Consider the following 115,007-nt stretch of genomic DNA (forward strand, 5'->3'; position numbering starts at 1 on the left):
GCATGCCATCTTGCATGGTGATACCGTTAGGTGTCGCAGTAATAGTGGCTGTTTTGCCATCAGAGTATTGTTCAACTACCGTCGTGCTACCACCAGCAGATGAGCTAATCGCAATCTCAGGATCGGCATGGGCTGAGGATGCAAGCACCATACCTGCGAGCATTGCAGATACCGTGGTGGTTAGTGCTGATGGTGTATAAGATTTCATGGTCATAATAGACTCCTTAACAGTATCAATAAAAAAAAGCAGCAATAAGTAAAACAGCAATAATTAACGTCTAAACAAGCAAAACCCCCGCTAAATGACACCAAAAAGTATGCCAAATAACGAGGGTATCAGTACTGACGATAGTCGGTGTCTATAATCAGACCATCATTATTTTGAGTAAAAGTGCTTCAGTATAAATTTACATCGATATTACGGGGTAACATCACCTAATATAAAAATTACGATGCACTAAAAACTCAAATAATTATGCGCCAAAACAAATCGTGTATAAAAGCTGCATTGTGTAACCGAAACGGTATAAATGCTATCAATACGTAATGTTGCTTGTATTCATGTTATTGGGTGGCGAATAGCCAGCCGTATCTGTCACTGTCAAACATGTTTGCTATTTAAGAGCCCTAGTATTTAAAGAGCTATTATTCAAAGCGCCTTTCATCCAGCCTTTAAAGCATCACGCCTACGGATGACCAGAAATAGTGAGTCTTATTAGTCGTAGATAACTTTCATCACTTCGTATTCCACCACGCCCTTTGGCGTTTCGATACGCACTTCATCGCCTTCAAACTTACCGATGAGGCCACGCGCGATTGGTGAGTTAACTGAGATTTTGCCAGCCTTGAAATCGGCTTCATCATCGCCGACGATTTTGTACTGTTTTTCTTCTTCAGTGTCCATGTTTTCGATTATGACGCTGACGCCAAATACGACACGACCTTCTTTTGGCAATGTTGAAGGATCGATGACTTGTGCGCCGCCAAGCTTGGCTTCGATATCACGGATACGTGCTTCGCAAAAGCCTTGTTGCTCACGGGCAGCGTGGTACTCAGCGTTTTCTTTTAAATCGCCGTGCTCGCGGGCTTCAGCAATCGATGCGGTGATGCGTGGACGGTCGACACTTTTTAACTGTTTTAATTCAGCTTCTAAAGCTGCATGTCCTTGCGGAGTCATGGGATAACGTTGCATGTTTTTTCCTTAAACCAATAACACCACACCATCTCATAAGGAGATGGTGTCAATGTTGTTGCAATGAGTATGAAATATAAAAAGAGCGGGGTTCAGATGGTGTCGTCAGTAAATAGGCTGTTGTGTGTTAGCACCTCTACTTTTAGCACCAAGCGCACTGAACCTTACGTAATAAAAAGCATAGTCGCAATTTAGCCACTATGCTTTTGTAGGTTTGTCTCTTTCAAGATATTGTTTTTTTAACGTATGATTATCACAAAATAATCAATAACAAGTCTTGGCTAAGCTTTTATATAAGCTTAGCGGTTATGCTTAATCTACTGAAATTATTCAGCCGCGTCAATAGACTTTGCTTGCTCATGCAAATCTTGTAACTTATAGACATCAAACGGTAAGTCAATGGCATAAGATTTACAAACCGCATCGGCTGCACCTAACGTGGTGACATAGAAGACTTTGCCCTGTAGGGCACTGCGGCGGATAGAGAACGAGTCCTCTTGTGCCTGCTTGCCTTCAGTCGTATTGATAATCAGGTCAATTTTGCCGTTTTTCAAGGCATCAACGATATGTGGACGACCTTCAGTGACCTTGTTGATTTGCTGACTTTCGATACCAGCGTCGCTCAGTACTTTTTGCGTGCCAGTCGTTGAGACGATTTTGAAGCCAAAGTCTACAAGCTGACGGGCGATTGGGGCGATTTGTCCTTTGTCGCTATCACGAACTGAGATAAAGACCGTCTTGGTCTCGCCTTCAGTCGGTAGGCCAGGCAGACGCTCATTACTACCGATGATGGCTTTGTAGAATGCTTCGCCAAAGGTTTTGCCCACGCCCATGACTTCGCCTGTTGATTTCATCTCAGGACTCAAGATTGGATCAACACCTGGGAACTTAGCAAATGGGAACACCGCTTCTTTGACCGCATAAAATGCTGGGACAATCTCAGTCGTAAAGCCTTGGTCCTTGAGCGAGGTGCCAGCCATACAGCGAGCAGCAACCTGCGCTAGCGAAGTACCGATACACTTAGAGACAAACGGTACGGTACGTGCAGCACGTGGGTTCACCTCCAAAATGTATACCGTTTCGCCTTTGACCGCAAACTGAACGTTCATCAGACCGACAACGCCAAGCTCTTTTGCCATGGCGACCGTTTGCGCGCGCATTACATCACATAATTCTTTAGATAGCGAGTAAGGCGGTAGCGAACATGCTGAATCACCTGAGTGGACACCTGCCTGTTCGATATGTTGCATGATACCGCCGATGACCACGTCATTACCATCACATACGCAGTCGACATCGACTTCGATAGCGTCATCTAAGAAGCGATCAAGCAGGACAGGCGCTTCGTTTGAGGCTTGTACTGCGGTGCGCAGGTAATGTTTTAGCTCATCTTCGTTATAGACGATTTCCATCGCGCGGCCACCTAACACATAAGATGGACGTACCACCAATGGATAGCCTACGTCTTTTGCTTTAACCAAGCCATCTTCTAAGCTGGTTGCTAAAGCGTTCGATGGTTGTACAAGGTTTAGCTGCTGAATCATGTGTTGGAAGCGCTCACGGTCTTCAGCGCGGTCGATCGCATCAGGACTCGTACCGATGATTTTTACGCCCGCTGATTCTAGCGCACGCGCAAGTTTCAATGGCGTTTGGCCACCGAACTGCACAATCACACCGTCTGGGTTTTCGATACGGACGATTTCTAGCACGTCTTCTAATGTGATTGGCTCAAAGTACAGACGGTCGGAGGTGTCATAATCGGTTGAAACCGTTTCTGGGTTACAGTTGACCATAATGGTCTCATAGCCGTCTTCACGCATGGCAAGCGCTGCATGTACACAGCAATAATCAAACTCGATACCTTGACCGATACGGTTAGGGCCGCCACCGATGACCATAATTTTTTTCTTGTCAGTTGGATTGGCTTCACATTCGCTATCGTAGGTTGAGTACATATAAGCGGTGCTGGTCGCAAACTCTGCAGCACAGGTATCGACACGCTTATACACGGGATAGACGCCTAAATCCCAACGCTTTTTGCGTAGCTGCTTTTGTGAGATACCAAGCAATTTAGCCAAACGCAAATCTGACAAGCCTTTACGTTTAAAGCGACGTAGGTTGTTTTCGTTTAAGCCACCAAAGCCGAGTGATTTTACCGTCGCTTCAGTCTTAACGATGTCTTCGATTTGTACCAAGAACCACGGGTCAATCTTGGTGTAATTAAATACGTCATCAACGCTCATACCGACACGGAAGGCATCAGCAACGTAATAGATACGCTCAGGCGTTGGAATGGTTAAGCGGTTGATAATCTCACTACGAGCCTTCTCAGCACTGACTTTGGATAAATCAATTTGCTCATCGAAACCATCCGCGCCAGTTTCCATACCGCGTAATGCCTTTTGCATCGACTCTTGGAAGTTACGACCGATCGCCATCACTTCGCCAACCGATTTCATCTGAGTCGATAGGATGTTGTCCGCTTGTGGGAATTTTTCAAAGTTAAAACGAGGTATCTTGGTGACAACGTAATCAAGCGCAGGCTCAAAGCTGGCTGGCGTTTTGCCGCCTGTGATGTCATTTTGCAATTCATCTAACGTATAACCGATTGCCAGTTTTGCCGCGATTTTGGCAATCGGGAAGCCAGTCGCTTTTGAGGCGAGGGCAGACGAGCGTGATACACGTGGGTTCATCTCGATGACGACCATACGTCCCGTATCAGGGTTGATACCGAACTGGACGTTTGAGCCGCCTGTTTCGACACCGATCTCACGCAATACTGCTAATGACGCATTACGCATGATTTGGTATTCTTTATCGGTCAAGGTCTGCGCGGGTGCGACAGTGATTGAGTCGCCTGTATGTACGCCCATTGGGTCAAAGTTTTCGATGGCACAGATAATGATGCAGTTGTCGTTTTTGTCACGAACCACTTCCATCTCGTACTCTTTCCAACCGATGAGTGACTCATCGATGAGTAGCTGATGATTTGGTGATAAATCAAAGCCGCGCTCACAAATCTCGATGAACTCATCGCGGTTATAAGCGATACCGCCGCCCGAACCACCCATGGTGAATGAGGGACGAATGATACAGGGGTAGCCCATCTTTTCTTGCGTGGCAAAAGCTTCTTCCATCGTTTCAGCCGTTTCAGCGCGCGGACACTCAAGGCCGATACGTTTCATCGCCTTGTCGAATAAGTCGCGATCTTCTGCCATCTCAATTGAGTCTTTGGTGGCGCCAATTAGCTCGCAGTCGTACTTAGTCAGTACGCCATGCTTATCTAGATCTAGCGCACAGTTGAGCGCGGTCTGTCCGCCCATGGTTGGCAAGATTGCATCAGGACGCTCTTTGGCAATGATTTGCTCAACCGTCTGCCACGTGATCGGCTCGATATAGGTCGCATCTGCCATGACAGGGTCGGTCATGATGGTCGCAGGGTTTGAGTTGACCAAGATGACACGGTAGCCTTCCTCGCGTAGTGCTTTACACGCCTGTGCGCCTGAGTAGTCAAACTCACACGCTTGGCCGATAACGATGGGGCCTGCGCCAATGATAAGAATGCTTTTTATGTCGGTACGTTTTGGCATAGTTAGAGCTACCTTCGTTTGATGATATTTTAAGTAATCTTTATTTTTGATAACGCTTATGGCGTTTTATACTTACAATGCGTTGTTACAGTACTGCTCAAACCGCTTTTAGCGATTCAAGCATTGACTTATTATCAAGTTATAATGAATCGTTAAGCTTGAGCAGTTTTAGCCGCTTCCATCATCTCAGCAAACTTATCAAATAGCGGACCACAATCATGCGGGCCAGGGCTGGCCTCTGGGTGACCTTGGAAGCTAAATACTGGCTTGTTGGTCAGCTCGATGCCTTGGTTAGTACCATCGAATAATGAGCGATGCGTTGACTTAACGTTTTCTGGTAGCGTGTCTTCATCAACCGCAAAGCCATGGTTTTGACTGGTGATCATCACTGTGCCAGTCGCTAGATCTTGTACTGGATGGTTGGCACCATGGTGGCCCGTTTTCATTTTGATGGTATTGGCGCCGCTGGCAAGACCAATTAGCTGATGACCTAAGCAGATGCCAAACGTTGGTACGTCTGTTTCTTCAATAATGTGACGTACGGCGTCGATAGCGTAGTCACAGGCGGCAGGATCGCCAGGGCCATTTGATAAGAAGATACCGTCTGGGTTCATCGCGAGCACATCAGCAATAGGCGTTTGTGCTGGGGCAACCGTCACATGGCAGCCGCGGTCGACGAGCATACGTAGGATATTGGTTTTGCTACCGAAGTCATAAGCGACGACGTTGAATTTGGCATCGATATGAGTGCCGAGCTGCTTAAAGAAGCCGCCAGTACCACTGTCATGGCTACCCGCCACGTCACGGTTGAGTAGGGTGTCTGATAGATCCCATGTGCCTGCTGTCCATTCAAAGCTTTCTGTCGTGCAGCATTCTTTTGCCAGATCCATGCCCTTTAGACCTGCAAAGCCTTGTGCCAGCTCAATCGCTTTTTGCTCATCTTCAACGCTGATCGTCTCACCGTTTGAGGCAGTCATGATACAACCGTTTTGTGCGCCTTTATCACGTAATAGGCGGGTCAACTGGCGTGTATCAATTTCAGCGATAGCGACGGTATTGTTACGCTGTAGATAGTCGCTAAGCGACTCAGAGTTGCGGAAGTTAGAAGTGGCCATAGTGGCGTCACGGATGATCAGACCGTCTGCCCATACTTTGTGACCGTTACCAGACTCGGTATCCTCGGCATTGGTGCCTGTATTACCGATATGCGGATATGTCAAGGTCACCAGCTGTCGCGCATAACTTGGATCGGTTAGAATTTCTTGATACCCTGTCATGGCGGTATTAAATACGACCTCACCAACACGATGACCTAGGCTGCCGATACTGACACCGCGAAAAATTGTACCGTCTGCTAGTGCCAAAATTGCTTGTGTTTCTACCGATGAATTCAAGGATTGCCTCCGCTGTTATTGGTGAGTGCCATCATGTTTTGTTGGTCTAAAATTGCTCCGTATCCTTTTATTTACGGCATTTGACTGTTGTCATATAGAAGTAATAAAAGGACGACACACAAAAATTTTCCACAAAAAAGCGAGAAGACATTATTGATGAAAACTACAAAACCCACTAGATAGTGAATAGGTAACTTGCATCATGTCCGCTCGCTTAGGCACAGATTTTGCGTATTATATACAAAATAGTAACTTATGGCTAGTATCAAGGGAAAACTGAGTGATTAAAACTGGTAGTGGATAGACAGCCCGTAATAGTCAGGCGCAAGATTGGTTGTGAGGAGAAGCTGATCGTTATAGCTTTTGGTCAAATACATACTACTGGCAACCCCTAGTGCTGCACCAGCAAATACATCAGCCACATCATGTTTTTCCGCTTTAACACGGCTATAACCCACAAAAGTTGCGCCAACATAAGCTGGAATACTATATTCTAATCCATAGCGTTTATGAATGAAGCTTGCGCCCTGAAATGCCAAAGAAGTATGTCCTGATGGGAAGGAGTCATTGTCGCTATGGTCAGGGCGCTCTTTATTAATGGTTGACTTCACAGCATAGGTCACGGCAAGATTGGTAGCAAATGATTGATAAAATTGCTGACGTCCCTCTTTATCATTCATATAATGCGTGCTGCCATAAGCAATGGCAGGTATGGCAACCGCAACAATGTCACCGGCTCTCTCCAAACTTGAGGTATCTTCAGCATAACTGGGCGCGGTGATGATCACACTACTTGCCAACAAGATAATAGGTACGTGTGTTTCGCGAAGCATGGATGCGTCCTTAGTAGGGTAGCGGTACTTGTTAGGGCAGGCGCTACGATAGCAAAATGAGAATGTTGGCCTTGCTAATTGTACTATAAAGTGGACATACGATAAGGTATTAAATGGGATTGTATACTGTAAAATATATTTTTTATGGCTATGGTCCAAAGGTCCAAAGTGAGATGCTTCTTTGACATGCGAATCAAATAAGCATAAAAATGATTGTGGTATAACCAATGACTTACTCCAAAATAACATTATCCTTACTAAGGAAAAACGATGATATTTAAATATTTAGACAAAACCCCTGAGTTTGCTGTACCGTTCAACGGTTGGATTGCTGACTCAGCACAAGTAATCGGTGATGTGTATTTGGGTCATCAGGCCAATGTTTGGTTTGGTGCGGTGATACGCGGCGATAACGATCGTATTCATATCGGCGACTATAGTAATGTGCAAGAAAATAGTGTGATTCACACTGATGCAGGTATCAAAGTGACTATCGGTGATTACGTGACTATTGGCCATCTAGCGATGCTGCATGGCTGTGAGATCGGTGACAATAGTTTGATTGGTATCGGTGCGGTAGTACTCAATAATGTCAAAATAGGTAAAAACTGCCTGATAGGGGCGAAAGCCTTAATTACTGAAGGTCAGGTTATTCCTGACAATTCCCTGGTGATGGGCGCGCCTGCCAAAGTCGTTAAGACACTGACAGATGAGCAAGTAGCGATGTTGAAAATGTCAGCGCTGCATTATGCTGAGCGTTGTCAAAAATTCAAAACAGGTTTAACAGAAATAGCGATGCCTGACTAACTAAGCGCTTATTTTTAACGATGAAGCGGCAAAAAAGAGTCCTGTCCCCTGCTTTTATCGTTGGGGCTGATGCTAAAATTGCCCCATACTGCGTTACAAATCTCGCTAAGGCATCTGCATTATCGTCGCTTTGTGCCTTGTCTGGAACAATTTTAGCGATCAGCAGTGCCTATTTGCGAATGTTCAACACGCCCTAAAAGATTCATATTTTTTCGCAACCAACGATAAGGTCTCACCATGCAGGCAAATCCAGCACAAAAACAACAAAAACAACTGGCGTTATTTGATTTAGATCATACCTTACTGGATGTCGATAGTGACTATCTGTGGGGTGAGTATATCGTCAAGCACGACCTTGTCGATGAGGCTGAGTACCGTACAGCCAACCAGAAGTTTTATAATGACTATATCGAAGGGACGTTAGATGCGACAGAGTACAATGAATTCGTCGCGCAGTTTTTGAGTAGTCTGCCGCTTGATAGACTTGATAAGCTAAGAGAAGACTATATCAAAAGTGAAATTGAGCCGCATATTCGCCCAAAAGCAATGGAAGCATTGTGCCAGCATATTGAGCAAGGGCACGATGTGGTGATTATTTCTGCAACCAACGATTTTGTGGTGTCCGCTATTGCCAAGCGCTTTGGCATTGAGTCAGCCAATGTATTGGCTACGCCGCTTGAGATCAAAGACAATCGTTATACGGGCAAGCTGACTGATAAACCAAACTTTCAGGCAGGCAAGATCTACCATTTAGATAAGTGGCTTGATAAGCAGCAAGCAGCGGGCATCACCTTTGAAAAAACCTATGCCTATTCAGACTCCAAAAACGACATTCCATTGCTAGAATGGGCGGATGTGGCGATCTGTGTGTCACCTGATGAGGCGCTACATGCTCATGCCTTGGCGCATCGCTGGGCCATAGAAGATTGGTCAATCTAGATTGCTTAATCTAGTAATAGTAGGAACAAGAATAATTAGACAACCATTTATGCTTAATCTCATTTAAAATAGCGCCAAATGCGTTATTTATTTTTTTAGAAAAACAGGAACACTTATGGAAATCAATCCGTATCAAGAACAGATTAAAGATTTATCCGAGCGCGGGCAGGATTTGCGGAGGTATCTTTGACTTCGATGGTAAGCAAGAACGCTTAGAGGAAGTCAATTTAGAATTAGAAAATCCTGAGCTATGGAATGATCCAGAGCGAGCCACCAAGATCAATAAAGAAAAAAGCCAGCTTGATGGTGTCATCGATGTGGTGGTCTCTCTTGAAACCACGCTAGAAGATGCGTCTGCCATGCTAGAGCTGGCAGTAGAAGCAGAGGATGAGTCCTTGCTTGCCGATGTACAGAGCGAGCTAGATGATGCTGAGCAGCGCGTGGCTGATCTAGAGTTCCGCCGTATGTTTAGCGGCGAGATGGATCCAAACAACTGCTACTTGGATATCCAGTCGGGCAGTGGCGGTACTGAAGCCCAAGACTGGGCGGAGATGCTGCTGCGTATGTATACACGCTGGGCGGAAGCGCATGGCTTTAAGGTAGACGTGATTGAAGTGTCTGCTGGCAGTGTCGCGGGTATCAAGTCGGCCACCATTGAGATTAAAGGCGACTACGCGTTTGGTTGGCTGCGTACTGAGATTGGCGTCCATCGTTTGGTACGTAAATCACCATTCGATAGCAATAACGGTCGTCATACCTCGTTTGCGGCGGTGTTTGTCTCGCCTGAGATTGATGATAATGTCGAGATTGACATCAATCCTGCTGACTTGCGTATCGATACCTATCGCTCCTCAGGAGCGGGCGGTCAGCACGTCAACACAACTGATTCTGCAGTACGTATTACCCATGAGCCAAGTGGGGTGGTGGTGACTTGTCAGAATGAGCGTAGTCAGCATGGCAACAAAGCCACGGCAATGAAGATGCTACGTGCTAAGCTCTATGAGCTTGAGATGCAAAAACGTATGGAAAAACAACAAGCGGTTGAAGACAATAAGTCCGATGTCGGTTGGGGCAGTCAAATTCGCTCATACGTGCTCGATGATTCTCGTATCAAGGATCTGCGTACCGGCGTTGAAACCTTCAACACGGGCGCGGTACTAGATGGCGACCTCGATCAGTTTATCGAAGCCAGTCTAAAAGCAGGTCTATAAAATAGAATTCAAATACCAACTAACATGTAATTAAGGAAGATTATGCCAAGCGTAAATAATTATTTTGATAATAAAGTCACTTCGATTGCCTTTCAAACAGCAACCAAGCCTGCAACGGTAGGTGTTATGGAAATTGGTGAGTATGAATTTGGCACCAGTGAGTTTGAAACCATGAGCGTGGTTAACGGTGCATTGACGGTCAAGCTACCAGAGAGTGATGAATGGCAAACGTTTAATGCTGGCGAGCAATTCACCGTTGAAGCCAATCAAAAATTCCAAGTAAAAGTTGACGTCGAAACCGCTTATTTATGCCTGTATGGTAAATAATGACTTTTATTGTAAAGTAGTATCAAAATAAAAAAAGCCAAGTATTTGATGCTTGGCTTTTTTTGTGGGCATGTCATTCTCTAGCTTACCCTTATCAAGCAGATTGCGCCACGTCGTCTCCGTCGTGCCTGATGGCAAGCTGGTCTCATAGAACGTGAGATAGTTTTGCCACAATATTAACCACAACTCGTAATCGGTCTTAGAGAGTGGTGTTATCTTGATAGAAGAGTGGTTCATTTTTTATAAACTTAAGTCGTGAGTAGTGCTGAATTAAGCCTCAAAAATGCAACATTTAGAACCCGTATCGCTATTTTTATCACTGCTTTATTTTACACAGGATTACACTTTGTCCGTGGCAAACAAACAGCAAAAATAAGCGCAGTTGATTATGCTAAAACCATTAAATTATTAGATGAGTTTTTTATGGGCAAAACAAACGAGCAGTCGACGACGCAGGATGTGCGCCATGATTATGAGCGTCTCGCACGCCGTGCCAATCTGCGTTATGTGAGTGACGACGAACCAGGTTATGAGCGTAGACGTTGGGGCCGCGGCTTTACCTATCGTGATGCAACGGGCAAGACAGTCAAAGACAAAGCATTGCGTCAGCGTTTTGATGCATTGGTGATACCGCCTATGTGGTCGGAGGTGTGGATATGCCAAGACGAAAAAGGTCATCTGCAATCGACAGGACGCGATGAAAAATCACGCAAGCAGTACTTGTATCATCCCTTGTGGAATAATATTCGTGACCAAGCCAAGTTTGATGCGATGATAGGCTTTGCAGAGGCGCTGCCCAATTTACGCGCGCAGGTCGAGACAGATTTGGAAGCAGAATCATTGTCACGCACCAATGTACTCGCTGCCGTGGTCAAATTGCTTGAAACCACGTTGATTCGTATTGGTAATAGCCGCTATGCCAAGCAAAATAAAAGCTATGGTCTGAGTACGCTACGTAGTAAGCATGTCAGCGAAACGGATAATGGACTGGCGTTTGATTTTGTCGGAAAAAGCGCCAAAGAACACCACATTGAGCTGCAAGATGAGCGTTTGATTGACATCGTGCAGGCATGTTCTGAGCTGCCGGGCTATCAAATATTTAAATACTTAGATGACAATGGACATAAACAAGTCGTCGACAGTAGCGATATCAACGACTACTTGCGAATGCATACATGCGGTATGGACTGCGAAAGCAAATTATATAGTGCAAAAGATTTTCGAACATGGATGGCAAGTGTACTCGCGGCAAGTTATCTATATGATGAGCTACAAACGACGGCAGGCGCTAACATACTTGCCAGCGCACCAGAAAGTGCTGAGCGTCAGCAGCTGGTCACCGATATGGTAAAAAGCGTGGCGGCAGAGCTGGGCAATACGCCAACCGTATGCCGCGCGTCGTATATTCACCCCATCATTATTGAGCGTTTTTTGGCAGGGGAATTTTATGATGACTACAAACAAGCACGCCGCGGTCGTACGAAAAAATACCAAAGCTGTGAGGAGAAAGCCTTACTAGGTTTTCTCAGTGCTGATCGTTAAATATCGATTCTTGAGAAAGTACTTCAAAAATAATTTAAATATTTGATCCTACAAGTTTTTTAAGTTTACTATTAGCTATTTGATGATAAATAGTTATAGGTCATGCTTATTTATATAAAATAAAAATGATACGTTATGTATTGAAATAAGTATAAAAATACGTTACTAATAGAGCATGTTAAATACAAAGATATTAAACGGTCTATAGGATGTGACCGTTTTACAATATGAATATCATTTTATCTGCTATTGCTAAAGGATTAGCTTATGAATACCGCTTCTCAAACTCCTACCCTCAGTCACACAGATGCTTCAACGACACCAAAAAACTATACCGATTATTATAATAATTTTGACATGGATACATTGCTGTCAGAAATCTTTGGCGAACATGTCGACGATCGCTTAAATGCCTATATGGCGTGCTGTGGTCGTCATGTCCGTGATGGCCGCGCGGATAATGCTGCACTGGTACACGAAGATACGGCAGGCAATGTCACGCGCATGAGCTTTGGTGAGCTTGATAAAGCCAGTGCGCAAGTCGCTAACTTACTACAGTCGTATGGCGTAAAAGCGGGGGACAAAGTAGCGACGATGCTACCGCGTACACCTGAGCTACTGACCGTTGTATTGGCAACATGGCGCATCGGCGCGGTATATCAGCCATTATTCACCGCTTTTGGCTATGACTCAATCAAATATCGCATGGATAAAGCCGATACCAAAGTCGTTTTTACCAATGTAGAGAACCGCAGCAAGTTTGATGATTTGGCTGTGCAAACCAAAATGGTATTGGTCGGCAGTACTGAAGATGCTCAGACGTGGGGTGACGATCACTACCGTCAGTCCATGGAATCACAGGCGCAAACGATAGAACCCGTTATGCTCGATACGGATGCACCATTTTTGCAGATGTTTACCTCAGGGACAGTCGGTAAGTCAAAAGGCGTGAGTGTGCCATTATCAGCCTTACCTGCGTTTTATCTCTATATGCGTTATGCCATTGACCTACGCGCAGACGATCAATATTGGAACATGGCCGATCCTGGCTGGGCGTATGGATTGTATTACGCCATCACAGGGCCACTGCTATTAGGGATCACGACTTATTTTAATGAAGCAGGATTTGACGCGACCAATACGCGCGACTTTATGATGCGTCATCAGATCACCAATTTGGCCTCTTCACCAACGGCATTTCGTATGATGAAATCCAGCGGCGTTTTTGACAACGTTAATGAAGACAATAACGCCAAACTCGCTTTGCGCTGTGCCAACTCGGCAGGGGAAACATTGAACACCGAAGTCGTTAACTGGGTCGAGACCTATCTGGGCTGTCAGGTAAAAGATCATTACGGTCAAACAGAAACGGGCATGACGTGCTGTGCGCATCATGCGCTAAAACACGAATCACCAGTTGGCTCGATGGGAATGGCGCTACCAGGTCACACGCTGGTCGTATTGGATGATAATATGAAGGTACTACCAGATGGTGAGCAAGGACAGTTAGCAGTCGTGGTTAGTCAGTCACCTGCGTTTTATTTCCGTGGTTATAGCTGGAATGAGAAGCAAGCCTTTGTAGATGACTACTATCTGACAGGTGATGTGGTTGAGCGTCATAGTGACGGCAGCTATTGGTTCTCAGGACGTGATGATGACATTATCATTACGGCAGGTTACCGCGTGGGGCCTACTGATGTCGAAAACACCGTCTTAGAGCATGACGCAGTGGCAGAATCTGCGGCTGTGGGCGTGCCAGACGAAGTGCGTGGACATACGATCAAATCTTATGTGGTATTAAAAGAAGGCGTCGAAGGTAGCGAGCAAATCGCCAAAGAAATTCAAGAGCTGGTGCGTAAACGTCTATCCACTCATGCCTATCCACGTGAGGTCGAGTTTGTGACCGAGTTACCAAAAACACCAAGTGGCAAAATTCAACGCTTTTTGCTACGCAGTTTATCTGCCGCGTAACTACCCGATAGAGCGTTTATAGATAATTCATAGAAAACAGCTAATAAAAAATGAAGATTTAAAGGAATAATCATGCAAATTCAAGAAAACAGCTTTTTGGTCACAGGTGGTGCATCAGGTTTGGGTGAGTCAGTGGCTCGGGCAATTGTCTCTCAAGGCGGCAACGTCGTCATCGCTGATCTAAACGAATCAGCAGGGCAAGCACTGGTCGCTGAGCTGGGTGATAGTACGCGCTTTGTGCGCTGTGACATCACTAAAGGCGATGAAGTACAATCAGCGGTTGAAATGGCAGAGTCAGCTTTTGGCGGCTTACAAGGCTCAATCAACTGTGCGGGTATCGTAGTGGTACAAAAGCTACTGGATTGTGATAACAATCCGGCAGACCTTGAGTCATTTAGCCGCGGGGTCAATGTCAATCTGGTCGGTTCATTTAACGTTGCGCGTTTGGTCGCGGCTAGCATTGCCAAACGCATAGCGAATGATAGCAATGCAGGCGAGCATGCAGAAAAAAACCATGTACAAAAGAATGTAGATCAAGGCATTATTATTAATACAGCTTCTATCGCAGCCTTTGATGGTCAAGTGGGTCAAGCCAGCTATTCTTCTTCCAAGGCAGGCGTGGTTGGTCTGACCTTGCCGCTTGCTCGTGAGCTGGCACGTCATGGCATCCGCGTTATGACCATCGCGCCAGGTGTCTTTGCTACCCCGATGATGGAGAGCATTCCTGAAAAAGCTCGCGAGCAGCTAGAAGCAGGCGTGCCTTATCCCAAACGTTTGGGCGCTCCCAATGAGTTTGCCAAGCTGGTCACTCATATCATTGATAATGCCTATCTAAATGGTGAAGTCATCCGCTTAGATGGGGCAATTCGTATGGTGTAACATTTGAGTAATTCATTCGTTTTGCACAAAACTTATCTAAATAGTCTGACATAGTGCTTTGATACATATGATTAATGACAAAAAACTCATCATGAGGATCAAAGCCTATGTCATTTTTTTGCAAAAAAACACACTCATCAGATAAGCTGAGCCCATATAGCTGGCTGATCAGTATTGGCGTTACTGTCGTTATCAGCGCCAGTGTTATTGCACATCGCTCTATCCATATTAGCTATCCAAATGATGAAGACAAGGCACGAGCGAAGTCATTAGAGGTCAATCCGGGCGGCGACATTATGATTCATGGGCAAATGAATGGCTTTGGACATTTGGGCTGGTTGAATCAACGACGCGATTGGACCGATGGTTGTATCGCGGTGACCAATACCGAGATGGATGAGATTATGGTATCGGTGATACTTGGTACGCCTATTGAAATCGTGGAGTAGCATAGTCGGATTATGATTGGGTCTATACTCAATAAGTGCATTGCTTATTACCATATTCAACGGAGATTTCTCTTGAATTTACAACAATAAAATGGCATTTCTTACCTACTAATTTCCTTTATCTGGTATTAATAGCCCATTTAAATATTGTTAATAATAAATATCATTGTCTTAAGTAAGGTTTTATTGATTTGTTGTCTTGAAATAACCGTATGCATACCTTATATAAATGACAGATAACAGTGACGCCAGAGATGAACGCGATTACTGATAATACCAATTATAAAAGGATATAAACATGAGATTTGAGAAGTTTACGCAAAAACTGCAATCGGCGATTCAAGAAGCTCAGAGCCTAGCGTTAGGTCGTGATCATACGGGCATTGATCCTGTGCATTTGCTTGCGGTATTGCTACAAGATGAATCTAATTTATCTATCTGCCAACAAGCAGGCGCTTCTATTCCAGCGCTAAAAAATGGCGTTGCCAAAGCACTCGATAACCAAGCGACCATTTCGGAGCCAACAGGTGACGTCAATCTAAACCCAAACTCAGTCAAAATTCTGAACTTGGCAGATCGTCAGGCGCAAAAAGAAGGCGATGATTTTATTGCGACTGAATGGGTCATGTTGGCACTCGCTGAGCAAGGCGAAACCAAAAAAATATTTGAAAGTGCAGGTGTGACGGCAAGCAAACTAAAAGCGGTCATTGAGCAGCTGCGCGGTGATGATACGGTCAATAACCAAAACGCTGAAGATCAGCGTGATGCACTCAACAAATACACGATTAATCTGACTGAGCAAGCAGAGCTTGGCAAACTAGATCCAGTCATTGGCCGTGACGAAGAAATTCGCCGTACCATTCAGGTACTGTCGCGCCGTACCAAAAACAACCCTGTACTCATCGGTGAGCCGGGCGTTGGTAAAACAGCCATCGTCGAAGGCTTGGCACAAAAAATCATCAATGGCGACGTACCAGAAGGTCTGCGCCGTAAAGAAGTGTTGTCATTAGACTTGGGCGCGCTGATTGCAGGGGCAAAATTCCGCGGTGAGTTCGAAGAGCGTCTAAAAGGCGTACTGAGCGATTTGGCCAAACAAGAAGGCAATGTCATTTTGTTCATCGATGAGCTGCATACGATGGTTGGTGCAGGCAAGTCTGAAGGTGCAATGGATGCGGGTAATATGCTAAAACCTGCACTGGCACGCGGTGAGCTGCACTGCGTTGGTGCGACCACCCTTGATGAGTATCGCCAGTACATCGAAAAAGACGCTGCGCTTGAACGTCGTTTTCAAAAGGTTTTGGTCGATGAGCCAACGGTCGAAGATACTATTGCGATATTACGGGGTTTAAAAGAGCGTTACGAGCTGCACCATGGCGTCGATATTCAAGATAGCGCCATCATTGCTGCTGCGCGCATGAGCCATCGCTATATCACTGACCGTAAGCTACCAGATAAGGCGATTGATTTAATTGACGAAGCGGCCAGCCGCTTGCGCATGGAGATGGACAGTAAGCCTGAATCATTAGGTAAGCTCGATAGTCGCCTCATTCAGCTAAAAATGCAGCGCGAAGTCCTCAAAAACGAAGAAGATGCGGGCGCGCAATCAGAACGTAAAGTGCTCGATGCGCAAATAGCAGAGTTAGAAAAAGAGTACGCTGATCTTAATGAAGTTTGGCAGGCAGAGAAAGCGTTGGTCAAAGGCAGTCAACAGCTAAAAGACGAGCTAGATAAAGCCCGTATCGCTTATGACAAAGCCAGCCGCGAAGGCGACTACGAGACCATGAGTAAGCTGCAATACGAGACCATTCCGCAGTTAGAACGACGTATTCATGAGTCTGACTTGGCTGAGCAAAAAGAGCAGACAGGTGAAGGTAGTGGTGTCAAACTGCTACGTAATAAAGTCACCGACAATGAAATTGCAGAAGTGGTGGCAGCCGCCACTGGTATCCCAGTCAGTAAAATGATGCAAGGCGAGCGTGACAAAATGATCGCAATGGAAGAAAAGCTCCATGAGCGTGTTATCGGTCAAAACGAAGCGGTCGAATCGGTGGCCAATGCGGTACGTCGTAGCCGTGCAGGATTATCTGATCCCAACCGTCCTTCAGGCTCGTTCTTATTCTTAGGACCTACAGGTGTTGGTAAAACTGAGCTGACCAAATCGCTAGCGAACTTCTTGTTTGACTCTGAAGATGCAATCGTACGTATCGACATGAGTGAATATATGGAAAAACACAGTGTCAGTCGTCTTGTAGGGGCACCTCCAGGTTACGTTGGTTACGAAGAAGGCGGTACGTTGACTGAAGCGGTACGCCGTAAGCCATATAGCGTCATATTGTTCGATGAAGTAGAAAAAGCGCATCCAGATGTGTTCAATATCTTGCTACAAGTATTGGACGATGGTCGCTTAACCGATTCGCAAGGTCGGGTGGTAGATTTTAAAAACACCGTCATTATCATGACCAGTAACTTGGGTTCGCACAAGATTCAAGAAATGGTTGGCGAAAGTTACGAGGATATTAAAGCGGAAGTAATGGATTTTGTTGGGCAGCATTTCCGTCCAGAGTTCGTCAACCGTATTGATGAAATCGTAGTATTCCATCCGCTTGGTATGTCGCAGATGGCAGGTATTGCTGATATTCAATTGAATCGTTTGCGTCAGCGTATCCAAGAGCGTGAGATGGATATTGAGCTATCAGCCGACGCGATGAATAAATTGGTTGCCGTCGGTTATGATCCTGTTTATGGCGCTCGTCCTTTGAAGCGTGCCATTCAGCAAGAGATCGAAAATCCATTATCATTGAAGCTACTAGCGGGCGATTTTGTGGCGGGTGATATTATCAAAGTCGATGTAGGTGCTGACGACAAGCTAACTTTTGATAAGCTTAGAATGAGCTAGGCACTCTAGCCTTGAGGTCTTTATGACCTAACTGTACGTTTAAAACAAACCCCTTATCTACAATCGTAGGTAAGGGGTTTTTCGTTTATGGTGGTATTTTGCGTTACTGTTTTTTTACCATTTAAATATCTCTTAAATATCAAGACTATGCTATAAATAAATGGATGACCAATAAAATAAATGCCAATTGGATAGAAAGGACAAAACCATGACAACCCCTATTGAACGTGTAAGTCTGCCCTTAACATCGCCGTTACTCATTGTGGCTTTATTGTTTAGTACATCAGCTTGCTCAAATCCTGCAACCGTCAATACCAGCAACAACGTACCAGAACAGAAAGAGAGCCAAATCTCTAAAGCAGATATGCGCACAAGTGATGCTCAAGTTGGCGCAGACAAGCCTGAGTTTACAACCAAAGCGGTCGCCACTTTTGATGAGCCTTGGGCTATGACAGCACTACCCAGTATAGATGGCAAAGCGCCCAAACTACTAGTGACGCAAAAAACAGGAGAGTTATTCATTGTAGACACGGCGACGAGTAGCAAGACACAAGTAGCAGGCATCCCTAAAGTGGCCTATGGTGGTCAAGGTGGTTTGGGAGATATTATATTAGCACCAGATTTTGCGACTTCTAATGCTGTATATATCAGCTACGTAGAAGCAGGAAAGGGGGGTGATAGTAATAAGTTTGGGGCAAAAGTAATCAAAGCGACACTGGCAGGATTAGGCACAAATGCGCCCACACTACAGGCCATCACGCCTATTTGGGAGCAATCTCCAAAAGTCACGGGACAAGGTCACTATAGCCATCGCTTATTGTTTTCACCTGATGGACAGTATCTATATATCAGCTCAGGAGAACGCCAGAAAAAAGAGCCTGCACAAAATATGAGCATGAATCTAGGTAAGATTATTAGATTGTATGCTGACGGCTCGGTTCCAAAGGACAATCCATTTGTCAAGGATAGCAATGACATTGCCTCTCAGTTTTGGACAATGGGCAATCGCAATGTGCTCGGCATAAGATTTGATGAAAGCGGCAGGCTTTGGGCAAACGAGATGGGGCCAAAGGGTGGTGATGAATTTAATCTGATTGAAAAAGGCAAAAACTACGGCTGGCCGATTGTATCAAATGGTCGTAATTATTCAGGTACACCAATCCCAGATCACGACACTCGCCCTGAGTTTGAAATGCCTAAAATCACATGGACACCCGTTATTTCACCGTCATCACTGAGTCTATATACGGCTGGTAGCCACAATGACTTTCCAGCATTACAAGGCGATTTTTTAATCAGTGGTTTATCTTCAAAAGCGCTTATTGTCGTAAGTGTCGATGAAGATGATAGTGCTACTGAACGCTATCGTTATGACATGGGTGAGCGTGTTCGTAGCGTGCTGGCAGTCGATGGACAAGTGTGGGTATTGGAAGATGGTGATGGTGGACGATTACTCAGATTATTGCCTAAATAACATCATGATAAAGCTGCTTTTAGATCTGTATTTATGTAGACCTTTTAAAAAAACTATCAATCTTATTAGAATAATTTAAAGGTTTTATCAAGTTTTATTTTGTAATTGATTGATAGTTAAAGCCTATTTTGTTAAGGTAATATTCCTTAAATTTTGAGACTTGCACATGGAAGAAGTAAAAGTAGGCAGATTAGGACCTTTTCCACGGGTGAGTAAACCTGTGTTTATTACATCGTCACTGTTGATCGTTGGATTTATTATTTTCGGCGCGCTTTTCACTGAAACAGCAGGGGCGGTTTTTAGTTTTTTACAGAATTTTATTACCGATAAGTTCGGTTGGTTATTTATTATCTTAGTGAATACAGCGCTTGGGCTTTGCATTTACTTAGGAATGAGTCGCTATGGTGATATTCGTTTAGGCAACCAAACGGAGCGACCGCAGTACAATCTGTTTTCTTGGATTGGTATGTTGTTCTCTGCTGGTATTGGTATTGGTCTTGTCTATTGGGGTACAGCGGAGCCGTTGTATCACTTTATGGCACCACCAATGGGCGAGGCCGAAACGGTTGAAGCCGCAAAGCAAGCGATGAATATCTCATTTATGCATTGGGGTCTACACGCTTGGGGCATCTATACGATTGTGGCACTGTCCTTAGCGTATTTTCATTTTCGTCGCGGTTTGCCTTTATCGATTCGCTCAACTTTGTATCCTTTGCTCGGCAAAAGAATCTATGGTCGCTGGGGGCATACGGTCGATATCTTGGCCGTGTTCGGTACGATGTTTGGTGTGGTCACCTCACTCGGGCTTGGAGTGATGCAGATCAATGCGGGACTTGAGAAACTATTTGGCATGCCGAATAGTCTCACTGTACAGTTCGGTTTGATAGCTTTCATCACAGCGCTTGCAGCCGCTTCCGTTATGATGGGTCTGGATAAAGGTATTAAGCGCCTTAGTGATATCAATATCGGTTTTACAATCGTTTTATTGGTATTCATGGTGGCTTTAGGGCCAACGCTCTTTATCTTTGATAGCTTTATCGAAAATATCGGCAACTATCTGACTGTACTCGTGCCTTTGGGTACGTGGGGCGAGTCTTATAGTGGAACAGATTGGCAAAGTGCTTGGACGATATTTTATTGGGCATGGTGGGTGAGCTGGGCACCATTCGTTGGTATCTTTATTGCCCGTATCTCTCGTGGTCGTACCATCCGTGAGTTTACGTTTGGGGTACTGTTAATCCCTATGCTTATCTTGTTCTTTTGGTTCACGACCTTTGGTGGCGTAGCGATTCATATGGAGCTTGCCTCTGCTGTGACAGGTATTAGCCCAGGTTTGGTTGAAGCAGTACAAGCAGATACCGGTAGCGCAATCTTTAAGCTGGTTGAGTACTACCCACTAGCCAAACCGATTACGTTAATGATTGTTGTCATGATTATGCTTTGGTTTGTGACTTCGTCAGATTCGGCCAGTTTTGTTATCGATATGCTGACCGCTGGTGGCGATACCAATCCACCAAAGATTCAGCGTTTGTTTTGGGCAACCACAGAAGGCGTTATCGCTGCCATATTGTTAGCGGCTGGTGGATTGTCTGCTTTGCAGGCAGCTGCCATCGTAGCAGGATTGCCATTTGCTTTAGTGGTTTTTGTCATAATGTATGCGTTGTTACGCGGATTAGGACGTGATCGTCTGATTCTTTACCGTGCGCAGCAAAGCTATATCACAGATGAGTCAGCAGATCATAACTCTGCAGATGAGTTTGTTGATGAGCATTTACTCAAAGGCCCACCTAAGATTGTTAAGGGTGACTAAGCAGTAAAATCGTTATTTTAACCGTTGTTCTAATCATTAATAGAAGCCCCAATTTATTTTTAAATTGGGGCTTCTTTGTGGCTACTCAAATATATTTTTTGGAATGAAGTATTCTTATGAATTAACTGCATTCACCTTTGGTATAACTAATGGCCTCAGGTATGTTACAGGCCGAGCAAGCATTACCTGCCGTACGGTAGCTTATCACTGAGCCAACTTTCGTTTTTACACAGACTGGATCATATTGCATGGTACACATGACCTTCTCAGAGTGAGAGGTTGGACAGTGAGTTAAGGTGTTTTCAATCATTTGACTGTTATCTGTTGCAGGTTGCGTGGGGGTAACTGCGCCAGGCGTAGCGCTGCAACCCGCCAGTGCTAATACCATGGAGACGACAGCTAATGATGGTTTGAGGGATGGCGCCAGTGTAGGCAGTGATAATTTAGATAGCGTTTTTTGCATGATGTGATGTCCTTATTTGCAAGCGTTCTATTACCGCTCGTCACGTTATTGATAGATCGATATAGCACTTAAAGTTTTATAATAACTAATAGATGGCTATGGACTCAATAACATAATACAAAAAACCCAAGCTTGAGCGGCTTGGGTTTTTTGTTAAATACAGATGATTGTCACAGCAGAATATCTACCTAGATAAGAATAGCAACTTATTCATCTGGCTTGTCGTCTTTGTTTAGCTGCACGTATTTGTCAAAATTTTGTGCATAATCTGTCAAATTGTCACTTAGCATCTGGCGATACTGCTTGACATAAAACTCGACGATATCGTCTTTTTCTTTGGCAAAATCATCGGCTTTCACGAAGCCAATCGAGGCCACAGAGGCGCTATAGCGTGCGGCAGCATATAACAAAGAAGCACCTACCTGTCCTGAATGGGCATCAGGGCCTAGCTGACTATTGGCGACACCGATGATAGCATCAGCACGTTGGTAAAACGCCTGCATTTCAGGGGTGATTTCAATGCTTGCATCCACATTGTTGTCTTGAGTGTTGCTGTCTTGAGACATAAGCTGCTCCTAATAATAAGTGTCGATAATTTTAGTATATAAAGACGGTTTGTAAATGATTCAACGTAATGACTCTTATAAACCAGCGTCTGCTTTTAAGATATCCGCTTTGTCTGTTTTTTCCCAAGTAAAGGCAGTTTCTGAGCCTTGACGACCAAAATGTCCAAAGGTAGCCGTCTGCTGATACATTGGCTGTAATAGGTTCAGCATACGAGTGATGCCATAAGGACGCAAATCAAAATGAGTACGAATCAGGCGAATGATCTCATCGTTACTGATTTTGCTCGTACCAAAAGTGTTGACAGAGATAGATGTTGGCTCAGCAACCCCAATCGCGTAACTGACTTGTACTTCACAGCGATCAGCAAGACCAGCTGCGACGATGTTTTTGGCCACATAACGTACCGCATAAGCAGCACTGCGATCTACTTTTGAGGGATCTTTACCACTGAAAGCACCGCCACCATGACGCGCCATACCGCCGTAAGTATCGACAATGATTTTGCGGCCTGTTAAGCCTGCATCACCCACAGGACCACCAATGACAAACTTACCCGTTGGGTTGATATGGTAGCGTGTACCCGCATGTAACAGATCAGCCGGTAGCACTTGCTTGATGATAGATTCCATCACTGCTTCTTGCAGATCAGACTGCGAGATGCTTGGATCATGCTGAGTTGATAGAACGACCGCATCGATTGCAGCAGGACGGTTGCCATCATACTTCAAGGTTACCTGTGCTTTGGCATCAGGACGGAGCCAAGGCAGCTCGCCTGCACGGCGCAGCTCAGATTGACGCTCCATCAAACGATGAGCATATTCGATAGGGGCCGGCATTAATACATCAGTTTCATTACTGGCGTAACCAAACATTAAACCTTGATCGCCTGCACCTTGCTCTTCAGGATCATGACGATCGACACCTTGAGCGATTTCAGGAGACTGCTTACCCAGCATATTGATGACCGCACAAGTCTCGCCATCAAAACCCAAATCTGAGTGGTGATAACCAATGCCGTTGACCGTGTCACGCACCAGCCGCTCTAAATCGATATTGGCAGTTGTGGTGATTTCACCGGCAAGTATCACCGCGCCTGTTTTTACTAAAGTTTCGCAGGCCACACGTGCGTGTAAGTCTTCACGTAAGATAGCATCAAGGATGGCGTCTGATATTTGGTCAGCCATTTTGTCAGGGTGGCCTTCGCTCACAGATTCGGAGGTAAATAAGTTGTATTCACGCATAATGGGATCGCTTAATTGAATCAATAAAGGTAGGAAAAGCAACACTCTGGGTGCTGCTCTAATTAATGTTGACCACGCATTTACGCGGCAGATAATCGGTATTTCTCAATGCTAAAAATCGGTGTTGAACAAAGTTTTTGTCATCAATTTGGCTAAAATCTAGACCTACTATCATTCAATCAATTCATATATGGAGCAATGATAATAAGCTTTTATGGCTATGGCGGTAGAGAGTTAGGTCAATGTTCGCTCTAATAGGCTACTGTCAGTGTGCAGATTGCCTTATCAGAAGCGGGGTAATTGCCAAAATCTCTTAACACAAAATAGGGTTATTCTACCCTGAAACGTTATAAAACTCTAGTGAGCAGCACTTGCTATACTATAAGAAATGCTCAACAAGTGATTCACTGTCGTAAAACGTAGGTACTTGCCAGTTCATGGCTACATAAGTTTGTCTTTGAGACAGGAGTGTCACTACGTTATAGTTCTAAAAAGGTCGCTTTATCTTTAAACATGCACTCTTCATAGACGGGGCAAGCGCCGCATTTGGGTGTACGCGCTTGGCAGGTATAGCGCCCGTGCAAAATAAGATAATGATGCGCATCAACGATAAAGTCATCGGGTATACGCTCGACCAGTTTGTTTTCGACGATGAGCACCGTTTTACCAGTAGCGAGTCCAGTACGATTGCCGACGCGAAAGATATGCGTGTCGACCGCCATGGTTGGCTGACCAAAAGCAGTATTCAAAACTACGTTGGCGGTTTTACGCCCCACACCAGCTAATGATTCTAGATCTTTGCGGTTGTCAGGGACGGTGCTATCAAACTTTTCAATCAAATCGCGGCAAGTCTTGATGACATTTTTGGCTTTTGCGTTATATAAGCCAATATTTTTGATATACGTCTTTAGACCTTCTTCGCCTAGTGCCAGTATAGCTTCAGGTGTGTTCGCCACGGGGTACAACTGCTGAGTGGCAATATTGACGCTCACATCAGTTGCCTGTGCAGATAAGATAACGGCGATGAGCAGCTCGAAATTACTGCCGTAATTTAGCTCGGTGACAGGCTCGTCAATCGTCGCCGCTAGCTTTTCAAAAAATGGACGCACATCGCGATTGGGCATTCTTCTAGAGGGCGGTGTATCGGCTGTTTTATGTTTGACCGTTTTACTCATGGTGTTTTAACTATTATTTTAGTGAGTGGTGTTGCAAAATTATATGCTAGCGATGGCATTTATATGAGTTATTAAAGTATCAATCACGTAATCACAGCACCGCTTGTAATGCGTCGAGCTCTGCTTGCAAGCCTTCAAGCTCCATTTGTTTTTTATCATTGGCGCGCACGCTGAGCTGCTTTTCGAGTTTTTTGATTTTGGTACGTAGTTTAGCCGCTGCAATGGTATTCTTTGCTTGTGCTTCGCTAATATTTAGCGATTGGCTCGTTGCATTGTTGAGCTTGGCCTCTACCATGCTGACCACAGGTTTGCTATTGCTGGTATCAGCCAGTTGTTCTGTCACGCGTTTGAGATGCGTGTGGTAGCGCTGTCTCAAGTCTTCTTGTTCGGCTACTCTCTCAAAGGGAGAAAGCTCACGCTCGACAATGACCAAGTCGATACAATCAACAGGGCAGGGTGCGATACATAGCTCACAGCCTGTGCACAAATCGGTAAAAATCGTATGCATGTGTTTGCCAGTACCGACGATAGCATCCACTGGACAAGCCGGAATACATTTGGTACAGCCGATACAGTCGTCTTCACGAATCACAGCACGAACCTCTGTTGGACGTCCTGATGTCATGTCTATCGGCCATTGTGATGGTGCGGCTGTCAGATGAGTATCTATCCCAATTGTCTGAGCGATAGCGTCCGTTACTGGCTGGCCACCAGGCACACATTTATTGTATGGCTCACCCTTTAATACGATAGCAGTGGCGTAAGGCAAGCAGCCATCTGGATGCTCACAAAGCCCGCATTGCGTTTGCGGCAGACAAGCATCAACGCGTGCAATTTTTGTCTGTACATCATTTGGCAGGGTATCAATGTGCAGCGACTTAAACAAGATCGGTAAATCTGTCAAGCGTGTCTGTTCAGTACTTTGAGGATGGGTGTCGGTTTGGGACATGGTATTACTGGCCTTAGTATCGGTCATCATTAGCGACTGTCACTTATGTCTGTCAGTGGCTAGGTAGATAAGTGACTATTGATTGCATATTTTATAGGCAAATTATGGATCTTTGTACTGACGTTCTATATCAAATAGTCAATCACCCAGCCGTATTGATCGCTGTTGCGCTGCGAAGATTAACACATTTAAAGCCGTAAAACATCAGGGTCGAAAACCTAGTCTTTAACATTAAAAATTAAAGCATAAGATCAATGATATTGTGATGCATTTATTCTCGGTGAGCGTTTGCGGAATGTCTACTTACCAAAACGCTTGAGGATAAAATCAATTAATAGATGCATGCGATGAGGCATGTTATCACGGTCGCGATAGAGCATCTGGCAGCCTCTAGGTTGGTTATTCCAATCAGGCAATACTTGCTGCAAACCGCCTGATGTGATCAAAGGCTGTGCATCATAATCGGGGATGAAACCTAGACCGATACCATCCGCAATAGCCCCCGTTAGTAAACTAATATTATCAACTTTTAGACGGATATTATTTGTTGGCTGATGCGTCTGTACCTCGCCCGTTATACGATGCTGTAGATGCCAAGTAGACATAGGGGTGCACAGTACCGTAGGGTAGCCTGCCAAATCATTGGGCGTTTGGATATCGGATACATCGATATCGCTGGCTGCACAAATGATAAAGCGAATATTGGTCAGCTGCCGCCCAATCCAATGATTGGCACTGTGTTCACCAATACGAAAAGCGACATCAATAGCTTGCGCGTCAATATCAATGGTCTGATTGGACAGACGCAAATCTAAATGGATATCTGGATATTGTTTTAAAAAAGCATTGAAATGCGGCGCTAAAATATCACTACCAAAATTGACAGGGGCGCTGATTCTGATTGTGCCTTTGGCCTCATTTTTATCTTGTAGTAAGCAACACGCGACGTTTTCTAATTCATCAAAGAGATGGGCGCTGCTCTTATAATATTGTTGCCCTGCATGGGTCAACTGTACGCGGTGCGCATCTCGGTTGAGCAACCTAAGTGCCAGATCTGCTTCTAGTTTGGCAACTCGGCGACTCAATGTCGATAGGGGCATGTCAAGCATTATAGAGGCTTGGCGAAAGCTGCCGTAGCGGACAACCGCGCAAAAACTGCGCATGTCATCGAGGGAGTAGTTAAATTTCATATTCAGAATCTATGCTCTCGTTATTGCTTGTTTATACCGTATTTAAAATATATACACTGGTGCTTATCTTTTCGCAAGTTTTTTGGGTGCAATATGAGCCGTTCAGCGAACACCACCGCCGTCCTATATTTATTACTGTGTACGTTTCTCTGGGGCGCAAGTTTTCCTGTCGGCAAGCATGCCTTGAGTGAAGTAAACGCATTAACCTTAGTCATGTGGCGTTTTAGCATTGCCTCGGTGTGTCTGTATCTTTATACAAAATATAAACACATGCCAATCCCTACTCTCACACCCAAACAATGGGCGTGGGCGATTGGTGTATCCATCATTGGTGTTGGTGGCTTAAACTTGGGGCTGTTTACTGGGCTTGAACAGACCAATGCCAATAATGGTGCGTTGATTATGGCGCTTAGCCCGCTGGTTACTTCATTGATTGGTTCTATAGCGCAGCGCCAGTTTCCTACCAAAGGCGCGCTGTTTAGTTTGGTGGTTTGTCTCTCTGGCGTACTGCTGGTACTGACCGATGGCGCATTTGCCAAACTGCTAGGGTTTGAATTTAACCATGGCGATCAAATGATTTTTTTAGGTATGCTGTGCTGGAGTCTCTATACTTATCTGACTCAAGGTATCAGTCGCTGGATGCCAATGATTCCTTATACCTTGGTCGGTATGCTGTCAGGTCTTGGGGTGATATCGCTCATGGTGTTATTTAGTGCAGAGGTACATCCATTGCAAGAAAGCTTAGCCATCAGTCGCAGTGTCTTTGGCGACTTGATATTTATTGGCGTCTTCGGCACGGTTGGCGGTTATCTATTGTGGATCTCTGGCGTCAAGCAGTTGGGCGCTGCTAATGCGTCATTATTCTTTAATTTTGTGCCAGTGTTTGCTGCGCTCACGGCCTTTGCTTACGGTCAGCAAGTGACCGCTTTGCAATTATTAGGTATGGCGATTGTGATTGCAGGGCTATTGATACCCAGACTTGTCAAATGGCAATATCAGCGTCTGACCGTCCATAATGTCTAAGTGAAACGCAGTAGGCACTGACATTAGCCGCTAAAATGAGCTGCCAGTGTCAGTGTCATTTAATTTCATAATAAAATGCCTTGTTCTTTGGCAATCTGATCGATCAATTCTCGAGCGATACTGCCCTTTGGTGGAATCTTTGGCAGGTTAGAGAGATCAAAAAAATCAGCATGCGCCAGTTCGTCTTCTTGAATAATAATATCGCCACTGGCATAAGAGGCACGGAACCCAAGCATCAAATTGGAGGGAAATGGCCAAGGCTGGCTACTCACATAACGAATATCTGATACGCTGATATTGACCTCTTCTGCCACCTCACGTACCACCGCATGCTCTAGGCTTTCACCGACCTCGACAAACCCAGCGATCAAACCATACATGGGCGGCAGTTTTTGCTGTCCGTGACGGTGATGGTGCGCGAGTAAGATTTGCATTTCATCTGTTACTGGGTTTGGGCGGGTAATCGCCGTAATCACACATGGCTGGACGCGAGGATACTGGCGCAGCTGGCATACTGGACAAACCATGGCGCGCTCGTCTTGGTCAGCATGTACGGTAGGACTGGCACAGCGACTACAGAACTGCGTATCTGCTTGCCACCTTAATAACTGTATCGCTTGACTGATCTGGTCAGATAGGGCAACAGGTATGTTATTTATCAGCTGTCGATAAGGGACAAAGGTATCAGTACTGCTTTCGGCGATGATAGGCAGCGTCACGTTATGAGCGACTGCGTAATCATAAGTCATGGCAGTGGTGGACGGCGCAGTGAAGGTTTGGGCAGTGTTTTCATTGATCAAATCAGATGAAAGGCTATCCATATTATTATTATCATCAGATTGCCAGTGATTTGGCGATAGACTCTCATGTAGCGTCACGTGACCGAGCCGATAAGCTTGCTCGTCTGAACCAGTACGACTCTGTGGTAGTTGGATTTGTAATGGCCACCAACCATCTGGCATTTGACGGCATAAAACAGTGTCATCACTCAATATAAAAGCATGGGCCATAAAAGATTCCAAACAGTTTGAAGCAAATCCGTATCGATTTAGATACAGACTTATTTAACGTGAAGTATTCTGATTAAGTTTTATCGCCGCAAAATGACAAAATGGCGACGATAAAACCTGTGCAAGCAGTACTAAGCAGCAAGTAGATGACTTAAGCTTTGCTGGCCAACGTCAAGCGCTTGTTTACTGACAGGACGATGGTTCTCAAAACCATCCAGATGATGATCGACCGCCATAATCACATCAGCAATATAAGCCAGTGTATCGTCTTCGATACGTCGTCCACTCTCTATGCGTTTTTCGATATAAATGGCTAATTGACCAAGCATGCTGGCGGGTGTTGGCAAATGTAAAAAGCGCAATGCACCTGCCACTTGGCGCATCATTCCCGGTATATTCTGAATATTAAGCATGTCGCGTTCAGGCTCTGCCAAATAGTCGTTAATTGCTTGCTCGGCACTTGCAATGGCGGTACGGCTTTCTTGTATGAGAGTATCGTATGATGTATTGAGCTGATGCAATGAGATATGCTGATTATTCAGTGGTAAGTAGATCGCCCCTGGGGTATGCATCTCTGCCATTGCAATTGTAGCATTCTCTGCATGCATCAATGCCAGTAATAAGTGATCAAAGTCATCCGGCGAAGGCGCCTGCCAATGGCTGACCGCACCCGCCGCTGTGATAAGACTATCAGCTGCATTGGACAATCCTAGCAGGCGCAGTGCTGAGCTCAGTTCAGTCAACTCTTCAATGATCTGGGCAGTTTGCATATCAACAGGATTGATGGAGTCGCCGCGTGCATAGCTGTCGACATTTTCTTTAATATTATTGATTTGAGACTGAATAATGTCATTTAGTGTATCGGTGAGTGCGCGATTGGGACCAAATAAGAAACGCTTCATCTCATCAAGCTGATCGCCTTCTAGATAGTTACTTGCGTACTGCTCACGTAATTGCTGCGCCTCAACAGTATCACGCTGACAGGCAAAATTAACTAAGTCTGCAAAACGTGTATCCATCACAGGTAAGTAGCTTTGGAACTGCTGCTCCACATAAATCAGCGTATGCTTTTGGCTCACGTTCAACGGTAAGACCGCGGCAATATCTGTCACAGCAGTCGCTGCTGCTTGCCAAAATAGGCTGTTACTATTTGATGCGATCAAAGCGCAGGCAGCACTCATGGCATCGAGTTTTTGCTGATCGTTTGAGTCAATATTGCCATCTTGATTGAGTAGGGCAACGCCAAGACCGCTACGATAGGCATAGGTCAGGAGTTTTGTATCCAAATTGAGCGCGCTTAGTGGTTCAAAGTTTTTCTCTGGGTTAGCAATGATGACGCTACTGCTCCCAAAAGTAGAAAAGTCCTCGACCGTCATTGGTGGTTTTTGTCCATGCGCATTGAGATTATTAACCACTGGCAATAACAAAGTAGGCTCTACCGACTCAGTCAATAATACAAACTCGACATAGCGATCTAAAGTCATAATGGCTTCTGATAAATCCATGATGAGAGCCGTGTCATTGTTGTCGCCGTTGTCATAAAGGCGCTGTAGACCGTCAATGATGGCATTGTTTAACACTTCTGCACCAACAAGAGAAATCAGTTTAAAAATACAAGACAGCTGCTTTAAAACGCTAATAGAATCTGACAATAAAGGTGCTTGGCTACTATCGTCATTGAACTCGCTCAGATGAATCTCAGTATCTTTGAGCGTTGCGATAATCTCATCATGCAATAAGTGGAGTGACGGTAGGTTGAAATCAGTAACACTAAGCGTGGGGGCGGTTAACTTCATTTGCGCAGACTGGTCCATAAGTATTTTTCCATAATGTACTGATGAGAATGACGATGGTATCAATGGGGTAGTAAAAATATTGGTTAATGATGTTTTAACGTTTTATATGATAATAATCAAGGCTATATTGTACAAATGTTGGTGTAATTCAGGCTTGATGTAGCGGCTACATATTGGCTTTTAGCTCAGGGTAGTCCTCTGCAAGAGAAGCGTACCAGCTTTGGTTGGTAGTCTCATCTGACGTCGATGCTAGCAATAAATTGGCCAAATTGGCAAAACTGGTATGGGCAGTTTGCCCGCCCTCTGTGGGTGCGTCTTCTTCAATGGCAAGCGTCACTTGACCGCCAGTCATCGCCAAGTAAACTTCGGCTAAAATCTCTGAATCCAGTAAGGCGCCGTGAAAGGTACGGTCTTGCTTACCAACGTCCAGACGACGTACGAGGGCATCCAATGTGTTCTTTTGTCCAGGATATTGCTGCTTTGCCATGACCAGTGAATCGGTCACTTGTACGCGCTCAGCAAAGTCATTGAGACCGACTTTCGCAAACTCCATGTTTAAGAAGTTCATATCAAAGGTGGCGTTGTGAGCGATAATCTCAGCACCATCCATAAAGTCGTATAATGACTGGGCAACTTGATCAAAGGTGGGCTTGTCCGCCAAAAATGCCTCAGAGATCCCATGAATACGAATAACTTCATCATCCATGCCACGCTGCGGATTGATATAGACGTGTAGTTTTTCACCAGTAAATTTACGCCCAACCATCTCAACAATACCGATCTCAATGATACGGTCGCCTTTTAATGCGTCCAGTCCTGTGGTCTCTGTATCCATGATGAGCTGACGATTTGCTTCATGACGATGTATCGGTTTTGGCAATAGCGGTTTGAAATGAGGATTGGCACGACTCGTATCCCCATCAAACTTGGGTGTATCAGTATCTATAGGTGGGATATCACTAGTCATGTCGGTATCATTCATGGGTACTTGGGCTTCTGGCATGGCTTTATTACTCATCATTTTGGGTGCGTTGTCTGGATGGTGAGGAGTCTCTACCATGACATCATTATGCATCATACGTGCTTCATGGCTATGTTGACTGTCATTGATTCGTAACTCATCTTCTGACACATCCTCAAACTCGTCATCTACCATATCTAGACCCAATGGGTCGAACTTTAGCCAATCATCATTGGCGACAGGTTTTTTATCAGTCGCTATGCGGTCTTTTTTTTTAGGGGCGTCTGATTCGTTTATCACAGGTTTTTGTGCCACAGATTCTTTTATCATAGAGGAGTGACCACTGTTTGACGTAACCCCTAAGTTTGCCAGTTCGTCTGCTTTTTCATTACCGGCATGTCCAGCGTGACCCTTAACCCAGTGCCAATCAACATCACGCTGTTGACATAGCTTATCCAATTGTTGCCAAAGGTCTTGATTGGCGACGGGCTTTTTGCTCGCTGTTTTCCAGCCTTTTTTCTTCCAGCCTTCAATCCATTCGGTGATGCCTTTTTGGACGTAGCTGGAATCTGTCCAAATCTCAAGTTTTTGCTCATGTGAGCTATGTGTTAGGGCCTGTATCGCACCCATGAGCTCCATGCGATTATTGGTGGTTTCCGTATCACCGCCATATAAATCCTGCGTGCTACCATCGCTAAATATAAGGTGCGCGCCCCAACCGCCAGCGCCGGGATTGCCTTTGCAGGCACCGTCAGTATACGCTACCGTTATGTTTTTCTTGGCGGCTAACGGATCAGTTGCGTTGCTTGTATTAGAGTGTGGCATGGCGTTACGGTTGTCTGACATAGAGATGTATAAACCTGATAAATAGTAAGCATAAAAGTAGTATTAGAGCATCGCGCTCATACTAATTGAACGATGCTAGTGCCGCTGTGAGTATAACAAATCTATCGTAAATATGGGTGGTCGTGACGCACAAAATCACAAAACTAGGGATGGCAACGCATAACACAATAGTAACCTGATTGTTTTCTGTTAAAATAGCTTGGCTCGCTAAAAAACGTCTATTTTTTAGCGAAAATGCTTTTAAAGAAGCCAATACCAGCGCGCTGTCTTTGTCACATTTGTCACAATAGTATCCAAAGAAAATATTTGTAGATAGCTATTTGATAGTTTTCTTATGACAACGCGCTCAGTGCAAGTCTCCCATACATGACCGCAGGATAGCTTTATTATGTCTTTATGCTCAAGTATTTTTTATAAGCGACTGACGTATCTGATGCTCAGTGCTACGGCCAGCACAGTGCTCCTTTTGAGTGGCTGTAGTGATAGCAGTGATGCTCAGGCAGATACTGAGGTCGCGGCAACCGATTTATCTGTGTTTGCAGGCTGTTATACAGTGAGTCAAGACGAGCCTGCGCAAATAAAGATTAGCCAACAAGAAGGCGCTTGGGTGATGCAGATGAAAGAGCCTGCAAGTGCTAAGCGTGTGTGGGATGAGCCTGAAGCGTTAGAAGTGATTAAAAATAGTGATATACCGCAGTTTTTCTCTATTGATCCAGATAATGTCGATGCGGTGATCGGGCGTCCTGATCGAGTGCTAGTATTGGCGCATGTCAAGCCTGCCTATGCCAATATCGACCCACTCTTAGACAGTGAGTATCTGTCTTATATTTACCGAGGTGCTAACACCATCTATCGAGTAGAGTGTGACGACATCAATACCGATATATTGGCCAATCCACATGCCAACGTCATTATCGATAATGTGAATGAGAGTAGTTAGATAAGTATTGCTCATAAGTAGCATAAATATCGTTGATGATCAATTGTATTTGTCCAAAACGATCTTGCTACAAGCCTTTAAATCAGTAGAGTCAAGCTATATGAATTTTTTTAGTTATGTTGTGTTAGGTGGGTTTTCTTATGCCGCGGGTTGGGCGATAAGAACGTATGTATTAGAAAAGCAGCCGAAGACTGACCAACCTTATAATCTCAAGCATCCTGCTATTTTGGCGTACTTGGCTGGGTTTTTTATCGTTATGCTGATTGTTTCGTGGTTGATTGGTCGCTATATTTTAGGTCATGTGGTGATTGACTTACCGTTTATCATCGTCAACAGCCTCGTAGCAACTTTCGTGTACTCGTTTGGCCTCAATCCAGAAAAAGCGAGCTACGATGTGCCGAATTAAAATCTGACGTTTGGAGGTTTAACCGTTCAGCGTCAGATTGATTAAAGCAACAAAAAAGCCACAACCAAGTGAGTGGCTGTGGCTTTTTTTAAACTGCTAATTATCGGTTAAGACATAACTAGTTACGAAGCCTTTTTGAGATCAGTACTGGTTTCATTGTCATCTTCTTCATCAGTGCTGCTTTTATCATGACTGATCTTGTCCGTGTGTTTGTCATTTTCCGATGTGCTTTTGGCATCCGCTTGTTCTTGTTTCCATACTTTATATTTTTGCAAATCTTTTCTGGCTTGTTTTAAACAAAATTTAAGTACAAGTGCGTCATCGATATAACCGATAAACGGAATAGAGTCTGGGATAAGGTCAATAGGATTTATTGTGTATATTGCCCCAACCACACCAGCTGAAATGGTTCTAAAAGGAATCTTACGATAGTCACCTTTATAGTAGTCTTTGATTAGACTCATAAATAGCATCAAATCATCGCTAAAAGGTTCAAGATAACTATTGTCTTCTAGCTTTTCTTTAAGTTTGTCTTCTTTTCCAATCAAGTATTTCAAATTAGAAACGAGTGTTTTTTCTTTATCATTTTTCTTGGTAAACATAATTGTTGCCTTTATTTTTGTGCGATGAATTTGTATCTACAGTAACAAACATACTCGCCCCATGTTGTATGTCTCGGTAGCGAAAAAGTAAATATAGGTAAAGGCTTAGGTAACTTGACTGCTGGCAAGATGCGTTACAATGTTTGAGTATGACGGCGTCATTTGTGATGTGCGCTACTGCAAAAGATGACAATGTATAAATCATAAAAACAAAAATGTATAGGTAGCAACAACGTATGGGTTCAAAAATACCGTCCATCCAGCAATCAATAGAAGATAAAAACCTACAGTCAAACCTAGCTGATGAGCTTAATGTTGGCCTAAACCGTCGACAGTTTTTGCGCCGAATAGGTGTTGGCGCAGGTGCTGCGGCATTAGCAGCGCAAAGTATTCCTCACACATTGGCTGCCAGCCTCATTGAGGCAGATAATAGCTCGCAGCTGACCAAAGACGATCTGCCGACTGCATTGTTGGATGAGCGCTCAGCGCAAACCTCTCTAATAACAAGCTGCACTACGCCCACGATTGAGACCAGACTGTTTGCCAGCTCCAATGTGGGCGGCAGTGATGAGCGCAATCAGTTGGCATTAGATCGCATGAGCTGTGCTGGGTTTAAAATAAGTAATCCCGATATTACCAATCGTCAATATTTGCGCTTTGCAGGTACGGACTCGCAGCGTGCCAGTGACTTCCAAAACCTCGCGACCGGAGCGATAGCAGCGCCAAAACTGCTTTTGGGTGTGCGCGGTGGTTATGGTGCGATGCGTATATTACCCATGGTTGATTGGACGACGCTTGGGCGTATTATGAAAGAGCGCGGCACAATACTCGCAGGGTTCAGTGATGTGACTGCGATCCAATGTGCGCTATTGGCGAAAGGGTCTATGAGTTCACTTGCGGCACCGATGCTTTATAGCGAGTTTGGCAAAACTGTGCCTGATAAGGTCAGCTGTCGCCAGTTCGCTGAGGCCTTAACCAATCCCAACCTCACGATCACCATACAAGATGCGTCTTTAACCAGTCAGCAATTGCCTACCATACTCACAGCGGGCGAGTCCAAAGTGCTCACTGGTACGATTTGGGGTGGTAACCTAAGCGTGGTCTCTGCGCTGGCAGGTAGCGAGTATTTACCGCGCATTGAGGGCGGTATTGTGTTTTTAGAGGATGTGGGCGAGCAGGCGTATCGTATTGAGCGTATGCTGTATGATTTGTATTTAGCGGGAGTGTTTAAAGGTCAACAAGCGATTGTGTTTGGGGCGTTGTCTGGTTCAGGTGAGGACAGCTATGACAAGCGTTATGATGTTGCCACAGTGATTCGTCAATTACATAAGCTGACTGGATTACCAATTTATAGTGGCTTGCGATTTGGTCATATTGGCAAAAAACACAGCTTTCCGCTTGGCGCAATGTGTCAACTGACGCCCAATACATCAGGCGGCTACCAGTTGTCCTTTAGCGATTATCCAATCATCAAGGCGGATGCTATCCATGTCGAAGGCCTATGGCAGAATATGTAAACATGCATGACCACTAACTAACAGACTCTAAATCGCCAGCCGTGAAAACTTATCTTGATATTCCTTAGGCGTCAACTCTGTTGCCCGTTTGAACAGGCGTGTGAACGAAGAGATATCATCATAGCCGACTTGATCGGCAAGAGACTTGATACTCACATCTCCCAATTCGAGCAAGCGCTTGGCTTGCTCAATTCTGACGGCCTGAATATATTCAACGGGTCGCATCGCGACGCTGGCCTGAAAGCGTCTATTCAAAGTGCGCGGAGTGATATTTGCCATGGCAGCTAGGCTGCTGACTTGTATGGGCTGACGAAAGTTTTGCTCGATAAATTCTTGGACTTGTTTGACCAACTGATCGGAATGCGGCTTATGCAAAGTCACGTTGGTATAGCTATTCTGATTGCCTCGTTTGCTATCAATAATCTGAGTTTTTGCCACTTGTGTAGAGATCTCTCGCCCGCAGTAGCGCTCTATTAATAATAGCCCCAAATCATAAAAGGCGCTGCCGCCTGCTGCACAAAATATACTACCCAGCTCATCGCTTGCATGAGTGACAAACTGGTTCTCTTGTAAGTCCACCAGTGGAAAGTCTGCCTTAAATTTATTGGCATAGCCCCAATGGGTGGTGGCGACTTTATGATCTAATAGCCCTGCCTCCGCCAAGAAAAAAGCTCCGCTACAGTTGCTGGCAATATCCGCGTTGGTATTCGCCAGTCGCTTTAGGTGGGGTAGTAGCCCATTATTTTGCTTCAATACCTTATCAATAGAGTCGCCAATGGTGGGCACCAGCAACAAGTCGCACTCCGTGACATCTTGGATATCGCAGTGCGCTCGCATCATTAAGCGGTTGCTACATCTGATATCACCGCCGCCTAAGCTTGCGATTTGCACCTTAAACCTAGGCTCTACCGCTTCATTTGAAAATCGCTGCCAGCTGACCCCTGTAAATGAAAATAAATCTAAGGCACCAGCGAGCACGCTACCAAGCACACCATCGAAGCCAAGAACGATTACATTAAATGGTTTGAAATAGGGCATCAGTTACTCGCATCTGTTATTTTTCTCACTAATCATAACGTCCATAGGAGAAATTATTTCCAAATTTATGTCACATTTGACCATGATTATGTCATAAATGACAATACGGCAGTGCGCTAATTTAGATTAATATCAATTGATAAGCATTAACCCCCTTTGTGTTGCCTGACTCAATGATGCCGTAAATATCATAGATAGGGTCATGACAGAGGGTAATAATACAAACGGATTTGCCTGATTTACGATCGTTACATGTAATCAAAAGAAACTAAAAGAGACGACTATGGCCACAGATACCCTTATCAACGACTTTGAGTTACCGTTCCAGCTGTACGATGTGCTAGGAACACAAACCCTCACTGAGCACGCAAAGTTCTCAGAGCACAGCCGCGAGACCTTTGATGCGGTATTAGATACCGCAAATAAGATCGCAACGGATTTATTTTTGCCGCACAATCACTTGGCAGACAAGAATGAGCCGCAGTTCGATGGCAAAAAAGTCAGCATGATAAGCGATGTCAAAGTCGCTTTTGATGCGTTTCGTGACTCAGGTTTTATCGCTGGTCGTTACAGTTTTGAAGACGGTGGTATGCAGCTGCCTGAGACAATCATGACCGCGGTGGCAGGCTATTTTATGGCAGCCAACCCGTCGACGACCGCCTATCCATTTTTGACCACTGCAGCCATCAATGTCATTTCTCACTTTGCCAGTGATGATATCAAAGCCGCCTTTATGCCGCGTATGCTAACAGGCGAGTTCACTGGAACCATGGCGCTGACAGAGCCGCATGCAGGCTCGTCACTTGCTGACATCAAGACCACCGCTGTCAAACAAGACGACGGCTCGTACCGCATCAAAGGCAGCAAGATTTATATCTCAGCAGGGGACCATGAACTGTCTGACAATATCGTGCATTTAGTATTGGCCAAGATTCCAGGTGGCCCTAGTGGGGTAAAAGGCATCTCCTTATTTGCGGTGCCAAAGTACCGTTTGAACGATGATATGTCTGTCGGCGAGCGCAATGACGTGCATCTGACAGGACTGATTCATAAACTTGGCTATCGAGGGGCAACCTCGACGGCATTGAGCTTTGGTGACGCGGGCGATTGTTACGGCTACCTGATCGGTGATGAGCATTTTGGCCTGCGTTATATGTTCAAGATGATGAACGAGGCACGTATTGCGGTTGGGTTTGGCGCGGCGATGATTGGCTATCGCGGTTATCAGTATTCGCTCGATTACGCCAAAGATCGTACGCAGGGGCGCATTGCACCGAACAATAAACCTGAAGATGATGCGACTGCTATCATCCAGCATGGTGACGTAAAGCGTATGCTATTGGCACAAAAAGCCTATTCTGAAGGCGGTATTTCCTTGTGCTTATACGGCTCAAACCTAATTGACCGTATCAATACTTGCGAAGACGACACCCTAAAGAATGAGTTGACCGAATTGTTAGACCTCCTTACGCCCGTACTAAAAGCATGGCCGTCTGAATATGGGCCAAAAGCCAATGACTTGGGTATTCAAGTATTGGGCGGTGCTGGTTATACGCGTGAATATCATGCTGAGCAGTTTTGGCGTGACAATCGTCTCAATCCTATCCATGAAGGGACTAATGGCGTACAGGCATTGGATTTGTCATTCCGTAAGTTATGGCAAAAAGGTGGTCTTGGTATTCAAATATTAAAGCGTGAAATCACGCAAGATCTAGAAAATATCACCACGCCTGAGACTGCGGCACTCGCGGGTAAATTAACGCCTTACATGGGTCAGCTGCATGAAGTGCTGGTGCATCTAAGCAAAGTGTTGCAGACAGAAGAAGCCATTACGCTTACTGGTAACGCCCAAGCGCTGATGAATATTTTTGCCTCGATCGTGTTGAGCTGGATTTGGATTCGCCAAGCCAGTAAAGCTGAGCAGCTATTAAGCACGACGCAAGATATTGAGCAACAAAACTTTTATAAAGGCAAGATACAAGCGGCGAAGTACTTCATCGATTGGGAACTACCGTTGATTAACCGTGATATAGCCATTTTAAACAATGACAACGCTGTTTGCACCGACATGCAGGCAGACTGGTTCTAAGAACAACGCTAAGGAAAGAGCAATGACAACCATAAATAGACAATGGCGACTAAAAACAAGACCAGTTGGCGCACCAAGCACTGAGACTTGGGATTATACTGAGACAGAAATACCGACTATCACCGATGGTCAATTACTGATTAAAATTGATTATATCTCGATAGATCCTGCAATGCGTGGCTGGCTAAATGATGCCAAATCATATATCAAACCTGTCCAGATTGGGGAAGTCATGCGTGCCGGTACGGTGGGCGAGGTGATTGAAAGTAAGCATGAGAAATTTGCCGTTGGGGATTATGTCGCAGGTCACGATGGCGTGCAGTCATATGCGGTCAGTGACGGCACAGGATTGCATAAAGTTGATCCAAATCTTGCACCGCTACCTTATTATTTAGGCGTACTTGGGATGCCGGGCATGACAGGGTATTTTGGTTTGCTCAAAACAGGCCAACCAAAAGCAGGCGAGACCGTTGTGGTATCAGGTGCTGCGGGTGCCGTTGGTAGTTTGGTCGGTCAGATTGCCAAAATCAAAGGCTGCCGCGTCGTTGGTATTGCAGGCGGTAGCGAGAAATGCAAATTCTTAGTTGATGAGCTTGGGTTTGATGCAACGATCGATTATAAAAACGAAAACGTCAAAAAAGCCTTGAAGCAAACTTGTCCAAATGGCGTCGATGTCTATTTTGATAACGTTGGCGGTGACATTTTAAATGACGTACTTACTCAAATAAACCTACATGCGCGTATCGTCATCTGCGGTGCGATCAGTCAATACAACAACACGGAAGCCGTCAAAGGCCCATCGAACTATTTATCACTCCTGGTCAACCGCGCCCGTATGGAAGGCATTGTGGTGTTTGATAATATCAAAGAATATCCAATCGCCATGAAAGAGATTGCAGGCTGGATTCAGTCAGGCGACATCAAAGTAAAAGATCATATCGTTAAGGGGATTGAGACATTCCCTGATACGCTTATGATGCTCTTTAACGGTGAAAACTTCGGCAAACTGGTACTTAAAGTAGAGGAATAACTCATGACACTGAATACAAACGGAATTGCATCAGATGTAACGGGTAAGCGTATTTTGATCACAGGCGGCGCATCAGGCATTGGTGCGGCAAGCGCGCTGCTACTGGCCAGTCGCGGCGCAAAAGTCGTGATCGGTGATATGGCAGAAGAGATGGGTGAGTCTGTTGCCCAGCAAGGCCGAGATGCGGGCAACAGTATCGTCTTCAAAAAAGTAGACGTGACCAGTGGTGATGAAGTGCGTGCGTTGTTTGACTTTGCGGTAGAGACGCTAGGCGGTCTAGATGTGGTGGTCAATAACGCGGGTATCGACCACAAGCCTTCGCCCATGCATGAGCTGAGTGATGAGGACTTTGATCGCAATATCGCCGTCAATCTAAAAGGGGTCTGGCACTGCATGCGTGCCGCTGTCAATTGTATGATACCGAATGGCGGTGGTCATGTAATCAATGTGGCGTCTATCGCTGGTCTGCGTTCTGCGCCCATGTTATCGGCTTACAGTGCCGCCAAACATGGCGTGATGGGTCTGACCAAGTCGGCAGCCCACGAGTACGCCCGCGCCAATATCCGTTTTAATGCAGTCTGTCCAAGCTTTATTGATACGCCAATGGTACGCAATACCATGGCAGCCATGAATGAACGCGCACAGCAAGCAACCGTCAAAGCCAGTCCGCTGCGCCGTTTGGGTGAGGTGGACGAGGTGTCTGCCGCGATTGCATGGCTCGCTAGCGACGAGAGCAGCTTTATGAATGGCCATGCCTTTACCTTGGATGGCGGCATGTTGGCATAATTTGTGCGAAAAACGTCTAGAATATTTAAAACTATAAGGAATAGTGATGAAGGATTTATTTGATTTAACCGGTAAAATTGCCCTAGTGACAGGTGCGAGCCGCGGTATTGGAGAGTCTATTGCTCGTCTGCTGGCCTCAAGAGGGGCACACGTGATTGTCTCTAGCCGCAAAATCGATGCTTGCCAAGCAGTCGCAGATAGCATCAAATCTGACGGTCATAAAGCCAGTGCCTTTGCCTGTCATGTGGGAGATATGGAGCAAATTGACGCGATTTTTGAGCATATTAAAAGTGAGTTTGGTCAAATTGATATCTTGGTCAATAACGCTGCAGCCAACCCGTATTATGGCCATATTTTAGATACAGACTTAGCCGCTTTTGATAAAACGGTGGAGGTCAACATTCGTGGTTACTTCTTTATGTCAACAGCCGCTGGCAAAATGATGAAAGAGCAAGGCGGCGGTGTTATATTGAATACCGCGTCAGTCAATGGACTGGTGGCAGGTGATAAGCAAGGCATTTACTCAATCACTAAAGCGGCAGTTATTAGCATGACCAAGGCCTTTGCCAAAGAATGTGGTCCACTTAATATCCGTGTGAATGCGTTATTACCAGGCCTGACGGATACCAAGTTTGCCTCAGCGCTAACGACCAATGATAAGGTCTTAAAAATGGCGCTACATTCGATCCCGCTAGGGCGAGTGGCAGAGCCTGATGAAATGGCAGGTACGGTGCTGTATCTGGTGTCGGACGCTTCAAGCTATACCACAGGCGCGACTATCGTTGTCGATGGTGGTATGCTGGCTTAATTAGCTAATCTATAAGACATAGGTTAGATAAGAAAGTAATTGTTTAAAACTGCATGAGATAAATTTTCATGCGGTTTTTTTGTTTTCATTTTTAATGAATTGCATAGCTACTCTTCCTACTTTGTCATTGAATAGACTATTAGTGCGAAGTAAAAATGGGCTATACCGTGGCATAATTAATTTAAATAACCAAAAGGAGTCAAATATGGACTCATTGACCAATCATAAAATAAATACTATTTCTCAAAATAAAACATGGCTATTTGTGCCAGCGACTCGCATCGATAGGATAGAAAAAGCCTTTGCTAGTGGCGCAGATGCCGTGATTGTGGATTTAGAAGATGCCGTTGCCAAGCAAGACAAAGCGGCGGCTCGAGACGCATTAAAAAACTACTACGATGAGCAAAATGCAAAGCAAACTTATCGGCCCATTTGGCTGCGTATCAATCAAGCGGGTAGTGAGGAGTTTTTCAAAGACATCGTGCTTTGTCAGAGAATGCCTAACTTGGCTGGTGTGTTATTGGCTAAGGCCGAGCGCGCCGAAGATATCGACAGCATACATCAGCTGACAGGTTTACCTGTAATCGCTTTGATAGAGAGTGCCATCGGGCTATACCAAATCGATAGCATGGCAAAAGCAGTAGGCTTGGCCGCTTTTAGCTATGGGTTTTTGGATCTGTGTAATGATCTACAAGTACAAGTAGGGACGCCATCAGCCGAGATAGTTGCCAATCAGATTCGCTATCAGCTTATTTTGACCTCAAAAGTACATCAGCTATCGCCGCCAATCGATACCATTTATCCTGATTTTAAAGATGAGTCAGGGTTAAGTAATCGAGTAAATTTGTGGTCAAAAATGGGTATGGCAGGGATGTTATGCATTCATCCTAAGCAAGTTGCCACTGTGCAGCAAACCTTGCAGCCGATAGACAAAGCGCTTGCGTTTGCAACACGGGTGATAGAAGAGTATGAAAAAAGCGGGCAAGCGGTGTTTAAAATAGATGGTGAGATGGTCGATGCGCCAGTGATTGCGCGCAGTCGTCAACTTTTGGAGAAGCAGCGGTTATTAGCAAAGTAGCAGGCAAAGCTATAATGCTTTATTATGAGCCATATCTATTTGTATATAAAAGCACATTATGATTTTTATCAATAACCAGATTAGCCTCAATAATAATGAGGTAGAGATTAGTGCCATACGCGCACAAGGCGCAGGCGGGCAGAATGTCAATAAAGTCTCCTCTGCCATCCATCTACGTTTTAATATTCACACCTCAAGCCTAAGCGATGAATACAAACAGCGATTGCTAGACAGTAAAGACAGCCGTATCACCAAAGAGGGCGTACTTATCATTAAAGCACAGCAGTTTCGTACGCAAGAGCGCAATAAAATCGATGCGCTTGAACGGCTGCAAAGCTTTATCAATAAAGCCACGCATGTCAATAAAACCAGACGGCCGACCAAACCCAGTCGAAATGCCAAACGCAAACGCGTCGATCAAAAAACCCAGCGCGGCAAAACCAAAGCTTTACGCGGTAAAGTAGATTTCTAGAGAATTTGTGATACTAGCTTTTGTCATTGAGAGGTTTTGCGACACAACAGCTATACAGCAAAAGTCATCGTAGATTATGGCGGTTTTTGAGTTTATAGTGGTATAGGCGAGAAATTATCACCTATACCGTTATGCTAGATTAAATAGTTATTTAGAATGCGCCATTAAGTCCAATAAATAGGCTGGTTGAGTCATCGTCATCACCTTGTGAATGTGTGACACCAGCATTAGCGTTTAATAGACCAAAGTTTCTAGACACTCCAAGTGTCATGGCAACGTTATCATCATCAGTTTCGACCATAGGTGTCTCAAAACTAATATTAGATAGCGTATTCAAACTTGCCGTTACCGCTTCGCGATTGTCACTCAGCTGCTTTTGATAATGAATATCACCAAATAAGTTGAGGTTCTCCATCAAGGTATGATTGGCTTTGAGACCAATCTTGCCGTATGTCGTAGAGTACTTCTGCTCATCGAACTGCATGGCAACGCCAGACATCTCTTTTTCTTTGAGTCCGTCAATTTTTACGCGGCTCGCTGTTGCACCGATATAAGGTGTGACGGCAATATTACTTACCTGCAATGGGTAGCCTGCCTGCAGGTTGGCATAATAACGTTTACCATCAGCATTTGACTTGAACTGTTGTTGGTTGCTACCAAGTGTGACAGCACGTGTGACATCGACATCCATGTTGCCAAATCCTGCAGCACCATTTATCTGTAAGCCGCCAAACTTGTTGCTATGATAGACACCAAAACCAACTTCTCCCAGATCAATATCACTTAAACCTGTGCCGACATCTGAGTTTTCAAAGTCTTTTTGGGTGATGTTACCGTATAAGCCTGTCACGGCATTGGCTGAATTAGGATGAGCAAAATCTACACCAAGTAATACTTGGGTATTATTATCACCATCAAACCCTGCAATGTCTTGATTGGCGACTTCACCGACAGCCCATAGTGTACGGGCAGGTTTTTGCTCACTGCTTTGGATTTGGTTGACGTGTGACTGTAAGCGCTCATTGGTTGCAAGTCCGGTTGTCGTTGCAATATGTGGCAGCACACCGATTAGGCTGGGGGCAGTGACAACAGCATTTGCATAGTCAGCAATCATTTGATGCGCCTGACCGGTCGGGTGAATGCCATCAGCGAAAAAGTAGGTTTCGTTGGCATCAGGTGTTTCTAGATTGCTTGACCCGCAAAATAGTGAGCTATCAGTAACCAAGTCTTCAGTACAGGCTGGCGTGGTCATATTAGTAAATCCATAAGCCGTAGGATTACTAGCGATTTGTTGTAATAAGCTAAAAGTGTCTAGCGGTATGATGTTCGCACCAGTAGCTGCTACGCCACTAAGCATAAATTGATTATATAGACTAGTAGCGCCAGTACTTTGCGCTTGTGCCACAGGCCCTTGATCAATAGCTCTAGGCGTCAGACCGATATCAGGAATATTAGGTACTAAAATGTAGTTTGCGCCATTGTCTTTCAGTGTATTAATCGTTTCGGCCTGGCTCGCTACTGCGCCAAGTATCGTAGCTTGGGCATTAGCAGGATCTTCAGCCGCCGCAAGCAAGTCATTTGCACCTGCCCACACGACATAAAGTCCATTGGGATCTACTTGATTATTATCAATATAATTATTAACTTGGCTATTGGCAGAGGCCACCGGAATACCAAAAGCAGTGACATCTACGCCTGCTCTTGCACCACCAATTGCATAATTATTACCTGTCTGACTACCATCATAAGTATTGGCGACAGCAGTAGTACCTAGTTGTTCAGCGAATGACGTTGCCCATGTATTATCAGGGTTAGTAGTAAATTGACCTGACTCTTCAAGCCCAAACGCACCTTGAGTGAGGGGGCTAAAATATCCGCCATCCGTTAAACTGTCGCCAAAAAAAGTGACACTGTCATAAGCATTTGCGTGATAAATACCAGCGATAGATAGGCTGATGGCAAGCATGCTTTTGTTAAAATTTTTGAGAGTAGTATGACCAACTATGGAGCGAGCGGTATTACGGGGCATAGCGACATCCTTGTCATTAATGTAATAGATTGTCAATGGAGTGTAACTATTTTTTAGAAGGCTAGCAATCATTTTGATTACAACATCAAAATAATATTGTCTTATTTTTACAACTTTTGTATAGTCAATCAATATTAAAAGTGGTACAAGGCGGACGAGTGCAAGTACTACAGTAGTAGGCTAAACGAGTCTAACGCTGTAACACTTTAATAGTGGTTCGACCATATCCTTAAAAAAAATCTAGCCAGCCTTGCAAGGCTGTACTATTACCTAACCATTTTATTACATACATCACTACTTTTAAGCATTCACAAAGCATCGGTATCAATAGATAGATTACACTTAGCCAAGTCGCCGACTCAACTCAGGGAAGCGTTTTATCATAAATAACATTAGGAGCAGAGCGATACTCGCAATAGCCGCGCCGACATAACCCACGCTTGATATCGAGATATGCGTCACTGCATAGCCACCAAATAGCGCACCTGTACCAATACCTAAATTGATAATACCTGAGAACATCGCCATCAGCATGTCTTGTGCATTGACATCGACCATGATGACTTTTGCCTGCATTGAGATAATCAGTAGCATGAGTGCCGCGCCCCAAAGCAGTGCACTAACACTAAGCGCCCAAACAGACGTCACGACAAACAGCAATGTCAGCATAGAGACAAGTATTAATATCGTAGATATCAGCATCAATTGAGTGTTATATCTATCACCCCAACGACTGAATATCACACTGCCCACAATGCCTGCTGCCCCAAACAGTAGTAGCACAAAAGTAGCTGCGTTTTCGCTGATATTACCGACCTGACGCATAAAGGGTTCTATGTAAGAGTAGGCCGTATAGTGTGCGGTAAAGACGAGCAAGATAAGCAAATATAGACAGACCAGTAAGGGGTTCTTGAGTAGTTCTGGAATCTTTCTAAAAGACCCCTCAAACATACTTGGTAAGGTAGGTAATAGTCTCGCTTGCAAAATAAAGACGACAAGCGCAATGACACCAATGCCGCCAAATGTCGCGCGCCAACCAAACCATTGACCCACCAACCGTCCCAACGGCACACCGAGTACCATCGCAAGCGACGTCCCAGTCGCGAGCACACTCAGCGCCATGGCTTTCTTGCCTTCGGGTGCCACACGTATGGCGATTGCTGCTGTGATGGACCAAAATATCGCATGCGACAGCGCAATCCCAACTCGGCTAATGAGCAGTACATCAAAACTCCATGCAAATACAGATAGCATATGACTGGCAATAAAGACGGCAAACAGCCCTAAGAGTAACCGTTTACGCTCAAATCGACTGGTCAATAGCATCAGCGGCAATGACATCGCTGCCACAATCCAAGCATAGAGCGTCAACATCCAGCCCGTTTCTGCTGTGGTAATAGAGAAGTCTTGGGCGATATCGCTCAATAGCGCCACAGGGACAAATTCTGTGGTGTTCATAATAAAGGCACTAACGCCCATCAAAAATACTTGAAAATACTGAGTTCGGCGAGCGTTCGCGCTCGCCTCAAGGTTATGTGTCATAAAATCCAATACAAAGCAGGTGCTAGGGCGTGTCCCTAATTCAAACGTTTATCACTAAATGGGCTAAAAATAGCTAAATCTTTGACAAACGGCGTCAAATAGCTAGTCAATATCTCGATATTAACCAGCTATTTTCCTTGTTTGTCTGCGATTTATATTATCTTTATCACCATTTTTAAAATAGGGACACGCCCTAATACAGCGGGTGACAAGTCAAGGTGGGGCAGGTATTCTTGGAATACAAGGGTCGCGAGGCAAGATAGCAAGCCAAAGTCGATTGTAAAAGATGTTTTTTGATAAGGATTGTTAACCTAAAGCTCAGCATGAAAGGCCTAGGAAAAGAGAGTTAATAAAAAATACGCAATAGATATAGGAAAATAAAATTCAATATGAGGTGCTTTTAATCTAAAAACCTAACCATTTACTATTGAAAAATAAGTAAACATATCGGTATTTATTTTCTGCTATCTGTTGTGCTATCATCATTGAACGATCTATCGTGGGTTTAACAGTTTTGTTATTGCCGTCCGTGACAACCGTTTCATGGCAGCGTGATAAACCTTGCAACTTCCAGCACGATATAAAATAACCCTGGTAAAGCGCATGAGCCTGTACTCCGACAACCTCATTTGTGCCTGATTTTTTGCCTATTTGGGCGTATATCAACCTTTTTCGTCGGAGTTATAGGAGTCTAAGGTGTTCAATATCATGAACCACATTGCCAACCAATCTCAATATACCCGTCGTTATCACCCACGCCATCTCTTAGCACAATATGCGATCAATCAGATAGCCACACTTGAGCTACGTTCGCAAGATATTGTCAGCGCCATGGGTTATCCTATCAAGCATACCATTCCTGCCTGTGACCGCCTGCGCCATGTACTGTCGCATAGGTATCTTGGACTTGATAGCAGCTATATGGACAAATACTTTACCGCTGATGAGTTTTTGGCAAAGCTATTTGTCGTGCTTGAGATACCGTATCAGCCATTTGCAGAAGATATTGCTCAGATTAAAAATGACTTGACGAACCACTCTAATACGCTACCTAGATATAGCTTACGAGCGGAAGTGGATTTTACCTTTACGAGTGTCGATAATTGGGTGTCTCGTGGTAATGCTGCACGTTTGGCTCACATACGTCTCCCAGATGGATTTGCCAAATTAGACGATGCTCAACGTAAATCAGTGATTCAAGACAGCATCTGCGAGCATTATCAGCAGTATGAGGGCAGTTTGCCATACGATGGTGTTATCAAAGGTTATCGACTGACGATTGAACAAAACAACCATGTGGTTGATCATGCAGATTATGGCTTACCAAAATCCAGCAGTATCTAAAATGCTGTGAGTACATGAAGAGTGTAGTAATCTAAGCTCATCGACTAAGAAGCCTTAGTATAAATTAGAAGACTCAGTATAAAAAAGCCTCACTTTATCGTGGGGCTTTTTGGTTCTTTGCATTAAATTTTTTTGTTTAATGCTTCAGGTTTAGAGATGGCGCGCCATAAAATCACAAATAGCGCATCAAACTCTGCATTTAATGGCGTCTCTGTTTGGCGAATGGTATGCATTAAGCCAAGTCGACTAATAAATCCCATAAATACATCGAAGAGTATGTGCAGTGGGACAGTGTCATTGAGCACCCCACGATTTTGACCATCTTCTAATACCGCCAAAAACGCGCCAATTAACTCTTTGTTTTCATAGATTGCGATATTACGTATACGCGAGGCCGACACAGAAGACAGTACCATCACCGCATCTGGATGCGAGTCTACAAAATCAAAGCAGACCCACAGCGTCTTACGTAGACGATCTTGTACGCTATCAATCCCTTGCAGATGATCCATGATGCGAGCGGCTAATCTGCCGAGCACAATATCCATAATGGTATAAAACAGCGTTTGCTTGTCCCCGAAGTACTTGTAGAGCGTTTGCAAGGAAACATTTGCAGACTTTGCAATCTGCGCCATCGTCACCTCATTAGCATCAAATCCTGCAAAGACTTTACGAACGGCTTGCTCAATTTTATCCAAAGTTGCGGGTCGCATATCGGATAGGGGTGCTAGCGATCGCGTTTGCGTGGGGCTATCTGACTGATTAAAGGTTTTCATATTTATCGCTTCTTAAAGTATTGGTTATTTGATATGTCCTACTGATTGAATAAATTGCTGATTAGTTCTCATTATTAAATTAATGAGTAATATGAATTACCATTTTTATTTAATGGATTGCGAAGTGGTTTTTCATAGCCTAGTATAAGACTCGTATATTAATAAATACAAAGAATTTATCGCATATCTATAACGGTAATATAAATTACCATAATTTAAAAAATGACTTGGATATAGCTGTTATTCATTCAACCTTGTCAAGGATAGACATCATGAGTATTGAAAAATTTACCCCAAACTGGATGACTGAAGAGCATGAGATGATATACGACAGTGCCTTAAAAATGTTTCAATCTTGGGATCTTAAAGATGAGCAGTGGCGCAAAAACGGCATGATCGATCGCGATGCGTGGGAAGAGGCAGGCGAGATGGGGTTTTTGTGTGCGGCAATACCAAGCGAGTATGGCGGCGGCGGCGGCGATTTCGGTCACGAAGCCGCGCTTATCTACGCACAGACTGAGGCCAATCAGTCAGGATTTGGCGGCATGGTGCATTCAGGTATTGTCGCGCCTTATATTTTAGCCCATGGTACTGAAGAACAAAAACAAGCGTGGCTACCAAAAATGGCAACGGGCGAATATATCGGCGCTATCGCCATGACTGAGCCTGGCACTGGCTCCGACCTACAAAACATCAAAACCTATGCAGTAAAAGACGGTGATGATTACATTATCAATGGCTCTAAGACTTTTATCACCAATGGTCAGCACGCCAATCTTATCTTATTAGCATGCAAAACAGACCGTGAAAAAGGCGCGCAAGGTGTCTCACTTATCATCGTAGAAACGGACAACGTAGAAGGGTTTGAACGTGGGCGCAATCTCGATAAGATTGGCCTGACCTCTCAAGACACCTCAGAGCTTTTCTTTAGCAATGTCCGTGTACCGCAAACCAACCTGTTGGGTACGGTAGAAGGTATGGGCTTTATACAGATGATGCAGGAGTTGCCACGTGAGCGCCTCATCATTGCGTTATCAGGGGTCGGCTCAATGAAGCTGGCTATCAATCTAACACTAGATTATATAAAGGGCCGTGAAGCCTTTGGCAAACCTATTTGGAAATTTCAAAATACCCGCTTCAAGATGGCTGAATGCTATGCCGATTATCTCGCTGCCAGTACCATGTGTGATGCGGCAGTCGATGCGATGTTAGATGGCAAACTGTCTGTACCGCATGCTTCATTGATCAAATACTGGGTCACCGAAAAACAGTGCGAAGTCATCGATGAATGCGTGCAGCTGTTTGGTGGCTATGGCTATATGACCGAGTATCCTATCGCCCGTTTATATGCTGATGCGCGCGTGCAAAAAATCTATGGCGGCACCAATGAGATTATGAAAGAGCTGGCTTCACGCTTTATGTAAACGCTTATATTATAAAACTACGATAGTTATTGTTTATTTAAAAAATAAAAAAAGGATTTTTTATGACTGAGACTGCTTACATTTATGATGCTATCCGCACGCCACGCGGCAAAGGAAAAAAGGACGGCTCTTTGTATCAGGCGTCACCAATCTGGCTGACACGTACCTTATTAAAGGAGATGGAGCAGCGTCACAACTTGGATACCAGTTTGGTCGATGATGTGGTGCTTGGCTGCGTGACCCCAGTGGGCGAGCAAGGCTCTGATATTGCGCGTATCGCCGTCATTGATGCTGGTTGGGCACAAAGTGTGGCAGGTCTTACCTTGTCTCGGTTTTGTGCCTCTGGTCTGGAGTCTATTAATCTTGCGGCTGCCAAAGTCATGTCAGGTATGGAAGACATGGTAGTGGCAGGCGGTGTGGAGTCTATGAGCCGTGTGCCGATGGGCTCTGATGGCGGTGCTTGGTACATGGATCCGCGCGTGAATGAAGCGACGCATTTCGTGCCGCAAGGGGTGGGCGCGGATACCATTGCAACGCTCAAAGGCTTTAGCCGTAGCGATGTCGATGCTTTTGCCACCGAATCACATCGCCGCGCAGCAAAGGCTTGGGAGAACGGCTATTACGACAAATCTGTTGTCCCTGTCACCGATATCAATGGCATGATGCTATTGGATAAAGACGAAACCATCCGTCCTAATACCAATGTCGAAACCTTGGCGGGTCTTAAACCTTCTTTTATTATGCCGGGAAAAATGGGCTTTGATAGTGTGATATTAGACCGATACACCATGATTGAAACCGTGAGTCATGTGCATCATGCGGGTAATTCTTCTGGCATCGTTGATGGGGCGGCGATTTGTTTGGTCGGTAGCGCGGCGGCTGGGCAAAAAGCAGGACTAAAACCACGCGCCAAAATCACAATGGCCTCAGTCATTGGTTCAGAGCCTGCCATTATGCTGACAGGTCCAACGCCAGCTTGCCAAAAAGCCCTCGATAAAGCGGGCATGCAAGCCTCTGACATAGACCTTTGGGAGATTAATGAAGCATTCGCTGCTGTGCCGATGAATACCGCTGATGATTTTGGAATCTCGCTTGATATTGTCAACGTCAATGGTGGTGCAATCGCTATGGGTCATCCGCTTGGGGCAACGGGCGCGATGCTAATGACGACAGTCCTTGATGAGTTGGAACGCCGCGACTTACAGACTGCTATGATTACGCTATGTGTGGGCGGTGGTATGGGAATTGCCACTATTATCGAGCGTGTTTAACCTTTCTCTAAAATAGACTGAAAACCAATTAGACTAAAACGCAATATACAAAGAATCATTTAAGGGATAAAAATGATGACAAATAACCAAACAGTAGATAGCGTAATAGCCATTAACGCATTAGATAACTTCTCGGTCCAGCGTGATGACGAGGGTGTCGTCACCGTTACGATTGACCAAAGCAAACGCAAAATGAATGTCATTGGTGATGGCTTTACGGAGGCATTCGCCACGATAGTTGATAGTTTTATCAATGATGACGCCGCCACAGGCTTAATTCTCACATCGGCCAAAGACACCTTTGTGGTTGGCGCAGATATTGATCAATTGAACCAGATAGAGACAGCGGAGCAAGCATTTACATTGACCGAGGAATTAAAAGGGAGTTTGCGTACGCTTGAGACCTCAGGTAAACCCGTCGTCGCTGCTATGACAGGAACCGCATTAGGCGGTGGTTTAGAGTTGGCACTTGCCTGTCATTATCGTATTGCCATTGACACGCCTAAGACCAAGCTTGGTTTGCCTGAGGTGAAACTGGGCTTGTTACCTGGCGGCGGCGGTACTCAGCGCTTACCAAGGTTGGTCGGTATTCAAGTAGCACTGGAGCTGATGACGCAAGGCAAAGAATTGCGACCAGCAGCGGCAAAAGATATTGGACTTATTGATGCAATAGCCACTGATCGAGCAGATATGCTGAAGCAAGCAAAAAACTGGATTCAAAACAATCCAAGCGCTCAGCAGCCATGGGATGAGAAGGGTTTTAAAATTCCTGGCGGCGATAGTAAGCATCCTAGCGTTGTACCGATATTCTCTATCGCCCCAGCCATGGCCAATCAAAAATCTCACGGCAACTATCCAGCGATTACTCATATTATGTCTTGTGTGTTTGAAGGATGCCTAGTGGATATCGATACAGGGCTTGAGATCGAGTCGCGTTATTTTGCCGCTTGCGTACTGTCAACTGAATCTAAAAACATGATTAACACTTTATGGACGCAGCTGAATAGCATCAAAAAAGGTCAGTCTCGACCTCAAGGGTTTGAGCAGACCCAAACCAAAAAAGTCGGTATCTTGGGGGCTGGCATGATGGGCGCTGGCATCGCCTATGTCACTGCCAAAGCAGGTATAGATGTCGTGTTATTGGACACGGAAATTGCCAATGCAGAAAAAGGCAAAGCGTACTCTGCTAATATTTTGGATAAAGCCATCAGCCGACAGCGCGCTACCGAAGAGAAAAAACAAGCTCTCCTAAAACGTATCACGCCAACCGTCTCTTACGATGATTTAGCTGATTGTGATCTCATCATCGAAGCGGTGTTCGAAAATCGAGAAATCAAAGCTAAATGTACCCAGCAGAGTGAAGCAGTGATTTCAAACACGGCTATTTATGCGTCTAATACCTCAACATTACCGATTACTGGACTAGCAAAAGCCAGTACACGACCAAACCAGTTTATCGGTCTGCATTTTTTCTCGCCAGTAGATAAGATGCCGCTCGTTGAGATTATCGTAGGCGCGCAAACTGATGATGAAACGTTGGCCAAAGCTTTTGATTATGTTGTGCAAATAGGCAAAACGCCTATCGTCGTCAATGACAGTCACGGCTTTTATACCTCGCGGGTATTTGGCACCTATGTATCAGAGGGTATCGCAATGCTAGGAGAGGGTGTGCATCCGCGTAGCATCGAAGTTGCCGGACTAAAAACAGGTATGCCGATGCCGCCCTTAGCATTACAAGATGAAGTGTCGTTAAGCCTAGCGTTGCATGTCAGCGAGCAACAGCAGGTAGATATGGCAGCCGAAAGCAAGTCCGTTGCTGTGCGCCCTTCTTACGAGATACTAAAGACGCTGGTCAATGAGCATGGGCGCGAGGGCAAGAAAAATGGCAAAGGGTTTTATGATTATCCAGAAGACGGTGATAAGCATCTATGGCCTGAGTTGATAAACTTATATCCGCCAAAGTCAGAGCAACCGTCGCAGCAAGATTTGGTTGATCGTTTGATGTTTATTCAAGCCAATGAATCTGCCAAATGCTATGAGGAAAACGTCGTGCGCTCAGTTGCCGACACCAATATAGGGTCTATCTTTGGCTGGGGGTTTGCACCGCAGCACGGGGGCACGCTACAGTTTATCAATGCAATGGGCGTGAGTGCATTTGTTAAGCGGAGTCGTGAGCTGGCTGCGAAATATGGTGAACGGTTTGAGCCTGCCCAGATATTGTTAGACATGGCAGCCAAAGGCGAGGCGTTCTCCGATGACTGATACGCATTTATCAAATCATGATCAAATGGCAGATTGTCTACAAGGGTTACGAGTGATCGATCTGACTCGTAACCTACCTGGGCCATTTGCCACGCGCCTGCTTGCGGATTTGGGTGCGGACGTTCTTAAAATCGAACCCAAACAAGGTGATCCTGCTCGCGTATTTGGTGAGTTATTCGCAGCTTTGAACCACGGTAAGACGACTGAAAAGCATGATTTTCATGATCCCGAAGCGATTGAAGCTATTAAGGCACATCTCAAAGAAGCTGACCTGATGCTAGACAGCTTTCGCCCAGGTGTCTTAGCAGAAATGGGATTAGATACTAAAACCCTGCATGTCATCAACCCAAAGCTGGTAATGGTATCTATTACTGGCTATGGTATCGCAGGCAGTTACGCAAAAGAAGGTGTCTACTTAGAAAGTGCTGAGCCAAAAAATAGCTCTCAAATAAATCATAATTGGTCTGATAAGGCCGGTCATGATATTAATTTTATGGCTATGAGTGGTGTGCTTGATCAGTTAAAAACAGCTCAGGGTGAGCAGGCTATGCCCAATGTCCAGTTTGCGGACTTGGCAGGTGGTAGTGATACAGCAGTGATAGCACTGTTGGCTGCTGTATTTGCCGCGCAGCGTACCGGAAAAGGACGACATATTGTGATTAGCATGACGCACAGTTTGTACAATCATATGGTTATGCCAAAGGTGACGGGTAAGCTAATCAGTCGTTTTTCAGGTGACAATTCAAATAGTGCTTCAAATAATACTTCAAGTACAGCTCCCATGCCACAGCATGACTTTTTAGGCGGTGCATTACCATGTTATCGACTGTACCAAACCGCTGACCAGCGACATATGGCGGTTGGTTCGTTAGAGTTGAAATTTTGGCAAGGTCTATGTGAGGTATTGGAGTTGCCAGCGCTTAAAGACGTACATTGGCAGCTTGGCATCATGCCCAATAGGCCTGAGAGTCAAATAGCGACTAAAACAATGGCGGAAAAATTCGCCAGTCAAACGCTTGAGCATTGGCAAGGCGTATTTGCGGCAACGGATGTCTGTGTGACCCCCGTGCTGAATTTACAGGAAGCCAAGGCTCACCCTTTGTTTGCGCATCAAGATGAATATCAGGCAACCTCAGGATGGCAGCAAATTAGCTAGTCACTGGTATGGAGATGCCTTTTTAGTTTGTGTTATTTAGCCTGTCTGTCTAAATCAGAGTGATTGAACTTGTATATCTGTCTATCTAAAATTGCCTAGATAAGAGACAATATGCGCATAAAATCTAGAGCGCCGTGATATTAAGAAAGTATCATGTACTAAGGCTCTTAAAGATTAAGCCACACAGACATTTCACAAATTTAACTCAAGCAAAAAGGCAGTCTCGAATGACCAAAGATAATCCATATAATTTCCTACCACTACAGCCCACTGGCAGAAATGAAACCGACACGGCGAATACCTACGCGCCTGAAGACATGATTAAAATATATGAGCAGCAGTTTCTCATTCAAGTACCTGAAGAGGAGCTGACAGGGTTTTTGCCTGCCCTAAAAGCATTTTATGATATTGATAATCATACTTTAGATGTCAGCGCCGTTATTTTTGAGGCAATTGCAGACTCCTCTATCATTTATAATCACAAAATCAAAGTGGGCGGCTATCAGTTGCTAGGCGGATTGGTAGAGGAAGCGATTGAATATGATGAGGATACTCAAAATGATGACAGTACTGACAGCGAAGAGATTCAGGCCTATACACTAGAGTGCCAACGTACCTTCTTCATCAATGATGTAGAAATACCTTATCATTTTAATCTGTTCATTTATGGCGATGGCTATTCTACGTTGACCAAAAAAGAAACCGTGCTAGAAAAAATGTATTGGTTTGTCAGAGGCAAGTTTGAAGAAGAGTTGTTGGACGACTCCAAAGATAATGATAGCTTGGAATCAATCAATGAGCAGCTAGCCAGCTTGGGCATTGCGGCCATGGATCTAACGACTGTAGATGAGATCGTAAGTTATATTGAAGCCAGCATCATAGATGACGCAATGGTTGATGAGCTAAATAAGCTATTGGATGATGTCGAGTAGTATTGATGGTAAGCGTCTTTCAAAAGGACGAGCTTCTTCACGATCATAAGTTTTTGAAGTGTAACGGCTTTATTTGTTTCTAAAATGGCACTAAGCGAAATAACTTTAATCCTAACGAGATTATATTATGTTCAAAATAAAAGTAGAACGCATTGTCAAAAAACCGATTGATGAGGTATTTGAAGCACTGAGCGACCATGCCAGTTATGGCTCATTTAAAGCGGTGGGAGTTGCTAAGTTAGTCGCTGAAGGTAATGAGGAGCGCAATGGTGTTGGCGCTTTACGTAGCATTCAAGCGGGACCTGTTAAGTTTTGGGAGCGGATTACAGCGTTTGAGCGTCCTACTCATATGCAATACCAAATCGAAAAAGCTAAACCTGTCAAAATGCGACATGATAAAGGCGTCATTGATTTAAAAGACTTGGGCGATGGCACCACACACGTGACTTGGATATCCGAGGGTCGATTGATTGTACCGTTGCCATTAATCGGTCGCCTACTTGATCGTCAAATGCAGAAACAAGGAACCATAGGATTTAGTAGTATACTCAAATCTATAGAAAGCCGCTAATCTAGCGGCAATATTGTCTTCTTCGATATAATTATATCATGGTGGCTCTTTTATTTGAGCCACTACTGTTGGTTTTAATTCGTTTTGTTCTTGGTAGCTTCAATTTCGTTAAAACGTGCTAACTGTTCTGGTGTTGCTTTTTGCTGGTACTTCGCTTTCCACTCAGCGTAGGGCATGCCATAAACAAGCTCGCGCGCATCCTCGTAGTCGATTTCAATACCACGCTCTTCACCAGCAGCTTTGTACCATTTGGATAAACAGTTACGACAAAAATCGGCAAGGTTCATCAGCTCAATATTCTGTACATCTTTACGCTCGTCTAAATGAGCCAATAAGCGACGAAATGTCGCCGCTTCTAATTCGATGTTTGATTCTAATTTTGCCATAATATTTTTCCTAATTGTCATTGAGCTATCTAAAACTTAGTTAATACTAACCAGAAAACTCATTATAGTAGAGGTTCGCTAATTTAAAAGCTTTTAATCATAATATTAAACCACGCTTCATTTCTATCTGCTCTAAAAATAGCTAGGTTGGGGGCAATTCAATATTCGCAGTTTTAGGGCAGGGCACGGTTTGGGCACCAAATGGGCACCGCACCGAAAACGAGCTTTTTGACTGAGTAGATAAACTTAACTATAAGAAAATAAATGTTCGAAAAAATACTCTACAAACCCCGAAAAACAGACAAAAAAAAGCCTCACTATTAAGTGAGGCTTTTTTAGAATTTGGAGCGGGATAAGAGATTCGAACTCTCGACCCCAACCTTGGCAAGGTTGTGCTCTACCACTGAGCTAATCCCGCTGATTCATCGTTTGATTAACTATCATCAGATGATGAAGGCGTATTATACGCAGTTTTTTTGAGGTGTCAACACCCTTGACGAAAAAAAGTAAAAGTTAGCAAGACAGGTATGTCATCTGCTCATAAATGTATGTTATAACGGTTTCTTATAATATGCATTCCAAAAGCTTTGCATTGAAAAATAAGCTGGGATACATTTTATAGTTTGTTTTTATGATGGTTTTCATCATAGATACCTACCAATCATACATACTTATAATGACAGGTCATAAGGATAAGGAAATGAGTCAACAATATACCATCGCAGATTATTTGTTTGATCGCATCGCAGAGGCGGGTGCAAGTGATATATTCGGTGTACCAGGCGATTTTAACTTAACCTTTTTGGACAATGTCCTTGCTTCTGATAAGCTGCGCTGGGTGGGTAACACCAATGAGCTAAATGCTGGCTATGCGGCCGACGGCTATGCACGCGAGCGTGGGTTTGCCGCCATGGTGACGACTTTTGGCGTAGGCGAGCTATCAGCGATTAACGCGACCGCAGGCTCTTTTGCTGAGTACGCGCCAGTATTGCACATCGTAGGTGCACCAAGCACAGCTTTGCAAGACGCAAAACGCCGTATTCATCATTCGCTTGGCGATGGCGTATTTAATCATTTTATTAAGATGGTTGAGCCCGTGACCGTAGCACGAGCGCAGCTTACTCCTGAAAATGCCGCCTCAGAAATTGATCGAGTGATTCGATTGATTCTCAAAAAGCATCGCCCAGGTTATCTGCTGCTATCACCTGATGTTGCGCGTCAGCCTATTTATCCGCCAACAACCAAGCTGATTGATAGCCAAGAAGACATCACCAGTCAAGCGGCATTGGCAGATTTCAAGCAAGCGCTAACAGAGTTCTTGCCAAACAAAACCACGACGCTCATGGCAGATTTGATGGTGCATCGTTTGGGGTTGCAGTCACAGCTCAAAGCACTGATTGCTGATACAGACATTCCTTATACCACGCTATCGTGGGGCAAGACACTGCTTGATGAAAACAGCGAGCGCTGGGCCGGGACTTATGCAGGCGTTGCCTCGCGTCCCATTGTCAAAGACGCGGTAGAAAACTGCGAATGTCTGATCAAAGTAGGGGTGCAATATACCGACACGACCACCGCGGGATTTAGCCAAGATATTGACGAGAGTATAGTAGTAGACTTGCATTATGAGCGTGCTTCTATTAGTGGTAAGAACTTTGCACCGATTGCCTTGCAAGATGCATTACAGGCCCTGCACGAAGTCATGACCTCTGGTATCAACATCGTACCAAAGCCTTTTTGTGAGCCAGTCAAACCACATGAGCAGAAGGGTAGGGATGATGAGGCGATTCTCCAAGATGACCTATGGCATATTATCGCTGATCGCCTAGACCATAATAATTTGGTGTTCTCTGAGCAAGGAACTGCCTATTTTGGCATCAGTGATGTGCGTTTGCCAGAAGGGGTGACCTCCTATGGGCAGCCAATGTGGGGCTCGATTGGCTACACATTACCAGCAAGCTTAGGTGCTGCTATCGCGTCACCGAATAAACGCAGCGTTGTACTGATTGGTGATGGCTCGGCGCTCTTGACGGTTCAAGAAATGGCGGTCATGATTCAAGAGCGTATCAATCCAGTCATCGTCCTAATCAATAACGACGGCTATACCGTAGAGCGTGCGATTCATGGTGAAAACCAATACTACAACGATATCCCAAAATGCGATTGGCAGATCATGCCAAAAGCGTTTGGCGCAACCGAAGCGAATAGCTTACTACTCAAAGCAGAAACAGCAGGTGAGCTAAAAGCGGCTTTAAACAAAGCTGCCGAGACTACCGATAAGCTAGTAATGATTGAGGTCATCGCAGATAAGCATGATATACCCCCATTGCTAGCAGACATCAGCGCGGCACTAAAGCCAAAAAAGGATTAAATAATTCTTAAAAGCTTTCTTAATAAAAGTACTAGCCCCATTTAGCAGCGTAGCTAAATGGGGTTTTTTGCGTTTTTTTTATCACACGGGTCAATTAATCAGCGATGCCTCTTATGTCAATTTGTAGACTCTAGTATGATGGCTGATTGGGCTATGTTCAGCCCGTCATACTCAATAGGAGAGTGATCCATCATGATCTGGCTAAAAATGCTCATTGGCGCTTTGATGGTATTGGCAATTCAATTATTTGCACAAACGCGATTTTTTTATCTGGCGGCGCTTGCACCTCTTTTCCCCACGTTTACGCTCATCAGTCACTTCATTGTTGGTACTGAGCGCAGTCCTACTGATTTAAGGGTTGCCCTGATATTTAGTATGCTGGGTGTGATACCGCATTTGATTTATACCTTGGTGGTATTTTTTAGCATCAGTTATATGAGCTTATATAAGGCATTATTGTTAGGCGTTGTCGCTTGGACAGTAGCTGCCACTATTTTGGTGCTGACATGGCAGTATATTCAGGGCTAAATAGTCAAGCGTAACTATTTAAATTTAATTGTGTAGGCCTAAATACTGTCAAAAGTTAGAATAAAAAATGGCTAAACAAAGGTCATAAGTTCATAGGTACGCGCTGGTATATTCGATAACTTTTTTCGAAATACTGTCTATAAATTTAGTCGCAGATGTTACTCTTAATGCCGATATAGAATCAGTGTAAATTTCTTGTGTTAATGGCTCTGACAATGTTAATAGCTCTGACAATCGTTGCTGATGACAAACTCTCTGGCGTGATATCTAATAACAGTGCGATAACGGAAATATTTTCGCAATCAAGTACTATTATGCTTCATTCAATATTGATGCAATAACGATAAAAAACAGGGCTTTAAAAAATGGATACCTTAAATATCCTATACCTCGTAGGGGCAGTACTTATTTTCGCCAGTATCATGGCGAGCACGTTATCGGCGCGTTTGGGTGTGCCCTTGCTATTGCTGTTTTTGATCGTCGGTATGTTGGCAGGCGAGCAGGGTATCTTGGGTATTGAGTTTTCTCAATATGGGCTGGCCAATTTTGTGGGACAAGCGGCGCTTGCTTGTATTCTATTAGATGGTGGTCTACGTACGTCTTTTAAGTCGTTTCGGGTCGGTCTAAAACCTGCGATTACCTTGGCGACTTGGGGCGTACTGGTCACGGTTTTGGTGCTCGGGGCATTTGTTACTTGGTTGCTCGATGTTGATTGGCGCTTTGGGCTATTGATGGCTGCGATTGTGGGCTCAACCGATGCGGCCGCTGTATTCTCTCTACTACGTAATGGCGGGGTCAAGCTCAACGACCGCGTCCAAGCCACGCTTGAGTTAGAGTCTGGTGCCAACGATCCCTTGGCCATTTTATTGGTGACGGGGTTAATTGCTCTAAACGTCGACCCTGCTGGTCAGACAGCATTTGGCTTTTTGGTCTTACTGTTTCAACAGCTCAGTTTTGGATTGGGCATGGGCTTGCTCTTTGGTTATCTGCTCTCTCGGTTATTACCCAAGATACATCTGGCAGAGGGCATGTATGCCATTTTGATACTCTCAGCGGGCTTGGCCGTATTTGCTGCGACCAACTTGATTGGCGGTAGTGGGTTTTTGGCGGTGTATCTCACAGGGGTGCTCATCGGTAATCACAAAGTGCGCTCAACCGAGCATGTTATGCGCGTGATGGACAGCTTTGCGTGGCTATCGCAAGCGGTATTGTTTGTGGTGTTGGGATTATTGGTCACGCCATCAAACGTTCTTAATGTCTGGCATTATTCGGTGGCGATAGCGGCGTTCATGATCTTCGTTGCCCGTCCTATCGCGGTCTATACTAGTGTGAAACCATTTAAATTTAAAGATCAAGAGATTGGGTTTATCTCTTGGGTTGGTCTGCGCGGTGCGGTGCCCATTACCCTTGCGATTTTGCCCGTCATGGCAGGGATTGATAATGCCTTTATGCTCTTTGATATTGCCTTTGGGGTTGTGGTGCTGTCACTGATTTTGCAAGGCACGACCATTCCTACTATGGCGAATTTATTTAAGGTACGTATTCCAACCAATAAAGATCCCAAAGAAGAACATGAGGTTTGGGTATCGGATAAGGCGAGTATTACCTTATACGAGTTTGAGGCGCAATCAGGCGCCTTTGCAATCGGTCGTCATCCTATGGGAATCTCAAAAGGCATTAGCCCTGATGAAATCAGCGTATTTGCGCTGGTACGGGGACAACAAATCGTCGTCGTTGATGAAAATACGAAAATAAAATTTGGTGATAGTGTTTGGTACGCCATGCGCGGCAATCACGCGAGCAAAATTGCCAAGATTTTTAATGACACAACGTTAGATCGTAAGGCTATTGATGACTTTTATGGTGATTGGTTGCTATCACCCAGTGTAAAACTCGGAGATTTGCCATTTTTTTCAGAAGCTATGACCGCCAAACCTTTGGTAAAAACGCTGAAAACGACCGAAGCAGACAGTACCAAAGATATGTGGGAGCAGACAGTCGCTGAGTATGTGACCTCACACTTAGGTACCGCACCCGTTTCAGGTGATACAGTTGTGGTGAACGATGAGTGGTCACTGGTCATCAAAGAAGTAGGCGAAAAAGGTAAGCTTAGAAGCATTGGTCTCAAGCATCAACGACCGTCCGTAGCAGTGCAGTGATATTCGTATTCTTTTTATAGCAAGTTCATCATTTTATGTAGAAAGTCAGCGGTTTGTTTTTGCTGATTCTCGCGATACGCCCAATGGTGCTCGACGTCGTAGCTTGCTTCATTAGGCAGGAGTATTTTCATCAGTCCCATGCCCTCATATCGTCTCGCCAGATCACGCGGTAAGTACCCCACATGATGACCTGCAAGGATAAGCTGCGCAGTTGCCTCCATGTGATAAGTAGTAGCGCTTAGGGTTTTTGGGCGGATATGATTGATATGATGCTCGACCACGTAGCCCCTTTTTATCCACGGATAATTCTGCTCTAAATCCTCAAAAGTCAATCCTTCTGAGTTATAAAATAGCTTATGCTCGCGTCCGCAGCAGACCACTTGTTTTTCGACAAATGCTGGCTGAAACGTCAGTAACGGCGGAAAGCTACCAAAATACCCCACACCAATGTCACTCTCGTTACTTAAGAGCTTTTCTAGCATGCTCTCAGGGCTTTGCACATCGATAGAAAAGTGTATCAGTGGGTTTTCTCGGTAGCTACTGGCGAGGCGCTGTCTAAGCGCATCATAAAAAAACTTGGGCATCTGATCAATTAAGCAAAGCCTAATATGTCCACCGTGTACTGAGTCTAGTTGCTTAATATAGTGCAGCTGGTGTTGAAAACTCGCGACCGATTCGGTAAAGCCCAAACATGCCTCATAGACAGCCGCACCATCCTCTGTCAGCTTAAAACCCGCTCGACCGCGATGGCAAAGTGTCATGCCCAAGCGGTCTTCTAAGTGAGTCAAATGTCCGCTAATCACTGAAGTCGTGACATTCAAACGTGACTGAGCGGCAGTCACGCCTTGACACTCCACGATAGCCATAAAGCTACGTAGCGTTTTAATGTCTATTTTTATCAGCTCATCCAATATCACACCCGACCCCTTACTTTCGCAATAACGTGCTACCGCAGCAAATTACTTTATTCATTAAACCTACTTTATCAAGCAGTAGTATTCTTCTTAAACTTCTGGTAATAACCGATAAAATCATTTTACTACGAAAAATCAGAAGTTTACTTCTAAATTTTACCATGGTTCCTTCCCTTATATTTATGTATTGTCAATTGTATGTAGCAAATTGTGTATATAAATCAAATAAAATAGGGAAGTAACTGATGACATTCAATCAACCATTAAGTGGCAACGATATGCCAAGATTTGGCGGTTTCGCTTCTATGATGCGCTTGCCGACTCAGGCTGATGCCGAAGGGTTAGATGTGGCATTCGTTGGTGTGCCTTTAGACATTGGTGCCTCCAATCGTAGCGGTGCCAGATTGGGGCCTAGACAGATTCGCGATGAGTCAAGAATGATTCGACCTTACAATGTGGCGACGCGTGCTGCGCCATTTGAGTCACTGCAAGTGGCTGATATCGGTGATGTGCCTATCAATACGTTCAATCTGCTAAAAAGCGTCGATATTATCGAAAAATTCTATACAGAAAAAATCATCAAACACGGTGCGATCCCCCTCACACTGGGCGGCGATCATACCATCGCACTGCCTATCCTGCGGGCACTTGCCAAAAAACATGGCCCAGTTGGCATGGTTCATATTGATGCTCACGCGGATATCAACGACGACATGTTCGGCGAAAAAATCGCTCATGGCACGCCGTTCCGCCGCGCGGTCGAAGAAAACCTCATCGATGGTAATCGCGTAGTGCAGATTGGTCTGCGGGGTACAGGTTATAGCGCTGAAGAGTTTGACTGGTCAACCCAGCAAGGGTTTCGTGTGGTACCGGCAGAGGAGTGCTGGTATAAGTCGCTGACGCCGCTCATGGCAGAAGTACGCGAAAAGCTAGGCGATGGCCCTGTTTATCTAAGTTTCGATATCGATGGGATTGACCCTGCATTTGCACCCGGTACAGGCACGGCTGAGATCGGTGGTCTGACCTCCACGCAAGGCATCGAAATCATACGCGGGATGCGTGGTCTTGATGTGGTCGGTGGTGACTTAGTCGAAGTATCACCACCATATGATCCATTTGGCAACACCTCTGTACTGGCGGCGAACCTGCTGTTTGAAATGCTATGTATCCTACCTGGCGTACGCTACGACGACAAGGTAAAAGCTGTCTACTAGTAGCAGACACTGATTGGCTAGAGTTGGCGCATAAGACGGTTACCAAATGCGGTACATCAGGGATAGCAGCCTAATGAGATGGTGACCAGTGTGTTGAGTTGCTGGTATGAAAATAATTCGGTTAAGGAAGACCCCAATGAGTAAATCCTCTTCGTTTTTTGGTCAAGACACGCTGTCTCCAAATGAGGTTGGGCACAGTCTAGGCTCGGTTGGTACGTTTGCGCTATGGTTCGGTGCCAATATCGTGGTGACGACTATTTTGACAGGTATGTTGTTGGTACCTGACTTGCAGTTCACCACAGCGATTACTACCGTGCTCATTGGTTCATTGATCGGGGCAATTCCGCTGCTGTTGGTCGGTTTGATGGGTCAGCGTACTGGGCTGCCTTCGATGGCACTGACACGCCGTGCTTATGGCCCAGTTGGTAGTCAGATCATCTCCTTGGTCAATATGGGGGTGCTTATTGCGTGGAGCTGTATTCAGGCGCTGCTGGCTGGTATGAGTCTGGACTATGCGATTGAGGCCACCACAGGTTATAGCAACCTGCCACTGTTTGTTATTTTATGCGAGACAGTGGTAGTGCTCATCGTGCTACGTGGTCACCTTGGGATTGAGCTGGTCGAACGCTGGGCCGCATTGGCAATGGCGGCGCTTACCGTGATAGTCCTCTATCAACTTAACCAGCATTATGATGTCTCAAAACTGTTTGAGATGCCTGTTGAATCACGCAACGGTATTACCTTAGGCATCGCCTTTGATATTGTCATCGCTACCGCGTTTTCATGGATGTCGTCTGCCGCTGATTATAACCGTAACTGCAAGACGTCAAAGATTGCTGTATGGGGCACGTATTTTGGCTACCTCATGGCGGCTATCGTTGCGATGGGTTTGGGTGCTACGATTTCAGGTCTGTCTATTATGTACGGGCTGGAGCAGACGTATGACCCGACGCGTCTGCTTGCTGACTTTGGTTTTGGCCTACCAGCTGCACTGGTTATTTTCTTCTCGGTCATGACAACCAATGTGATGGCAGTCTATAGTGCTACGTTATCTTGTATGAATGTCGCGCCGAATATGAGCTTTTGGAAACCTGCTCTTGTCATCGGTTTGGTCACTATCTTTGGGTCGCTAATTCCGGGTATTTTGGATCAGTTCCAAAACTTCCTGCTGGTCGTGGGCGCGCTATTTATTCCTGCATTTTCAGTCATGATTGTCGATTATTTCCTTGTGGGCAAAGAAGGCTATACCGCAAAACTGCTTGACGCCACGCATCAATTGGGACGTCCGACAGCAAAGATTGCCATTGCAGCCTACTTGATTGGCGCAGCGCTTGCAGCTTATTGGACACTGATTGCACCGCCGTCATTTGGTGCGTCATTACCCGTCTTTATCATCACAGGTGGTCTCTACTGGTTAGGTGCGACGGTGTTTACCCGTCCGAGTGAGGTTGTTACTCCAGCTCAAGAGGAGGGGGTATTATGAAACTGATGATCGCTCAAACCAATCCCTTATGGGCTGAACCAGTCGCCAACCTAGAGGCTCTAGAGTCGCTTTGTCGCCTCGCTGTAGAAGCAAAAGTCAATCTGATTGCACTACCAGAGCTTGCATTCACAGGCTACAACATCTTTGAGCGGCTTGATGATTTAGCGGAAGCGATCGATGGGCCAATTGTGACTCAAGTAGCGAAACTGGCTGCTCAGTACAAGTTACATGTGTTATTTGGTCTCGCTGAGCGCCGTCCTAGTGGCAAGCTGAGTAATGTTGCTATCTTGATAGATGACAACGGACAGCATCTTGCGACTTATGACAAGCACTACTTGTGGGATCGCGAACACGAGTTTTTTACAGCAGGCAAAAAGTCCTGCGTCGTCGATACGCGATTTGGCAAGCTGGGATTGATGATTTGTTATGACAATGAGTTTCCAGAAGTGGCAAGAGAGCTTGCGCAGGCAGGCGCGCAAATCATCCTATCACCGACAGCAAACATGCTGCCAAATGCAGAACGTCAGGTCCTCCAAATACGCGCTCGCGCCATGGACAATCAATGCTTTGTCGCTTGTATCAATCGCTCGGGTGAGGAAGATAATCTTCAGTATTGTGGCAATAGCATTGTCGCTGGTCCCGACGGCGAAGTGCTCGGCAGACTCGGCTTAGCGGCTGGCACGATGATCGTCGATATTGATCTTGCCCGTATTGATGAGAGCCGCACGCATCAAAACTATCTTAATGATTTAAAACTTAGTGACTTAAATACCAGAGACTTAAATCTCAGCTGCTCGGATATCTCTAATGGAGCTGACTTATGAGCGCACAATCTCTAGCGCGTATCAAGCCAGAGAGCTGGTATCGCACCACCGCGCATAGCGATGGTATCACGCTCATCGATGAGCCATGGATTAAGCCGTTTTTTCGCTGCAATCTGTGGCACGTGCGCGGCAGACATCGTGATTTGTTAGTAGATTTCGGATTAGGGGCAGTACCGCTGCGTCGTCACGTTGCTCTACTTGCTGATCGCGATATCGTGGGCGTTGCCAGTCATACGCATTTTGATCATATCGGCGCTGCGAGCGAGTTTAACTGCTGTCACGTGCATTCTGCTGAAGCGCATATCCTCGCTGAACCAGACAATGCCCGTACGTTGGCGGATATGTTTGTCAATGACGAGATGTTTGACGCGCTACCGCCCGAGCCTTATGCCCATTGCGGCTACAAAATCGCGGCGCCCGCCAAAATTATGTCATTAGAAGATGGTGACATGATTGACTTGGGCAATCGTCAATTTGAAGTGATTCATACGCCAGGCCACTCTCCAGGAGGCATTGCTTTATGGGAAGCGGCCAGCGAAACGCTTATTTCTGGCGATCTTATCTATGACGGTCCATTGATAGAAGATACATGGCATAGCGACATGACTGACTATGCCAAAAGCATGCGCCGTCTCAATGCGTTGCCTGTACGTGTCGTTCATGGCGGTCATTTCCCCAGTTTTTCAGGCAAACGTCTGCATGTGATGATCGATGACTGGTTACGCCATCATGATTTGTGATTGATAGCATTTAGTTAGAATCTAAAACAAATGGCTATTCAACATAAATAGCTACTCAAAATAAATAACAACGCTATACATAACAACGATAAGCAATAAGCGATTTTCCATACCTACTGACTCTTTTAGGATAATTATCCCATGACCCAATTGACACAAACATCTCTTTCATCATTTGACACTCAGCCTCTGACCTGCGGCGAGCTGCTCGTTCAGTGGCTAGAATACTATGGGGTAGAGACGGTCTTTGGCATACCGGGGGTACATACCGTAGAGCTATATCGCGGTCTACCCAATACCAATATTCGTCATGTAACCCCGCGTCATGAGCAAGGCGCTGGGTTCATGGCAGATGGCTATTATCGTGCCTCTGGCAAGATCGGCGTATGTTTTATCATCACAGGTCCTGGCATGACCAATATCATGACAGCGATGGCGCAGGCATTGGCTGACTCTATCCCAATGCTGGTGATCTCTAGTGTCAATAAAGTCAAAGATACGGGAAGTGGAGAGGGGCACTTGCATGAGTTGCACGATCAACAAGGTATGGTCAGTAATGTGGCGCTCACGAGTAAAACTATCTGGCAGCCTGAGTCATTGCCCAAAGTTATCGCCGAAGCTTTTGCCTTATTTAATGGCGCACGTCCAGGGCCAGTCCATATTCAGCTGCCGATTGATGTCATCACCGCTGATGCCAGACATGTTGCCAAGCCGCCTAGCTTAAAAGATATGGCTAATAGCTTAACGTCACCCCAAGTGATGAGACCGCTCCCAAACCCTGCGCAATTGGATTTGATTGTTGAATTATTAAAAACCGCAAAAAACCCAGTGCTGCTTTACGGCGGTGGCTGTGTCGATGTCGATCACGATGCGCAAAGACTGGCAGAGCTGATCGATGCGCCTACGTTTTTGACCATCAATGCCAAAGGGCTACTGCCACCTGCTCATCCATTAAGTTTGGGTAGTAATCAGTCGTTAGATGCAGGACGAGCCGTGATTACAGAGGCAGATTGGGTGCTCGGCATTGGTACGGAGCTTGGTGAAACCGATTACGATGTGTTCTTTAATGGCGGGTTTAAAATCAATGGCACACTGATGCGTATTGACTGCGATGCCGAGCAGTTGCAGCGTCCGTTTAGAGCGGATATCGCGGTATTGTCTGATGCACAGACGGCTATCAGTGGACTATGCAGTCGTTTAGAAAATCAGATATCAAACGGTCAAGTATTCGATCATCAAGCATTGTCACGCGTGAACGAGGCAAAACAAGCCCTTTTACAAGAGACAACCCCAGATTTTGCGGGTCAAAACGCCTTATTAAAACTGATTCGAGACGAAGTGGAAGGTGTGATCTTTGTGGGCGACTCAACCCAGCCTGTCTATAGCGGCAACCTTGGCTTTGAAGCATTGGCAACGCGTAAATGGTTTAACTCCTCAACAGGCTTTGGCACGCTAGGTTATGGCTTGCCCGCCGCTATTGGTGCCATGATTGGCTCGAACCTACCTGTTGTTAGCTTAATCGGCGATGGTGGTATTCAATTTACCATTGCAGAGCTTATTTGCGCCGCCGAGCTTGAGCTGCCATTGATTGTGCTGCTATGGAACAACCAAGGTTATGGCGAGATTCGACGCTATATGGAAGAGGGCGGCTTGCCACTGATCGGCGTCAATATTAAAACACCAAACTTTGAGCCATTGGCTGCAGGGTTTGGCGCTGGCTACCGTAGAATTACGGACAAACAGCAATTGCTGGCGGCGCTAAAAACAGACACGATAGGCAAGCAACCGATCATTTATGAGATTGATGAAGCAGATGAGTTTCTCAAAGAGATGGGTGAGACGGTTACCTATTTTAGCTAACGGTACTCATAAACAATGCTTAAAGGATTATAAATGCAGGTCGCTTAAGGAAAAATGTCCATTAGAGCAAACCTCGCTATTACTCAGATAGAAAAATAGAAAACTTGGCGATCATCACCCATTAAGGAGAAGGTAAATGACGAATGCTATTGATAAATCGCAGCAACCGATTTTAGGAAACGATGTCGATCCAAACACACCGCAGGCAGGGCAGTGGCGAGCGTCAATGTGGAAGTTTCTGTTGTTTTCAGCATTGGGTATTGCGCTATTTATCATACCGTTTCAGTGGGATGGTAAGGTCACCATTTTATTGGGGGTGCTCACAGATACATTACAAGCTGCATTGGGCGGATTTGTGGTCTATATCACCATGGCAATCGTGACCATCTCCTGTCTTGGGGCACTAGCAGTCAAGGTGTTAAAACCCAGTCTGCCTGAAGGCTCACTGATAAAGAACCTCCTTGATGTTGATTGGCTTTGGCTCACCACGCGTTTGTTAGGTATGGTGTTTGTTTGGATGATTTATCTGCAAGTCGGCCCTGAGTTTATTATCAATCGCAATACGGGCGGCGTCATTTTCGAAGACTTGATTCCTATTCTGATTCCGTTGTTTTTCTTTGCTATTTTATCGCTGCCATTTTTGACAGACTTTGGCCTCATGGAGTTCTTGGGTACATTGGCGAGCAAGATATTTATCAAGCTGTTTAAACTGCCAGGTCGTTCTGCTGTTGATGCCATGTCTTCTTGGTTTGGAGCCGCGTCAATCGGCCTGCTGGTCACTATGCAGCAGTATGATAAAAGTTTTTACAGTCAGCGTGAAGCAGCCATCATTGCCACCACCTTTTCAGTGACTTCCATTGCCTTTACCTATGTGGTTGCCAAAACCATTGGTGTGGACAATAACTTTGTCTATTTTTATCTGACCATTGCGCTGACTGGATTTATCGCTGCGATCATCATGCCGCGTATACCGCCACTATCAATGAAGCCTGATACCTATCACTCAGGCAAAAGTATGCTAGACGAAGGCATTCCTACTGGGTATACCACTTACCAATGGGCGGTTAATCGCGCCGTCACTCGCGCACTTTCTATGCCAAGCTTGGGTTATGTGTTCAAACGCAGCGTGGGCAATTTGTTTGATATCTACTTTGGACTGATCCCAGTTGTCTTTGCTATCGGTACGATTGGCTTGGGCTTAGCAGAGTACACGCCTGTCTTTAACTGGCTCGCGACCCCACTTGTGCCATTGCTTGAATGGTTGCAGATTCCAGAGGCAGCAAAGGCTGCACCTGCCATGATTATGGGCTTTGCGGATATGTACTTGCCAGCGCTGGTCGGTAAAAGTATTGAGAGTGAAATGACACGCTTCATCGTGGGTGCTGCCTCAATTACTCAGATTATCTACATGTCTGAAGTCGGTGCGCTGATTTTGAAATCAAACATCAGACTTAATATATTAGAGCTATTTGGGATTTTTATCCTTCGTACGCTTATCAGTTTGGTGGTGATTACCTCAGTCGCGCATCTGCTTTATTAGTCACACATTCGATATCAATAAAGCATATAACGTAAAAAATAATTGGTTTTTCTGTCGTCAGATAAACCGATTATTTCATCGATTACGTTGCGCGGGCTATGCAAATAAATAAAATTTTATCCAAAAATACAAGGCAATTAACCATGGTGGAATTGATGAACGCTACAAGCTTAACCAGAGAAGGCGCAACACAAACGGCTCAAAATGAAGTCGTGTTAAATGCCGCTTATATCAATGGTGACTGGATTGAGATTGAAGCGCCTGCGACTGACTCTGATAATGCAAGCTTTGATAATACAAATAACCATGCCTTGTATGACCCTAATTCAGGAAAGATAATTGCAACGACACGCTTGTGTACCAGTGTTCATGTAGAGACAGCGGTTAGCGCCGCTTCTAAGGCTTATAACAGCTGGTCGCAGACTGACGTTAGAGAACGCGCCCATTATCTAAATACCATTGCAGCGTCTATGGAGCAGCAATTCGATAAGTTGGTTGGGCTATCGGTGTTAAATAATGGCAAACCAATAGAGGAAGCAAAGATAGACGTGGGAGACGCCATTGCTTGCTATCGTTATTATACTAATCTTATCACTGATCAAGCCACTTGGTCTGAGGTGTCCACGCTTGAGTCAGGCCTACGACTGCTAAAGACCTACGCGCCTGTCGGGATTTGTGCGCTGATTACGCCTTGGAATTTCCCTATGGTGACGACTGCTTGGAAGCTAGCACCGGCGCTAGCGGCGGGCTGTACTGTATTATTAAAGCCGTCTGAGATGACGCTATTACCAGAGCTGATGCTGGGTAATATCCTATCCAAGATAGGACTGCCCAAAGGCGTGGTGAATATCTTACCGGGTGCTGCCGAAGTGGGTGCAGCCATGACCAGCCATCCGCAGATTGATAAAGTCTCGTTTACCGGCAGTAATGTGGTGGGCGAAAAAGTCATGAGCCAAGCGGCGACAAGTGTCAAAGACATCAGCCTAGAGCTGGGCGGCAAGTCAGCCATTGTGGTATGCGCAGATGTCGATATCAACCATGCCTGTGATTTGATCATTGGTGGTATATTTACCAACGCTGGTCAAATATGCTCGGCTACTTCACGACTGATCGTCCATCAAAGTATTGCTGAGCAGCTATTTGAGACGTTAAAAGCAAAAACGGAGAGTCTACAAATTGGTGATGGCTTTGATGCTGATACGCAAATGGGGCCACTGGTCAGCGTACAGCAACTAAGCCAAGTCAAAAACTACTTTGATATTGCCACGACCGAACAGCTCACATGCTTAACGGGGGGCGAGGCAATTGACGGTGCAGGTTACTTTGTATCGCCAACCATTTATACAGAGGTGCCAACGACCAGCCAATTATGGATGGAAGAAGTGTTTGGTCCTGTGTTGGTCAGTACAACTTTTACCGACAATGCAGAGGCCATTCGCTTGGCCAATGATAGCAAGTTTGCCTTGGCAGCGACCATTGTGAGCGCTGATGAGGCTGAGGCACTGGAGATGGCACTGCAAATTCAAGCAGGACACATTTGGATCAATGAGCAACAAATCGTGCTACCAGAAGCAGGCTGGGGCGGGTTTAAGCAAAGCGGCATCGGGCGTGAGCTGGGCGGCGATGGTTTATCCGCTTACCAAAAGAGTAAACATGTATTGCTGACTGATTGAGTCGCTCGTAGTTTTATTAGCTGTTTTAGAACTTCGTACCTAGCTGTTAATATCGTTATTGATAGCTAGCGTCCAAACCTGTTCTGCAAGTCAGGTTACTTATCGGTAAATGCCTAACTAACCGCGCCGCCATGTGTGGTATTTTTCTAACCAGTTCAGTACCGTGTCGGGGGCGTGATTGCGTTTCCATTCACCAGCGACGTATTTGTTGCCTTCCGCCCATGTTGGGTAGGTACGAATTGTACCCAATATTTTATTGAGCCCCAAACCATGTTTCATCGCCAGTACAAAATCGCTCATCAAGTCACCAGCATGCTCAGCCACTATCGTCACCCCTAGGATTTTATCTTTGCCTTTAGGGGTGATGACTTTAATAAAACCTTTGGCGGCGCTCGCACGATCTAGCTCTTTAAAGTCATAGCGCGTCACTTCAAAATCAATGCCCTTATCGATTGCTTCTTGCTCATTCAAGCCCACGCGAGCGACTTCTGGATCAATGAAAGTCGTCCATGGAATCACGCGGTAATCGACCTTGAATTTTTAAAATTTCCAAATAAGCCGTTAACCGCTGCGTACCAGCCTTGATGCGAGGCCACATGATTGAATTGATAGGGCCCAACGATTTGATAGTGTCGCGCAGCAGGTAACGTGAGGTCAAAAAAGCCAGCGTTGCCCCGATACTGGAAGCAAAAGAGGCAATGAGTAAGCCTTGAGCTAAGCCTTGAGCTAAGCCAAACAGCGTGCCTGCGGCCAGCGTCAAAATAGTTGCGCTAGGTAAGGAAAGAGCAGTGACGACCACATAAAGTAAAAATAATCCACCAATAATCAATAATGGCGACTGGGCTTTATACGCATCAAACTGCACCATCGATCCTCTTAACCCCTCAAGCGTCAATAATTGATTGAGATCAAAATAAAAAAACTTGCCGTTAGTATCAATATTTAATAGTATTAAAGATATTCTTTTAATCATGATTTTTCCGGCTAAACCAGAGAGCGGAGGAGAGCTTCGAGGTTGTGATGATATGGTTGAAGCACAAGGTTTTGTGTGATTGTAAATATTATATTGTACTGAGTGTTGAGTGACTGTTCAATTAAAAGCCCTATCCATTCAATAAAGTAGAATGAGAGGCACGATGCTTAAGTATTTTCTGCCATTAACTGGCTGATGATTTCCATAACAAACTGTCTATTAAACTGAAAATAGCAAAACCCCTTCATAGAATGGTCGCTCTATGAAGGGGTTTTGCTTGTAGGCTTATTCAATTCGCTAAGCGATTAGGCAAGTGATTACCACATCAAATCGTCTGGAATCACATAAGCGGCGTAAGGATCATCTTCTTCTGGCGTGTCTTCAGCAGTATCATTGGACACGACCATAAACCCTTCCATTTTTGTATCGATACGATCTGCGAGTGGGCGCGGCAGGAGCGCGTAGCCGTCTTCTAATCGTGCAATCACCACGTGACCGGCGACGATTTGATCGTATAGCTTTTGCGTGATGGATATTTTTTTCACTTTAGACGCATCGACGAATTGATAGCTAACGTCACCATCCGTATCGGCTATCTGATGCTGCTTAATCATTTGAATGATGTTAGCCCTCAGCGCCTTTTCTTCTAAAGCTTGCTGTTTTTGCTGATTGAGCTTTTGGTCTTTCTCAAGCTTTTGCGCTTGAGCCTCTGCCAATGCTTTTTTGGTCTCTAAACTCTCTGAGTCGCCAATACGCTTGGCATGCTGCGTTTGCTTGCTGATTTTTTTGGCTTTTTTACTATCGACCAATCCAGCCTTTAATAGTTGAGCCTGTAGGGCGTTCTTTGCCATAATTCAATCACCTAAATAACGATACGTAAGTCTTAAATACTGCATCATAAATACTAAAAGAGGTATTGTAGCAAACTTTACTAACGCTTGTGGTTAGACAATGACCAGAGTTCATCGGGGTGTTAAAACAATACTCTTGTAAACTATATAAAATAATAGTGCTAGCACGTTTGTGATTTTACAAAAGCGTGTACATCGCTGGATGAAACCGACCAAATTGGGTATCATCAAATTAAGAGAGCAGTTTTTATAAACATCTCTCAAACAATGGGCATAGCTTGGTCATATATAACAAGCTGTATGGGATTAAATAACATATCTAAGGACAGATTATGACAACATCACAGCACATTCTAGCCTGTATTGACGGCTCAGCAGTGACTGAATCGGTTTGTGACTATGCCGCGTGGTACGCCAGCAGACTGAATTTGCCCGTTGGATTGCTGCATGTCAGTGATATTCCTGCCTCAGTGAGACGTGATCTGTCAGGTGCGATAGGGATCAACAGCCGTCAGTTCTTATTAGATGAGTTGTCCCAGCTAGATGAGCAAAGGGCAAAAGTCGTCAATAGCTATAGCAACGCCTTAGTACAAGATGCAAAAAGCCATATCAAAGACAGCTTTGCGGATGTCAATGTGCGCATTTATCAACGTCATGGTAAATTGCTTCCTAGCATCGAGTATTTCAAAGAAGAAAATCGCGCGATCGTCATGGGACGCCGCGGCGAAGACCACAAAAATAGCCGCATCAATATCGGCAGCCAAATCGAAACGGTAGCTCGCGCATCGGATATCCCTATCCTGATTTGTTCAGAAACCTTTAAAGAGCCTAGCTCATATATGATTGCTTTTGATGGTAGCAAAACCGCTATAAAAGCGGCATGGATGGTCGCAAAAAGCCCATTATTGAAAGGTTTGAAAGGCCACATCGTGATGGTCGGCAATCATAATGAAGCCGCCAAGCAAAGCATGAGCGCGGCTGCTGCAAAATTGGAAGATGCAGGTTATATCGTTGAGGCGCATCACCTGTCCGCTTCTGATGCGGTCGATGGGTTATTAACGTTTCAAGTAGACAACGATATTGACATCATGGTGGTCGGTGCTTATGGACACTCTAAATGGCAGCAGTTGTTTCTTGGCAGTACAACGACAGAGATCATTGCAAGTACCTTATCCCCTGTAATTTTGGTACGCTAATGGATGCATTAATAAATTGTCATGAGTCGCTTGTTTTTCGATAAAGCGACACTAAATTAAGGCCGTGCCTTGTTCGAGACACGAGCGAGCAGTGTATCGCTCTCAGCAGCGCAATATTCATAAAGAGGATTGGTTATCGATATTTGAGATAACCAATCTATATCTCATAACGGCTCACTTGCTGACGCCACTCATTCTATCTTTGGAACCCCTTATGCGTATCAATGCAGATTTTTCACGTCGTGCTTCGCTAGCACCTGAAGACCACGAGTGGGTCAAATCACCACAGAATGGCGTGGAGCGAGTGATGCTTGACCGCATCGGTGAAGAGAAGGCTCGTGCGACGAGCCTAGTACGTTATGCACCGAACTCTTATTTTCCGCACCACCTGCATCCCGGCGGCGAGGAGATACTCGTACTGTCAGGGACTTTTTCTGCAGACGATACCCATTATCCGGCAGGTTGGTACGTGCGCAATCCACCAGCATCCGGTCATAGGCCTTATAGTGATGAAGGCGCAGTGATTTTCGTTAAACTACGGCAGATGTCACCTGATGAAGCGCAGCATGTGGCTATCGATACTCACGATGGTGCCAATTGGCAGCGACAAGGTGACCGTGACGTTTGTCCTCTGTTCTCAGATGATGTCGAGCAGGTGAGCTTGCAACGTATAGAGGCAGGCGAGTTGTTATTCAATGAGCCAATCCTTAATGGCGCAGAGCTGTTAGTCATTGCAGGCGAGCTGGTAGATGATGACCGAGTCTATCATCGTTGGGGGTGGTTACGTCTGCCTGCAGGTGAGTACGCGCAAATCACAGCAGGACGAGAGGGCGCGACGATATATCTAAAAACAGGGCATCTCAGCCAAGTCATCGGAGACAAGCCAGACGATGCCTAAAGACCTATGATCAATAACACTGCGCTGATTGCTAATCACGGATTGAGCCTGATTGCTTATTAATTTGACTCATCAATTTGAATGGTTAGCGCCAGCATGAAGTGACCTATTTAGCTGATTTATATAACGTATCACCTCGTCTCAAGCCAGATAAACGGCTCTATATCAATACAGCCCTTTCTTATACAACATCACAAGTCCGCTTCTAAAAATAGTCGATTTCTTCTATCCATGTCTTATAGTCAATCCATAATAAAATTAGCACAGCTCATATCATTGAACAGTTTAGGTAGTTTATTCTTTATTCACCCTTGTCGTAGAAACTTAGCCTGTGCCCACTTTTTTTCAATAGGGTGACGATTACGCATTTCGTTTTGAGGCATGGTATTAGCGTGTTTTTACACCATTGGCAGAAAAGGCTCTACTATATATTAGTACACGCGCAGAACACCTCGAGGTTATCAAATACTAAGCATTATTGGTATAAAGAATTTACTCAGTCTGTTGAACTATCTGTTTGTAGACTAAGCCTCTTTCATCGGAGCTTCATGCTCAAAGTCAGCCAGCATCTCTGTGATCAGCTGGTCTTTTTTGTGCCATACCTGCTCAACCCAGTCAAACATCTGCGCTTTTACCGCGTTATCTGTTTCATAACCACCATTTTTGATTGCCGTAAATAAGTCTTCAGGTATCTCGATATGACGCACATCGACGCCTAGACGTTTGATGTTTCCTTTCCACAAGTCGCTATAAGTGGGTATGCCGTCAGGATAGACAATCGTCATGTCTAAGATGCCATCGATCTCTGAGCCTAGGGCGCTCAAAGCAAGTGATAATCCGCCAGCACGGGGCTTGAGCAAGTGCTTATAGGGTGAGTTTTGTTTGTCACGTTTGCTAGGGGTGAAGCGCGTTCCTTCCAAATAATTTAGCAAAGTAAAAGGCTTGTCTTTGAGTAGCGCACAGGCTCGTTTGGCCTCTTCGATGTCTTTACCTTTTAAAGCAGGGTTTTTGGCAATGGCTTCTTTAGAATATCGACGCATCATAGGGAAATCGAGAAAGTAGAAAGCCTGCCCAATCACTGGAATATAGATGAGCTCAAACTTGGTAAAAAAGCGCGTCAATGGTAGGCGCTTTTCACTGATATATTGCATGATGCTGGTATCGACCCACGATTGGTGGTTGCTGATCAGTAGGTATTGACCGTCTGTGTGTACATCATCAGGCAAGCTGATACGCCAGTCTTTACGAGGCAGGACATTGTCGATGACGGCATTATTACTATTGATCCAGTAATTGGTGACATCGATAACGGCTTTGTCAGCGATAGCAGCACCCGTGAAGGCTTTGGCGGCGCCCATTATCCATACAGGAGGTCCTGCCAAGATGCTATTAAAGGTAATCACACCCGTGGCTGTGGTGAGTGATGCGGCTTTACCCAATTTTGGGGCGCGTTCATGTAGTTTTTGAACGATTGATTTCAATCGCATAGTAAGTCCTTTTTCTCATACCAGTGATGAGGTATTGATAATATTACTGCATGATTTTAGCAGAAATAAATCTTAGTGTACGAGTGTTAACAACAAATAATACACAGCACCTTTAGTGAAAAGTATTATTTTTGCCATAAAAAAGCGTACCAAGGCATGACCTTGTAAATACCCCATTCTTAACACAACATCATTGTAGAATAATTAAGCCACCTGCCTGTACTCGGCAGGTGTCATATCATTAAGTGAATCATGGGATCTTTCAGTGTTATAAACCTTGATCCAGTCTTCAGTCAGCTTACTAACCTCGTTTAAATTATTAAAAAAATAACAGTCTAAAACCTCATTGCGGTAACTGCGATTAAACCGTTCAATATAAGCATTCTGATAAGGACAGCCAGAAGATCGTAGCGAGATGCTCTCATGGTTGATGTTTTTAGCAACTGGTCTGGGCCCTTATTATGGTCAGTCTGTGCATTTTAGACACAAGGCGCCAGAAAAAATCCCCTATGCGATGAACCGCTATCTTCGTGAGGCTGAGCGTCATTACGAAGTGCTCGACACCCATCTGGAAGGCTGTGAGTATTTGGTTAGAGACGAGTATTCAATCGCTGATATCTCCGCATGGGGCTGGATCGATAAAGCATCAGCCTGAAATGACAGGGCTCTTTTTTGCCGCTTCATTGCTAAAAATACACGTATAGAATGACTATACTCACTATTTTTACCTGCGAATCGCCTAAAAAATAGCCTCTGTCAGTGCCATGGTTGAATGTTCAGCACGCCCTAATAACAGCAAAGAGACGTAAAAAGCTTTATAATAAAAAAGTGATTAAAAACAGCAGCTAATATTGGTTCTACAAACTTTGCCTTAAAATAGATTTTGAGGCAAAGTGATTAAGGTAAACACTATGAGTGCTGCGATAAAGTTCAATCGCGAGGATGTGAGCGAAAAAGCAAAAAATCTCTATTGGGAAAAAGGCTATCACGCAACCTCGATGCGCAATCTGCAAGACGTCATCAATATGCATCCTGGTAGTATTTATGCCGCTTTTGGTAGTAAAGATAAGCTCTTTATAGAGTCATTAAACCGTTATGCGGCAGATGATGCCAAGCGTTTGGCTGACTGTATCGAGCAACAAGACACCGTGCTTGCTGGATTAAAACATTTTATCCATACCGTCATCGTAGTCAATAAAGCGACAACACCAAGTGGTATGTGCATGATTGTAAAAACGATCGCTGAATTGACTCAGAATGATAGCCCCGAGCTATTGGCACATGCCACAGAGATTTTGGAAGGGATAGAAGCCTCATTTGCCACGTTATTCGCACAAGCTATTGATAGTGGTGAAGTCAGTGCAGAGAAAAACCCGATTGAATTGGCACGCTATCTTCAAATTCAGATCATAGGTCTGAGGACGTATGCTCAGATTACCAGTGATGACGCTGCGGTAGAAAAGTACATCGATGATATTTTTAAAAACATCGTATAAAGACTGATACTTTTTAGCGAAAACACCCTGACTGTCTACTTAAACAGTCAGGGTTTTTTTATTGGCCATTTGATAAGAGTCGTTACGGTATATTGGTAGAGTCGGTAGGGTTATCTCGAATGAATTTAAGTAGCAGCTCAGCCAGCGTTTCACCTTGATCTTCTTGCAGAAAATGTCCACCGTTGATAATGGTCGTATGCTGCTGACCATTGGTGCCGTGGATGAGTTTTTGCAAAATACGATCGCCACCACCCGTCACTGGATCAGAATCACTAAACAGCGTAATAAAAGGTTTTTTCCATTTGCTCAGTACTACCCAAGCGGCGCGGTTTTTTTCTGAAGCAGGGTCATCTGGTGTGGTGAGGACAAGGAGTGGAAATTGCCTCGCGCCTTCTTTGTACGACTCATCAGGAAAGGGTGCATCGTACGCCGCCATCACCGCTTGTGATAGCGTCGTTGTGGTACCACTGTTAATCGTCGCGCCTACATTGAACTGCGGTGTCTCTTGCGAGAAATACTGCCATAATAAGGTCTTGAATAAAGACTATAGCGTACAACTGTCTGCTGCTACAAACCTTAGTCATGAACAGGTCAGTGGTGCATGCTATGCATGAGTATGTTAAAAAACTGTCCTCTTCAGCTCGATTGTTGCGGTCAACAAGCCATATCTTATGGATTTAATCCTGACGCCAATAAACCTTTATCACCACCTCTGCGCGGCTAAGATCAAGCCGCTCTCTAAGCATAGGCCGTAGTGCCTTGACAGTGCTTGCCTCTAATGCACCCCAGACTTTATCAATTTTTATAGGTTGATCTATCAAATAATTGCCTATCGTATTATCGATTAAGGACGCTAAATGCTGTCCTGAGCATTGCTGATCGGTGACGATGGGAAGGACAGTAAAGTTGTCTTTAACGGTATTCTTGGTAGTGCACTCACTATTGCTGTCAATACGATTAGTTATGCTGCCATCAATACCACTACGTATTTTTACGGTATCAAAATAACGTTGATCCGCCGCGTTTTGTGTGACACTAACAACTAACGGCGGTGTTGGGTTTTCCCATAGCTCGAGTAATCTCGCGACAGTTGGCATAGACGTTTCATCAGCGATCAGTAACGCTTGACCGTCACGCAAATGCTCAATTTTTTCAGGAAACTCCCTTTTGGTCACTAAGGTATCACCTGCTTGTAGTGAGTTGGCCCAATTACCGCCCGGTGTATTGCCATGCAAGAAAACATCGACCCACGCTTGTATGCCAGTAGGGGTTTGCCATGCTTTTCTTAAGGTGTAATAACAATGAGATCGAGCAAGGCGCGAGGTATTTTTACTGTCATCAATATTGTCAGCTGTTGTGTCTTTAATCAATGCATTGTGCTCTAAATCAAATAAATACGCGTAACCTGCCTCGTTGATGGGTACTGAGGTCGGGTTTGATGTGCCGTTAGTATTATTCAACGTGGGCATGTTCAGTTCAAGGCGCAGCATATTTTTGCTGACTCTATAACTGTCTTGCACATCAAATACTTGCTTGGTCAGTTTAATCGTTTTTTTACCCAGCTTTTTATCCGCTTTTTGTTTGAGTGCAATATATTGAATTTGTAGCTCATCAGGATGCGTAATGGCTGCAGGAAAGGCAATAAAAAAAGCCTGACTCTGTTCAGGGTGATCTTGAGCATTAGTAGATGAAGATTCTGTATTTTTTGCCTGTACTTGTAACTCAAGGCCTTCAGCGTAAACGCGAGTCAATTGCACCTCTATATTATCCAATTCAGCCGTGGATATAGGAGTAAATGCGTTTAAAAACCCTAATAGTTCATCTAGATGCTCTTCGTTGATATAGGTGATGATGTCGTTTAGTTCAGGAGTGTTTAAGGAAGTATATGGTTTGTCTTGATCATAGGTATTATATGCAGAAGATAGGAAGATATTAGCCATATTGATACTCATAAGCAGATGATAAGTGAGGAGATAAAACGTCTAGTTGGTTAATGATAATTGTTTTTATTATCGTTTACGAGTAAAATCCTCTTTTATTGTCGCTTTTGTTTCAAAACTATAAGCATCATCGACGCCAATTTTTTACTTTTTATCAATTTTGATTTTTATCAATAATGAGTGCCTATATGTTACGTGCAAACCAACTGACCATCAGTCGACAAGGGAATACTTTACTAGATAACGTGAGCTGCGAGATTGATATCAAGCAGTTGGTGGCGCTAGTTGGACACAATGGTTCAGGAAAGTCGACTCTGATTAAGGCATTGGCAGGGGAAATGGCGAGTAGTAGCGGTAGTATTACCTTAGATGATACTCGCATCAATGATTACGGCAGTAAGGAGCTGGCACGTCATATGGCTTATCTGCCACAGCAACTACCTGACGCCGCTGGATTTACCGTGCGTGAGCTTGTGATGCTCGGACGCTATCCGCATCAAAAGTGGCTACAAAAGCCAACCCAAATGGATAGAGATAAAGTTGATCAAGCGCTAAAGGTAACCCAAACCGAAGCATTTGCTGATCGCATTACATCGACGCTATCAGGCGGTGAGCGTGCCCGTGCTTGGCTTGCGATGTGCTTGGCGCAAGATACCAAGTATCTACTGCTTGATGAGCCGCTCGCTGCATTAGATATGCATTATCAGATTGAGGTCATTCAGCTTATCCGCCGCTTGGTAGATGAGCAGGGCTTGAGTGTGGTGATTATTATTCATGATATCAATCTGGCAGCGCAGTATGCGGATCGAATCATTGCGTTAAAAAACGGCCGAGTTTGCCACAATGGCACTATCAAAAGCACGATGCAATCTGAGGTATTATACGATATTTTTAATGTGGATATGCAGCTGCTCAGTCATCCCATTACTGGGCAGCCTGTTGCAGTTGCTTGACATCAGATCGCTTCTCTTTCACCCAAACTCGCCTAAAAAGATATGCTCCTATGTTTTCTATTTTTTATCAATACGAATCATTCAAGCGCTCGATACTCATGCCAGCGTCAGTGACGCCAATAACAGTACGCAAGTGGCAGACGCTTTTAGCTTTTATAATATTAGTCTGTCTAACGTTGACCGCTTGTAGTCACTCGTCATCCGACAAAGATATTACTCACTTTGACACATCACATCCCAAAGATATTACCGAAACAGCAAACAGCCATAGTGACCGTATTGATAGTGACCGTAACAATATCGTCTCCCCTGATTGGGGCAATGCTGCAACGCTGACTGCGATGGGTCATGCACCGATTGCCACTGGTGATATCAGAGTGTGGGACAGATGGGTGGGGCGCCCCCATCTCCCAGCAGCAACCACCGATATTGGGATTCGTTATCAGCCCAATGCTGAGCTGGTTGCACAGCTTCCCGTTGATATGATTGTGGATAACGCTTTTTATGAGCATGCCCGCAGCTTATATGGTGATGTGCCTGCGCAGTCGGTGATGTTTGCGGCAAAAGGAAAAGCGGCAACGTGGGCTGACTATACGGAGCCGACGCGCGCGCTTGGTGCATTGATTGACAATCCCAAGATGGCTGAAGACTATATTGTACAAAGTCAAAAAGACATACAGCTTGCCAGTCAGCAGTTTCAGCAGCGCTATCCAATAATCAAAAAGTTCGCGGTCGTCCAGTTTGCGGATGCCAATAACATGCGCATGTATGTTGATAACAGCCTGTTTAAGGTGGTATTAGAACAGATGGGCAAAGAGCTTGTGGTCTTAGGGGAGGGCAATCAGTGGGGGTTTGTACCGATACGAATGGGTGATTTGGCGCAGTTAGATGATGAGACTTGCCTGCTGATCATCGACCCACTCAGTCCCATCACCAGAGCTGAGATTAATGACAGCTTGGTATGGCAGCGTTTGGGCTATGGTGAGCGCCGCTGTATGGCGGAGTTGCCGCCAGTCTGGATATATGGCGGGATGTCGTCATTGGTCAGTCTGGCCGATAATTTATCCACGGTTTCGTTAACAGGTGGCGCTATATAATGACTATTCATACCAATCATGCGAGCAGTGCCAGCAACACCCATAGCGCTAATAGCCTAGGCTCCACGTCCTCCTCACATACGGCAACTGTGATGACATCATCGCCCAAGCCGCCACCACATCCATCTCAGCCTCCGTCGTCTGTCGTGAGCAGTGCGTCTTGGCGATTGTGGGTGATTTTTATAGGATTGGTGGTTTTGTCCGTCTGCAGTGGCTGGGCACTATTAGAGCGAGAATGGACACGCCCGCTCAGTGATCTGTTTTTATCAAGTTTGCAGCTTGATATTGCCAGTATGGCGACTCAGCTTCATTTGGTTGCGACCAGTGTGGTGGCGCTATTGGCAGGTGGATTATTGGGCGTAGTCAGTATTTTGTTACAGCAGCTGGTCAAAAATCCATTGGCATCAGACACCACTTTGGGAGTCGGAATTGGTGCCCAGTTGGCTATGCTCATTGTCACGTTGTTTTTACCGAGTTTAGCCATTTATGGTGGCCTCTACGTGGCCTTTGTCGGTGCCATCATGAGTATGGGCTTGGTGTTTGCTTTGTCCGCGCCTAGTCGCTTCAATCCGCTGATTCTGATACTGGCAGGTCTGGTCGTCAATATCTTGCTTGCCGCTGTTGCCAATGTATTGGTGTTATTTTTTGCTGAAAGAAGCAACGGTATGTTGTCATGGGCGGCTGGGTTTTTGGCACAAAGCAGCTGGGATAGCAGTCGAGCGCTGATGATCACAGCGACCTTGGCGGCGATAGCCTGCCTGCCTTTATTGAAGCCGCTGACACTGATGAGCTTAGATGACTCACAAGCCAAACGTTTGGGCGTGCCTATCAATGGTATTCGCGCCTTAGTGGTAGTGATTGTGGCGGTGGTGACCGCACTAGTCATTAGTGAGGTTGGTTTGATTGGTTTTATTGGGCTTGGTGCCGCAAGCTTGGTCAATGCGCTAAGTATCTCGTCCATTGCTAAGCGCTTGGTCACGGCATTTGGGCTGGGTGCATTGTTATTGCTATTGACCAGTAATGTTGCCTTATTGCTTGAGCCTATGCTGGGGATGCAAATTCCCGCTGGTGCCATGACGGGAATCTTAGGAGCGCCACTGATTATTTGGCTGATTTTGCGCCAGCGCCGCGATCGGATAGAAACCATCACCCCTATGATGAGCGGTCAAAATAAGACCGTTGTGTTTTGGCGATGGAGCGTTGGAGTGATCATCACGATAATGTTGGCTTGTCTTTTTGTACAGGATATCAATGGCTGGGGGATCAGCACAGATTGGGCGCTGACACAGCAGTATCGTCTGCCTCGTAGCTTGAGCGCGGCGGCAACAGGGTTGATGCTCGCGGTCGCAGGCGTATTATTACAGACGCTAACGCGTAACCCTATAGCCAGTCCTGAGGTCTTAGGGGTCAGCTCAGGCGCGGCGCTTGGGGTCATTTTAGGATTTTTATTATTACCCAGTTTGGGACTCTCTGCTGGAGCAGGTACGTTACTGATTTCAGGACTGTCAGGTGCGATGGCGGTGCTGCTGTTGGTCATTTGGCTGGCACGTAGAGTCAGCTCAGGCTATTTGCTGTTAGTCGGTATTGGTATCGCTGCCATGATGGATGGGGTCATGCATATGGTCAAACTCTCAGGTGACCCGCGTCTTGAGGCGATGCTCAGTTGGCTATCAGGCACCACCTACAGTGCGCAGCCTAGTACAGTATGGTATCTGATGGGCATTGCGCTTATCTTATTGGTACTTAGCTTATTGATTGTCAAACCCTTACGTGTCCTTGGTTTAGGGACGGGTGTCGCACGTAATTTGGGTGTGGCAGTGACCCCCGTGACATTATCACTACTGGCGCTCGTCGCTGCCCTTAGTACCGCGAGCACGCTTGCGGTGGGGCCGTTGAGTTTTATTGGGCTGATGGTACCGCATTTAGCGACGTCTCTTGGCGCTGTCAAACTTGAGCGCCAATTGCTGCTGGCTGCTCTCTTAGGCGCGGGGGTTATGGTAATAGCGGACTGGATCGGGCGGTATGTGATGTTTCCTTATGAGCTGCCTGCTGGTACCGTTGCCGCTATCATTGGCGGTGGCTATTTCTTATGGCTTATTCGCAAAGTGCCAACCGCTGCTAGTGGTTAGTTTGTTTTTTTATGAAACGATGAACCAACAATCAAACGCTTATGAATGACGCTCACAAAAACAGCAATAGTAATCGCCTAAGCAATAAGCAAGGACGGCGGGTACTGGTGACCTTATTGCTCGGTGGTACGGTCATAAGCTTTAGTAATAGTGCGCTCAACCCAGCGATCCCTGTTTTTATGTCAGTGTTTGACGTCGATATTGTGCTGGGCGGCTGGGTGTTAAATGCTTATGTATTGGCCATGAGTGTGGGGCTGATGCTGAGTGGTTACTTAAATAAAAGGTTTGGTTTTAAGCCGGTTTATTTGGCGGCAATACTTGGTTTTATGCTCGGCTCGGTCATTGGCATGTTGTCCTCTAATATGCTCTTTGTCATTGGGGCTAGAGCTGTCCAAGGGCTGAGTGGCGGTCTGATTATTCCGCTCTCGATTGGCATGCTATATCAGATTTACCCAAAACAGCCACACGGTAGGATAATGGCGCTATGGGGCATCGTTATTATGATGTCATTGGCGTTTGGCCCTCTGGTCGGGGCTTATTTGGTTGAGCAGTTTGCATGGTGGACACTATTTGCCATTACATTACCCCTTAGTGTGATCGTTATGGCGATGGTGTGGCGATTGATACCTGAACCTGATAGAGGCACGCATGACACCGCAAGCCCTTTTGATACGGTAGGGTTTGTCAGTTTGATCATCTGGCTACTGACGATGATGATTTGGCTGAGCACCCTCAAAATAGATTTTACTCACGGTATCTCAAGCCGCGATGATTTGTTAAAAATAGTGGCATTAGGCGCATTGTCTATTTTATTTTTGCTGTCAGCCGTGGCTTGGTGGGCGTATGAGCGTCGTCAGAGCCATCCGTTGCTAAATGTGGGTTTGTTCGACAATAAAACTTATTTGCACAGTAATGTCATTAGTATCACCCAAACAGTAGGCTTGATGCTGTGTCTTTTATTATTGCCGATATTGATTCAGGAGGTGATGGGTGAAAGCGCTTTATGGACAGGCGTCGTTCTGATGGTTGCGACGCTCGTCGCCAGTATCACCACGCATTATGCTGGCAAGCGGGTAGACAAACGCGGTGCCCGAGGGATTGGTATGGCGGGTATCACGATTAGTGCGCTGTCTACTTTGATGCTCGCATGGTGCTTGTACCAGCCCACACTTTGGCTACTCATATTGACGATGAGTGTGCGCGGTGTCGGCGTGGGTTTGGCGTATCTGCCAACCACCACAGTGGGTTTTAGTAGCTTACCTAAAGACTCGGTCACTGAGGGAGCTGCACTCAATAATATCAGTCGCCGTATCATCTCTACCATCGTTATCACGTTGACAACCCTTTATATCCATAGTCGAAGCGCGCAGCTACTAGCCGCAGGTAGTGATGTTGGCATAGCAAGCGCTATCCAAGAAATACTGGTGATAATCGCGTTGATGCTATTGTTCACACTTCCTTCTGCCTGCAAATTACCCCGCGCGCCATAACGATCAACTTCATAGTTGGGCAGTATGTAGATTACCAGTGTCAATGACGATCTGCTTGAAGGCTTATCCCTTTTATCTATTTATTTGAACAAACTTTGAGACAAGCTGCTTATGTCACTGTCTAACCATTTCGCCAAATTTACCAAAGAAACGGACGGTAATTGCAGTAAGTCAGTCAACATGGTCACTCGCCACTTATAAAAACCTATTTGTAAATACTTATAGAAATAAAAATCATTATCATTTAGAATATCATTCACAAAGTTAGTACATACAGTATTATTTGCTAAATATAACGCATACCACTGCCTACCTATCCAATTAAGTGAAACCACCTAAGTGAAGTAATTATGAAAAGCCGCCATCACGTTGCTCTATCTCTTCTTACCCTTTGTATCAGCCAGCAGTTATACGCCCAAACCAATGCCAATTCAGTACAAAGCGCATCAGGTGTGCAGGCCACCGCTGCGGCGACCTCGAATGCATCATCAAGCGATGTACCTAGTGTGACTTTAGATGCTATTACAGTTAGTGCCAATGCCAAAACAGGCACAGCGCTGGCACAGAAAATCAGCGAAATGCCTGCTGTCACGCAAGTGATTCGTGAGGCGGACATTCAGGCGCAGGCGACAGGTAATCGCACGGTTGGGGACATCTTAGCCCAGCTCGTGCCCAGCCTTGGCGTGAGCAGCGGCTCGGTCAGTAACTACGGTACGACCATGCACGGGCGTCCTGTACAGTATTTGCTAAATGGCGTGCCATTAACAGGCTCGCGCAGTCTGTCACGCGAGCTAAACAGCATCGACCCTGAGCAAATTGAGCGCGTCGAAGTGCTCTCAGGAGCGACCAGCATCTATGGCGCGGGGGCAGCAGGCGGTCTGATTAATATCGTGACCAAATCAACGGCAGGCTATGGCTTTACAGGGCAGACACGCCTTGGTATCAACAGCAGCCGCGAGTTTAAATCGGACTCGCTTGGCTATCACGTAGGGCATAGCTTTGGTTATGGTGGCGAGCGCGTGTATGGTAATGTCGATATAGATTATGAAGCCACAGGTGGCAAGTTCGACAGTCATGGCGACCGCATCAGCCCTGACGCCAACCAAACCGACAACCAAGACACCGATACTGTCAGCGTCAACGCCAACCTTGGCTTTGATATTAGCGATACCAAAACCATGAATCTTGCGGCGACCTATTATGACAGCGAGCAAGATACCGACTACGGTGTCGACTATGGTGATAACTTGTCTGTACTGCTAAAAGGAACCACACCGTCACTACGTGCTATTGATGGCGCCGATATCGAAAACCAGCCCTACAATACCAAAAGCTCGGTCAACCTAAACTATAATGACAGTGACTTTTTGGGTTCTAACCTAAGTCTGACAGGCTATTATCGTGACGAAAAAGCACGCTTTTATCCGTCAGGAAAATCATTTACTAGTCAAGCCAAAGACGTTTGGGTAAATAATGGTTTAACCGATGCAGACACCTTAGGAAAGCTATTGGGTGCATCGGTCGTAGTTACGCAGTCTGAAGCGGATATTGAGGTGATGGGACTGCGCGCCGCTATGCAGACTGAAACCGATGTCATGGGTAAAAACACTTTGTTCAGCTATGGCGCGGATTTTGAACGTGAAGAGAGTGAGCAGACCTATTATGGCCAAGACCTGATTACCTTCCTTGCAAGTAATGGCTTGACTTCAACAAGTAATGGTCTGAGCTATAACGGCGGACCAAAAACCACTATCGATAAATGGGGCGCGTTCGTCAATGCCGATGTGGATATGACCGACAAATGGCACACCAGCGCTGGCGTGCGCTATCAAAACATCAAATCGGATACCGACCGTTTTGTGCCCATTTATGAGCAACTATTGGCGGATTATTTTGCGACCAATGGCATCAGTGATATTGCTGACGCTTACGGTATTGATTACGAAGCAGGCGCGGTTGAGGCGGGTAGCAGTAAGCACGACAAAGTGCTGTTTAACCTTGGTACCAGCTATCAGTTGACCGATGACGACCAAGTCTTTGCTAACTTCTCGCAAGGCTTTACCACGGCTGACGTGCAGCGCGCCTTACGTGACGTGCGTGCTGGATTTGTGGTCAACTCAGACAATATTCAGCCCATTTCTATTAATAACTATGAGCTGGGCTGGACAGGTAAGCGCGGTGATACCAGCGCAAAGGTTAGCGGTTTTTATAACGACTCAGACAAAACCGTGCGCTTTACCAACGACTATACCGTCGAAGTCGTCGATACGGACGAACGTATTTACGGCGCTGAAGCCTCGCTCACGCATGATTTGAACAAAGACTGGCAGTTTGGCGGCAGCCTTGCCTATACCCGCGGGCAATACAAAAAAGACGGCGACTGGCTAGAGCTGGATGCAGTACGCCTGACGCCACTCAAAGGCACGGCATACGCGCAGTATAACTTTAGCGAAGGCAGTAACATTCGCTTGCAAGCGCTGGCAGTCGGCGGTAGCGACAAGGCTTATAAGGACCAACAGAACGACCCAGACGCGAGTGCGCAGCCATTAACAGGCTATGCGACCTTTGATGTACTTGGGCAAGTCAAATTACCTGTCGGACGTATGGGCTACGGCGTGTATAACATCTTAAACAAAGACTATCAGACCGTGTATCATCAAACGACCTTTGGCGATTTAAACCGTTTGCCTGCGACAGGCACGACGTATGGTTTGAGCTATACCGTGGATTACTAAAAAGCGTCACGCATTAAAAAACCCTTCATGCTATGAAAAATTAGCGTGAAGGGTTTTTTAATGTTCATAACTCTCTAAATCATTCATCTGCTCCAAGAGTATTTGCTAGTGTTTCCAACTTCACGCTTTATCAGGTGTAAAATTCTTCTTTAGTATTTTATGATTGACTTATAGCGTATCAATGCTAATCTAAGCACTCTTTGGGGAGTAGCCTGCTTTCGTAATGCGAAAGCGTTCGTATCAACACACTTGGCCACATGCCATGGTGCGAACACCTCTCGGTTGGCGAGACCATCGATATATCTACACTGCAGGTCGGGGGTGTGGCTATGTCGTGGACTCTATACTCGACCAGAGAAAATCATATGAATCCTATCGCACTTCTACTACTTGCTTTTTCTATGTCTACGGATGCATTTTCTGTGGCAATCAGTAAAGGAGCAATTCTTAAAAACCCTCGTTTTACCGAAGCCTTCAGAATGGGTGTTATTTTTGGCACCATTGAAGCGATCACGCCGATTATTGGTTGGTTAATTGGTCACTCTGCCACATCCTTTATAGATGCGTCTTTTATTGAAGCATGGGATCATTGGGTCGCGTTTGTCATACTTTTTACGCTCGGTCTGCACATGCTGTATGAGGGACTGAAGCCAAGTGATGAAACGGCAGTAGTGCTATCGAGACATTCTGTTTTTAAACTTGCTTTGACTGCATTTGGTACCAGCATCGATGCCATGGCTGTCGGTGTGAGCCTAGCATTTGTCAAGGTCAATATTTTGCTGGCGGCAGGTATGATTGGTCTAGCGACTACGATAATGGTCACGCTAGGGGTGATGTTAGGAAAGGTGTTGGGCTCCATAATCGGTCACAGAGCTGAAGTATTTGGTGGTGTGATGCTAATTGCCATCGGTACATGGATTTTATTTAGTCATCTTTAGTCACTCGATAGATATGAGCTACTTGATAAATAAAAGCCTAGCTATTGATATAGCTGGGCTTTTTCATGCCTATGATCAGCACATAACACCATAACTCTTGCTAAATGACCGGAACATCTCAGTACTACAAAAATTGTTAATCATCAATAGGATAACCATGATGAAGATAAAAATGCCAATGCCCCACATAGGCAAAGTGAGCATCCAATTCGTCAAATTTTGATTACCACAATGGCTACAGCTCCAATCAGAACGTTTGAGGCTAGTATCACATTTCGGACATCTTTTATGATTAATAAACAATTTAGCCTCCCTTACAAATATATGCTTTTATAAGAGTATATATCTGCTATATCAATTGGGCAATTGTTTATCAAGACAATTATATATTGTCAGCGATTGGATGCGAATCAGGATGGAATGCATAATGATGAACATCTCTAAAAAAATACATGGTTAAAATGATTTTGTTACATATTGTTAAATAGCAGTCGATGCTATGTATAATGCAGCCCTAATACAGTTTTCGTTCATATGCCCTTAAGAAGAATATTTTATCATGTCAAATAAGCGTCCCTTATATATTCCCGTTGCTGGCCCCGCTCTTTTAGAGACCCCTTTACTCAATAAAGGCAGTGCCTTCTCAGCAGAAGAGCGCAATAGCTTTAATTTAACTGGGTTATTACCGCATAATATTGAGACGATTGAAGAGCAATCATTGCGTGCTTATCATCAGCTGCGCTCATTCACGAGTGATATGGACAAGCATATCTATTTGCGTAATATTCAAGACACCAATGAAACCTTGTTTTATCGTTTGGTTGAGCAGCACATTGAAGAAATCATGCCGCTCATATATACCCCGACAGTTGGTCAAGCGTGTGAAAAATTCTCGCAAATCTATCGCCGTAAACGGGGGCTATTTGTCTCATATGCTGAGCGCCATCAAATCGATGATATATTGCAAAATGCCACCAAACAAAACGTCAAAGTGATCGTTGTCACTGACGGCGAACGTATATTGGGCCTTGGAGACCAAGGGATTGGCGGTATGGGCATTCCAATCGGTAAGTTGTCTTTATACACGGCATGCGGTGGTATTAGCCCAGCGTATTGCTTACCAATCTTGTTAGATGTCGGCACCAATAATCAACAGCTCCTTGACGATCCTATGTATATGGGCTGGAGAAACCCACGTATCTCTGGCGATGAGTATAATGAGTTTGTGGATTTATTCATTCAAGCCGTTAAACGCCGTTGGCCAGAAGCGTTATTGCAGTTTGAAGATTTTGCACAGGAAAATGCCACCCCATTATTGAATAAATATCGTGACCAGCTATGCTGTTTCAATGATGATATCCAAGGGACAGCTGCGGTATCGGTCGGTACCTTGATTGCTGCTTGCTTGAATAAAGGTCAAAAATTAAGCGAGCAAAAAATCGCGTTTTTGGGCGCAGGCTCGGCAGGTTGTGGTATCGCCGAACATATTGTTCGCCAAATGCAGCGTGAAGGGTTGACTGAAGCGCAAGCACGTAGCCAAGTATTTATGGTGGATCGTTATGGTCTGTTGACCGACAGCATGACCGAGCTACAAAAATTCCAAGTACCATTGGTACAAAAAGAATCAGACATTGCGCATTGGGACAAGAGCAACAAGCTCGGTTTGGCACAAGTCGTTCAGCAAGGCGGTGTGACGGTATTGTTCGGTGTCAGTGGCCAAAAAGGTCTGTTTACCCAAGAGGTCATCGAAGCGTTATGCGCCAATACGGAACATCCAATTGTATTACCGCTGTCAAACCCAACAACTCGTGTTGAGGCAACACCGCAAGAAGTGATGAACTGGAGTCGTGGCAAAGCCATCATTGCAACAGGCAGTCCTTTTCCTCCCACGACCTTCAATGGCCAGACCTTTGAGGTGTCTCAGTGTAATAACAGCTATATATTCCCAGGCATCGGTCTTGGCGTTTTGGCGGCTCAGGCGACAAGTATCAGTGATAATATGCTAATGGCGGCAAGCCAAGCCCTTGCAGATATCTCTATGGAGTACCAAAAAGCACCGGGTGCTATACTACCGCCAATCAAAGTGATCAGAGAGATTAGTGAAAAAATAGCCTATGCCGTAGCAGTGCAAGCGGTTGAAGATAAGCTGGCACTACCTGATACCGCGGAAAACTTACAACGCAGAATAGAGGCAAACTTTTGGTTACCTGAATACCGTCACTATCGCCGTACTTCTTTTTAATATAGAAAAGATATAAAAAAATCCTAATACCACGATGAAAAGTGGTATTAGGATTTTTTGTTTGAGCAAACAGATAAGGCTTATACTCGCAGAGATGCAAGAAAATTGGAAGGATATCGATAGTATAATGGCAGCTTAGTTCTACTTATTTGGTGTTTTAAATTTGGGGGGTATTTCCGTTTGAACTGTAGTAAAACAGGCATTCATCATGCCCTAAAGCGGCTTGGTATCAGTCAAAAAAAAGACTTTAGAACATCCAAAAGCCTGTCCGATCAAAAGAGCGATATACCACAGTAAGCTTTATAGCTTTAGGCAGCAAGGCTACCCCATCGTTTATATATACGCGCGCGGCTTTGAGAGTCAGACCATTCGCTCTCATGGTTATGCACCGATTGGTAAGCCTTGTATCGATAGCTACAACTGGTAAGGTAAAAAGCGAACCAACGTTATCGGTGCTCTGTATGAAAAGATGCTGTTTGCCCTAGATTACTTTGAGACAAACATCAACAGCATCGTCTTCTATCACTGGTGCAAACACAAGCTAATCCCAAGTCTTAAAACCAAATGCTTGATTGTGATGGATAATGCCAGATTTCATAAGAGTAAGCGTATTCAAAAGCTACTGAATAGGCATGGTCATCGTATTCTATGGCTGCCACCATACAGCCCTGATCTGAATTCCATTGAAAAGAAATGGGCACAAGTAAAGTTTCTACGCCAAGGCTGGATGGAAAACGACTTATCCAAATTGTTTTATGATGTTTGTCCTAACCATAACAATTTTATTTTGAACTGACTATATAAATAATTATAAAAACTCGAAGTATGATTTCAAAGCTTGGTTACCTAGAGTAGCCAAGCTTTTTTAGTATTTAATAACGAGTACAAAAACAGTCATGCTTTTAAAGACTTAATAAGTACGACCAAGATTTATTGCACCGGTAAGTGCGCCGTCTATTTTTGTAACACTGCTGCAATTTAAAACGTTATTGTTAAATCTATGTTTTGTTTTGTGTGATTAGTCCGCTATTACTTGAGCCTTTTACCGTTTTTGCTATGGTAATAGCTCAACAGCAATCATATAGGAAAGACTTATGAGTAAAAACAATAATAAAGAGCGGATTATCGATAATTCAGAAGATCTGAAAGATAAAATCACTGAGTCTATGGATGCCTTTAAACTGCGGGCAGATCTGTTAGTGGCGAATTTAAAAGAGGGCGGCAATGATGGTTATGATCACTCAATCTCTAGCGCCGGCGAGAAAGGTCTAAAGTCAGGCAAAGTATCCGAGCTTACCGTTATCGCACCGCTAAAAGACGGCGGCGCTGCCCGTCTCAAAGAGATTCTAAAAATAGCAGGGGGCAATCTAAAAGGCGCGACAAGGGTAGGCACTTTGCACGATTTGCGCTTCGTCTTTTTAGATAATGATACAAGAGTGCTTTTTTGCACCGCTTATGACGGTGACTGGGATCCTTATATTGATGATTTCGCCACCAAAATTCCTGAACTCATGGATATTTTATTCGGCAATGTCGAAGGCTGGCCGGGTATCAAAGACCCAAGTGTTAAGCAGTTTATTCTTGATCATCAGATTACCGCTGCAGGCTGGTACGTAGGCGTCCCGCATCTGACGGTACAAGATATTCGCCGTCATGAGCGTATTGTTAAAGGCATCAATAAAGCTTTAGATGAAGCGCAAACAAACTAATTTTTTAGACATTGTATTTTTAAGCGCATAAATTTCAGGGCTTTGATACGATCATATTTTAATAACGATAAAAAATGAATAGGGCGATGTATGAGTAATGATGATAACAAACCTTTAACGGGATTGACCGATAAGTTGCAAGACTTAAAAGATGAGTTTGGCAATCGCATCGAAAACAGTGATTTTGAGACGTGGCTTAAAGGTGTGAAAGAGGAAGTCGGTGACGGTATTGAGATGATGGCTCGTAGGGCGCGCGGGGTCTTTAACCCCAATCTCGTCACCATGCAGCTAAAAGATATTCAATCCATCGTCCTACGTGAGCGTCCCACCCCATATTTTGGCACGGTAGTAGCACTAAAAATCAATAATGCTGACGTTGGCAAACAAATGCTAGCACAGGTGTTGCCTGATGTAACCGGTAGTGAAGACTGGCACAAAGACATGCAAGCCACGCTGTCTATCGTCATGACTTACGAGGGTCTACAAGCATTAGGTGTACCGCAGTCATCACTTGATAGCTTTCCTGAGTCTTTTAAAGCAGGTATGGCAGCGCGTGCTGAGCAGTTACGCGATTTTGATGTTAATGCCCCTGAGAATTGGATGGCACCTTTTGGGGATAAGGGTGATATCCATGTGGGCGCGGCTATTATCGCTGATACCAAAGATAAATGGCAGGCCAAACTTGATGAGCTTCGAGATCATCTTACCGATCATATCGATGTGGACAATCCTGCTAATGGTGATGTAGAAATCCTAATCGAGCAGGACTTTGGTTCAAATGACAACGTCAAAAACGTCTTTGGTTATCGTGATGGTATCAGTAATCCTGAGATTCAAGGCAGTGGTATTCAGACGCCTTCGAACCATGACGGCGATCCTATTGCCGCAGGGGAGTTTGTGCTCGGTTACGAAGGGGAGGCAGGACTAGTTGCACCTATGCCGCAGCCTGAAGTCTTAGGCAAGAACGGCTCGTTTATGGTGTTACGTGCTTATCATAGCCATGTTGCTACTTTTAATAAATACCGCAAAGATAATACCGACAGCGAAGAAGAGGCGGAGCTGCTGGGTGCAAAAATGTGGGGACGCTGGCGTTCAGGCGCGCCGCTCGTTTTGTCTCCCGATCATGATGATAAAGCGCTTGGCGATGATCCTAGCCGCAATAACGACTTTGGTTATAAAGACGATCCTTACGGTAAAAAGTGTCCGTTTGGCGCGCATATCAGGCGTATGAACCCACGCGATAGCGAAGATTTTATTTTATCTGATGTGCGTATTCACCGTATCGTTAGACGTAGCGTGGGCTTTGGTGAAGTTGTGCCATCCGATGTAATAGAGGACGATGGCAAAGATCGCGGTCTGTTTTTTATTGGTATTAATGCTCATGCCATGGAGACGGTTGAGTTCTTGCAATCACAGTGGATCAACGATGGCAACTTTATGAGCTTAGGCGAAGAAAAAGATCCTATGGTTGGTTTGCACTCTGGTGATAAAGGAGGAAGTGATAAAGACAGCGATGCAGATACCTTTACTGTTCCGGCTGATCCAATTCGCAAACGCTACCATGGTATTGAAACCTTTAATACCTTGCACGGCGGCGAGTACTTTTTTATTCCGAGTTTATCGGCGCTAAAATGGATTAGCGAGCTGTCTTAACTCTCAGTACCATTTATAATAGTCACCACTTAACAATAATAATCATGAATAAAATTAGGAAATATAATGCTAAAAAAATTATTTAAACCCAAATACGTCCCCTACGATCCAAAATATATCGAATTAAATGCTGAGGACGAAAAAAACATTCGTACTATTACCGACGATATCAAAAGCTATATTGCGCGTAGTGATAAAGCTAGCAATATCGATTATCACACGCGTGATGCGCATGCCAAGGGGTACTGCGCACTAAAAGCTAAGTTTGAGATATTAGATGATATTCCCAAAGAGTACGCGCAAGGTTTGTATGCTAAAGCGGGCATTCATGATGCGGTGATTCGTTTGTCCAACGGTTCATCTCGAGTATTCGCTGATCGTAAGTTGGGCTTTGCTCAAGGTCTCGCGATTAAAGTCTTTGACGTACCGGGTAAGAAGCTCGCTCCCGGGGAGGAGGACAGTACGACCTTTGATTATAACTTTATCAATCATCCGGTGTTCTTTTGCAATAGAATTGAGGAGTATACCTATCTCTCAAGACTGTTTTTGGAATTACCTAAATACACGGAGAAGGGCGCGATCGGTAAAGCGCAGTTGGCGTTTAACTGGCTGACCAATTACGGCTCAAGATTACCAACCAAAGAGTCGATTAAAACCTTTAAAGCTATCGGCGGCTTTACGAGGATTGAACCAAAAAATACCTTGTTATACGACTTTCATTCGCAAGGTGTGGTGCGTCATGGTGATTATATGGCAAAGATACGGGCAACGCCAACAGCCGCTTCTGTCAAAAAAGTCACGCGCCGTGATGTCGATGTCGACGCCCGCGAAGAGGCGCTGCGACCGCTTATCGTCGAGGAGATACGCGAACATGATTATCAGTTTGATATCCAGATTCAGCTATGCCGTAATCTCAAAAAGCAGCCGATTGAAGAGATTACGACGCAGTGGCAAGAGTCGGATACGCCCTTTGTCACCGTAGCGCGTTTAACCCTTCCTTGCCAAGACGTACCAGATGACGGTAATTTTGAGATTATGGAGAATCTATCCTTTACCCCATTTCGCTGTCTTGAAGAGAACCGTCCTATCGGAAACTTACAACAGTCGCGTCTCAAGGCCTATCAAGTCGCCTCCGAGACTCGCCATAAACTCAACGACGTCAAGCGCCGTGAGCCAAAGAGTTTAAAGGAGACGTTTGCTAAGTCTTTTTTTTAGACTAATTGTTTTTGGGGCTGTCCTAGATAAGTAAAATTATTTAGGATAGCACTATGAGAAAGAGTAAACTAAGTTGGTATAAACAAAACAGACTCATCGAGTTATTTGTTGCCGGTTCTACCGCGAGAACAGCAGCAAGCCTAATCGGTGTTAATAAAACCACAGCCAGTTAAAGCGTAATGGCAAGGTCTACGCTTGTATTATACCCAATGCTAAAGCAGAGACTTTGATCCCCATCATAAGAGAAAAAGTGAAGCCTGATAGCATTGTTTATACTGACTCATTTAAAAGCTATAACGCATTAGATGTCAGTGAGTTTACTCATTATCGTATCAACCACTCCAAAACCTTTGTTAATGACAAGAATCACATTAACGGTATAGAGAACTTCTGGAACCAAGCTAAACGGCATCTACGCAAGTTTAACGGAGTCCCAAAAGAGCATTTTCACCTCTATTTAAAGGAATGTGAGTGGCGTTTTAATCACAGTGACCCAAAGTCGCAATTACTACAATTAAAACAATGGGTTAAACAGGGTTTAAACTAGTTATCTAGGACAGCCCCTAAAAAAGATATAAAAAAATCCTAATACCACTTTTCATCGTGGTATTAGGATTTTTTGTTTGAGCAAACAGATAAGGCTTATACTCGCAGAGATGCAAGAAAATTGCCATGCGTGCTGAAAAAACGGATGAGTCGTTTGCTGCTAATATCTATTTAGCAGCGACGATTATCCATTGACGGTAATTGTCAACACACCCTAGTTAAATCTACAATTTAGAATTAATACCTTTAAAGTATCGGTGGTGTTCTAAAAAGTATGCTGACATCAGACATAGCCATCATTGATATAAAAGAATACCAAATCAAACACTTTTAAGTGATTATCGAGCTTCTTAGAGAAACAACAGGTTCTTCTAACGGCTCGTTTTAGTCGGTGTCTAAGACGGCAATTATTGCCTTCAATACCTATCGTATGCTGTTTGCCAACTTGTTTGTTATCTGGTTTAAAGGACGTTATGAAACTGTCCCAATTGTCCATGCTAATAGAGTCATAGCTCACTTTAAGTTGCTTAAGACGCGCTCTTAGTTTCTGAGCTGTTTTTAAGTCGCGTTTGCCCCAAACATAAGCGACAATCTCATTAGTAGCCCGGTCATAAGCATAAATAAGCCAGACTTTACGCTTCTTGCGATATACGTAAGTCCAAAAATCATCAACTTCTAAGCGTTCATAGTAGCGCTTATTAGGCAGGATCTTATAAACGGATGAGCTTATGGTGCTGAGCACTTTACCAATACTCACCGAGGTAATGATGGCTATGTCTCTAACACCGCAGCCTCGAGCAGTCATCAGACGTAAGATGTCTTCTATTTGAGAGTAACAGCCTTGGTAGTTTAAGGCATGGTCATCAATGAATTGTCGTTTGCAGTCCTTACATTGGTAGTTCTGCTTGCCATAGCTTTTTATACCATTTTTCTTTAGACTAAGACTGTGACTAAGACAGTCGGGGCAATTGATCTGTATTTGTGTCTTCATAACCTCAAATATATCATCTTGCTTCGGCTGTCACCCTTCCTTTATTACCCCAGCATACTTTTTGATACACCACCCCCATTTTTATTGGTTTAATTTGGCCAACACATTTTCTGCTAAGTCTTGCAACGTTTCTTTGACAGGGCGTTTGGTAGGCTTTAAATTAATGGCGACATGAGATAAGCCTTGTTCTTTCTGCTCTTGCCAAAATTCCAGCAAACTATGTGACCCGCCTCGTAGATAAATATTGCGAGATAATTGAGCAGGCTCATTCGGATTCTCACTAAGTTCGACAAAATTGGCATAACCAAAAGGATGCCAAGCGTCATCTTGATTTAAATCCGCCAAGGTTTGCACAATGTTTTTGGTATCTTTTGGGTTTACCCCATGCCAAATCCACGCATCGGCAGTATTAGCAAGCCAATCTAGTTCCTGTCTGGCACGACCAATAGCAACCATCGGTAAGCGTTGTTCAAGGGTAGGGATAAAGCCAATATTGCCTGTTAAATCCCCATAATGTTGCCCTTTAAACTGCGGAAATTTTTGGGTGGTTAAGGCACGAATCATGTCCCAGCTTTCTCGAAAACGCTCGGCACGATTGTCAAAGTTTTGCTGAAACACAGGGTATTCCACAGGTCTATCGCCACTCGACATTCCCAAAATAAAGCGATTATTGCTTAATACTGCCGTACTTGCTGAGGCTTTGGCGATATGAATGGGACTCCGCAAAGGTGCAACGATGCCTGCTGAACCTATCGCAATTCGTTGGGTTTTCGCAGTCAAATAGCCCATGGCAACCATGGGGTCAAATGCTTGTCCAACATCGCCAAAACTTGGGTCATAAAATGGCACATCTCGCAACCATAGTGCAGAAAATCCAAGCTGTTCTGCTAAGACAGCGGTTTCCCCAAAGTCTTCTAAGCTCGGAATCGGACTATTGGGATAGCCTTTAAACGGGGCAATCAATCCCAAGGTGAGTTTATCCGCTTGAAACACCTCACTAAATGCAGGGTGATTGGCAAGATGAGGGGGTAGTTGTTTTTGTTGCGGGGTTATATTTTCATTCGTCTGAGCGGTGTGAAGTAATTGGCTATTGTCTTGTCCAAGAACAGAGAGGTTTGGTACAGCAGTTTGTGAGCTTGTGGTCATGGGAGTCACTCCGTTAAATGAAGCATTAAAAAATATAGTCCTAGTATAATGCTTTTGTTTTTAATGATAATTGGGGTAAAATTGGAAACAGTTTTGCTTTTTTTGCAAAAATATGTTTATTCAAAAATACACTTAACTGCTAACAAACCCATGACCATCAATTACTTCTATGCCCTCACTATTTTTCACCATGTGGCGAATACTAATAGCTTTACTGCCACGGCAAGTCAGCTTGGGCTGGCGGTGTCGTCTGTCACTCGGCAAATTGATAACTTAGAACAATCCTTGCAAGTTAAGCTATTGAATCGCTCAACCAGACATTTGGATTTGACCCATGCAGGGATGCGTTATTTACAACAGACCGAGCCGATATTAGCTGAATTACAACAGGTAAATGAAGCGATTAAAGAGGAGCAAATTGAACCACAAGGGCGATTGTGCCTTACTTTTCCCAGTTCCTATGGGATTGAAAAAATCGCCCCATTGCTTGCCGAATTTGCCCATTTATACCCAAAAATTGAATTGGAGCTATTTGCCAGTGATGAATTTGTAGATTTATTTAATGAGAAATATGATGTAGGGGTGCGGTTAGGGCGTGTGGAGGATGACCGCTTGGTAGCAAAATTTATTGCCTCTCAGCAACGGCTGTTATGTGCCAGTCCCGATTATCTACGATTGCATGGAACACCACAAATACCGTCACAATTAGCCGAGCATAATTGTTTGCCGTTTATGTATCAAGGCTATGCGTCAAAGTGGTATTTCCATCAAACGGGTAAAACGCAAAGTTTGCGGGTGACAGGGAATTTGATGGGTAATAATATAGAAATGCTGAAACAAGCCACGCTTGATGGACAAGGGATTAGCCATTTACCTAATTGGCTGATTGAGAAAGCGTTGCAGTCTGGGGCGTTGGTACAGGTGTTGTCTGATTGGCAAGTGACCCCGTCTTTGGCGACAGATGACGGGATTTATTTGGTGTATCCGCCCACTAGCCGTAATGTGGTAAAAATTGGCGTGTTGGTGAATTTTTTAGCACAGCGTTTGATAGGTTAAACTGTAGATGGTGATATTGTGAAAAGCAGTAGAATATTATGCGTATCTAATTTAGGGAGGGTTTTCTTCATAAAAGTAGTCTAGCATAGTGCTTATCTACTACAGCCCCAAAAATTAATTACATCCATGCAGTCACATAAATTTTAGACAATAAAAAACCCTTACAAGTCATTGACTTGTAAGGGTTTGAATGTGGTGGCCAGTATCAACCATACTTATTGATTAAGTTTTTGATATTAAAAGATATTTATAAATATTAATTTTATTATACCAACATTTATACCAACAATCTTATGAGTTAGATAGCTGATCCTGAAGATATATTATTCATAAAAAATATTGTTATCTTTTGTTATATTAGGCTGCTAATTTACATTTATCAGGTTTGAGCTGCTTAGTGTTTACTATGAATAATATCATTAGTTGATATAATCTAAAAAAGAAGTCTTTTGTCTGGATGAATAAATGTATATTAATGAGTTAAGAGTAAACAGTTATTATGACTGGGAAGTTATTTGTAAATATTTAGCTAATATTTACACATTAAATAAATATGGGTAACCCTCCCAAACCTAAGACACCTTATAAATGGAATTAAGCTGCCTGAGCTATGCTGAATAAAACGTAGAGCTAAACTTGGTAAACTAAGCACAATAACAGGAGTTTACCATGACCAAGAAAATCAGAACTTATAGTGACGAATTTAAAGCCGAAGCTGTCAAGAAAATAGCAGATAATAATGGCAATATTTCAGCGACTGCAAAGCAGCTTGGTATTGCCATGCAAACGCTCTCAAACTGGAATAACAAATCCAATCAAGGCAAGCTTGTCGGCACAGAGCAATATGATCCTGACCTTATGAGTGCTCTTCAAGAAATAAAGCAGCTCAAGCGTCAGCTCAAAGTGGCTGAAGAGGAGCGTGAAATACTAAAAAATGCGACGGCGTACTTCGCGAATGAGGAACGTTAAGAAACAGTCTGGGAGACTGTTTTAGTGACGCAAGGCGTAGGGCTATGCCCGAAGTGGCAGTTAGTAAAGTACGCCTTTATCAAACCCCCATATCAACAACATCACCTAAGAAAACTAGACTTCGTAATCTAGCCTTATACACTATATGAATAATAGCATTCAGAGCCTTTTCGACTTATCAAAATAAAATAGACCTATAGTAGGTCTACATATTATTAATATTTTGAACACTAGGATATTGAGGTGTATGCTACTTAGCAATCAATAATCCTACAGTAACTTCAAAACAATACTCATCTTTGATAGTGATATTGACCGTCCCTTTATGAGCATTAGCAATAGCCTGAACGATAGATAAACCCAAACCTGAGCCTGAGTGGTGCTGGCTAGTTTTATCATGACGATAAAAGCGCTCAAACAATCGATCTGCTTCGCTTTGGTTTAACGGTTTTTCTAGAAGATTAGTAAAAGTTATCTCTAGCCAAGATTGCTTCGCGGTTTGAGTGTTACTTTGATCGTCTTCAAGCATCTTATAAGTATTAACGGAAGTATTTGGAGTGTTGACAGTGGCTGATATTGTGATGACACTATTACTAGCGGCGTAGTAGATCGCGTTTGATAGCAGATTAGCAAATAGCCTTTGCAATAAACCTTCATCGCCTAATACTGCCTTAAAATCTCCTAATTTTACAAAAGTTATTTCACGATCCTCGGCAATCATTTCAAAGTAATCTAACAGCTTATTGATTAGGACCTCAGTATCTACAGTAGTCACTTGCGAATCACTCAGTCCTTTTTGGGTTTTTGCTAGCAGTAGCATGTTGTTAATCATCGCCGATAATTGCTCTAAGGTGTCATGTTGCTGATGTAATTGTTCGACATATTCCTCTTCCTCTCTAGGCTTATTTAACATGACTTGCGTTTGCGTAATCAGCGTCGCTATTGGCGTGCGTAGCTCATGCGCGATATTGTCTGAAAATCGCGACAACGACTCAAAATTGCTTTCAAGCTTAGCCATCATCGAGTTATAGGATTCTGCTAAAGGTCTTAGCTCTAATGGCATATCACTAACTATTACTCTTTCGCTCAATCTTTCAGGATGAATACCTTTCATCCTTTGCACGATAGTGGATAAAGGGGCAAAACCCCAATACACGCTTAAGGCTGCTATTAAAACCAACAGTAGTGTGATGGCAAATAGGATCAGACTAAGTTGACGGTTAAACTGTAATAAATACTGATGATGCACGTCAATGGGTAAGGCGATAAGGGCAAGCATGTCATCGTCTCCAATAACCATAGCTCGATAACGTCTGTCTTTAATATTTATTACAAACTGTCTGTCATCATGATTTTGCTGTAATGATAATAGGTTAAAGTCGGCACTTAATTCATTAGCAAAGTTTTTGGGAGTACTAGATAGCAATCGTCCCTCTTTATCAGCAATGATAGTTTTTAGATCGTAATCTAGCGCTGATGAATGCAGGTGATCATCATTTTCTGTGGCTATTGTAGGAAGTAGATTTGAAGAAGCTTTCGAGCTTAGCGGTTGTTGAGTGTTTGATGGACTTTGAGGCTTAGGTAGTGTCTGAGAGGCTATTTGGTTATCCGCCTCTGTTACGCGCTTACGTAGATTAAAGGCTGCGTGGGTAATGATTTCAGCATCCATTTGTTCAAAATGGCCTTTAACAGAGTGCTGTACCCAGATATAGATTATCAACTGCGATAAAACGACAAATATCGTCAATAAAAACACAGTTCGCCATAGTAAGGGTAAGCGTCGATTGTCCAATCTATTTATCATATTGGCTATCTTCCGTTTCGCTGGCAGCTTTATTACTAGCTGAAACGTCGACAGCATCTAATCGGTAGCCCATGCCACGCACAGTATGAATTAGCTTGGTATCAAACTCATCGTCTATTTTTATACGCAGACGTCTTATTGCCACATCAATCACATTAGTATCGTTATCAAAGTTCATATCCCATACTTGTGAAGCAATGATTGAGCGTGGTAATACTTCACCGCGGCGCTCTAATAGAAACTGTAATAGGGAGAACTCTTTTGCGGTTAGTTTAATGGGCGTGTCTCCTCTATGTACAGTGCGCTTGGCAATGTCCATTTTGAGATCCGCTATTTGCATGAGCGTACTTTTATAGTCGGCTTGATTGGCGCGTCGTAATAAGCTTTTTATCCTGACTATTAACTCTGCAAAGGCAAAAGGTTTGGTCAGATAATCATCACCGCCAATCTCAATCCCCTTGATTTTGTCATCTAAATCATCTTTTGCGGTTAGAAATAACACTGGCGTATGCTTGCCAGCCGCTCGGTAATTACGTACTAGCTCAAAACCGCTAACATCAGGCAGCATAACATCCATGAGTATCACGCTAAACTCTTCAGTCATCATAGCATGGTAGCCATCTAAACCTGTCAGCTGATGATCAACAATGAAGCCTGCTTCACTTAAGCCTTTTTTTACATATTCGCCGAGTTTTAATTCATCTTCTACTAGTAGTACTTTCATAGTAATCCTTCAATATAATTATGATTTTATAATACCCAAATCAATATAAATGACAAAACGGACTGGTATCTGACAAAGATGTCATGCGCTCGTCATCAAATGGTCAGTCTTCGTTTGTTAATCTATACCTATAGTACATAGCGGCTCATTCTTGATACGAGTAGCTACTATGAATTATTACTACAGGTAATTAGTTTCAATATTTAATAATTTATTAAGGATGTTATATGAAAAGCTATCGTTCATTCAAAAAAGTGGTGCTGCTATCCGCTTCGATGCTTATCGGTATATCAGCAGCTAATGCGCATACTACCAATCTAAGCACTTCAATTATCGATAATTGCGATAACTTAACTACGTTTGCCAGAAATCTAGATCACAATAACGCACAGATGTCTGATGCTCAAATGAAAAGCTATGTTGATGCACGAGTCGCTTGCCAAGTTCAGCATCAAGATCAACATCTGCAGTCTGAAAAGTATTTTATAAAAAAATATGGTAGCGATCGTGATAGAAATGCTGATGCCATACTAAATGAATACGTGCAGCATTAAAATATAAAAGTAGCAAGATGACAATATTGTCATCTTGCTGTCATCTCTCTGTCAGAATCAATAAGTTATGCTTTAGACTGAATTAATATCCTAAAGCTTTATGTACCCTCAACTAAATCAATTAAGGATTAACCATGTCACTCTTTAAATCAAAGTCTTTACCTAAAGCAATCGTAGCCACTGCCGTCGCTCTAGTCGTTTCAACCTCAGCTCTAGCACATGATCCTAAAATGCATGCTGAAAAAGATCAAATGAACTGTGAAAAAATGCAAAAGCATATGGATATGATGGGAAAAATGGATCATAGCAAGATGGACATGAGCGATCCTGCCATGAAAGCGATGATGGCTAACATGGGTAAAATGAAGCAAATGTACCAAAAACACTGCGTTACTAACGACAGTAAATCTTAAAAATTTTAGCTCTGTTAAATAGCAGTCAACACTTAACGGAAATAAATTGTTAGGAAAACATATGAAATTTTTATTGGGTGCGCTCTTTACCGTATTTGTGGCAATCGTTAGCGTGTTTGCGGTTGTTACTAGTGGCGTTGTCAATGTGGGAGCTGACCAAGAGCATAGCCCAATGATGTTTAGCTTTTTAGAAACTGCTCGCAATCGTTCCATAGAAAATGCCAGTAAAGATATTGTGGTACCAGATTTAGAGAAGGCTGAGCTAATCAGTTCTGGTGGCGCGGACTATAAGGATATGTGTGCAGGCTGTCACTTGTCTCCGGGAGTGGCACAAACTGACTTTAGTGAGGGCTTGTATCCAAAGCCGCCCAACTTTACCAAGGCTGATATTGTCAAACGTTATCAAACAGAAGACGGTGCAAAGCAAGGCTTTTGGGCAATTAAGCACGGTATTATGGCATCTGGAATGCCTGCGTGGGGCGCGTCCCATGATGACGCTAGAATGTGGGCAATGGTAGCCTTCATTAGATCGTTACCTGAATTAGATGAAAGCCAATACACGATGCTAACCACTAGGATAGATGGCGATATGATGGACATGTCATTTGACGGTGATATGAATATGTCGGATGATGGATCTGGAATGCAGCATTAATTCTTCCATATTCCTTTATAAAAGCGCAGTGCTAAATAGTGCTGCCTTTTGGGATTTAAACTTTGCCTATACTACACTTAGTTATAGGGTATAAATCTTTAGAAGGTTCAACAGATAAGCAGACGCTTAGGAGTAAGTTATGAGACGCTATATAAATATAATGGGCAATGGACATAAAAAGGTATCAGCTTCTGCTCTTTTACTAGTAGCAACGTCAACAGTAATGGCTTGTAGTCAGCCCGATACTAGTGTTTCAAATTCTACTCAAACTGAGCCAACGCTTGCCACCAAAAGTGCTCAAATAGAGCAACCACAACCGCAAATGATGTCTGTCAGTGCTAATTCAGGTACTGGGTCGACAATTCTACAAAACGTCTCGGCTACAGTTTACAAAGATGCTAATTGTGGCTGCTGCAAAGAATGGGTAGGCTATGCCGAAGGTCATGGTCTAAGCGCAACTGCGCAAGACGTTACAGATTTATCTTTATTTAAAGAGCGTTACGGTGTCCCGCAGCAAATGCGCTCTTGTCATACCACCGTCACTACTAATGGTTATGTTTTTGAAGGGCACGTTCCTGCCAAATACATGGCACAGTTTCTAGCCAGTCCGCCAACTGATTCCATCGGTCTTGCGGTACCGAGTATGCCAGTTGGTAGTCCGGGCATGGAATATCAAGATAAATTTATGCCCTATAAAGTCATGCAATTGAACAAGGATGGCAGCACTCAAGTGTATGCGGCTATTGAGTCGCCAGCGCAGCAGATGTAGTTCTATTAATAAGTTATCAGATATATAAGTTCAACTCTCATTTCATGGATTAACTTAGGTCAATATTATGAATAAAAACAGATTTAACCGCAGGCGTTTTTTGACAGGGTCATCCACCTTGCTCGGCGCGTCGATGCTATCCACACTACCGACGATGGCTAATAGTGCTTTAACTAAAAGCCAAAATGTCGTAGTCAATAGTGATAGAGCCGATCACATTGTACCTATACTAACGGGTAATGAATTTGATCTTTATGTCAGTGAGAAGATGATAACGGTCAACGGCAAGTCAAGCATGGCAACGCTGATAAATGACTCACTGCCTGCGCCAACGCTTAAGATGCAAGAAGGCGATACGGTCACCATTCGAGTCCATAATCAGCTGAATGAGTCGACCTCTATTCACTGGCATGGCCTCTTAGTGCCGTTTGAGATGGATGGCGTACCGGGTATCAGCTTTGATGGTATTCCTGCGGGTAGCACCTTCACGTACAAATTTAAACTGACACAGTCAGGCACTTATTGGTATCACTCGCACACTGGATTCCAAGAACAAACCGGTATGCGCGGGGCTATTGTGATTGAACCTAAAGGGCGCGAACGCTATCCTATTGAGGAAGATCACGTTATCCTGCTTAGTGATTGGACGCATCGCGATCCGCATAATCTGCTAAAACTACTTAAGCAGCGTGCTGACTTTGATAATTATCATCTGCCAGACTTTAAAAAGCTATTGTCCGATATTGCCGCTACGGATCTTGAGGCGGCTTATGATAAACGTAAAATGTGGAACCAGATGCGCATGATGCCGACTGATTTTACTGATTTATCTGGTGAGACCACGTTTACTTATCTTATGAATGGTAAAACGACAGCGGCTAACTGGTCGCAATTGGTCAAAGCCGGTCAGCCGGTCAAACTACGCTTTATCAATGGCTCCGCGCAGACCATATTTGATGTGCGCATTCCAGGGCTCAAAATGAAAGTGGTCGGCACCGATGGTAATGATGTCGCGCCCGTTGATGTCGATGACTTCCGTATCGGGGTGGCCGAGACTTATGACGTCATCGTCACCCCAACCCGTGACGCGCATACCATATTTGCCCAAAACATCGATCGCACCGGCTTTGTCGCAACCACGCTTGCCACTAAAAGAGGCGCTCGCGCTGCCATACCTGCTATGGATGATGTTGAGTGGCTAACTATGTCCGATATGATGGGGGCTATGGGTGCTAATGGCTATGATGCCCGTCATGCTAAGACCGAATATGACTTTAAGACAGATATGCGCGTCGATAGTCCACGGATGAATCTCGATGATCCGGGTATTAATTTGCGTGATATTAATCGTAAGGTTTTAACCTATAACCAACTGCATTCTGTTGGCAATGAAATAATGGCCGAGCAGCGCAAGCCCACTCGAGAGATTGAAATACATCTAACCGGTAATATGGAGCGCTATATCTGGGCACTCGACGGCATCATGTTTAAGGATGCGCCGCCTGTCAATATCAAACCGGGCGAGCGTGTGCGTATTACCTTAGTCAATGACACTATGATGAACCACCCTATGCATCTGCATGGTATGTGGAGCGATTTGCGCACGCCTGATGGCGATTTTCAAGTTCGCAAACATACGATAATGGTGCAACCAGCGCAAAAAATTAGCTTTGATGTCACAGGAGAAGCTGGTCGCTGGGCATGGCATTGTCATCTGCTCTATCATATGGAAGCCGGGATGTTTAGAGAAGTTGCCGTTGTTTAATAAACCTTCGAATATGAGCCTTATTATGAAAATATATAAAGTAGGTCTACCGTTTATTGGCATGTCATCTTTGATGCTACTAATGTCACCTTTAGCAAACGCTGCTGAGATGTCGAACATGGATCATGGCAGTATGGACATGTCTGGTATGGATATGTCAGATATGGATCACAGCAGCATGGATATGTCGGGCAATATGTCAGATATGGACCATAGTGGCATGGATATGTCAGGCGATATGTCGGATATGGATCATAGTGGTATGGATATGTCAGGCGATATGTCGGATATGGATCACAGTGGTATGGATATGTCAGGTGACATGTCAGATATGGATCATAGTGGCATGGATATGTCGGGCGATATGTCAGGTATGGATCACAGTAGTATGGACATGTCAGGTATGGACCATGGCAGTATGGATATGTCAGGAGGTATGCAAGGTGGTAAAGCTCCAGCTGATGCTCGCAGTCCTGACTACTCGAACGGTGTTCCCTATGGTCGCTTTGGTAAGCCTGTGATGATGGATAGCTTACCGTTATGGGGTGTGTCAGTAGAAACTTTGGGCTATCAGTTTGAGAATGACCAAATCGATTTTGAGTTTGATACGTGGTACGGTACTGATAGTAATCGTGTCACTCTACGCAGTGAAGGTAGTGCTCAAACTAACGATGATAAAGAAATTGATAGCTTAACCTCACTCGCTTATTGGAAGCCGCTCGGTATCTTCTGGAATGGAGAAGCGGGTATTGCTTATAATACTGAAAACGATAAGTCCGCAATCATGGCAGGCATTGTTGGTACGGCGCCGTACTTCGTTGAGACTGACGCAAGAGCTTATCTATATACTGATGGTCAAGTCCAGCTTGATCTTGGGACAGCGTACGAGTGGCGCTTAGATCAGCGTTGGGTGGTCAGACCAGAGCTGGAGCTGACTGCCTTTAGTAAAGATGATACCGATAACGGTATTACTAAAGGATTTAATGAGTTTGAAGCTGAAGTTAGGCTGGCTTATGAGACATTCAGTCGTCAGCTCGCGCCTTATGTTGGTTTCAGCTACAAGAGCGCCTTGGGTGATGCGCGAGACTTACGTCGTCAAGAGGACGAAGACGTTGATTCTAATAGTCTGACTGCTGGTGTGATGTTTTGGTTCTAGTGTTAACCATGTAAGTAACAACAGTTTATAACACTAGCTCTAAAAAAAGGCACCTCTTTATTTAGGTGCCTTTTTACTAAATTAAGGACAAGAATATGAATAACCATATGGATAATAAACAGAAGCAAATGAACCCTTATGTAAAGTTCACAATCATGATTTTAACATCGACAGTGGTGATGTTTATCATGATGTATTTTAACACCTATCAGTGGGATCATATTTACTTTAGTGAAACCCGAGCTTATATGGCGCTGTATATGGGCGCGGTAATGGCAATTATCATGCTCGCCTTTATGACTAATATGTATAAAAAAACCAAGATAAACTTGATGGTTTATGGGGTTAGCGTAGTTTTATTTGCCTTTGGTCTTTGGGGCGTACGCTCTCAGCAAACGGTCGATCAAGTGGATTGGATGCAGGCGATGATACCGCATCACTCGATTGCTATTTTGACCAGTTCGCGTGCTGATATCGAAGATCCACGTGTACGTCAGCTTGCTGATGACATTATCGAAGCACAAAAGCGTGAAATCGCTGAGATGCAAGCGCTTATTGAAGAGTTGGAATAATATATTATGATACCAATAAGTAAGCTCTTCTTTAAAAACTATTTACTATATCGCGTCTTTTAATTCTAACTATACCTACTCCTTACTTCAAAAATAACCTGTAAAACTGAAGTTCTACGAAGAAATAGATTAAGGTCGAATAAGTATGAAGCAAGATAGAACGACTCGCTATCAGAAGGATAGTTTGACATTATCAGGAACAGTTATGCTAGGTACCGGTGTCATGATCGGTGCTGGTATTTTCGCTCTGACCGGTCAGATGGCTCAGATGACGGGTTCGCTTTTCCCACTTGCTTTTCTAGCCGCCGCAATCGTTGTTTCTTTTAGTGCCTATTCTTATATCAAAATCTCTAACGCTTACCCGTCGGCTGGCGGTGTTGCAATGTACCTGCATCAGGCATACGGAGATCGTTTACCGACTGGATTTAATGCCCTGCTGATGTATTTCTCCATGGTTATAGCGCAGAGCTTTTTGGCCCGGACGTTCGGGTCATACACTATGCAGTTATTCGGTGGCGATGACAGCGGTCGCATGGTATCCATCCTTGGCGCCGCGCTTATTCTTGCTGCGTTCTTTATCAATTTACTTGGTAATCGTTGGATTCAGGGGGTTGCATCGGTTATCGGTATTATAAAAATTGTCGGTATTCTTATATTCGGGTTGGTTGGTATCTGGCTAGCTGATAGCTTTGCAGTTGATTCTTCTACATTAGGTGACACTAATACTGTTGGTGACTTTCTTGGCGCAACGGCGCTAGGCATACTGGCATTTAAAGGCTTTACCACGATTACCAACAGTGGCTCGGAAGTAAAAAATCCTCATCGCAACGTCGGCCGTGCCATTGTAATATCAATCGCAATATGCGTAGTTATTTACACTCTAGTCGGTTTCGCGGTGTCTAGTAATCTATCTCTTGCCGAAATCATCGAAACTAAAGATTACTCCTTGGCTGCCGCCGCACGCCCAGCACTTGGCGACTATGGTCTATGGTTCACAGTTGCAATCGCAATGGTAGCTACCGCTGGCGGCCTCCTTGCTAGCATCTTCGCAGTCTCTCGTATGCTTGCTATGTTGACTGAGATGAAGCTGGTGCCTCATCGTCATTTGGGAATGCCGGGAAGCGTTCAAACCCCAATAGCACACATACCACCTGAGTATTTCGTAAAACCTTAAAAGCGCTGCTAAGTCAAATCAGAAATGACTTAGCAGCGCTTTTTTGTGCTCGGTTATGCTAAACACACCGTTCTTTGTTCTACTAAAGCTAATAATAGCACACCCCAAAAAATGATGATATTAACACCTAAGCAGTAGAGTTCGCCTAATCTGTATGTACTGATAGAAGTCAGTATATTTTATATAAAATACATTCATAGTCCTTACAAAATAACCCGCTTAACAATTAATCACCATTATATTGAGACAAACAATTGAATTTAGAATAGTACATAACCTAGAAAATAAATCACTAGGCAGTCTACTATACTTGTCTTAATGATAATAAATAGTAAGCGAATGAATATGACAGCGGCTTTAATTGATGAATACGCTCCTTACACTAGAGCGATAGCTCACGCCTGCGCTATCACCTTTAAAGGCAATGCTAGAAACAACCTCCAACAAGACGCATTTTTCTTTTTAGACCATTGGTATCAAGAGGATTTAGGGGTGATGGCAGTGACATCAGTACAAGCGCCATTTTGTCTTGCTGTATCAGACGGCGTTGCCAGCTCTAACCAGTCACAGCACTGCTCAAAGGCAGTGGTCAAAGCAATTAAAGCGCTATGGGATGACAAACAAGCAAACGTCCAAAACATGACCTCAGATCGTATGTATCAACAACTGAGTCAAACAAAGCATGCAAAAAAACGCTATGGCGCTGCAGCAACCCTCGCCATGATTGTCGGCACATTAAAGGATGACAATTCAATCAATATAAACATCAGGCATGTTGGTGATAGCCGCGTATATAAGCTAGGTAAATATGAGAATGAATGGCAGTGCTTAACTCGTGATCATAATCTATTGAATGAGCTGGTAGATGAGCAAGCGAAAGATGAAGATCGCCAAGTAGAGTTTACGGAGTACAATCGCACAGGTATGGCTGGAAGCTTGTATAGTATTACTGAGTGCTTTGCATTGGCAGTGAATAGCGATGACCCAAGCAGCGAGCCACCTAACAGTACAAAACAGACCTTCACGTGCAATCGGGCGATAGTCTCGTTGTCTGTACTGACGGTATTCATGACTTAGTGCCAAGTAATGAATGGGCGCTTATCGATAATCAAACGGATTTACAAGAGTGGCTACAGACGCTTAGACAGCAAGTTTATGACTCTGATGGCAATGCTTATGATAACGGTACAGCCATTGTGGTACGGTTTGAATAATTGTCTTATGACAGTTCATTTCTAAGATGAAAATTTGATAGATTCAATAACCTATAGAGTAGCTCATATGTCTACATACCCAATAGCAACCTACAACAAATCAACCCGTCTGTTTGCGCTCTATCAGCGTTTGCCACGTAGTAAAGACAAGGCAATATCGCTCACAGAGCTAATGAACGTTTATGGTGATAACCCTGATCATTACACAAACGAGCGCAAAAACTTAGAGAACGACCTAACAAGTCTCAATCAAATATTTACCGATATTTTCCATAGCGATGCTTTAATCAGGTTGCCAGCTTGGAGTCAGAATATCAGCGGCAAGACCGCACGGTTTTATATTGAGCCAAGTTTTAGTATCGATATCATCAATGAGCAAACGGTATTCTTTTGGCAAATGCTTGCTAACTATACCGCCAACTACTTACCAGCACCCTTTAAGCAAAGTATTAGCGATAAGTTGAACCAGTTAGATCGCCAAGACAAGTACAGCTTCAATCAAAGTAGTCTGGGGCAGTGGAAAGACCATCTCATTATTCTGCCTAGTATCGTACAAGCACCAAAGCTTGATAGTGACGTGCTGGCTAGCATTCATCACGCGTTGTTGCAAAACAAGCAGCTTCAAATTAGCTATCAAAATAAATGGCGTAACAATCCTGCCGTCAGAGTAATCTATCCTAAAGGGCTCGTTTTTATTGACAATATGATGTACCTCACTGGGTTTGATCCAACGGACGATCATATCGATGATAATGTCTTATTAAAGGCGCACCGTAATTTTGCGGTTAATCGTATTGAAGCAGCTGAAGTAACAGAGCAGTCGGTACCGGACTGGGTAGAGCGCAATGCTTTAACTCTTGAGAATCTACGTAAGCTAGGAAAGTTGGAATTGAATAATTGTTTAGAAATCGGACTGGTTCTAAAGGTGCAAAAATATGCCTGCCAGCATTTATATGAGCGGCCGTTATCATCTACTCAAACGATTACGGTTATCAATGACACTTGGAATGAAGTGCACGCAACGGTTGCGAATACTCAGCGTCTGCAAGATTGGCTAGTAAGTATGTCGCAGTTGGCAGTAGTGGTTGAACCGCTAGAGCTAAAAAAAGCTATTCTTAAGCGTTTAGAAAGCGGGATGGAATTATATACAAAATAGTTGATCAAGCATTTTGCCAAAAGTACTAAAAAACAGATATATTTTTCTAATGTAATCAAGGAGTCAGAATGACCACAGCTAACTTATTCAAATTTGTTACCTCTGAGCTATCACAAGACGCTCTGATATGATAGCTTCTGTCATGGGCAGACCAAGACTAACAAACAGTAATTGATACACACAAAGCACGAAATAAGATAGTAACCAGTGTATTGGCGTTGTTCTTCACTAGAGAGAGTAAATCATCACCAAGTAGCATTGATAAAATAGTGGTAAAACGTCAATTAAGTGATATTAATGTTCTTTGCATTTATTATTGCCTGTTTTATCATCAGTGATGACTGGGATGAGCAGGCGCTACTTGAGCTGAAAGAGAAAGCAGAGGTTGATGTTTTATTAGGTTTACAAACAGATGACCACGACCATGAAAGCTTAGATATTATAGAGGCGGTTATTAAGTTTCAGCTAGATGAAGTAAGTGATGTCGTTGAACTGCTTAATGTAAATTCTTCAAGCACTATTATCGGTATAGATGTAACAGATGTTAAAAGACTATTTAAGTGTGTGAATGCATTCAAGTTAATTCAAGTAGGCGAGATAGATGACTCTGAAACAAATATGATGATGTCAAAGACAGGTAAGCCAATTTATCAACTGATTGAAGATCGAAATACTAACGGTTTGATTGTTGGAATGGTAAAGAGTCAAAGTCTGTCATTGGGGGATGTAGCTTATATATCAGATGCTATTGAGACTCTACGAGCCTTTCCCAAACTCTGTGTAACTGCTTATAATCCATTAACCGGAGAATAAGCAATGACTACTCAATCTGACATTAAAAAACTGGCCGAGCAAATGGCTGGTAGCATGAACAGCTTCGATGACATCAAAGACTTTCAAAAGCAGCTCATGCAGTCGTTTATCGATACTGCCCTTGAAGCTGAGATGGAAGACCATCTCGGCTACCCCAAGCATGAGAAAGCAGACAAGCCTAATAAGCGCAATGGACACACTAAAAAAACCGTCCGTAGCGACACAGGC

At 44.4% G+C, this 115,007-nt stretch carries 99 protein-coding genes, 1 tRNA gene, 4 pseudogenes and 1 riboswitch (1 of these 105 only partly in view); of the genes and pseudogenes, 70 read left to right on the forward strand and 34 right to left on the reverse strand.

Annotation, left to right across the window (positions count from 1 at the left end; genetic code table 11):
• The 5 genes from BLR43_RS01920 to BLR43_RS01940 all read right to left on the reverse strand — a co-directional run.
• On the reverse strand, nucleotides 1-214 hold the start of the coding sequence (locus BLR43_RS01920; RefSeq protein ID WP_071001850.1) for a hypothetical protein. 689 nt of this gene lie to the left of the window's left edge; 214 of the gene's 903 nt are visible here — the first part of the coding sequence; the start codon lies at nucleotides 212-214; its stop codon lies off the left edge, out of view.
• A 501-nt stretch (nucleotides 215-715) separates the two neighbouring features.
• Nucleotides 716-1,192: a transcription elongation factor GreA gene (gene greA / locus BLR43_RS01925; RefSeq protein ID WP_058025194.1), complete on the reverse strand. Its 477-nt coding sequence runs from the start codon at nucleotides 1,190-1,192 to the stop codon at nucleotides 716-718.
• 326 nt (nucleotides 1,193-1,518) lie between these two features.
• Nucleotides 1,519-4,782 carry a carbamoyl-phosphate synthase large subunit gene (gene carB, locus BLR43_RS01930; protein ID WP_093068203.1) on the reverse strand — a complete coding sequence of 1,088 codons (3,264 nt, stop codon included), beginning with the start codon at nucleotides 4,780-4,782 and terminating at the stop codon, nucleotides 1,519-1,521.
• 152 nt (nucleotides 4,783-4,934) lie between these two features.
• The gene (gene carA, locus BLR43_RS01935) at nucleotides 4,935-6,176 is read right to left on the reverse strand and encodes a glutamine-hydrolyzing carbamoyl-phosphate synthase small subunit (protein WP_093068207.1); all 1,242 of its coding nucleotides are present in this window, start codon (nucleotides 6,174-6,176) and stop codon (nucleotides 4,935-4,937) included.
• Between the two features lie 284 nt (nucleotides 6,177-6,460).
• Nucleotides 6,461-7,009: a phosphatase PAP2 family protein gene (locus BLR43_RS01940; protein ID WP_093068211.1), complete on the reverse strand. Its 549-nt coding sequence runs from the start codon at nucleotides 7,007-7,009 to the stop codon at nucleotides 6,461-6,463.
• Nucleotides 7,010-7,279: 270 nt separating this feature from the next.
• Here BLR43_RS01940 and BLR43_RS01945 point away from each other — a divergent pair, with 270 nt between their 5' ends.
• The 4 genes from BLR43_RS01945 to ppnP all read left to right on the forward strand — a co-directional run bounded on the left by BLR43_RS01945 (nucleotide 7,280) and on the right by ppnP (nucleotide 10,293).
• The gene (locus BLR43_RS01945; protein ID WP_093068214.1) at nucleotides 7,280-7,816 is read left to right on the forward strand and encodes a gamma carbonic anhydrase family protein; all 537 of its coding nucleotides are present in this window, start codon (nucleotides 7,280-7,282) and stop codon (nucleotides 7,814-7,816) included.
• 237 nt (nucleotides 7,817-8,053) lie between these two features.
• Nucleotides 8,054-8,755: an HAD family hydrolase gene (locus tag BLR43_RS01950; protein WP_071001844.1), complete on the forward strand. Its 702-nt coding sequence runs from the start codon at nucleotides 8,054-8,056 to the stop codon at nucleotides 8,753-8,755.
• Between the two features lie 115 nt (nucleotides 8,756-8,870).
• Nucleotides 8,871-9,966, forward strand: a protein-coding gene (gene prfB / locus BLR43_RS01955; RefSeq protein WP_143007403.1) for a peptide chain release factor 2 whose coding sequence is annotated in 2 segments (ribosomal slippage) — nucleotides 8,871-8,942 and nucleotides 8,944-9,966 — 1,095 coding nt in all. Because the reading frame shifts where the segments join, the coding sequence is not laid out codon by codon here.
• 42 nt (nucleotides 9,967-10,008) lie between these two features.
• Nucleotides 10,009-10,293, forward strand: a complete 285-nt coding sequence (gene ppnP, locus BLR43_RS01960) for a pyrimidine/purine nucleoside phosphorylase (RefSeq protein ID WP_093068220.1) — start codon at nucleotides 10,009-10,011, stop codon at nucleotides 10,291-10,293.
• Nucleotides 10,294-10,299: 6 nt separating this feature from the next.
• On the opposite strand, the gene BLR43_RS13710 is transcribed toward ppnP, so the two are convergent.
• Nucleotides 10,300-10,530: a hypothetical protein gene (locus BLR43_RS13710; protein ID WP_201587716.1), complete on the reverse strand. Its 231-nt coding sequence runs from the start codon at nucleotides 10,528-10,530 to the stop codon at nucleotides 10,300-10,302.
• A 186-nt stretch (nucleotides 10,531-10,716) separates the two neighbouring features.
• On the opposite strand from BLR43_RS13710, the gene BLR43_RS01970 reads away from it, so the two are divergent.
• The 7 genes from BLR43_RS01970 to BLR43_RS02000 all read left to right on the forward strand — a co-directional run bounded on the left by BLR43_RS01970 (nucleotide 10,717) and on the right by BLR43_RS02000 (nucleotide 21,314).
• Nucleotides 10,717-11,835, forward strand: a complete 1,119-nt coding sequence (locus tag BLR43_RS01970; protein ID WP_093068457.1) for a DNA topoisomerase IB — start codon at nucleotides 10,717-10,719, stop codon at nucleotides 11,833-11,835.
• A gap of 267 nt (nucleotides 11,836-12,102) precedes the next feature.
• Entirely contained in the window at nucleotides 12,103-13,806 is a 1,704-nt protein-coding gene (locus tag BLR43_RS01975; RefSeq protein WP_071001840.1) for an AMP-binding protein, read from the forward strand.
• A gap of 72 nt (nucleotides 13,807-13,878) precedes the next feature.
• Entirely contained in the window at nucleotides 13,879-14,685 is an 807-nt protein-coding gene (locus BLR43_RS01980; RefSeq protein ID WP_071001839.1) for an SDR family NAD(P)-dependent oxidoreductase, read from the forward strand.
• A 107-nt stretch (nucleotides 14,686-14,792) separates the two neighbouring features.
• A complete protein-coding gene (locus tag BLR43_RS01985) occupies nucleotides 14,793-15,134 on the forward strand; it encodes a L,D-transpeptidase family protein (protein WP_228724567.1) in 342 nt (113 codons plus the stop codon).
• Between the two features lie 298 nt (nucleotides 15,135-15,432).
• Nucleotides 15,433-18,030: an ATP-dependent chaperone ClpB gene (clpB, locus tag BLR43_RS01990; RefSeq protein WP_093068223.1), complete on the forward strand. Its 2,598-nt coding sequence runs from the start codon at nucleotides 15,433-15,435 to the stop codon at nucleotides 18,028-18,030.
• Nucleotides 18,031-18,238: 208 nt separating this feature from the next.
• The gene (locus BLR43_RS01995) at nucleotides 18,239-19,504 is read left to right on the forward strand and encodes a PQQ-dependent sugar dehydrogenase (RefSeq protein WP_093068226.1); all 1,266 of its coding nucleotides are present in this window, start codon (nucleotides 18,239-18,241) and stop codon (nucleotides 19,502-19,504) included.
• Between the two features lie 166 nt (nucleotides 19,505-19,670).
• Complete coding sequence (locus BLR43_RS02000) at nucleotides 19,671-21,314, forward strand: BCCT family transporter (RefSeq protein WP_093068229.1); 1,644 nt, start codon at nucleotides 19,671-19,673, stop codon at nucleotides 21,312-21,314.
• 121 nt (nucleotides 21,315-21,435) lie between these two features.
• Here BLR43_RS02000 and BLR43_RS02005 read toward each other — a convergent pair whose 3' ends face one another.
• The 6 genes from BLR43_RS02005 to BLR43_RS02030 all read right to left on the reverse strand — a co-directional run bounded on the left by BLR43_RS02005 (nucleotide 21,436) and on the right by BLR43_RS02030 (nucleotide 26,899).
• Nucleotides 21,436-21,777, reverse strand: a complete 342-nt coding sequence (locus BLR43_RS02005; protein ID WP_093068232.1) for a hypothetical protein — start codon at nucleotides 21,775-21,777, stop codon at nucleotides 21,436-21,438.
• Between the two features lie 206 nt (nucleotides 21,778-21,983).
• Entirely contained in the window at nucleotides 21,984-22,343 is a 360-nt protein-coding gene (locus BLR43_RS02010; protein ID WP_093068235.1) for a DUF3144 domain-containing protein, read from the reverse strand.
• 75 nt (nucleotides 22,344-22,418) lie between these two features.
• Entirely contained in the window at nucleotides 22,419-23,585 is a 1,167-nt protein-coding gene (gene metK / locus BLR43_RS02015) for a methionine adenosyltransferase (protein WP_075105952.1), read from the reverse strand.
• A gap of 479 nt (nucleotides 23,586-24,064) precedes the next feature.
• A complete protein-coding gene (gene nth / locus BLR43_RS02020) occupies nucleotides 24,065-24,760 on the reverse strand; it encodes an endonuclease III (RefSeq protein ID WP_058025991.1) in 696 nt (231 codons plus the stop codon).
• Between the two features lie 91 nt (nucleotides 24,761-24,851).
• Nucleotides 24,852-25,709, reverse strand: a complete 858-nt coding sequence (locus tag BLR43_RS02025; protein ID WP_071003639.1) for an RnfABCDGE type electron transport complex subunit B — start codon at nucleotides 25,707-25,709, stop codon at nucleotides 24,852-24,854.
• A 299-nt stretch (nucleotides 25,710-26,008) separates the two neighbouring features.
• Complete coding sequence (locus BLR43_RS02030) at nucleotides 26,009-26,899, reverse strand: LysR family transcriptional regulator (protein ID WP_071001831.1); 891 nt, start codon at nucleotides 26,897-26,899, stop codon at nucleotides 26,009-26,011.
• Nucleotides 26,900-26,992: 93 nt separating this feature from the next.
• Between BLR43_RS02030 and BLR43_RS02035 the strand changes: the two genes are divergently transcribed.
• Entirely contained in the window at nucleotides 26,993-27,922 is a 930-nt protein-coding gene (locus tag BLR43_RS02035) for a DMT family transporter (protein ID WP_093068239.1), read from the forward strand.
• Nucleotides 27,923-27,987: 65 nt separating this feature from the next.
• Here the strand turns inward: BLR43_RS02035 and nudC are convergent, their stop codons facing one another.
• The 3 genes from nudC to dnaQ all read right to left on the reverse strand — a co-directional run bounded on the left by nudC (nucleotide 27,988) and on the right by dnaQ (nucleotide 32,535).
• Nucleotides 27,988-28,932: an NAD(+) diphosphatase gene (gene nudC / locus BLR43_RS02040; RefSeq protein ID WP_093068242.1), complete on the reverse strand. Its 945-nt coding sequence runs from the start codon at nucleotides 28,930-28,932 to the stop codon at nucleotides 27,988-27,990.
• 131 nt (nucleotides 28,933-29,063) lie between these two features.
• Nucleotides 29,064-30,746: a hypothetical protein gene (locus tag BLR43_RS02045; protein ID WP_093068246.1), complete on the reverse strand. Its 1,683-nt coding sequence runs from the start codon at nucleotides 30,744-30,746 to the stop codon at nucleotides 29,064-29,066.
• 148 nt (nucleotides 30,747-30,894) lie between these two features.
• On the reverse strand, nucleotides 30,895-32,535 hold the full coding sequence (dnaQ, locus tag BLR43_RS02050; RefSeq protein ID WP_093068250.1) for a DNA polymerase III subunit epsilon: 1,641 nt from the start codon (nucleotides 32,533-32,535) through the stop codon (nucleotides 30,895-30,897).
• Nucleotides 32,536-32,923: 388 nt separating this feature from the next.
• On the opposite strand from dnaQ, the gene BLR43_RS02055 reads away from it, so the two are divergent.
• Nucleotides 32,924-33,475: a hypothetical protein gene (locus BLR43_RS02055; RefSeq protein ID WP_290127436.1), complete on the forward strand. Its 552-nt coding sequence runs from the start codon at nucleotides 32,924-32,926 to the stop codon at nucleotides 33,473-33,475.
• 100 nt (nucleotides 33,476-33,575) lie between these two features.
• Nucleotides 33,576-33,881, forward strand: a complete 306-nt coding sequence (locus BLR43_RS02060; protein ID WP_071003638.1) for a hypothetical protein — start codon at nucleotides 33,576-33,578, stop codon at nucleotides 33,879-33,881.
• Nucleotides 33,882-34,003: 122 nt separating this feature from the next.
• On the opposite strand, the gene BLR43_RS02065 is transcribed toward BLR43_RS02060, so the two are convergent.
• Nucleotides 34,004-34,483 carry a YkvA family protein gene (locus tag BLR43_RS02065; RefSeq protein ID WP_093068258.1) on the reverse strand — a complete coding sequence of 160 codons (480 nt, stop codon included), beginning with the start codon at nucleotides 34,481-34,483 and terminating at the stop codon, nucleotides 34,004-34,006.
• 236 nt (nucleotides 34,484-34,719) lie between these two features.
• Between BLR43_RS02065 and BLR43_RS02070 the strand changes: the two genes are divergently transcribed.
• Nucleotides 34,720-36,000, forward strand: coding sequence for an LD-carboxypeptidase (locus BLR43_RS02070; protein WP_093068261.1), 1,281 nt, complete (start codon nucleotides 34,720-34,722; stop codon nucleotides 35,998-36,000).
• A gap of 27 nt (nucleotides 36,001-36,027) precedes the next feature.
• Here BLR43_RS02070 and BLR43_RS02075 read toward each other — a convergent pair whose 3' ends face one another.
• Complete coding sequence (locus BLR43_RS02075) at nucleotides 36,028-37,038, reverse strand: GlxA family transcriptional regulator (protein WP_093068264.1); 1,011 nt, start codon at nucleotides 37,036-37,038, stop codon at nucleotides 36,028-36,030.
• Nucleotides 37,039-37,321: 283 nt separating this feature from the next.
• Here BLR43_RS02075 and BLR43_RS02080 point away from each other — a divergent pair, with 283 nt between their 5' ends.
• The 6 genes from BLR43_RS02080 (at nucleotide 37,322) to arfB (ending at nucleotide 43,301) form a co-directional block, all read left to right on the forward strand.
• On the forward strand, nucleotides 37,322-39,127 hold the full coding sequence (locus tag BLR43_RS02080; RefSeq protein ID WP_093068268.1) for an acyl-CoA dehydrogenase family protein: 1,806 nt from the start codon (nucleotides 37,322-37,324) through the stop codon (nucleotides 39,125-39,127).
• Nucleotides 39,128-39,149: 22 nt separating this feature from the next.
• Nucleotides 39,150-40,157 (forward strand): NADP-dependent oxidoreductase, encoded by a 1,008-nt coding sequence (locus tag BLR43_RS02085; protein ID WP_071001822.1) that lies wholly within the window; start codon nucleotides 39,150-39,152, stop codon nucleotides 40,155-40,157.
• Between the two features lie 3 nt (nucleotides 40,158-40,160).
• Nucleotides 40,161-40,943, forward strand: coding sequence for an SDR family NAD(P)-dependent oxidoreductase (locus BLR43_RS02090; RefSeq protein ID WP_093068272.1), 783 nt, complete (start codon nucleotides 40,161-40,163; stop codon nucleotides 40,941-40,943).
• 46 nt (nucleotides 40,944-40,989) lie between these two features.
• A complete protein-coding gene (locus BLR43_RS02095) occupies nucleotides 40,990-41,751 on the forward strand; it encodes an SDR family oxidoreductase (protein WP_071001820.1) in 762 nt (253 codons plus the stop codon).
• A 205-nt stretch (nucleotides 41,752-41,956) separates the two neighbouring features.
• The gene (locus tag BLR43_RS02100) at nucleotides 41,957-42,829 is read left to right on the forward strand and encodes an HpcH/HpaI aldolase/citrate lyase family protein (RefSeq protein WP_093068275.1); all 873 of its coding nucleotides are present in this window, start codon (nucleotides 41,957-41,959) and stop codon (nucleotides 42,827-42,829) included.
• 58 nt (nucleotides 42,830-42,887) lie between these two features.
• Nucleotides 42,888-43,301 carry an alternative ribosome rescue aminoacyl-tRNA hydrolase ArfB gene (arfB, locus tag BLR43_RS02105; protein WP_093068279.1) on the forward strand — a complete coding sequence of 138 codons (414 nt, stop codon included), beginning with the start codon at nucleotides 42,888-42,890 and terminating at the stop codon, nucleotides 43,299-43,301.
• 151 nt (nucleotides 43,302-43,452) lie between these two features.
• Here the strand turns inward: arfB and BLR43_RS02110 are convergent, their stop codons facing one another.
• Both BLR43_RS02110 and BLR43_RS02115 read right to left on the reverse strand, forming a co-directional pair.
• Nucleotides 43,453-45,330, reverse strand: a complete 1,878-nt coding sequence (locus BLR43_RS02110; RefSeq protein WP_093068283.1) for an autotransporter domain-containing protein — start codon at nucleotides 45,328-45,330, stop codon at nucleotides 43,453-43,455.
• A gap of 342 nt (nucleotides 45,331-45,672) precedes the next feature.
• A complete protein-coding gene (locus BLR43_RS02115; RefSeq protein ID WP_093068287.1) occupies nucleotides 45,673-46,872 on the reverse strand; it encodes a sugar transporter in 1,200 nt (399 codons plus the stop codon).
• A 708-nt stretch (nucleotides 46,873-47,580) separates the two neighbouring features.
• Here BLR43_RS02115 and BLR43_RS02120 point away from each other — a divergent pair.
• On the forward strand, nucleotides 47,581-48,216 hold the full coding sequence (locus BLR43_RS02120) for a hypothetical protein (protein WP_093068291.1): 636 nt from the start codon (nucleotides 47,581-47,583) through the stop codon (nucleotides 48,214-48,216).
• Nucleotides 48,217-48,338: 122 nt separating this feature from the next.
• Here BLR43_RS02120 and BLR43_RS02125 read toward each other — a convergent pair whose 3' ends face one another.
• Entirely contained in the window at nucleotides 48,339-48,992 is a 654-nt protein-coding gene (locus BLR43_RS02125; RefSeq protein WP_093068295.1) for a TetR/AcrR family transcriptional regulator, read from the reverse strand.
• A gap of 272 nt (nucleotides 48,993-49,264) precedes the next feature.
• Between BLR43_RS02125 and BLR43_RS02130 the strand changes: the two genes are divergently transcribed.
• The 6 genes from BLR43_RS02130 to BLR43_RS02155 all read left to right on the forward strand — a co-directional run bounded on the left by BLR43_RS02130 (nucleotide 49,265) and on the right by BLR43_RS02155 (nucleotide 56,608).
• Nucleotides 49,265-50,416 (forward strand): acyl-CoA dehydrogenase family protein, encoded by a 1,152-nt coding sequence (locus tag BLR43_RS02130; RefSeq protein WP_093068299.1) that lies wholly within the window; start codon nucleotides 49,265-49,267, stop codon nucleotides 50,414-50,416.
• A gap of 62 nt (nucleotides 50,417-50,478) precedes the next feature.
• Entirely contained in the window at nucleotides 50,479-51,687 is a 1,209-nt protein-coding gene (locus tag BLR43_RS02135; RefSeq protein WP_093068303.1) for an acetyl-CoA C-acetyltransferase, read from the forward strand.
• 72 nt (nucleotides 51,688-51,759) lie between these two features.
• Nucleotides 51,760-53,949, forward strand: coding sequence for a 3-hydroxyacyl-CoA dehydrogenase NAD-binding domain-containing protein (locus BLR43_RS02140; protein ID WP_227674259.1), 2,190 nt, complete (start codon nucleotides 51,760-51,762; stop codon nucleotides 53,947-53,949).
• Nucleotides 53,942-55,105, forward strand: coding sequence for a CaiB/BaiF CoA transferase family protein (locus BLR43_RS02145; RefSeq protein WP_093068311.1), 1,164 nt, complete (start codon nucleotides 53,942-53,944; stop codon nucleotides 55,103-55,105). Before BLR43_RS02140 ends, BLR43_RS02145 begins: the two co-directional genes overlap by 8 nt.
• A 227-nt stretch (nucleotides 55,106-55,332) precedes the next feature.
• Complete coding sequence (locus tag BLR43_RS02150; protein ID WP_093068316.1) at nucleotides 55,333-56,037, forward strand: hypothetical protein; 705 nt, start codon at nucleotides 55,333-55,335, stop codon at nucleotides 56,035-56,037.
• A 127-nt stretch (nucleotides 56,038-56,164) separates the two neighbouring features.
• Nucleotides 56,165-56,608 (forward strand): SRPBCC family protein, encoded by a 444-nt coding sequence (locus BLR43_RS02155; RefSeq protein ID WP_071001808.1) that lies wholly within the window; start codon nucleotides 56,165-56,167, stop codon nucleotides 56,606-56,608.
• Nucleotides 56,609-56,682: 74 nt separating this feature from the next.
• Here the strand turns inward: BLR43_RS02155 and BLR43_RS02160 are convergent, their stop codons facing one another.
• On the reverse strand, nucleotides 56,683-56,994 hold the full coding sequence (locus tag BLR43_RS02160; protein ID WP_071001807.1) for a DUF1244 domain-containing protein: 312 nt from the start codon (nucleotides 56,992-56,994) through the stop codon (nucleotides 56,683-56,685).
• A 343-nt stretch (nucleotides 56,995-57,337) separates the two neighbouring features.
• A tRNA-Gly gene (locus BLR43_RS02165) sits at nucleotides 57,338-57,412 on the reverse strand.
• Nucleotides 57,413-57,694: 282 nt separating this feature from the next.
• Here BLR43_RS02165 and BLR43_RS02170 point away from each other — a divergent pair.
• From BLR43_RS02170 to BLR43_RS02180, 3 genes are all read left to right on the forward strand, one after another.
• On the forward strand, nucleotides 57,695-59,365 hold the full coding sequence (locus tag BLR43_RS02170) for an alpha-keto acid decarboxylase family protein (protein ID WP_093068320.1): 1,671 nt from the start codon (nucleotides 57,695-57,697) through the stop codon (nucleotides 59,363-59,365).
• 192 nt (nucleotides 59,366-59,557) lie between these two features.
• On the forward strand, nucleotides 59,558-59,893 hold the full coding sequence (locus BLR43_RS02175) for a GlpM family protein (RefSeq protein ID WP_093068323.1): 336 nt from the start codon (nucleotides 59,558-59,560) through the stop codon (nucleotides 59,891-59,893).
• 365 nt (nucleotides 59,894-60,258) lie between these two features.
• Nucleotides 60,259-62,052, forward strand: coding sequence for a potassium/proton antiporter (locus BLR43_RS02180; protein ID WP_093068327.1), 1,794 nt, complete (start codon nucleotides 60,259-60,261; stop codon nucleotides 62,050-62,052).
• Between the two features lie 14 nt (nucleotides 62,053-62,066).
• On the opposite strand, the gene BLR43_RS02185 is transcribed toward BLR43_RS02180, so the two are convergent.
• Nucleotides 62,067-62,969 carry a LysR family transcriptional regulator gene (locus tag BLR43_RS02185; protein ID WP_227674260.1) on the reverse strand — a complete coding sequence of 301 codons (903 nt, stop codon included), beginning with the start codon at nucleotides 62,967-62,969 and terminating at the stop codon, nucleotides 62,067-62,069.
• Between the two features lie 242 nt (nucleotides 62,970-63,211).
• On the opposite strand from BLR43_RS02185, the gene speB reads away from it, so the two are divergent.
• The 7 genes from speB (at nucleotide 63,212) to BLR43_RS02220 (ending at nucleotide 72,300) form a co-directional block, all read left to right on the forward strand.
• The gene (gene speB / locus BLR43_RS02190; protein ID WP_093068331.1) at nucleotides 63,212-64,180 is read left to right on the forward strand and encodes an agmatinase; all 969 of its coding nucleotides are present in this window, start codon (nucleotides 63,212-63,214) and stop codon (nucleotides 64,178-64,180) included.
• Between the two features lie 136 nt (nucleotides 64,181-64,316).
• Nucleotides 64,317-65,663, forward strand: coding sequence for a purine-cytosine permease family protein (locus tag BLR43_RS02195; protein ID WP_093068335.1), 1,347 nt, complete (start codon nucleotides 64,317-64,319; stop codon nucleotides 65,661-65,663).
• Nucleotides 65,660-66,487: a carbon-nitrogen hydrolase family protein gene (locus BLR43_RS02200; RefSeq protein WP_093068340.1), complete on the forward strand. Its 828-nt coding sequence runs from the start codon at nucleotides 65,660-65,662 to the stop codon at nucleotides 66,485-66,487. The genes BLR43_RS02195 and BLR43_RS02200 overlap by 4 nt, the downstream gene beginning before the upstream one ends.
• Entirely contained in the window at nucleotides 66,484-67,227 is a 744-nt protein-coding gene (locus tag BLR43_RS02205; protein WP_093068344.1) for an MBL fold metallo-hydrolase, read from the forward strand. Before BLR43_RS02200 ends, BLR43_RS02205 begins: the two co-directional genes overlap by 4 nt.
• A 141-nt stretch (nucleotides 67,228-67,368) precedes the next feature.
• Complete coding sequence (locus BLR43_RS02210; RefSeq protein WP_093068347.1) at nucleotides 67,369-69,087, forward strand: 5-guanidino-2-oxopentanoate decarboxylase; 1,719 nt, start codon at nucleotides 67,369-67,371, stop codon at nucleotides 69,085-69,087.
• A 136-nt stretch (nucleotides 69,088-69,223) separates the two neighbouring features.
• Nucleotides 69,224-70,627, forward strand: a complete 1,404-nt coding sequence (locus tag BLR43_RS02215) for a YjiH family protein (protein ID WP_093068351.1) — start codon at nucleotides 69,224-69,226, stop codon at nucleotides 70,625-70,627.
• A gap of 155 nt (nucleotides 70,628-70,782) precedes the next feature.
• Nucleotides 70,783-72,300: an aldehyde dehydrogenase family protein gene (locus BLR43_RS02220; RefSeq protein ID WP_093068463.1), complete on the forward strand. Its 1,518-nt coding sequence runs from the start codon at nucleotides 70,783-70,785 to the stop codon at nucleotides 72,298-72,300.
• A gap of 117 nt (nucleotides 72,301-72,417) precedes the next feature.
• On the opposite strand, the gene BLR43_RS13770 is transcribed toward BLR43_RS02220, so the two are convergent.
• The 3 genes from BLR43_RS13770 to BLR43_RS02230 all read right to left on the reverse strand — a co-directional run bounded on the left by BLR43_RS13770 (nucleotide 72,418) and on the right by BLR43_RS02230 (nucleotide 74,124).
• Entirely contained in the window at nucleotides 72,418-72,819 is a 402-nt protein-coding gene (locus tag BLR43_RS13770; protein ID WP_244265475.1) for a hypothetical protein, read from the reverse strand.
• Entirely contained in the window at nucleotides 72,794-73,273 is a 480-nt protein-coding gene (locus tag BLR43_RS13775; protein ID WP_244265476.1) for a TVP38/TMEM64 family protein, read from the reverse strand. Before BLR43_RS13775 ends, BLR43_RS13770 begins: the two co-directional genes overlap by 26 nt.
• Nucleotides 73,274-73,590: 317 nt before the next feature.
• Nucleotides 73,591-74,124, reverse strand: a complete 534-nt coding sequence (locus BLR43_RS02230; protein WP_093068354.1) for a DUF2058 domain-containing protein — start codon at nucleotides 74,122-74,124, stop codon at nucleotides 73,591-73,593.
• 332 nt (nucleotides 74,125-74,456) lie between these two features.
• Here BLR43_RS02230 and BLR43_RS02235 point away from each other — a divergent pair, with 332 nt between their 5' ends.
• Together BLR43_RS02235 and BLR43_RS02240 are read left to right on the forward strand one after the other, a co-directional pair.
• Nucleotides 74,457-75,320 (forward strand): universal stress protein, encoded by an 864-nt coding sequence (locus BLR43_RS02235; RefSeq protein ID WP_093068358.1) that lies wholly within the window; start codon nucleotides 74,457-74,459, stop codon nucleotides 75,318-75,320.
• 214 nt (nucleotides 75,321-75,534) lie between these two features.
• On the forward strand, nucleotides 75,535-76,218 hold the full coding sequence (locus tag BLR43_RS02240) for a cupin domain-containing protein (protein ID WP_093068362.1): 684 nt from the start codon (nucleotides 75,535-75,537) through the stop codon (nucleotides 76,216-76,218).
• A 524-nt stretch (nucleotides 76,219-76,742) separates the two neighbouring features.
• On the opposite strand, the gene BLR43_RS02245 is transcribed toward BLR43_RS02240, so the two are convergent.
• Nucleotides 76,743-77,705, reverse strand: coding sequence for an acyltransferase (locus tag BLR43_RS02245; protein WP_093068365.1), 963 nt, complete (start codon nucleotides 77,703-77,705; stop codon nucleotides 76,743-76,745).
• A 204-nt stretch (nucleotides 77,706-77,909) separates the two neighbouring features.
• A pseudogene (locus BLR43_RS02250) lies at nucleotides 77,910-78,104 on the reverse strand (integrase core domain-containing protein); the annotation flags it as partial.
• Between the two features lie 16 nt (nucleotides 78,105-78,120).
• On the opposite strand from BLR43_RS02250, the gene BLR43_RS02255 reads away from it, so the two are divergent.
• Both BLR43_RS02255 and BLR43_RS02260 read left to right on the forward strand, forming a co-directional pair.
• A complete protein-coding gene (locus BLR43_RS02255) occupies nucleotides 78,121-78,360 on the forward strand; it encodes a glutathione binding-like protein (protein WP_228724572.1) in 240 nt (79 codons plus the stop codon).
• A gap of 256 nt (nucleotides 78,361-78,616) precedes the next feature.
• A complete protein-coding gene (locus tag BLR43_RS02260; protein ID WP_093068368.1) occupies nucleotides 78,617-79,201 on the forward strand; it encodes a TetR/AcrR family transcriptional regulator in 585 nt (194 codons plus the stop codon).
• Nucleotides 79,202-79,283: 82 nt separating this feature from the next.
• Here the strand turns inward: BLR43_RS02260 and BLR43_RS02265 are convergent, their stop codons facing one another.
• The gene (locus tag BLR43_RS02265) at nucleotides 79,284-79,640 is read right to left on the reverse strand and encodes an alpha/beta hydrolase family protein (protein ID WP_244265477.1); all 357 of its coding nucleotides are present in this window, start codon (nucleotides 79,638-79,640) and stop codon (nucleotides 79,284-79,286) included.
• 238 nt (nucleotides 79,641-79,878) lie between these two features.
• Nucleotides 79,879-81,141, reverse strand: coding sequence for an SIP domain-containing protein (locus tag BLR43_RS02270; RefSeq protein WP_167669371.1), 1,263 nt, complete (start codon nucleotides 81,139-81,141; stop codon nucleotides 79,879-79,881).
• A 188-nt stretch (nucleotides 81,142-81,329) separates the two neighbouring features.
• Here BLR43_RS02270 and BLR43_RS02275 point away from each other — a divergent pair, with 188 nt between their 5' ends.
• The 13 genes and pseudogenes from BLR43_RS02275 (at nucleotide 81,330) to BLR43_RS02330 (ending at nucleotide 97,849) form a co-directional block, all read left to right on the forward strand.
• Nucleotides 81,330-82,094 (forward strand): ABC transporter ATP-binding protein, encoded by a 765-nt coding sequence (locus tag BLR43_RS02275; protein ID WP_058025721.1) that lies wholly within the window; start codon nucleotides 81,330-81,332, stop codon nucleotides 82,092-82,094.
• Between the two features lie 50 nt (nucleotides 82,095-82,144).
• Nucleotides 82,145-83,191 (forward strand): TroA family protein, encoded by a 1,047-nt coding sequence (locus BLR43_RS02280; protein WP_227674262.1) that lies wholly within the window; start codon nucleotides 82,145-82,147, stop codon nucleotides 83,189-83,191.
• On the forward strand, nucleotides 83,191-85,320 hold the full coding sequence (gene fhuB / locus BLR43_RS02285; protein ID WP_093068377.1) for a Fe(3+)-hydroxamate ABC transporter permease FhuB: 2,130 nt from the start codon (nucleotides 83,191-83,193) through the stop codon (nucleotides 85,318-85,320). The genes BLR43_RS02280 and fhuB overlap by 1 nt, the downstream gene beginning before the upstream one ends.
• Before the next feature lie 41 nt (nucleotides 85,321-85,361).
• On the forward strand, nucleotides 85,362-86,810 hold the full coding sequence (locus tag BLR43_RS02290) for an MFS transporter (RefSeq protein ID WP_093068380.1): 1,449 nt from the start codon (nucleotides 85,362-85,364) through the stop codon (nucleotides 86,808-86,810).
• Between the two features lie 350 nt (nucleotides 86,811-87,160).
• A complete protein-coding gene (locus BLR43_RS02295) occupies nucleotides 87,161-89,545 on the forward strand; it encodes a TonB-dependent receptor (RefSeq protein WP_093068383.1) in 2,385 nt (794 codons plus the stop codon).
• Nucleotides 89,546-89,735: 190 nt separating this feature from the next.
• A riboswitch (yybP-ykoY riboswitch) is annotated at nucleotides 89,736-89,903 on the forward strand.
• Between the two features lie 7 nt (nucleotides 89,904-89,910).
• Nucleotides 89,911-90,483, forward strand: a complete 573-nt coding sequence (locus BLR43_RS02300) for a manganese efflux pump MntP (RefSeq protein ID WP_093068387.1) — start codon at nucleotides 89,911-89,913, stop codon at nucleotides 90,481-90,483.
• Nucleotides 90,484-91,042: 559 nt separating this feature from the next.
• Nucleotides 91,043-92,725 (forward strand): NAD-dependent malic enzyme, encoded by a 1,683-nt coding sequence (locus tag BLR43_RS02305; protein WP_093068391.1) that lies wholly within the window; start codon nucleotides 91,043-91,045, stop codon nucleotides 92,723-92,725.
• Nucleotides 92,726-92,902: 177 nt separating this feature from the next.
• A pseudogene (locus BLR43_RS13780) lies at nucleotides 92,903-93,022 on the forward strand (IS630 transposase-related protein); the annotation flags it as partial.
• Nucleotides 93,023-93,194: 172 nt separating this feature from the next.
• Nucleotides 93,195-93,521 carry a transposase gene (locus BLR43_RS13985; RefSeq protein ID WP_212564400.1) on the forward strand — a complete coding sequence of 109 codons (327 nt, stop codon included), beginning with the start codon at nucleotides 93,195-93,197 and terminating at the stop codon, nucleotides 93,519-93,521.
• 370 nt (nucleotides 93,522-93,891) lie between these two features.
• Nucleotides 93,892-94,434: a hypothetical protein gene (locus BLR43_RS02315; protein WP_071003634.1), complete on the forward strand. Its 543-nt coding sequence runs from the start codon at nucleotides 93,892-93,894 to the stop codon at nucleotides 94,432-94,434.
• Nucleotides 94,435-94,524: 90 nt separating this feature from the next.
• The gene (locus tag BLR43_RS02320; RefSeq protein WP_093068395.1) at nucleotides 94,525-96,087 is read left to right on the forward strand and encodes a Dyp-type peroxidase; all 1,563 of its coding nucleotides are present in this window, start codon (nucleotides 94,525-94,527) and stop codon (nucleotides 96,085-96,087) included.
• A 66-nt stretch (nucleotides 96,088-96,153) separates the two neighbouring features.
• Nucleotides 96,154-97,302, forward strand: a complete 1,149-nt coding sequence (locus BLR43_RS02325) for a catalase family protein (protein ID WP_093068400.1) — start codon at nucleotides 96,154-96,156, stop codon at nucleotides 97,300-97,302.
• A 53-nt stretch (nucleotides 97,303-97,355) separates the two neighbouring features.
• Nucleotides 97,356-97,849, forward strand: a pseudogene (locus tag BLR43_RS02330) (IS1595 family transposase).
• Nucleotides 97,850-98,131: 282 nt separating this feature from the next.
• Here the strand turns inward: BLR43_RS02330 and BLR43_RS02335 are convergent.
• The gene (locus BLR43_RS02335) at nucleotides 98,132-98,839 is read right to left on the reverse strand and encodes an IS1 family transposase (protein WP_093068404.1); all 708 of its coding nucleotides are present in this window, start codon (nucleotides 98,837-98,839) and stop codon (nucleotides 98,132-98,134) included.
• 81 nt (nucleotides 98,840-98,920) lie between these two features.
• Nucleotides 98,921-99,985 carry a TIGR03571 family LLM class oxidoreductase gene (locus tag BLR43_RS02340; RefSeq protein ID WP_093068407.1) on the reverse strand — a complete coding sequence of 355 codons (1,065 nt, stop codon included), beginning with the start codon at nucleotides 99,983-99,985 and terminating at the stop codon, nucleotides 98,921-98,923.
• 150 nt (nucleotides 99,986-100,135) lie between these two features.
• On the opposite strand from BLR43_RS02340, the gene BLR43_RS02345 reads away from it, so the two are divergent.
• Nucleotides 100,136-101,041 carry a LysR family transcriptional regulator gene (locus BLR43_RS02345; RefSeq protein WP_198552024.1) on the forward strand — a complete coding sequence of 302 codons (906 nt, stop codon included), beginning with the start codon at nucleotides 100,136-100,138 and terminating at the stop codon, nucleotides 101,039-101,041.
• A gap of 669 nt (nucleotides 101,042-101,710) precedes the next feature.
• Nucleotides 101,711-101,974: pseudogene (locus BLR43_RS02350) on the forward strand (transposase); the annotation flags it as partial.
• A gap of 286 nt (nucleotides 101,975-102,260) precedes the next feature.
• Here BLR43_RS02350 and BLR43_RS02355 read toward each other — a convergent pair.
• Entirely contained in the window at nucleotides 102,261-103,814 is a 1,554-nt protein-coding gene (locus tag BLR43_RS02355; protein WP_093068410.1) for an ATP-binding protein, read from the reverse strand.
• Nucleotides 103,804-104,538, reverse strand: a complete 735-nt coding sequence (locus BLR43_RS02360; protein WP_025645672.1) for a heavy metal response regulator transcription factor — start codon at nucleotides 104,536-104,538, stop codon at nucleotides 103,804-103,806. The genes BLR43_RS02355 and BLR43_RS02360 overlap by 11 nt, the downstream gene beginning before the upstream one ends.
• Nucleotides 104,539-104,765: 227 nt before the next feature.
• Here BLR43_RS02360 and BLR43_RS02365 point away from each other — a divergent pair, with 227 nt between their 5' ends.
• The 13 genes from BLR43_RS02365 to BLR43_RS02420 all read left to right on the forward strand — a co-directional run.
• The gene (locus BLR43_RS02365; RefSeq protein ID WP_093068413.1) at nucleotides 104,766-105,092 is read left to right on the forward strand and encodes a hypothetical protein; all 327 of its coding nucleotides are present in this window, start codon (nucleotides 104,766-104,768) and stop codon (nucleotides 105,090-105,092) included.
• A gap of 134 nt (nucleotides 105,093-105,226) precedes the next feature.
• Nucleotides 105,227-105,505, forward strand: coding sequence for a hypothetical protein (locus tag BLR43_RS02370; RefSeq protein WP_093068416.1), 279 nt, complete (start codon nucleotides 105,227-105,229; stop codon nucleotides 105,503-105,505).
• Nucleotides 105,506-105,566: 61 nt separating this feature from the next.
• Nucleotides 105,567-106,160, forward strand: a complete 594-nt coding sequence (locus tag BLR43_RS02375; protein ID WP_093068419.1) for a c-type cytochrome — start codon at nucleotides 105,567-105,569, stop codon at nucleotides 106,158-106,160.
• 139 nt (nucleotides 106,161-106,299) lie between these two features.
• The gene (locus BLR43_RS02380; protein ID WP_093068423.1) at nucleotides 106,300-106,929 is read left to right on the forward strand and encodes a DUF411 domain-containing protein; all 630 of its coding nucleotides are present in this window, start codon (nucleotides 106,300-106,302) and stop codon (nucleotides 106,927-106,929) included.
• A gap of 67 nt (nucleotides 106,930-106,996) precedes the next feature.
• Nucleotides 106,997-108,694: a copper resistance system multicopper oxidase gene (locus tag BLR43_RS02385; RefSeq protein ID WP_093068427.1), complete on the forward strand. Its 1,698-nt coding sequence runs from the start codon at nucleotides 106,997-106,999 to the stop codon at nucleotides 108,692-108,694.
• A gap of 25 nt (nucleotides 108,695-108,719) precedes the next feature.
• Nucleotides 108,720-109,850 (forward strand): copper resistance protein B, encoded by a 1,131-nt coding sequence (locus BLR43_RS02390; RefSeq protein ID WP_093068430.1) that lies wholly within the window; start codon nucleotides 108,720-108,722, stop codon nucleotides 109,848-109,850.
• A gap of 95 nt (nucleotides 109,851-109,945) precedes the next feature.
• The gene (locus tag BLR43_RS02395) at nucleotides 109,946-110,422 is read left to right on the forward strand and encodes a DUF305 domain-containing protein (RefSeq protein WP_093068433.1); all 477 of its coding nucleotides are present in this window, start codon (nucleotides 109,946-109,948) and stop codon (nucleotides 110,420-110,422) included.
• Nucleotides 110,423-110,567: 145 nt separating this feature from the next.
• On the forward strand, nucleotides 110,568-111,596 hold the full coding sequence (locus BLR43_RS02400; protein WP_244265478.1) for an APC family permease: 1,029 nt from the start codon (nucleotides 110,568-110,570) through the stop codon (nucleotides 111,594-111,596).
• A 345-nt stretch (nucleotides 111,597-111,941) separates the two neighbouring features.
• Nucleotides 111,942-112,673, forward strand: a complete 732-nt coding sequence (locus tag BLR43_RS02405) for a protein phosphatase 2C domain-containing protein (RefSeq protein WP_025650698.1) — start codon at nucleotides 111,942-111,944, stop codon at nucleotides 112,671-112,673.
• Entirely contained in the window at nucleotides 112,622-112,810 is a 189-nt protein-coding gene (locus BLR43_RS13785) for a hypothetical protein (protein WP_227502337.1), read from the forward strand. The genes BLR43_RS02405 and BLR43_RS13785 overlap by 52 nt, the downstream gene beginning before the upstream one ends.
• Nucleotides 112,811-112,877: 67 nt before the next feature.
• On the forward strand, nucleotides 112,878-113,966 hold the full coding sequence (locus BLR43_RS02410) for a helix-turn-helix transcriptional regulator (RefSeq protein ID WP_025650697.1): 1,089 nt from the start codon (nucleotides 112,878-112,880) through the stop codon (nucleotides 113,964-113,966).
• A gap of 297 nt (nucleotides 113,967-114,263) precedes the next feature.
• A complete protein-coding gene (locus BLR43_RS02415) occupies nucleotides 114,264-114,779 on the forward strand; it encodes a hypothetical protein (RefSeq protein WP_093068436.1) in 516 nt (171 codons plus the stop codon).
• Between the two features lie 3 nt (nucleotides 114,780-114,782).
• Nucleotides 114,783-115,007: transposase (locus tag BLR43_RS02420; RefSeq protein ID WP_208855951.1), on the forward strand; the 225-nt coding region annotated here is incomplete at its 3' end.

The sequence above is a fragment of the Psychrobacter pacificensis genome (assembly GCF_900101915.1).
GTDB classification, from domain to species: Bacteria; Pseudomonadota; Gammaproteobacteria; order Pseudomonadales; family Moraxellaceae; genus Psychrobacter; species Psychrobacter pacificensis.

Excerpts from the sequence above, each read along its gene's own strand:
- greA (WP_058025194.1), bottom strand. The coding sequence starts at position 1,192 with ATGCAACGTTATCCCATGACTCCGCAAGGACATGCAGCTTTAGAAGCT.
- carB (WP_093068203.1), bottom strand. The coding sequence starts at position 4,782 with ATGCCAAAACGTACCGACATAAAAAGCATTCTTATCATTGGCGCAGGC.
- BLR43_RS01940 (WP_093068211.1), bottom strand. The coding sequence starts at position 7,009 with ATGCTTCGCGAAACACACGTACCTATTATCTTGTTGGCAAGTAGTGTG.
- BLR43_RS01945 (WP_093068214.1), top strand. The coding sequence starts at position 7,280 with ATGATATTTAAATATTTAGACAAAACCCCTGAGTTTGCTGTACCGTTC.
- BLR43_RS01950 (WP_071001844.1), top strand. The coding sequence starts at position 8,054 with ATGCAGGCAAATCCAGCACAAAAACAACAAAAACAACTGGCGTTATTT.
- ppnP (WP_093068220.1), top strand. The coding sequence starts at position 10,009 with ATGCCAAGCGTAAATAATTATTTTGATAATAAAGTCACTTCGATTGCC.
- BLR43_RS13710 (WP_201587716.1), bottom strand. The coding sequence starts at position 10,530 with ATGAACCACTCTTCTATCAAGATAACACCACTCTCTAAGACCGATTAC.
- BLR43_RS01970 (WP_093068457.1), top strand. The coding sequence starts at position 10,717 with ATGGGCAAAACAAACGAGCAGTCGACGACGCAGGATGTGCGCCATGAT.
- BLR43_RS01975 (WP_071001840.1), top strand. The coding sequence starts at position 12,103 with ATGAATACCGCTTCTCAAACTCCTACCCTCAGTCACACAGATGCTTCA.
- BLR43_RS01980 (WP_071001839.1), top strand. The coding sequence starts at position 13,879 with ATGCAAATTCAAGAAAACAGCTTTTTGGTCACAGGTGGTGCATCAGGT.
- BLR43_RS01985 (WP_228724567.1), top strand. The coding sequence starts at position 14,793 with ATGTCATTTTTTTGCAAAAAAACACACTCATCAGATAAGCTGAGCCCA.
- clpB (WP_093068223.1), top strand. The coding sequence starts at position 15,433 with ATGAGATTTGAGAAGTTTACGCAAAAACTGCAATCGGCGATTCAAGAA.
- BLR43_RS01995 (WP_093068226.1), top strand. The coding sequence starts at position 18,239 with ATGACAACCCCTATTGAACGTGTAAGTCTGCCCTTAACATCGCCGTTA.
- BLR43_RS02000 (WP_093068229.1), top strand. The coding sequence starts at position 19,671 with ATGGAAGAAGTAAAAGTAGGCAGATTAGGACCTTTTCCACGGGTGAGT.
- BLR43_RS02005 (WP_093068232.1), bottom strand. The coding sequence starts at position 21,777 with ATGCAAAAAACGCTATCTAAATTATCACTGCCTACACTGGCGCCATCC.
- BLR43_RS02010 (WP_093068235.1), bottom strand. The coding sequence starts at position 22,343 with ATGTCTCAAGACAGCAACACTCAAGACAACAATGTGGATGCAAGCATT.
- metK (WP_075105952.1), bottom strand. The coding sequence starts at position 23,585 with ATGCGTGAATACAACTTATTTACCTCCGAATCTGTGAGCGAAGGCCAC.
- nth (WP_058025991.1), bottom strand. The coding sequence starts at position 24,760 with ATGAGTAAAACGGTCAAACATAAAACAGCCGATACACCGCCCTCTAGA.
- BLR43_RS02025 (WP_071003639.1), bottom strand. The coding sequence starts at position 25,709 with ATGTCCCAAACCGACACCCATCCTCAAAGTACTGAACAGACACGCTTG.
- BLR43_RS02030 (WP_071001831.1), bottom strand. The coding sequence starts at position 26,899 with ATGAAATTTAACTACTCCCTCGATGACATGCGCAGTTTTTGCGCGGTT.
- BLR43_RS02035 (WP_093068239.1), top strand. The coding sequence starts at position 26,993 with ATGAGCCGTTCAGCGAACACCACCGCCGTCCTATATTTATTACTGTGT.
- nudC (WP_093068242.1), bottom strand. The coding sequence starts at position 28,932 with ATGGCCCATGCTTTTATATTGAGTGATGACACTGTTTTATGCCGTCAA.
- BLR43_RS02045 (WP_093068246.1), bottom strand. The coding sequence starts at position 30,746 with ATGGACCAGTCTGCGCAAATGAAGTTAACCGCCCCCACGCTTAGTGTT.
- dnaQ (WP_093068250.1), bottom strand. The coding sequence starts at position 32,535 with ATGTCAGACAACCGTAACGCCATGCCACACTCTAATACAAGCAACGCA.
- BLR43_RS02055 (WP_290127436.1), top strand. The coding sequence starts at position 32,924 with ATGTCTTTATGCTCAAGTATTTTTTATAAGCGACTGACGTATCTGATG.
- BLR43_RS02060 (WP_071003638.1), top strand. The coding sequence starts at position 33,576 with ATGAATTTTTTTAGTTATGTTGTGTTAGGTGGGTTTTCTTATGCCGCG.
- BLR43_RS02065 (WP_093068258.1), bottom strand. The coding sequence starts at position 34,483 with ATGTTTACCAAGAAAAATGATAAAGAAAAAACACTCGTTTCTAATTTG.
- BLR43_RS02070 (WP_093068261.1), top strand. The coding sequence starts at position 34,720 with ATGGGTTCAAAAATACCGTCCATCCAGCAATCAATAGAAGATAAAAAC.
- BLR43_RS02075 (WP_093068264.1), bottom strand. The coding sequence starts at position 37,038 with ATGCCCTATTTCAAACCATTTAATGTAATCGTTCTTGGCTTCGATGGT.
- BLR43_RS02080 (WP_093068268.1), top strand. The coding sequence starts at position 37,322 with ATGGCCACAGATACCCTTATCAACGACTTTGAGTTACCGTTCCAGCTG.
- BLR43_RS02085 (WP_071001822.1), top strand. The coding sequence starts at position 39,150 with ATGACAACCATAAATAGACAATGGCGACTAAAAACAAGACCAGTTGGC.
- BLR43_RS02090 (WP_093068272.1), top strand. The coding sequence starts at position 40,161 with ATGACACTGAATACAAACGGAATTGCATCAGATGTAACGGGTAAGCGT.
- BLR43_RS02095 (WP_071001820.1), top strand. The coding sequence starts at position 40,990 with ATGAAGGATTTATTTGATTTAACCGGTAAAATTGCCCTAGTGACAGGT.
- BLR43_RS02100 (WP_093068275.1), top strand. The coding sequence starts at position 41,957 with ATGGACTCATTGACCAATCATAAAATAAATACTATTTCTCAAAATAAA.
- arfB (WP_093068279.1), top strand. The coding sequence starts at position 42,888 with ATGATTTTTATCAATAACCAGATTAGCCTCAATAATAATGAGGTAGAG.
- BLR43_RS02110 (WP_093068283.1), bottom strand. The coding sequence starts at position 45,330 with ATGCCCCGTAATACCGCTCGCTCCATAGTTGGTCATACTACTCTCAAA.
- BLR43_RS02115 (WP_093068287.1), bottom strand. The coding sequence starts at position 46,872 with ATGACACATAACCTTGAGGCGAGCGCGAACGCTCGCCGAACTCAGTAT.
- BLR43_RS02120 (WP_093068291.1), top strand. The coding sequence starts at position 47,581 with ATGAACCACATTGCCAACCAATCTCAATATACCCGTCGTTATCACCCA.
- BLR43_RS02125 (WP_093068295.1), bottom strand. The coding sequence starts at position 48,992 with ATGAAAACCTTTAATCAGTCAGATAGCCCCACGCAAACGCGATCGCTA.
- BLR43_RS02130 (WP_093068299.1), top strand. The coding sequence starts at position 49,265 with ATGAGTATTGAAAAATTTACCCCAAACTGGATGACTGAAGAGCATGAG.
- BLR43_RS02135 (WP_093068303.1), top strand. The coding sequence starts at position 50,479 with ATGACTGAGACTGCTTACATTTATGATGCTATCCGCACGCCACGCGGC.
- BLR43_RS02140 (WP_227674259.1), top strand. The coding sequence starts at position 51,760 with ATGATGACAAATAACCAAACAGTAGATAGCGTAATAGCCATTAACGCA.
- BLR43_RS02145 (WP_093068311.1), top strand. The coding sequence starts at position 53,942 with ATGACTGATACGCATTTATCAAATCATGATCAAATGGCAGATTGTCTA.
- BLR43_RS02150 (WP_093068316.1), top strand. The coding sequence starts at position 55,333 with ATGACCAAAGATAATCCATATAATTTCCTACCACTACAGCCCACTGGC.
- BLR43_RS02155 (WP_071001808.1), top strand. The coding sequence starts at position 56,165 with ATGTTCAAAATAAAAGTAGAACGCATTGTCAAAAAACCGATTGATGAG.
- BLR43_RS02160 (WP_071001807.1), bottom strand. The coding sequence starts at position 56,994 with ATGGCAAAATTAGAATCAAACATCGAATTAGAAGCGGCGACATTTCGT.
- BLR43_RS02170 (WP_093068320.1), top strand. The coding sequence starts at position 57,695 with ATGAGTCAACAATATACCATCGCAGATTATTTGTTTGATCGCATCGCA.
- BLR43_RS02175 (WP_093068323.1), top strand. The coding sequence starts at position 59,558 with ATGATCTGGCTAAAAATGCTCATTGGCGCTTTGATGGTATTGGCAATT.
- BLR43_RS02180 (WP_093068327.1), top strand. The coding sequence starts at position 60,259 with ATGGATACCTTAAATATCCTATACCTCGTAGGGGCAGTACTTATTTTC.
- speB (WP_093068331.1), top strand. The coding sequence starts at position 63,212 with ATGACATTCAATCAACCATTAAGTGGCAACGATATGCCAAGATTTGGC.
- BLR43_RS02195 (WP_093068335.1), top strand. The coding sequence starts at position 64,317 with ATGAGTAAATCCTCTTCGTTTTTTGGTCAAGACACGCTGTCTCCAAAT.
- BLR43_RS02200 (WP_093068340.1), top strand. The coding sequence starts at position 65,660 with ATGAAACTGATGATCGCTCAAACCAATCCCTTATGGGCTGAACCAGTC.
- BLR43_RS02205 (WP_093068344.1), top strand. The coding sequence starts at position 66,484 with ATGAGCGCACAATCTCTAGCGCGTATCAAGCCAGAGAGCTGGTATCGC.
- BLR43_RS02210 (WP_093068347.1), top strand. The coding sequence starts at position 67,369 with ATGACCCAATTGACACAAACATCTCTTTCATCATTTGACACTCAGCCT.
- BLR43_RS02215 (WP_093068351.1), top strand. The coding sequence starts at position 69,224 with ATGACGAATGCTATTGATAAATCGCAGCAACCGATTTTAGGAAACGAT.
- BLR43_RS02220 (WP_093068463.1), top strand. The coding sequence starts at position 70,783 with ATGAACGCTACAAGCTTAACCAGAGAAGGCGCAACACAAACGGCTCAA.
- BLR43_RS13775 (WP_244265476.1), bottom strand. The coding sequence starts at position 73,273 with ATGATTAAAAGAATATCTTTAATACTATTAAATATTGATACTAACGGC.
- BLR43_RS02230 (WP_093068354.1), bottom strand. The coding sequence starts at position 74,124 with ATGGCAAAGAACGCCCTACAGGCTCAACTATTAAAGGCTGGATTGGTC.
- BLR43_RS02235 (WP_093068358.1), top strand. The coding sequence starts at position 74,457 with ATGACAACATCACAGCACATTCTAGCCTGTATTGACGGCTCAGCAGTG.
- BLR43_RS02240 (WP_093068362.1), top strand. The coding sequence starts at position 75,535 with ATGCGTATCAATGCAGATTTTTCACGTCGTGCTTCGCTAGCACCTGAA.
- BLR43_RS02245 (WP_093068365.1), bottom strand. The coding sequence starts at position 77,705 with ATGCGATTGAAATCAATCGTTCAAAAACTACATGAACGCGCCCCAAAA.
- BLR43_RS02255 (WP_228724572.1), top strand. The coding sequence starts at position 78,121 with ATGCTCTCATGGTTGATGTTTTTAGCAACTGGTCTGGGCCCTTATTAT.
- BLR43_RS02260 (WP_093068368.1), top strand. The coding sequence starts at position 78,617 with ATGAGTGCTGCGATAAAGTTCAATCGCGAGGATGTGAGCGAAAAAGCA.
- BLR43_RS02270 (WP_167669371.1), bottom strand. The coding sequence starts at position 81,141 with ATGGCTAATATCTTCCTATCTTCTGCATATAATACCTATGATCAAGAC.
- BLR43_RS02275 (WP_058025721.1), top strand. The coding sequence starts at position 81,330 with ATGTTACGTGCAAACCAACTGACCATCAGTCGACAAGGGAATACTTTA.
- BLR43_RS02280 (WP_227674262.1), top strand. The coding sequence starts at position 82,145 with ATGTTTTCTATTTTTTATCAATACGAATCATTCAAGCGCTCGATACTC.
- fhuB (WP_093068377.1), top strand. The coding sequence starts at position 83,191 with ATGACTATTCATACCAATCATGCGAGCAGTGCCAGCAACACCCATAGC.
- BLR43_RS02290 (WP_093068380.1), top strand. The coding sequence starts at position 85,362 with ATGAATGACGCTCACAAAAACAGCAATAGTAATCGCCTAAGCAATAAG.
- BLR43_RS02295 (WP_093068383.1), top strand. The coding sequence starts at position 87,161 with ATGAAAAGCCGCCATCACGTTGCTCTATCTCTTCTTACCCTTTGTATC.
- BLR43_RS02300 (WP_093068387.1), top strand. The coding sequence starts at position 89,911 with ATGAATCCTATCGCACTTCTACTACTTGCTTTTTCTATGTCTACGGAT.
- BLR43_RS02305 (WP_093068391.1), top strand. The coding sequence starts at position 91,043 with ATGTCAAATAAGCGTCCCTTATATATTCCCGTTGCTGGCCCCGCTCTT.
- BLR43_RS13985 (WP_212564400.1), top strand. The coding sequence starts at position 93,195 with ATGCTGTTTGCCCTAGATTACTTTGAGACAAACATCAACAGCATCGTC.
- BLR43_RS02315 (WP_071003634.1), top strand. The coding sequence starts at position 93,892 with ATGGATGCCTTTAAACTGCGGGCAGATCTGTTAGTGGCGAATTTAAAA.
- BLR43_RS02320 (WP_093068395.1), top strand. The coding sequence starts at position 94,525 with ATGAGTAATGATGATAACAAACCTTTAACGGGATTGACCGATAAGTTG.
- BLR43_RS02325 (WP_093068400.1), top strand. The coding sequence starts at position 96,154 with ATGCTAAAAAAATTATTTAAACCCAAATACGTCCCCTACGATCCAAAA.
- BLR43_RS02335 (WP_093068404.1), bottom strand. The coding sequence starts at position 98,839 with ATGAAGACACAAATACAGATCAATTGCCCCGACTGTCTTAGTCACAGT.
- BLR43_RS02340 (WP_093068407.1), bottom strand. The coding sequence starts at position 99,985 with ATGACCACAAGCTCACAAACTGCTGTACCAAACCTCTCTGTTCTTGGA.
- BLR43_RS02345 (WP_198552024.1), top strand. The coding sequence starts at position 100,136 with ATGACCATCAATTACTTCTATGCCCTCACTATTTTTCACCATGTGGCG.
- BLR43_RS02355 (WP_093068410.1), bottom strand. The coding sequence starts at position 103,814 with ATGATAAATAGATTGGACAATCGACGCTTACCCTTACTATGGCGAACT.
- BLR43_RS02360 (WP_025645672.1), bottom strand. The coding sequence starts at position 104,538 with ATGAAAGTACTACTAGTAGAAGATGAATTAAAACTCGGCGAATATGTA.
- BLR43_RS02365 (WP_093068413.1), top strand. The coding sequence starts at position 104,766 with ATGAAAAGCTATCGTTCATTCAAAAAAGTGGTGCTGCTATCCGCTTCG.
- BLR43_RS02370 (WP_093068416.1), top strand. The coding sequence starts at position 105,227 with ATGTCACTCTTTAAATCAAAGTCTTTACCTAAAGCAATCGTAGCCACT.
- BLR43_RS02375 (WP_093068419.1), top strand. The coding sequence starts at position 105,567 with ATGAAATTTTTATTGGGTGCGCTCTTTACCGTATTTGTGGCAATCGTT.
- BLR43_RS02380 (WP_093068423.1), top strand. The coding sequence starts at position 106,300 with ATGAGACGCTATATAAATATAATGGGCAATGGACATAAAAAGGTATCA.
- BLR43_RS02385 (WP_093068427.1), top strand. The coding sequence starts at position 106,997 with ATGAATAAAAACAGATTTAACCGCAGGCGTTTTTTGACAGGGTCATCC.
- BLR43_RS02390 (WP_093068430.1), top strand. The coding sequence starts at position 108,720 with ATGAAAATATATAAAGTAGGTCTACCGTTTATTGGCATGTCATCTTTG.
- BLR43_RS02395 (WP_093068433.1), top strand. The coding sequence starts at position 109,946 with ATGAATAACCATATGGATAATAAACAGAAGCAAATGAACCCTTATGTA.
- BLR43_RS02400 (WP_244265478.1), top strand. The coding sequence starts at position 110,568 with ATGAAGCAAGATAGAACGACTCGCTATCAGAAGGATAGTTTGACATTA.
- BLR43_RS02405 (WP_025650698.1), top strand. The coding sequence starts at position 111,942 with ATGACAGCGGCTTTAATTGATGAATACGCTCCTTACACTAGAGCGATA.
- BLR43_RS02410 (WP_025650697.1), top strand. The coding sequence starts at position 112,878 with ATGTCTACATACCCAATAGCAACCTACAACAAATCAACCCGTCTGTTT.
- BLR43_RS02415 (WP_093068436.1), top strand. The coding sequence starts at position 114,264 with ATGTTCTTTGCATTTATTATTGCCTGTTTTATCATCAGTGATGACTGG.